The following is a 114,583-nucleotide window of genomic DNA, read 5'->3' on the forward strand; positions in this document are numbered from 1 at the left end:
AAGAAGCCGTCGGTGACCACACCGAAGCCGATGCACAGCAGAATCAGCACGGGCAACATGCCCGCCGTGCGCATCAGCACTTGCATGCGCTCGCGATGCTCGATGCGGCGCTGCCGCTGGTTCGCGCTTTCGGCGCTTGAAACAGGGGCTGCGCCCGTGTCGTGGTGTTTCGTCGTGTTAGCCATGTCTGTCTCCGAATAACGTCAAGCCGCCTGACCGAGCGCGGCCCGCGAGCCTGTCGCCAGTTCAATGATTCCTTCCTGCGAGATCGGCGTGCCCGAATGGCCGCCGAGTTCGCCCGCGATCACGCCTTCGCGCATCACCAGCACGCGATCCGCCACGCCGATCACTTCCGGCAGTTCACTCGATATCACGATCACGCCGACGCCCGATCGCGCGAGGTCGTTGATGATCCGGTAAATCTCCGACTTCGCGCCGATGTCCACGCCGCGCGTCGGTTCGTCGAGGATCAGCACTTCGGGCTTCGTTTCGAGCAGGCGCGACAGCAGCACTTTCTGCTGATTGCCGCCCGACAGCGCGCCCGCGTTCACGCGCGCATTCGGTACGCGAATGGACAGCGCCGCGATGGCGTCGCGCGCCCGCGTGTTTCCACGGGCAATGTCCATCACGCCGGCTTTCGCGTCGCGCCCGGCTACCGCGATGTTGATGTTGTCGCGCACGCTCATGTCGAGAAAAAGACCCTGGCCCTTGCGGTCTTCGGTGAGATAGACGAGGCCCGCGTCGATGGCGTCGCGCGGCGTGCGCAGCGCGAGCGGCTTGCCGTGCATCGACACTTCGCCGCGCGTGCGTTCCTCCGCGCCGAAGATGAGGCGCGCAAGCTCGGTGCGCCCCGCGCCGACCAGTCCGGCGATGCCGAGCACTTCGCCCGCGTGCAGATCGAGGCTGCATCCGCGCACGCGGTTGTCGTCGGCCATGTCGCGCACGGACAGCACGACGTGGCCGGGATCGTAAGGCGCGTGCTCTTTCTTGTAGAAGCCGGAAATGTCGCGGCCAACCATCATGCGCACCAGGCTTTCGGCGGAGAGTTCGTCGCGCATCAGCGTGCCGACGTAGCTGCCGTCGCGCAGCACCGAGACGCGGTCCGACAACTCGTAGATCTCCGCCATCCGGTGACTGATATAGATGATCGCGATGCCTTCCTCGCGCAGTTGACGCACGAGTTCAAAAAGGCGATCGGTTTCGCGCGACGAGAGCGGCGTGGTCGGCTCGTCCATCACGAGAATGCGCGCGTGCGCGTGTACCGCGCGCGCGATCTCGACCAGTTGCCGCTCGGCAATCGACAAGTCGCCGACGAGCGTATGCGGCTTGAACGCCGCGCCCAGGCGCTTCAATACGTCTTCGCAGCCGCGCTCCATGCCGGGCCGGTCGACGAGCGACCACGCGCCTTTGCCGCGACGCAGGTCGCGCCCGGCGTAGATGTTCTCGGCCACCGAGAGATTCGGCGCGAGACTCAGTTCCTGATAGATCACCGCGACGCCGAGCGAGCGTGCGGCAAGCGGCCCGTCGATGACGACAGGCTTGCCGTCGATCAGAATCTGGCCGCCGGGGTCCGCCTGATACGCGCCCGAGAGAATCTTCATCAGCGTGGATTTGCCCGCGCCGTTTTCGCCCATCAGCGAATGCACTTCGCCGGGATACACGGACAGGCGCACGTCGTTCAACGCGCGCACGCCGGGAAACGTCTTGCTGATGCCGCGCATTTCGAGCAGCGGCGTGCGTGCCTCCGGCGAAAGGGCAGAGTCATGCGGCATGGTTCACCTCCTGCGATTTGACACCCGCGCCGCGATGCAGCCCCACGCGTGGCGAGAAGTTGAAGAACATCGGCAGCGTGGCCGCGCCGATTGCGCCCGCATCCGGGCCGAAGTTGCCGCGCACGATTTCCGGCGTGCCGCGCGCTTCGGGCGCGTTCGCGGCCATCGTCGCGGCGAGACGGTCGATCAGGCGGTCGAGCAGGCCGCCGTCGATATCGGAATCGATCACGACCATCGGCACGTCGAGCACGCAGAGCATCGCGCGCAACGCGGGAGCCAGGGCTTCGATGCAGTCGTCGATCCATTCTTCGACCGCGGGCAGACGCCGCTCGATGCACGCCTGCACATCCAGGCGGCTTGCCGCCGGCGCGCCGGAGAAGTGCAGATGCCGCACGAGCGCATTGAGCGATGCGCGCGAAAGCAGAATGTCCCACTGGCCGGGCGGCTGCGGCGCGGACGGCAGGCGGCTCGGCCGCACCGGCATCACGCCGATGTCGCCCGCGTTGCCGGTCGCGCCGCGCAGACAGTCTCCGTCGATGGCGACGCCGCCGCCGATGGCCGAGCCGAGAAAGAGATACACGAAGTCGTCGCAGTGGCGGCCGTGGCCGTAGAACAACTCGGCGGTCGCGGCGGCGTTGCCGTCGTTTTCGCCGAAGACGGGCAGGGCGAGCGCGCGGGACAGCGCGGCGGGAAAGTCGGTCTGGTCCCACGCGCGGAAGATGTCGGCGCTCGTGGTATCGGCGCTCACGCCCAGTTCGCGCAGCCAGCTGCCGAGGTTGTACGGCTGCGCGACGCCGATTCCGGTGAGACGCTCGCGCTCCGCCTCGCTCAAGAGGGCGAGCATGCCTTCGATATCGCGCTGAACGATCTCCAGCACCGCCGACGGATGCGGCAGCACGCGATCCAGCGCGCTTCGGGCGAGCACGTCGCCCGCGAAATTAACGAGCACCGTCTCGATGCTGGTGCGGTCGAGCCGCACGCCGATGCCGAACGCGCCGCGCGGATCGAGTCGGATGAGCGACGCGGGCTGTCCGCGCTGTCCTTCGAGCCGCCGTCCGCTGTATTCGATCAGACCGGCGCGTTCGAGCGACTCGACGATACTGCCGACCGCCGTACTCGTCAGATTCGCGTGACGCGCGAGATCGGCCTTCGACGCCGGCTCGGTGCGGCGCAGCGCCTGAAGCAGCAAACGCTCGTTGTATCGGCGCACGGACGCGGAATTGCTTCCTCTGCCGCTCGGCAATTTCACTGGCTGTCTCCGGTTATGCTGGCAACCGTCATCTGTGTGACGATTAATTAAATCAAGTTGATTTATTTAATACCGGGGCCGACAGGGTGTAAAGCAGGGAAATCCCGAAGCCGGTTTGGCATCCGGCGTGCGGCGATCAGCGCATAGACGCTAAGCTACACCTCGATCGCACTTCGAGCCGCCGCCATGTTCACGCTTTCCCCGCCTTCCACGCCTTCCCACGCCAGCAAGTCCGCGCACTACGACGACCTGCTGCAACAGGCCCGTTCGCTGATCGGCGACGAAGCCGACTTCATCGCGAACGCGGCGAACTTCTCGTCGCTCGTCTATCACTCGCTGCCGGATATCAACTGGGCCGGCTTCTATCTGTTCGATGGCGACGAACTCGTCGTCGGGCCGTTTCAGGGCAAGCCCGCGTGCGTGCGCATCGCGCTCGGACGCGGCGTGTGCGGCACGGCGGCGCGCGAACGCAAAACGCAAGTCGTCCCCGATGTCGACGCATTTCCCGGCCATATCGCGTGCGATTCGGCGTCGCGCTCGGAGATCGTGGTGCCGCTCGTCGGGAGCGACGGCACGCTGATCGGCGTATGGGACGTCGACAGCCCCGTGCCCGGCCGCTTCGACGAAGAAGACGCCCGCGGCATGGAGGCGCTGTGCGCCGCGTTCATCGCGCTGGCGTGGGAAGAGCGTCCGCAAGCGTGAATCGCGGGTCGCTGCCGTTTGACTACAATGAGGCGACCGTCGATCCCCGACCCGCCTCCATGATCAGCCTTGCTCGCCGCCGTCTGCTCACCACGTGCGTTCTCGCCGCGAGCGGGCTCGCGTCCGTGCGACCGGCCGCCGCGCAGCCCGGCGGCAAGGCGAGCGTCGCGCTCGTGATGAAGTCGCTCGGCGATCCCTTCGTCCAGTCCATGATCGACGGCGCGAAGAATTACCAGCGGCACTATGCATCGCAACTCGACCTCACGACCTACGGCACGCTCACGGACAACGACGTGACCGGGCAAAGGCGCATCATCGAAACGCTGGTCGCGGCGAAAGTGGACGCCATCGTGATCGCGCCGACCGATTCGAAGGCGCTCGTGCCGGTGGCCGCGAAAGCGGTCGCGGCGGGCGTCATCGTGATCGCCATCGACAATCCCTTCGACGACGACGCGCAGGAAGCCGCCAACGTCACCATTCCGTTCGTCGGGCCGGACAGCCGGCGCGGCGCGCGGCTCGTCGGTGCGTATCTCGCCTCGAAGCTGAAGGCGGGCGACGAAGTCGGCATCATCGAAGGGCCGCCGAACGACCGCAACGCGCAGCAACGCACCATCGGCTACAAGGAAGCCATGAGCGCCGCGCAACTGCGCGTGAGCGCCCTCGACACCGGCGACTGGACCGCGCCGAGCGGCAAGTCCATCGCGCTGCAAATGCTGTATGCGCACCCGGCGCTGCGCGGTTTGCTCTGCGCGAACGACAACATCGCGATGGGCGCGATCGACGCCATTCGCATCGCGGGCAAGAAAGGGCGCGTGCTCGTGACCGGCTACAACAACATCAGCGCGGTGCAGCCGCTTCTCGACAACGGCAGCATGCTCGCGACCGTCGAGCAGTTCGGCGCGCGGCAGGCCGTGTTCGGCGTGGATGTCGCGGTGAAGGCGCTCGTCGAACGGCGCCGTCAGCGCGACTTGTCACCCTACATGGAGACGCCGGTGCAGGTGGTGACGCGCGAGAAGACGCGCGCCCCGCGCGCTTAAGCGTCCGCCGCGAGCAGGCCGCGCGCAGCGAGGCTGCGATACAGCGCGCGCACGCCGAAGGTCCACGGCTCGATTTCCGTCGAAAGGCGCACGGTGTTCACGAGCGCGCCGAGTTCCGGGGTCGAGATGGTAACGACATCGCCCAGATGATGCGTGAAGCCGCCGCCTTCCGTGTCGCGGTCCTTGATCGGCGAGAACATGGTGCCGAGAAACAGCATGAAGCCGTCCGGGTATTGATGATGCGCGCCGTGCGTCTGCGCGACGAGATCGGCGGGATCGCGGCTGATTTCGCTCATGTGGCTCACGCCTTCGAGCACGAAGCCGTCGTCCTCGCCTTCGATGCGCAGCGACACGCTCGTGCCGCGCACCGTGTCGAGCGTGAATCGGCCGTCGAAAAGCCGCACGAACGGGCCGATCGCGCACGACGCGTTGTTGTCCTTCGCCTTGCCGAGCAGAAGCGCGCTGCGGCCTTCGATATCGCGCAGATTCACGTCGTTGCCGAGCGTCGCGCCGACGATCTCGCCGCGCCCGTTCACGGCCAGCACGATTTCCGGCTCCGGATTGTTCCATTGCGAGGTCGGATAGAGACCGACGTCAGCGCCGAAACCGACCGACGACATCGGCTGCGACTTCGAGAACACTTCCGCGTCCGGCCCGATGCCGACTTCCATGTATTGCGACCACGCGCCGCGCCGCTCGAGTTCCTCCTTCAGCTTCTGCGCGCTCTCCGAGCCCGGCTTGATCTTGGAAAGATCCGCGCCGATCAGCTTGTTGATGGTGTCGCGCACTTCCTGCGCCTTGGTCGCGTCGCCGCCGGCCTGTTCTTCGATCACGCGCTCCAGCAGACTCACTGCGAAGGTGACGCCGCACGCCTTCACGGCCTGCACGTCGCACGGGGCGAGCAGGCGCAAGCCGCCGGGCGCGGCGTCGAGCGTCGCTTGCAGCAGTTCTTGCGCGGTGCCGAGGCGTTCGCCCTGTGCGTTCTTCGCGATGTCGAGCGCGTCGGGGCGGTCGAAGAGATCGGCGGTGGTCGGGGCGGCGCGGGTGATGTCGAACACTTCGCCGTTTCGCACCGCGACGACAGCGGGACCATCGACCGGCGCGGGACGCCACACGCGGCCGATCAGCACGGCATCAGCGAGGTCTTCGGGCAGGCAGGAGGAGACGGAAACGGGCGGCATGGCAGGGTCACCGGGCATCGGAAAAGGGAAAACGATCGTAGCTTGCCGCTCCCTCACTGTCCATCCGGTTGCATGTTTGTCCAATATGCTGGACGATGCGCGCATCCCCGACGCGACGACTCACATGGAAAAGACCTACGACGTTCCGGCGCTGCGCCGCGCGAACGATATCCTCGAAGCGCTCGCCGACGCCGCCAAGCCCGTGCGCGCCGCCACGCTCGCGGAGCGCACCGGCCTCTCGCGCAGCACGCTTTATCTGATGCTGGAAACGCTCGCGCGCATGCAGTGGATCGAGAAGCGCGACGATGGCTATGTGATCGGCGTCGGACTGTTCGAGCTCGGCAATGCGTATGTGCGGCACGATGCGCTGCAAGCGGCGTTTCGCGAGGGCGCGGGCGCGTTCATCAACACGCATAACGAAGTCGTGCAGCTTGCCGTGCTGGACGGCGTGCAGGTGGTGTACGTCGCACGCGAGGACGCGCATCGGCCGGTGCGCCTCGTGTCCGATCTGGGATCGCGGCTGCCCGCGCACTGCTGCGCGCTCGGCAAGGCGCTGCTTGCCGGACTGGCCGACGAAGCCGTCGTCGAGCGGCTGCCCGAGCGCCTCGAAGCGGTGACGCCGCGCACCATCACGCGCCGCGCGGCGCTTTTGCGCGAACTGGCCGCGATACGCGCGAGCGGGCTCGCGGTCGAGCGCGAGGAAGTGGCTGAAGGACTCGCGTGCTTCGCGGCATATGTCGGCGTGACGCCTGCGGGCAAGCGCGTCGCGGTATCGACGAGCGTGCCTGTCGGACGGCTCGACGCGAAGCGCGAAAAGCAGATCTCGATGGGCATCGTGCAACTCGCCGCGAAGCTGCGCCAGGCGCTCTGAGGCGATCGCTTGCACGACTCGCGCCGTGCAGCTTTTGCCAGCTATTTTGAAAACCGCGCCGGGCAATCAGCGCCTCGAAAACGCGCGGATTCATGCCAGTCCGCACGGGCGTTCGGTTCGGCCGGTTTGCGGCCGAATTGCACGCATTTGGGAATGCGTCTTGCTCAGATCGTCCGCTCGAATGCCCTGACCGGCAGTCGCATTCCGGTCACGCTCGTCACGCAGTATCCGCACGAGGTCCGCCCGGCCGCGCCGGGATTTCACCCCGAGTCGAACTTCGGACTCCAACCGCAAAGCGAACGCGATGTCAGATCGAGACGAAACTCAGGACGATGCACGCCCCGGCGCCGCGAAGGATGACCGCGAGCGCGAGTCATCGGAGAAGAACGACCAAGCCGGGAAGGGCGATAACGACAAGAACGGCGACAAGAAGAACGGCAACGGCAAGGAAGAGCGCAAGGGGCCCGGCAAGAAGCCGTTGATCATTCTCGGCATCATCGTGGTGGTGCTTGCGATAGGCGCGCTCGTCTGGTGGTTCATGACGCGCAATCAGGAAACCACCGACGACGCCTATACCGATGGCGACGCCGTCACCATCGCGCCGAAGGTATCGGGCTATGTCGTCGCGATGAACATCGACGACAACCGCTTCGTGCACAAGGGCGATCTGCTGATCCGCATCGATCCGCGCGACTATCAGGCGCAGCTCGATCAGGCGAACGCGCAACTTGGTCTCGCGCAGGCGCAATTGCATGCCGCCGAAGTGCAGCTTCAGGTCGCGCGGGTTCAATATCCCGCGCAACTCGCGCAGGCGCAGGCGCAGGAAGCCAGCGCGCGCGCCAATCTCGCGCAGGCAAGCGCCGCCTACCAACGCCAGCAGTCCGTCGACGTTCGCGCGACCTCGCAACAGAACATCGACGCTGCGACGGCGCAGCAGAAAAGCGCGCAAGCAAACGTCGCCGAGGCGCGCGCGCAGGTGCGCACCGCGAGCCTCGTGCCGCAGCAGATCGCGCAGGTCGTCGCGACAGTCGAGGAGCGGCGCCAGCAAGTGCGGCAGGCACAGGCGCAAGTGGAAACCGCGCAGCTGAATCTCTCGTACACCGAACTGCGCGCGCCCTCCGACGGCTGGGTTACCAAACGCAACGTGCAGTTCGGCACGTTCCTGCAGGCGGGCACGTCCATACTCACGCTCGTCACCACGCGCATGTGGGTGACGGCGAACTTCAAGGAGTCGCAGCTTTCGCGCATGCATCCGGGCGACAAAGTGGATATCGACGTCGACGCGTATCCCGGCCTCTCGCTGCACGGCCATGTGGACAGCATTCAGCTCGGCAGCGGGTCGCGCTTCTCCGCGTTCCCCGCCGAAAACGCGACCGGCAACTTCGTGAAGATCGTGCAGCGCGTGCCGGTGAAGATCGTCATCGACAGCGGCATGAAGCCGGATACGTCGCTGCCGCTGGGTTTGTCCGTGGTGCCCACCGTCATGCTGCGCCACTGAGCCATGAGCGAATCCACAGCACAGGACCACAGCGGCTGGAAGCCGAGCGCGAATCCGTGGCTCATCGCCGTGGTCGTCACGCTCGCGGCCTTCATGGAAGTGCTCGACACGACCATCGTGAACGTGGCGCTGCCGCACATCTCCGGCACCATGTCCGCGAGCTACGACGAGGCGACGTGGACGCTCACGTCCTATCTTGTCGCGAACGGCATCGTGCTGCCGCTTTCCGCGTATTTCTCGAAGATTCTCGGGCGCAAGCGCTACTTCCTGATCTGCATCGCGGCGTTCACGGTGTGCTCGTTTCTCTGCGGCATCGCGACGAATCTCGGACAACTGATCGTCTTTCGCATTCTGCAAGGCTTCTTCGGCGGCGGCTTGCAGCCAAGCCAGCAGTCGATCATTCTCGACACGTTTCCGCCCGAACAGCGCGGCCGCGCGTTCTCGATCTCGGCGGTGGCGATCGTCGTGGCGCCGGTGCTCGGGCCGACGCTCGGCGGCTGGATCACCGACAACTTCACGTGGCGCTGGGTGTTTCTGCTGAACGTGCCGGTCGGCGTGCTGACGACCATCGCGGTGATGCAGTTCGTCGAAGATCCGCCGTGGGAAAAGCGGCAGAGTCATAAGGACGTGGGCATCGACGTGGTCGGCATCGGTCTGATCGCGCTCGGGCTCGGTTGCCTGCAAGTGTTCCTGGATCGCGGCGAGGACGACGACTGGTTCGCGTCCAACTTCATCGTGACCTTCGCGGTGCTCGCGGCGATCGGCATCGTCGGCGCGGCGTTCTGGCTCGTCTACGCGAAAAAGCCCGTGGTCGATCTGCGCGTGATGAAGGACCGCAACTTCGCGCTCGGCTCGCTCTCGATCGTCGGCTTCGCTTCGGTGCTCTACGGCAGCGCGGTGCTCATTCCGCAGCTCGCGCAGCAGCAACTCGGCTATACCGCGACGCTCGCGGGGCTCGTGCTGTCGCCGGGCGCGTTGCTTATCGTGTTTCTCATTCCGGTCGTCAGCAAGCTGATGCTGTGGGTGCAGACGCGTTATCTCGTCGCGTTCGGCTTCTTTCTGATGGGCTGCGCGTTGATCTATTCGCATCACCTCGTGCCGAACGTCGACTATCGCACGCTCACGATGATGCGCAGCGCGCAGTCAGCGGCAATCGGCTTTCTGTTCGTGCCGGTGACGACGCTCGCGTATCTCTCGCTGCCGAAGTCGATGAACAACGACGCCTCCGCGCTCTTCACCATGTTCCGGAACGTGGCAGGCTCCATCGGCATTTCGCTCGCCACCGCGATGATCCGCGAGCGCACGCAGGCGAACATGGCGCATATGGTCGAGCATCTGACGCCGCTGAATCAGCCGTACAACGACACGGTGCAGCGCATCGCGCGAACGCTGATGGACACGGGCCAGACCATGTCGCAGGCGATGGGCGCGGCGACCGGCCAGATGTACAAAACGCTCGTCTCGCAGGCGACGATTCTCGCGTACCTCGACGTGTTCGCCGCGTGCGCGATCTTCTCGTTCCTTTTCATTCCGATCACGTTCTTCTTCTCGCCGGTGAAGGCGTCCGGTCAGGCGGGAGGACATTGACATGACGCAGCGACTTTCCGCTCGACTTTCGATTCCGGTGCTGGCGCTCGCGCTGGCGATGAGCGGCTGCACGGTCGGCCCCGACTTCAAGCCGCCCGTGGCCGATACGCCCGGCAACTGGAACGACATGCAGCGCGCGCAGAACGCGACGCCGGATGCGCGCGCGCCGCACGCCGACGCGCCTTCCGTGGCGAGCACATCCGCCGATCCCGACCCGCGCTGGTGGAAGCAGTTCGACGATCCGATGCTCGATTCCCTGATCGACCGCGCGGTGGCCGGCAATCTCGATCTGCAAAGCGCGGTGCTGCGCATCGCGCAGGCGCGCGAGCAGAGCGTGTCGGCGGCGGCGCAAGGCTTGCCGCAGATCAGCGCGAACGCGAGCGTCATGCGCGAGCAACTCGGGCTGAAGGGCTTGCTGGAATCGCAAGGGCTCTACAGCCGCATCGACTCGCTGGGCGCAAACGGCGCGCCGATCCGGCAGGGCCTCGACTCGGCGACAGGGCCTGTCACGCTGTTTCAGGACGGCTTCGATGCGTCGTGGGAGCTCGATCTTTTCGGGCGCGTGCGCCGCTCGGTCGAATCGGCGAATGCAGAGACGCAGGCGGAAATCGAAAGCCGCAACGACGCGCTGGTCTCGCTGGAAGCCGAAGTCGCGCGCACGTACGCGCAGTTGCGCGGCGCGCAGTCCATCCGCCAGATCACGCTCGACGAGATCGACGCCGAACAGCAGATTCTCGACCTCACGCGCGAGCAGGCGCGCGTCGGCCTGACGAGCCAGCAGGACGTGCAGAGCGCGAGCGCGCAAGTCGGCGCGTTGCAGGCGCAGGTGCCGTCGCTGGACGCGCAAATCGCGCAGGCGATGAACGGCCTCGCCGTGCTGACGGGCAGCGCGCCCGGCACGCTCGACGCCGAATTGTCCGATGCCCGCGCGGTGCCGCCCGTGCCGCCGACGGTGCCGGTCGGCTTGCCGTCGACGCTCGCGCGCCGCCGTCCCGACATCCGCCGCGCCGAGGCGCAATTGCGCGCGGCCACCGCCGAAGTGGGCGTGGCCGTCGCGCAGCTGTATCCGGACATCTCGCTGACGGGTCAGGTCGGCACGCGAGCGACGAAGGCGAAATATCTCGCGCGCTGGTCGAGTCTCTTCTGGTCGGTCGGGCCGAGCATCTCGCTGCCGATCTTCGAAGGCGGCGCGCTGCGCTCGAACGTTCGCGTGGCGAAGGCGCAGGCCGCGCAGGCGGCGTTGCAATATCGGCAGACGGTGCTCACGGCGCTTCAGGATGTGGACAACGCGCTCGTTGCATATCGCACGGAGCAGGACCGGCGCGCGGCTTTGGTGCGTACCGTGGAGGCGAATCGCGTGAGCCTGCAACTCGCGACCGACAGCTATCGCAAGGGACTGACGGCGTTCGTCACGGTGCTCGACGCCGAGCGCCAGCTTGCGCAAACGCGCGAGCAGTTGGCGCAATCGACGGTGTACGTGACGACGGATCTCATCGCCGTGTACAAGTCGCTCGGCGGCGGATGGCAGGACGATGCGCAAGACGGCGCGCAAGACGGCGGCAGCAAGAACGCCGATGCAGGCAACAGCTAGCGGCGGCGCTTCTTCCAGTCGTAGTCGGCGGGCGGATCGGCGACGCCCGGCTTGCCGACCGACTGCGGATTCTCGCTGCACAGCGTGACGAAGCCGACGGGTTCGCCTTGCGCCTGGCGCTTGCGCAATTCTTCGGCGAAGCGCAGCGCCTCGGCGAGCGCGGCGGCGTCGAACTGCCGGTGACGCGCGTGGCTTTCGGCGTCGGCATCGCCTTCGAGCCAGTAGACGACGAACATCGTGTGCCTCCAAAGGAAGCGAGCATGTCGCTCGCAGGTGAGCTCGGTTCTTCTTGGTGCAAGCGTCCGGCCCGCGCGGCGTCCGGGTTTTCCCGAGGTGCAACGTTGGCGCGAGCCTCGTTATCCGGGCAAACCCCCGGATGCTGCGGCGCGGAACGCGCGTTGCTGAAACAGTCGGTCTATCCGAGGCTAAAAAATGCAATCTACGCAACGCCAAGCCCGCGTACCCGAAGAAGCGATCTGGCAGATTCCCGTGCGCGCCGCGCATCACGACGAACCGCGCGTGCTCATCGCCGACGACGACCTCGACGCGACGCGCGCCATCTGCCTCGCGTTCGAGGACGCCGACTTCAACGTGCGCGCCGTGCATACGGGGCTCGACGCCGTGGCGCTCACGCGCAAGTGGCGACCCGGCGTGGTGCTGCTCGATCTCATGATGCCGCTCGGCGACGGCTGGGAAGCGGCCGAGGCGATTCGGGCGCTGGATATGTCGATGATGCTGATCGCGCACACGGGCCGCACGTGCCCGGACGATTGCGCGCGGGCGCGTCGCACCGGGTTCAACGGCTACTTCGTGAAGCCGAGTCCGCTGGACCGCATGATCGACGTGATGCGCGCCTATTATTCGACGCACGAACCGCGGCGCGAGCGCGAGTGCTAAAGGAGCGCCGGGCCGGATGACTAGACTTGCTTGAGACGGCGCAGGGCGTCGTTCCGCGACGTGCCGACCGCAGCCGGCGGCGTTAGAAGCGCGCTGTCGTTCCGGTCGACCGGCCGCGCGGGCAGCGTGCGCTGCAATCCGGCGCTGAAGCCCTTCCGAAATGCGCGGCGGTAGGTTCGGCGGTACGCTTCTTCAGCCGACACTTCGCCGGTGTAGTCGGACAGCGCCTCGGTCAGCGCGCGCTGCTCGTGCGCGAGCGTGCGCAGCAGATCGATCAAAACAGACTGCCCGACGCCCGCGCCGTCCCCGCTCGCGAGCACATCCGACAGCGCGGCGACCGCACGCGCCACATCGGTGCTGCGCTTTTCGATTGCCACCGCATGCGCGATGACAGGATGCCCTTCGGGGGTGATCGTGATCTTGACTCGGTCCATCTGCTCTTCCTCGTTGCTCGGTACATGGCGCAACGCGCCAGGTCCTTCGCGAGAAAGCATTTCTTTGCATCCGGACGAACGGCGGCGCGCGGCCGCGCGAAGTGTGCCGGAGTCGATCGCGGGCGGCAACTGCCGTGGCCCTCGGATGCAGCGTTTCAGGCGTTGACGCGCCGTGCCGGAACTTCGTCCACCGCCACCGCAGGCGCGTCCATCTCACGATCGACATGCTGCTTCAGCACGTCTTCCCAATATTGGCAGTAGCCGGCCCAGAACGGCGCTTGCGTTTGCGCGCAGGCATCGGCCGGCAGCGGATGCGGCAGCATGCGGGCGAGCCGCGCAATCTCCCTGCGCTTCCACTGCAGCAGCGTGCGGCGCGGGCCGCGTACGGCCGGGCACAGTTCGTTCATGCGCGTGATGGCCAGCCACAGACCTTCGGCCGGATGCGAAGCCATGGTCGTGAGAATGGCGGTGTTCGGGCGCGGCCCGCGCTCGTGACAGACGATGGCGCCGATCTGCCCGAGAATGTACATGCTTCGTTCGATACTCTCAGCGGCTGGCGGCTGCATGGCGCGTCCTTTTTCTGATGGTTGTTTCATGGCGCTCTCGATTGCCTCATTGCAGCAGGAAGCCGTTGCCACACGGATTCCGGCATCGCGATATTGATACGTTATAGCGTGAGCACATTACGATACCGTATCGAAAATAATCGGGATCGCATATCGACAAAAATCTACATTGACGACGGCGGTTTTTGCTGCCGCTCCCCAGCGATTACCCGCGATCACCGTTGCGTGTAATCGATGGGCTCCGGCGGCGCGTTGGCCGGCAGTTCCTGGCGCCGCTGCTCGGTTGCGGCGTGGACGCCCTTGTCGTAGAAGGCTTGCGCGGTGTGTTGCTCAAGGGCGGCGAGCAATGGAACGCTTTCTTCCGCCAGCGAATGCATGAGATGCAGGATGTCGCGCTTCATTGGCTCGGGAAACGCGCAGAAGTGCTCGAATGCGCCGGGCGCGGCGATCATGCCGACCAGCGACGAAAGCAGTCGCGCGCGGCTTTTGCAATGCTCGCCGATGGGCTCGGCGTGCGAAACGACGACGCGCCCCTGCGCATCCACCGTAATGTCGAAGGACTTCATGCGATACCTCGCTCGCCTCGAATGTCCGCCATGGCAACGGACGCAAAGCGAGATTACCTGCGCGCGAGGCTTTGATCTGCGCTCAGTTCGGAAACGAAGGCGCAAGCAATTCGAAACAACGCCGGCGAGGATCAGCGGGCATGGACGCCGAGCACGTGTTCTTCGAAGAGCGCGCGAACGTTCTTGTTCGCGGCGGTGTTGTCGCATGTGGCGGCTGCGACGATTCCCGCCTCGCGCGCCACGAAGATGAACTGCTCGCCGAAGCCCGCCGCGAACGCATAGCGCGGCGCGATCCACCACAGGTAGCCGTACTGCGCGTCCTGCATCGGCGGGCCGCCTTCGCTGTGCACCGACATGGCGTCGTCGATGAACGACGCATCCACCAGCTGCGCGCCTTGCCATGTGCCGCGATCCAGCATCAGCGTGCCGAGCTTCGTCATGTCGCGGGCGCGCAGCATGAGGCCGCGCCCCGCGAACGTGTGGCCGTCTTCGTCGGCGATCCATTCGCTGGTTTCGATGCCGAGCGGCGCGAACAGCTTGTCGCGCACGTAGGCTTCGACGGTCGCGCCCGTCACCGCTTCGATGGCGAGCGAGAGCAACTGCACCGCGTGCGAGTCGTAGCGAAAACGCGTGCCGGGCGCGTCGGCCATCGGACGCGAAAGCACGAAATTCAGGCGGTCGTCCTCGCCGGCGAGCCGCTCGCACGCGCCGAGCAGACACTTGTCCACTGCGCCCGGTTCGCAGTCGAAGCCCGAGGTCATCGTGAGCAGATGGCGCAGCGTGATGCGTCGCACGCGCGCGTCCAGTGCGGGATCGCGCGCCTTTTCGATGATGTCGCCGATCGGCGTGTCGAGGTCCGCGAGCAGCCGCTCGGTCAGCGCGATGCCCACGGCCAGCCCCACGACGCTCTTCGTGACCGAATTGACGTTTTCGAGCGTATCGGGCGCGGCGTCGCTGCGGTAATGTTCGAATTCGATGCGGCCGTCCCGCGCGACGACGAAGGTTCGCACGCCGCTGTTCTCGCTTTGCAGCGCATCGCGCAGCGCGCGCGGGCCCTGTTCGTCGACGGAAGCGTCTTCCGTTGTCATGTGCATGGTGGTCCAAGGTAGACCGCAGGAACGCGGGTTCGATTCGTGCTGCAAGATGCTGCAAATCGAGCAAGCCGAATGCCACGGCACACTCAAGCCAAAAGGACTTCATTTGCCCGTCCGACGACTCGCAACGCTCTGGCGTCTTGGCCGGGCGTTCGTCCGCGAAAGCCATTCACATAGCGACGGCGCGTCGATGCAACGCATCGCGCGCTTTTTCGCCATGCATGGCGCGCGCGCCGCGCCGCTCGCGGGCGGCGTGCCGGCGTTGAGTCAGTTACCGCGCGTGTTCTCGCTGGCGTCCGACGCGCTCACGCGGCATCCCGCGCTCGCGGAAGCCGCCGTGCGCGTGGCGCTGTCCGAGATGGAAGGCCTCTTCACGCCCTACGATGCCGCCAGCTTTCGCAGCGCAATCGCGCTCGCGCTCGCAGCCGCGCCGCGCGCCGAAATCACCGAGATCAGCGCAGCGCCGCTGCGCTCGGGCATCGCGGAGCAGACGCATACGGCGCGCATCGACGGTGTGCCGGTCCGCATCACCCTGCTTCGCGCGGACGCACGCCAGGAACTCGCCGACGATCTCGATCTGGCGCTCGCCGCCGCGCGCTTCGCCGAGCGGCGTTCGGCGACGGCCCGCGAGCTGCAGGCGATGCAGTGGTTGAGCCGCGTGCGCGAGAGCGTGCATTCGATGATCGACCTGCGCCAGCGCGCCGCCGATCAAAGCTATCTGCGTTACCGCCTGCGCGACGACGACCGGCTCGCCGTGCCCGAAGTGCTCTGGGACTTTTGCAACGACGCCGTCTTGACGACGCGCGCGATCGACACCGTGCCGCTATCCGACGGCCACGCGCTCGCATCGCACGGTCTCAAACAGGCGGATCTCATCGCGACGCTGATCGAAGCGTTCTTCGAAATGGCGCTCGGGCAGGGCGTGTACCACGCGGGGCTGGATGCAGCGGGCGCGCGCGTCAGCATCGAGACGGGCACGCGCGGCAGGATCGTGCTCGAAGCCGACAACGCCATTTCGTTCTTCGCGGCGCATGAGCGCGATTTCATCGTCGGTGTGTCGAACTCGCTGCTCGAAGGCGATCACAAGGCGGCGGCGCGCACGCATCTGGAACACGGGCGGCCAGAGGAACACGCGGCGCATCACGAAGTGCGCGTCGAATCGACGTATCGCCGGGAAGCGGAGCGGTTCTCGTCGCCGGATGCGCGGCAGGGCGCGCGCGTCTCGCATTTGTTCGATGCGATCGGCAAGGCGCCCGCCGAGCACATGTTCAGCGCGGCGCACGGGCGCATTGCGTCGCGGGCCGTGCTGCTGTCGCGTTCGATGGAGACGATCGAGCGCATGGCGCATACGGTCGCGCCGGATGTCGATGTGTGGAAGATCGCGCGGCGCGTGATCGCGCGGCTCGCGGCGGACCAGTTCGGCTGCCACGGACTGCTCGCGCATCTGGCGCAGGAAGCGACGCACTGGCCGCAACTGCTGCCGCGTCTGCCGACTTTGATCGCCAAGCGCGCGGGGGCGTCGCAAGGCAACGCGTTCTGACGCTTCAGCGCGTGCCGGGGCTCATGCGCTCGGCAATCGCGCGGCACGCAGCTTTCAGCGGCGCGACGTAGGTTTCCATCGGCGTTTCGCTTTTTCGAAAGAGCGGGATGCTCACGCTGACGCAGCCGAGCGGCGCGCCGTTCGCGCCGACGATCGCGCTGCCGTAGCAGAAAATCTGCGCTTCGTTCTCCTCGCGATCTTCGGCGTAGCCGCGCGTGTGGCACGCGTCCAGTTCGGCGTCGAGCGCGCTTCGGTCGACGATGGTGTTCGGCGTGAATCGCTGAAACGGGATGCCTTGCAGGAGCGTGTCGCGTTCGGCGGGCGAAAGCGTCGACAGATACGCCTTGCCGACCGAACTCGAATACAACGTGACCCGCGTGCCGATGCGCGACGCCATGCGCACCGCGTGCGGGCTTTCCAGCTTCTCGACGTACACCATTTCCGCGCCGCTTCTCACCGCCAGATGCACGGTCTCCTGCGTGGCATCGCGCAGCGCCTGCAATGCGTCGGCGGCGGCGATGCGCAGGTCGGACCGCTCCCAGCTTCGGCTCGCGAGCGACATCAGGCGCGGGCCGAGCGTATAGCAGCCGCCGCGCGCGCTTTCCACGACGAGCCCTTCGGCCATCAACGCGCCGACGATGCGGTACACCGTCGGGCGCGGATAGCCGCTTTGCGTCGTCAGACGCGCGATGGTCGGCGGCTCGGCGGCGTCGGCGATCAGTTGCAGCACCGCCATGAACTTGGAGAACGCGGCGGTGCCGGTTGCCTTTGCGGCGTCGAGAGAGGCGGGATCAGCGGCCATGATCGGATAGGGAAGCGGCGGCGCGGCGATTATATCGACGCTCGCTTACGCCACGAGATAGCCGCCGTCCACCGGCACGATCGCGCCGGTCATGAACGCCGCCGCCGGCGACGCCAGAAACGCGACGACGCGCGCCACGTCCTCGGGCAAGCCCCAGCGTTTCATCGGCGTGCGATCGAGAATGGCTTGCGAGCGGCCGCCGTCGTCCTGGAGCGCCTGCGTGAGCGGCGTGGCGATCCAGCCGGGCGCGACCGCGTTCACGCGAATGCCGTCTGCCGCATAGGCGATGGCGAGCGACTTCGTCAGTTGCGCGACGCCGCCCTTGCTCGCGCTGTATGCGGGCACGAGGCCGCCGCCGAAGAACGTGAGCATCGACGCCGTATTGACGATGCTGCCGCCGCTTTTCGCGAGCAACGGCCGCGCGACGGCGCACATTCGCATGGTGCCGTTCAGATTGACGGCGATCACGCGCTGGAACGTCTCGATGTCGTGCTCGTCGCCGCGCTTGATCATGCCCGCGCAGTTCACGAGCACGTCGAGCGTGTCGAGGCGGTTCATGAGATCGGCGGTGCTCGCGGCGTCCGCGACATCGAGCGCCGCGACTTCGATGCCGCCGCCGAGCGCGTCGCGCTGCGCATCCGTCGGCGCGATGCCCGCCGCAATCACGCGCGCGCCGAGCGCGGCGAACTGCTGCGCGATGCCCGCGCCGATGCCCTGCGTGCCGCCCGTGACGACGACGGTCTTTCCGTTGAAGAGATCGGACTGGAAGGTCATGTCAGTCATCCTCAAACGACGGGCACGGCAGACGCCGGCTGCTCGGAGTCCTGAATCGGCGCGCGGACCACGAACATATAAACGAGCGCCGCCGCGAACGCCACGCCCGCGCTGATCAGGAACGCGTTGACGAACGAATGCGTCTTGTCGACGACGAGGCCCGTGATGAACGGCGCGAACGAGCCGCCGAAGTAGCCGCCGAAGTTCTGAATGCTGCCGAGCGACGCGACCATGTGACGCGGCGCCGCCACCGAGACGAGCGCCCATGCCGCGCCGCTCGCCATGTTGACGAAGAACATCGCCGCCGAGAGATACGTGATCGCGAGCGCGAGGTTCGGGGTGAACGCGGCCGGAACCGTGAACAGCGCCGCGCCGATGAGACCCGTGCAGATCGGCCACTTGCGGCTGCGGATCGGCGCGACGCCGCGCGCCGTGAGTCCATCGGCGATGAAGCCCGACGACAGCATGCCGAGCGTGCCCGCCAGATACGGAATCGACACGATCCAGCCGGTCTTCGCGATAGTCAGATGCCGCTCGTGTTCGAGATACGCGGGCAGCCACGTCAGATACAGCCACACCATGTAGATGACGCCCATGAAGCCGAAGATCATGCCCCATGTGGTCGCCTTGCTGAAGAGGCCGCGCCATTCCGCGAAGCTCATGCTGCGTTCGGCGCGTTGCGCCGGCTCGCCTTCGGTCAAGTGCGCGATTTCCTGCGGCTCCAGCGCAATGTCTCGCCGGTTGCGATACACGATGTACCAGCCGATCGCCACCGCAATGCCCAGCACGCCCATGATGACGAACATCTTGCGCCAGCCGAAGCTCAACAGCAGCACGGTCAGAATCGGCGGCGCGAGCGCGGGGCCAATGGTCGAGGACGTGACGAAGATGCCGGTCGGCTTGCCGCGTTCGTGTTGCGCGAACCATTCCGAGACGACCTTCGCGCCGGCCGGAAACTGCGGCGCTTCGCCGATGCCGAGCGCGATGCGCGCCGCGAGGAACTGATGCAGGTTCGTGACGAGGCCGCCGAACAACTGCGCGACCGACCAGACGAACATGCCGAGACCGAGCATGACGCGCGCGCCGAAGCGGTCGAGCATCACGCCGATGGGCAATTGCGAGAACGCATACGCGAACGAGAATGCGGAGAGCAGCAAGCCCATCTGCGATGCGGAGAGCCCGAGTTCCTGCGTGACCGAATGATTGGCGATGGACAGCGTGCTGCGGTCCAGATAATTCACGATCCCCGCGAGCGTGAGGAACGTGAGCGCGATCCATTGAATGCGCTTGATGCGTGGCGATTTGCTCTGCATGGTGTCTCCCCGAATGCGTTTCGTTGACGCTTCGGCTGCTTATGATGGTTTGGCTATGTGAAGGACGAACTAGCTGGAAACTAGCGAATGAACTGATCGACGAAATCCGCGCCCAGCCCGACGGCTTCATAGTGCTTGCGGCACATGTCGACCTTGGTGAACACGTCCTCATAACCGGTGTAGTTGCCGTACGGATCGCAATAGAACATCACGCCGTTCACCTGAAAGTAGGTGATCATCTCTTCGACGTCTTCCGGCACGTAGAGCGTATGCGTTTCGCCGGGCGGCTCGAAGACATAGCTGCCTTCGGTCGCCACCCAGTCGTGCTCCAGATACCGCCAGCGACCCTTCAGCACCATGCCGTGCACGGCCTGCGGATGACGATGCCGCGAAAGCACACCGGACTTGCGCACGCGCAGCAGGTTCATCCAGTAGCCGGTGGACACGTTCAGACAGAGCGGGCGAAACCAGACGTTCTCGGCTTGCGGGACCCATTCGCGCTCGTCGGTCGGAATCGCATGACCGATCACGATTTCCTTCTGCGCTTCCTTGGGATTGGGGAATTGGTACGGCGTCATAGCGTCCGCCGACGGTTTTGGCGCGGGCATCGCGTCTCCTGTGTCCATAATGTGGATCGTAAAATCAAATTATGGACAGATGGTCGCGCCGCTGCGGGGACTTGTCAAGATTTGTCAGCGGCCTGCGACGACGGCGGGCGAAAAAAAAGCGGGCCCGGAAACCGGACCCGCTTCTTTCACCGATGTGTTCAGCGTTAGCGCGCCATCATCAGCATGTGGACGTTATGCATGACCCACACCGTACCGACGACGATCACGAGCGACATCAGGATCGTGTAGGCAAACGACAGCGCATGCCAGCGTTGTCCCTTCGACGTGTTCACGTGCAGGAAGAACACCACATGGACGACCATCTGCACGGCGGCCAGCACCGCCAGCCACACGATGCCTTGTTCGCCCGACACCTTGCCTGCCGTGACGAGCCAGAACGAAGCCACCGTGAGTACCACGGCCAGCACGAAGCCGGCGAGATATCCGCCCACGGTGACGTGCGGAATATCGCTATGCGTTGTATGCGTATGAGCCATTAGACGACGCTCGCAAGGTAGACGAAGGAGAACACGCAAATCCAGACGATGTCGAGGAAGTGCCAGAAAAGGCTGAGGCAGGCGAGTCGCCGGACCTGGCGTTCGTTCAGCTCCGGCTTCTGCATGATTTGCAGCGCCAGCACGACGAGCCACACCAGGCCGAGCGTGACGTGCAGACCGTGCGTGCCGACGAGCGTGAAGAACGACGACCAGAACGCGCTGCGCTGCGGACCCGCGCCTTCAGCGATGAGATGCGCGAACTCATGCACTTCGAGCCACAGGAAGCCCGCGCCCAGTACGAACGTGACGAAGAGCCACGCGAGCACGCCGCCCGTCTGCCTGCGATGCGCCGAGATCATCGCGAAGCCGAACGTCAGACTGCTCGTGAGCAGCAGGCCGGTTTCGATCGCGACATCGCGCAGGTTGAAGAGATCCTTGGCCGTGGGGCCGCCCGCGAACTGGTTCGCCATCATCGCGAAGGTCGCGAAGAGGGACGCGAACAGCACGCAGTCGGTCATCAGGTAGGACCAGAAGCCGAACACCGAATGAGACGGCTGGTGTTCGTGCTCGTGCGCGTCATGCGCGGAAAGCGTCGATTGCGACATTTACAGCACCTCCAGTTCCGTTTCGCGCCCCGCGCCGGTCTTGGCGGGCGACTTCGGCGGACGGTTCCGCTCTTCGGTCGCCTTCACCGTGGCGGCGGGGATGATGTAGCCGGCGTTCTCGCCGAAGCTGTAGCCGATCACGACGGCAGCGACGCCGATCAGACCGACGATAGCCAGCCACCAGATATGCCAGATCGCCGCGAAGCCGAACGCCAGCGCGAACACGCCGACGAGGAAACCGGCGCTCGTGTTCGACGGCATATGGATGTCGCGGAACGGACGCGTTTCGACGCGGTTGGTTTCCTTCGCGTGGGCGAAGTCGTCGAGTTCACGGACAGCCGGCACATGCGCGAAGTTGTAGACCGGCGGCGGCGAGCTGATCGACCATTCGAGCGTGCGGCCGCCCCACGGGTCGCCCGTGACATCGCGATAAGCCGGCTGATTGCGGCGAATCACGCTCACGACGATCTGCGCGACCTGGAACGCGACGCCCAGCGCGATAATGCCGACGCCGCACGCCGCGACCACCAGATACGGCTGCCATGCCGGGTTGTCGTAATGGTTCAGGCGGCGCGTCATGCCCATGAAGCCGAGAATGTAGATCGGCACGAACGCGACGAAGAAACCGACGAACCAGCAGACGAACGCGTTGCGGCCGAGCTTTTCGTCGAGCTTGAAGCCGAACACCTTCGGCCACCAGAACTGCACGCCCGCGAAGTAGCCGAACACCACGCCGCCGATAATGGCGTTATGGAAGTGAGCGATCAGGAACAGGCTGTTATGCAGCACGAAGTCCGCGCCCGGGATCGCCAGCATCACGCCCGTCATGCCGCCGAGCGTGAACGTGATGATGAAGCCGATGGTCCACAGAACCGGCGTGGTGAACTGCACGCGGCCGCGATACATCGTGAAGAGCCAGTTGAAGATCTTCACGCCGGTCGGGATCGAGATGATCATCGTCATGATGCCGAAGAAGGCATTGACGTTCGCGCCCGAGCCCATGGTGAAGAAGTGGTGCAGCCACACGAGGAACGACAGCACCATGATGCAGCACGTCGCCCAGACCATCGTCTTGTAGCCGAAGAGCGGCTTCTTCGAGAACGTGGCGACGACTTCCGAGTAGATGCCGAACGCCGGCAGAACCAGGATGTAGACCTCGGGGTGGCCCCAGGCCCAGATCAGGTTCAGATACACCATCGGGTTGCCGCCGGCATCGTTCGTAAAGAAGTGCATGCCGAGATAGCGGTCGAGGCCGAGCAGCGCGAGCGCGACGGTCAGAATCGGGAACGTCGCCATGATGAGCACGTTCGAGCAGAACGCCGTCCACGTGAACACCGGCAGCTTCATCCACGTCATGCCGGGCGCGCGCATCTTCACGATGGTCACGAAGAAGTTCACGCCGGTGAGCAGCGTGCCGACACCGGACAACTGCAGCGCCCAGATGTAGTAGTCGACGCCGACGCCCGGGCTGAACTGCGTTTCCGACAGCGGCGGATACGCGAGCCAGCCGGTCGCCGAGAACTCGCCGATGAAAAGCGACAGGTTGATCAGCACCGCGGCCATCGCCGTCATCCAGAACGACAGCGAGTTGATGAACGGGAACGCCACGTCGCGCGCGCCGATCTGCAGCGGCACCACGAGGTTGAAGAACGCCACGAGCAGGGCCATCGCCATGAAGAAGATCATGATGGTGCCGTGCGCCGAGAAGATCTGGTCGTAGTGATGCGGCGGCAGGAAGCCCGGCGAGTCGAGCGCGATGGCCTGCTGCGCGCGCATCATGACCGCGTCGACGAAGCCGCGCACGAGCATCAGGCCGGCGACGACCAGATACATGATGCCGATGCGCTTGTGGTCGGTCGAGGTCAGGTACTCGCGCCAGAGCCAGCCCCATTTTCCGAACTTGGTGAGAAGGGCGGCCGCACCGAGCGCCAGGACCGCCATGAGGACGGTCGCCCCCATGATGATCGGCTCGTGGTACGGGATCGCCTCAAGCGTTAATTTGCCGAACATGGCTTACCCCTTGGTTACGCAATTCGTGCCAACGGTGACATTCCCGTTGTTGTACTTGCCGACGATGTTGTTGAAGAGCTTCGGATCGACGGTCGAGGAATAGCGGACCGCAACTTTTTGGCTCGGACGCGCGACGCCCGCATAGACGTCCATGTTGAGCGCCTCGGGCGCGGTCTTGACCTTCTTGACCCACGAATCGAAGTCGGCCTGCGAGAGGGCGAGCGCGCGGAATTTCATGTCGGAGAAGCCGGCGCCGCTGTAGTTCGCCGAGATGCCCGCGTAGTCGCCCGCGTGATCGGCCTGCAGGTTCAGACGCGTCTGCATGCCCGCCATCGCGTAGATCTGGCTGCCGAGCTGCGGGATGAAGAACGAATTCATCACGGAGTCCGACGTAATGCGGAAGTTGACCGGCGTGCCGACCGGAAATGCCACCTGATTGACCGACGCGATGCCGAGGTCCGGATAGACGAAGAGCCATTTCCAGTCGAGCGCGACGACTTCCACGTTGATCGGCTTGACTTCCGACTGAAGCGGCTTGTACGGATCGAGCTCGTGCGTGGTCTTCCACGTCAGGGTGCCGAGGTACAGGATGATGGCCGCCGGAATCGCCCACACGACGACTTCGATGGCCGTGGAGTGCGTCCATTTCGGCGCGTACGTGGCCTTCGTGTTGGACGCGCGATAGCGCCAGGCGAAGATCAGGGTGAGCAGAATCACCGGAACGACGACGAGGAGCATCGCGAAAGTCGCGGTGGCGATGAGCGAGCTTTCCGCCGCGCCGATGACGCCTTTCGAATCGAGCACCTCGAGATTGCATCCCGATAAACAGACACTGGCCAACAAACCCGATAACAATGGCGCTGCTAAACGGTGAGTATTTTCATTCATTGCATTCGCTGGTTTTTTGGATCGAAGCGTCCTGGGAAGAACGCCGTTTCACGGCGTTGCGCCGCGACGCGATCATGCCACGCGACATTTATCGCGATGTTGCGAATTTATGGAATTTGGTCGTAAAACGCGGTGTTGCGACGCTGTGTCGCGCGAGTTGCGCGCTGCGAATGAAGTGATGCCCAGAGCGTCTCTTAGCAAGGCTTTGCGGGAGCGGAACCCGCCATTGTGCCGGCACCGCACAACTCATGCGAGCGTTGTGAGCTTCCCATGTCGAATGCATCAAAATTTGGCATGTCGAAGGACCATTCTTGTCAAATGGTGTTGCGCGTGGCATCAGCGGGAACGTAAGCCGTCAAAATGCGAGGCTCGAATCGCAGGCGCATCACAACATGAAGAAGAAACTCATCCTGCTTGCCGTCAGTGTGCTCACGCCGATGCTCGCGCACGCCGGTTGCGAAGACATGATGCAGACGTGGGCAAACACGCTGCATCCCGAGAAGACGCTCGATAGCGCGCTCAGCGTCTGCGCGACGTGGCCCGCGAGCCCCGCGTTGACGCTCGCGGCGCTTGCGTTCTCCGGCGACGAGACGCAAGCGCAGGAGAACGCTGAGAACCTCGAGGTGCTCGTCGCCGATACCGCGACCGGCGCGATCGTCGCGCACGTGTATCAGCCGGGGGCGATCGGACAGCGCGCAGGCGCGTCGGCAGATATTGCGCTCGACACGGCGCCGTATCGACTGGCTCCGGCGCGGCGTGCGTTCGGCGTGCGCATGAGTCTCGACGGATCGTCGGGGCCTAAGCCGCATGGCGCGACATCGCTGAGTCTCTATGCGTTCGACGGCCAGGCGCTGCGCCCGGTGCTCGATCGGCTGACGATCGCGCAGGCGAGCGGCGAATGGGACACGCATTGCGACGGCTGGTACGACTCGATCAAGCGGACGCTTTCGATTGGCGCCCCTGGCGCGGAAGGCTATGCGTCGTTGCATGTTGCCGAGAAGACGGTGCATAGCGTGTCGCGCATCGTCAAAGGGGCGTGCGTGAGCAGGAACGGTGTGCCGAAGGGAAAGAGCTTCAGGCTCGTCTATCGCGACGGGCGCTACAGTTTGCCGACAGACTTGCAGCGTAACGGCTGAAGGAAGATGCCGCGATCCGCGCGGCGCTTCTACTCCTTTTTGACTAGCGACGTTCCGTCGCGCTCCTCCGCCCGGCGGATAGTCGCTCAGCTTCGCGCTGCGTAACCTCGCGATGAAGTCTTTCATCACGAGGAACAGACGATGACCGTCGTCAATACGCCCGCCGCGTCTTGCGCCGCGAACGATGCCACCGCGTGGCGCGTGCTCGGCGCGAGCACATTTGCCTTCACGGTTTGCTTCGCCGTCTGGATGGTGTTCGCCATCCTCGGCATCCCGCTCAAGCAGCAACTGCATCTTTCCGACACCGAGTTCGGGCTGATCGCCGCGACGCCCGTGCTGACCGGCTCGCTCGCGCGCGTGCCGCTCGGCATCTGGACGGACCGCTACGGCGGCCGCGTCGTCTTTTTCTGGACGATGATGGTGACCGTTGTGCCAATCTGGCTGATCGCGTATGCCGACGCGTTGTGGCAGTTCCTGTTGCTCGGGCTGTTCGTCGGCATCGCCGGCGCGGGGTTTTCGGTCGGCACGCCGTATGTCGCCCGCTGGTTCCCCAAGTCGCGTCAGGGGCTGGCAATGGGCATCTTCGGCGCGGGCAATTCCGGCGCGGCGGTCAACAAGTTCGTCGCGCCAGTACTCATGCTCGCGGCGGGCACGTGGACCATCGTGCCGAAAGTCTATTCGGTCGCCATGCTCGTCACGGCGCTCGTCTTCTGGCTGCTCTCGGCCACGAATCCGGCGCATCGCAGTGCGAGCGCACAAAGTTTCGTCGCGCAGTTGAGCGTGCTCAAAGACCGGCGCGTGATGCGCTATGCGCAGTACTACTCCGTCGTGTTCGGCGGCTATGTCGGTCTGTCGCTGTGGATGCCGCAGTACTACGTGACGCAGTACGGCTTGCCTATCGAGCACGCCGCGTTTCTGGCCGCCTGCTTTTCACTGCCGGGCGGCGTGTTGCGCGCGCTGGGCGGCTGGATGTCCGATCGCTTCGGCGCATACCGCACGACGTGGATGGTCATGTGGGTCGCGTTGGCGTGCTTCTTTCTGCTGAGCTATCCCGCGACCGATCTCGTTATTCATGCCGCGAACGGCCCGCTTGCGTTTCATATCGCCACGGGACCGGTCGCCTACACGGTGCTGATCTTCGTCGTGGGCGTCGCCATGGCGATCGGAAAGGCGTCGGTCTTCAAGTTCATTTCCGAAGACTTCGCAGCGAACATCGGCGCGGTCTCCGGCGCGGTCGGGCTCGCGGGGGGGCTCGCGGGCTTCTTACTGCCGATTCTTTTCGGTTTGCTGATGGATCTGACCGGCGTGCGCACCACCTGTTTCATGCTGCTGTTCGGCGCGACTGCGGTCAGCCTCGTCTGCATGCATTTCACATTCGAACCGCAGCGGCCCGCGCTCGCTGCCTGACGTATCCAGCGCGCGGACGCTGGCGTGCCGCGCGTTCAACACAAGGCGCATTTCATGTCACGTTATCTCCTCACTCGATGGGAGCCTGAAAACACGGGCTTCTGGCGCGATACGGGCGAAGCCATCGCGCGTCGCAATTTGTGCATTTCCATTCCGGCGCTCATGCTGGCGTTCGCCGTCTGGTCGCTGTGGAGCGTGGTCGTCGTCAATCTGGACAAGGGCGGCTTCCACTTCTCGAAAGATCAGTTGTTCTGGCTCACTGCGTTGCCGGCGGTGTCGGGCGCGACGCTGCGCATCTTCTATTCGTTCCTCGTGCCGATTTTCGGCGGACGGCGCTTCACGGCGTTATCCACCGCGAGCCTGCTGATTCCCGCGCTCGGCATGGGCTTCGCGCTGCGCGATCCTTCGACCACGTATCCGACGCTGCTCGTGCTCGCATTGCTCTGCGGTTTCGGCGGCGCGAATTTCAGCTCGTCGATGGCGAACATCAGCTTCTTTTTTCCGAAGGCCAAGAAGGGCTTCGCCACGGGAATGAACGCGGGGATCGGCAATCTGGGCGTGTCTGTGGTGCAGTTCGTCACGCCGCTAGTTATCGCGGGATCGGTGTTCGGCACGCTCGGCGGCGCGGGGCAGTCGTATGTGTCGCACGGCCTCGAGCGCGGCATCTGGCTGCAGAACGCGGGTTTCATCTGGGTGCCGTTCATCGTGGCCTCCGCGCTCGCGGCATGGTTCGGCATGAACGATATCGCGGACGCTAAGGCATCGTTCGCCGAACAAGCCGTCATCTTCAAGCGTAAGCACAACTGGCTGATGTGCCTGCTTTATATCGGCACGTTCGGTTCTTTCATCGGCTTCTCCGCAGGTCTCGCCTTGCTGACGAAAGCGGAGTTCCCGTCGGTGAATCCGACTGCCTATGCGTTCCTCGGCCCGCTCGCCGGCGCGCTCACGCGGCCGGTCGGCGGCTGGATTTCGGATCGCATCGGCGGCGCGCGTGTGACGTTATGGACCTTCATCGCGATGATCGCAGCCGTGATCGGCGTGATCGCCTCGCTGCCGCACGACGGCGCGCCCGGCAGCTTCGCAGCCTTCCTCGCAATGTTCATCGTGCTGTTCGCGCTGACGGGCATCGGCAACGGCTCGACGTTCCGCATGATTCCGGTGATCTTCCTCACGCAGAAGCAGCGGGAAGCCGCCGAGAAGTCCGAAGCCGACAAGAAGCACGCTATCCACGACGCCAGCAAGGAATCCGCAGCAGTTCTCGGCTTCGCGGGTGCGATCGGCGCGTACGGCGGCTTTTTCATCCCGCGCAGCTTCGGCACGTCGATTGGCGCGACGGGGTCGCCCGTGTTGGCGCTGTACTGCTTCATCGCGTTCTATGCGGTGTGCGCCCTGGTGACGTGGTGGTGCTACGCGCGACGCAACGCGCCGATGCCTTGCTGACCGCGTGGACTAACACCAAAGGCTTATACGCGCCGCAAGAACCTACGCCTTCGGAGATGCCTTGAACGCACCATTCGGACGATGGGCGCGCGCGTTCGGCACACCTACACTCGACATCGATCTATCAACATAAGCCGCTGTGCGCACCAGCCATGGCGCGCGCAGAGCCGCAGAGCCGGAGAATCGGATGAGTCACTTCTTGGACCGCCTGAAGTTCATGTCCCGCGTCAAATCCACGTTCGCGAATGGACACGGCGCGGTCGTGGACGAGGACCGCAAGTGGGAGAACGGATATCGCAGCCGTTGGCAGCACGACAAGATCGTGCGCTCGACGCATGGCGTGAATTGCACGGGCTCCTGCTCGTGGAAAGTCTATGTCAAGAACGGCTTGATCACCTGGGAAACGCAGCAGACGGACTACCCGCGCACGCGCCCCGATCTGCCGAATCATGAGCCGCGTGGATGCCCGCGCGGTGCGTCGTATAGCTGGTACGTCTACTCCGCGCAGCGCGTGAAATACCCGCTGGTTCGCGGCCGGCTCATCGAAATGTGGCGCGAGGCTCGCAAGACGCTCGCGCCCGTCGCGGCGTGGGCGTCGATCTGCGAAGATCCCGAGAAGGCCGCGCGCTACAAGCGCGTGCGCGGCCTCGGCGGCTTCGTGCGCGCGGACTGGGATACGGTGACGGAGATCATCGCGGCGGCCAACGCGCATACCATCGGCAAGTACGGTCCGGACCGCGTGATCGGCTTCTCGCCGATTCCGGCCATGTCGATGGTCTCGTATGCCGCAGGCGCGCGCTATCTGAGCCTGATCGGCGGGGCCTGCCTCTCGTTCTACGACTGGTATTGTGACTTGCCGCCCGCATCGCCGCAAATCTGGGGCGAACAGACCGACGTGCCCGAATCGGCCGACTGGTACAACTCGACGTATCTCATGGTCTGGGGCTCGAACGTGCCGCAGACGCGCACGCCGGACGCCCACTTCTATACCGAAGTGCGCTACAAGGGCACGAAGACCGTAGCGGTGTCGTCGGACTTCGGCGAGATGGTCAAGTTCGGCGACATCTGGCTCGCGCCGAAGCAGGGCACCGACGCCGCGCTGGCCATGGCCATGGGCCATGTGGTGCTCAAGGAGTTTCACGCGAGCGGCAAGTCGGCGTACTTCCGCGACTACGTGAAGCAGTACACCGACATGCCGATGCTCGTGCTGCTTCGCGAGCGCGAAGGCACGCTCGTGCCCGACCAGTTCCTGCGCGCATCGCAGTTGCAGGGCAATCTCGATGAGGCGAACAATCCGCAGTGGAAGACGCTCGTCATCGACGAGAAGACCGGAGATATTGTCGCGCCGAACGGGACCATCGGTTTTCGCTGGGGCGAGCAGAATCATGGCGAAGGCGCGAAGGCGGGTCGCTGGAACCTCGAGCAAAGGGACGGCGGATCGGGCCGCGAAATCCATCCGCGTCTGTCGCTCGTCGCTACGCACGACGATGTCGTCGATGTAAGCTTCCCGTACTTCGGCAGCGAGCACGATGCACTGCTCGCGCGGCGCGTGCCCGTCCGGCGCATCACGCTTGAGGACGGCACGAGCGCGCTGATCGCGACGGTGTACGACCTCCAGATGGCGAACTATGGCGTCGATCAGGGCCTCGGCGGCCCGAACGTCGCCGCGTCGTTCGACGACGACGTGCCCTACACGCCTGCGTGGCAGGAAAAGCACACCTCGGTGCCGCGGCACCTCGTCATTCAGGTGGCGCGCGAGTTCGCGGACAACGCAGACCGCACGCACGGCAAGAGCATGGTGATCGTCGGCGCGGCGCTGAACCACTGGTATCACAATGACATGATTTATCGCGGCATCATCAATCTCTTGATGATGTGCGGATGCGTCGGTCAGAGCGGCGGCGGCTGGGCGCACTACGTCGGACAGGAAAAGCTGCGTCCGCAGTTCGGCTGGGCGCCGCTCGCGTTCGCGCTCGACTGGTCGCGCCCGCCGCGCCAGATGAACGGCACGTCGTTCTTCTACAACCACACGAGCCAATGGCGGCACGAGAAGGTGAGCGTCGAGGAAATTCTCGGTCCCGGCGCGGACAAGGCGCGCTACGCGGGCCTCTCGATGATCGACCTCAATGCCAAATCCGAGCGCATGGGCTGGCTGCCCTCGGCGCCGCAGCTCGGCGCGAATCCGCTCGATATCGCGGACGCCGCGAAGCGCGCCGGACGCGAGCCGATCGAATATGCGGTGGAACAGTTGAAGTCCGGCGCGCTGAACCTCGCGTGCGACGATCCCGACAATCCCGCCAACTTCCCGCGCAACATGTTCGTTTGGCGCTCGAATATTCTCGGAAGCTCGGGCAAGGGCCACGAATACTTCCTGAAGTATCTGCTCGGCACGCAAAACGCGCTTTTCGACGACGAGTCCGCCGCCATCAAGCCGACCGAAGTGAAAGTGCGTCCGGCCGCCGAGGGCAAGCTGGACTTGCTGACGGTGCTCGATTTCCGCATGAGTACGACCTGCCTGTACGGCGATATCGTGCTGCCGAGCGCGACGTTCTACGAGAAGGACGACCTCAACACCTCGGACATGCATCCGTTCATCCATCCGTTGTCGGAGGCGGTGCAGCCGTTGTGGGAAAGCAAGACCGACTGGGAGATCTACAAGGCCATCGCGAAGAAATTCTCCGAGATCGGCGGCGCGCATCTCGGCACGCGCACCGATCTCGTGACCACGCCGCTCATGCACGACACGCCGGGCGAACTCGGACAGGCTTTCGAGCCGAAGGACTGGCGCGCGGGCGAATGCGATCTCATTCCGGGCAAGACCGCGCCGGCCATGACGCTGGTCGAGCGTGACTACCGCGCCATCTACGACAAGTTCACTTCGGTCGGGCCGCTGCTGGAAAAGCTCGGTAACGGCGGCAAGGGCATCAGCTGGAATACGGCGCACGAAGTCCGCGAGCTGGCGACGCTATCCGGCGACAAGAACGGCCGCCCGCGCCTCGATACGGCCGTCGATGCCGCCGAGATGATTCTCACCTTTGCGCCCGAGACGAATGGACACGTCGCCGTCAAGGCATGGGACGCGCTGTCGAAGATCACGGGACGCGATCACACGCATCTCGCAGCGGGGCGCGAGCACGACAAGATCCGCTTCCGCGACGTTCAGGCGCAGCCGCGCAAGATCATATCCGCGCCGACATGGTCGGGCCTGGAATCCGAAGAAGTCAGCTACAACGCGGGCTATACCAACGTGCACGAACTGATTCCGTGGCGCACGCTCACCGGTCGGCAGCAGTTCTATCAGGACCACCGCTGGATGCTGGATTTCGGCGAGGGTTCCTGCGCGTACAAGCCCGCCATCGACACGAAAACCATCGCGCCGATGCTAGGCGCCAGGCCGAACGGCGAGCAGGAACTCGTCCTCAACTGGATCACGCCGCATCAGAAGTGGGGCATCCATTCGACCTACACCGACAACCTGCGCATGCTCACGCTATCGCGCGGCGGGCCGCACGTGTGGGTGTCGGAAGCAGAAGCCAAGGAGGCCGGCCTCGCCGATAACGACTGGGTCGAGGTGTTCAACAGCAACGGCACGCTGACGGCGCGAGTCGTCGTTAGCCAGCGCGTTCCGCGCGGCATGTGCCTCATGTATCACGCGCAGGAAAAGATCATCAATGTGCCCGGCGCGGAAATGAGCGGCATGCGCGGCGGCATCCATAACTCGGTGACGCGTACCGTGCTGAAACCGACGCACATGATCGGCGGCTATGCGCAACAGGCGTATGGCTTCAACTATTACGGAACGGTCGGCAGCAATCGCGACGAATACGTGATCGTGCGCAAAATGAAGAAGGTGGACTGGCTCGAAGGTCCGCTCAAGGAAGGAGCAGCATCATGAAAATTCGCGCTCAAGTGGCGATGGTTCTGATCCTGGACAAGTGCATCGGGTGCCACACGTGTTCGGTCACGTGCAAGAACGTTTGGACTGCGCGTGATGGCGTCGAGTACGCGTGGTTCAACAACGTCGAGACGAAGCCAGGCATCGGCTATCCGAAGGAATGGCAGAACCAGGAGAAGTGGAACGGCGGCTGGGTCCGCAGAAGCGACGGGCGCATCGAGCCGCGTCAGGGCGGCAAGCTCAAGGTGCTGGCCAACATGTTCGCGAATCCGAATCTGCCCGCCATCGACGATTACTACGAGCCCTTCACGTTCGATTACGAGTCTCTTCAAAAGGCGCCGCTGTCCGAAACCCCGCCGACCGCGCGCCCGGTCTCGGCCATCACGGGCAACAAGATGGACAAGATTCACTGGGGGCCGAACTGGGAAGACGACCTTGGCGGGGAATTCGACTCGCGCAGCCGCGACAAGCTGTTCGAGAACGTGCAGAAGGAGATGTACGCGAGTTTCGAGAACACGTTCATGATGTACCTGCCGCGTCTTTGCGAGCATTGCCTGAATCCGGCGTGCGTCGCGTCGTGTCCTTCCGGGTCCGTGTACAAGCGCGAGGACGACGGCATCGTGTTCGTCGATCAGGACAAGTGTCGCGGCTGGCGCATGTGCGTGTCCGGCTGCCCGTACAAGAAGATGTACTTCAACTGGAAGTCGGGCAAGGCGGAGAAGTGCGTCTTTTGCTTTCCGCGTATCGAAGCGGGGCAGCCTACCGTCTGTTCGGAAACGTGCGTCGGGCGCATCCGTTATCTCGGCGTCATGCTGTACGACGCGGATCGCATCGGCGAAGCGGCATCCGTCGAGAAGACCACCGACCTGTATCAGGCGCAGCTCGATCTCTTCCTCGACCCACACGATTCTTATGTTCGCGCCGAAGCACTGCGTCAGGGAATCGCGCAAAGTTGGGTGGATGCCGCCGCGCGCTCGCCGGTGTATCGCATGGCGTGCGAGTGGAAGGTGGCGTTCCCGTTGCACCCCGAATACCGCACCTTGCCGATGGTCTGGTACGTGCCGCCGCTTTCGCCCATTCAGTCCGCGGCGGATGCCGGCCACATGGGCATGAACGGCGTGATTCCGGATGTCCAGAGCTTGCGCATTCCCATGCGCTATCTGGCGAATCTGCTGACGGCGGGCAATGAAGCGCCGATCGTTTCCGCGCTCACCCGGCTGCTCGCCATGCGCGCGTACAAGCGGGCGGAAACGGTGGACGACGTCGCGGACGAAGCCGTTCTGCGCGATGCCGGCCTTACCGCGTCGCAAGTGCAAGACATGTATCGACTCATGGCGATCGCCAACTACGAAGACCGCTTCGTTGTGCCTTCGTCGCACAAGGAGATGGCCGAGGACAGCTTCGACGAGAAGGGCAGTTGCGGCTTTTCGTTCGGCAACGGCTGTTCGACGGGCGTGTCGGGCGGCTCGCTGTTCGGCTCGCGTGCGCACGGCGAGGTCGCATTCGCGGACTTGCCGACATCGCGCAAGAAAGTCGTCTGACCGAGGAGCTACGATGTCGCTTTATCGCATTCTTTCCGCATTGCTCGACTACCCCGGACCCGCGCTGATCGACTCATTGCCGCAGATCGAAGCCGCGCTCGCCGAGTGGCCGCAGGCGAGCGCGCACCTTGGGCCGCTGATCGACGCGCTGAAAACGCGCTCGCTGATCGCGCTACAAGAAAACTACGTGGCCACTTTCGATCGCACGCCGTCGCATTCGCTGCATCTCTTCGAGCATGTGCACGGGGAGAGCCGCGACCGCGGTCAGGCAATGGTGGACTTGCTGGATGAATACCACGGCTTGGGCCTCGAAGTCGCGCGAAACGAGCTGCCGGACTATGTGCCGCTTTTTCTGGAAGTGCTCGGCCTGATTGAGCCGGCCAAGGCGCAGGCGCTGCTCGACGATGCGATCCACATTCTCGATGCCATCGGCACGCGGCTCGCAGAAGGCGGTAGTCCGTACGCGGGCGTGTTCGCGGTGCTGCGCGGCCTCGCGTCCGTCGAGCCGCGTCCGCTCATGCAGCCGCCGGTGCGCGACATGGACGAAGCGCTGGACATGTTCGGCCCCGGCCACGACGGCGTCGAGCCGCTGCTCGTGCCGTCGCATCCGGTGACGGTGCAGCCTATCCGTTTTCATCCGCGCAGCTTTGCATCGGCTGCGGAACAAAGCACATCAACCGCAAAGGAGGCGCGGTGAATACCTTTCTCTTTGGCATTTATCCGTATATTGCGGCGTGCATCTTCCTCTTCGGCAGCCTCATGCGCTTCGAGCGCGAGCAGTACACATGGAAAGCGGATAGCACGCAGCTGATCGAGCGCGGAAACCTGAGGCTCGGAAACATCCTGTTCCATGTCGGCATTCTCGGCTTGTTCTTCGGCCATCTCGTCGGATTGCTGACGCCGGTCGCGGTCTGGGATTGGCTCGGCGTCGCGCACAGCGTGAAGCAGGCTGTCGCGATGATCGCGGGCGGCGCGATGGGCGCGATGTGCCTCGCCGGGCTCGCGATCCTGCTGCACCGCCGGCTCACGAGCGCGCGGCTCTCGGCGCTCACGAAGACGGGCGATCGCGTGCTGCTGCTCTGGATTCTGGTTACGCTGCTGCTCGGTCTCTCGACAATCGGTGAATCCGCCGGGCATCTGGATGGCGCGATGATGGTTCGTCTCATGACATGGGCGCAGCGCATTGCAACGTTCCGTGGCGACGCGGCAAGCTATGTGGCGAGCGCGCCGCTCGTCTTCCGGTTGCATCTTTTCATGGGCATGAGTCTCTTCGTCATTTTCCCGTTCACGCGCCTCGTGCATGTATGGAGCGGCTTCGCGTCGGTGACTTATGTCGCCCGTGCGTGGCAGCTGGTTCGCACGCGCTGAGCACGATGGGCCGCGCGTCGTACCCGCAGCCGCGCAAGCGGCTCACCCGGCGCATCGTCCGCCTGTCGACGGTGGCGCTCGTGCTCGTGCTCGCGATGATCGGCGGTACGTTGTGGCTATCGTGGCAACTGCAGGGCGCGGGCGCGGCGATCAACGATGCTGGCAGCCTGCGGATGCGCGCGAATGCCGTCGGCATTGCCTTGCTCACGACTCAGCCCGACGGCGACCGATCCGCGCTGAACGCGCAGATCGACCACATGAACGCGACGCTAGCGAGTCTCCGGCAGGGCGATCCCGCGCGGCCATTGTTTCTTCCGGACGATGCCGGCATACGCCAGCAATTCGATACGGTCGAATATGTATGGCGCAGCGCGCTGGAACAGCAGGCGCGCTATGCGTCGAGCGCGTCGGCGTATCTGGCGGCGCTGCCGCCGTTCGTCGCGCAGGCGGACGCGCTCGTGAGCCTGATCGAGCGCGACAACGCGCGCAAGACGGCATGGCTGCGCACGTCGCAGGTCGCGCTCGCGGCCATGTCGTGCCTCGGTACGGTGGCCATCGTGTATTTGCTTTTCGTCTGGTTCGTCGCGCCGGTTCAGCGATTGCAGGAAGGGCTGTTGCGAATCCGGAAGCGTCAGTTCGAGGCGCGCTTGCCCGTCATGACGCTCGACGAGTTCGGCCAACTCGCCGCGGGTTTCAACCACATGGCGGCGGAACTTCAGCAGCTTTATGGCGAGCTCGCCAAGCGCGTCGAATCGAACATGGCTGAACTGGAGGCACAGAATCGCGAATTGTCCGCGCTCTATGAAATGACGGCGTTTCTGAATTTGCCGAACGATGTCGGGGCGCTGTGCCAAGGCTTCATCTCGCGGCTGACGCGCGAGTTCGGCGCATACGGCGCGACCGTGCGACTGATGTCCGAGGAAGATGGGCACCTGCATCTGATTGCATACGAAGGACTGCCCGAAGAACTGGTGAACGCGGAGCGTTCCATGCCTCCCAACGACTGTTTGTGCGGGGACGCGGCGGCTCATGGAGCGCCGGTGGTTCATCACATGTCGCGGGCGACGCGTCCGCGATGCCACCGGAACGACTTCAACGGCCTCGTGGCGTTCGGCATCGTGTCGCAAGGCGAGAAGCTCGGCTCCTTCTCGCTGCATTTCAAGCATCCGCGCGTGTTTCCTCCTTCGGAAATGCAGCTTCTCGAAACGCTCGGCAAACATTTAGGCACGGCCGTCAAGAATCGGCGCCTCGCGGCGCTCGAGCGGCAATTGGCGGTGTCGGAAGAGCGCAACCTCGTCGCTCAGGGACTGCATGACAGCATCGCGCAAAGCCTCAACTTCTTGAAGATGCAGGTGCATATGCTCGATGCCGCCGCGAGCGACGACCGGATGGACGAAATCCGGGAGATCGTGCCCTTGCTCGCGGGCGGCGTCGCGGAAAGCTACGAGGACGTGCGCGAGCTGCTCATCAACTTTCGCTCGAAGCTCGGCACGGGCAAGCTCAGGCTCGCGGTCGAGAGCACCGTCGATCGCTTCAGATCGCAATCCGGCATACCGGTGGCACTGGACTATCGCGAGGCGGGCGGGCCACCGCTCGCCGCCGATCATCAGTTGCAGATTCTCTTCATTCTGCAGGAGGCGCTCTCTAACATTCGCAAGCATGCGGAGGCAACTGAGGTCCATGTGACGATCGTCAATGAAAGCGAATTCAGGCTGCTTGTCGAGGACGATGGCCAAGGCTACGATCTTCAAGACATGGGCACTCTGGACGAAAGGCACGTAGGCTTTCACATCATGCGCGAACGCGCCGAGCGGTTGTCGGCGACCTTGCGGTTGACCGGCGCGCCGGGGCGCGGCGCGCGCGTCGAACTGGTTCTTCCGCCTCATGCGCGTCAGGCCGTCTGACATCCCGCTTCATCTGTCGTCCTGCATTTCAACATGGCCATCCGCATTCTGCTCATCGACGATCACACGCTGTTTCGCTCCGGCGTGCGCGCGCTCTTGCAGCGCCAGCCGGACCTGGAAGTCGTCGGCGAGGCGGCGGATGGGCTCGAAGGCGTCAAGCGGGCAAAGCAGTTCTGCCCGGACGTCATTCTGCTCGACATCAACATGCCCGGACTTTCCGGGCTCGAAACACTGCGGCTGCTCGCTCAGGATTTGCCGCGCGCCGCTGTCGTCATGCTCACGGTGTCGGAGGACGTCGACGAGTTGACCGTGGCGCTGCGCGAAGGCGCATGCGGCTATTTGCTGAAAAGCATCGAAGCTGAGACGCTTTGCGTGGCCATTCGAAAGGCGGCGGCGGGCGAACCCGTTGTCGCGGATGACATGACCGCGAAGCTCGTCGCAAGCATGCGGCGGCCCGCGACGCTGGCGGAAGCCGGGCACGGGCCGCTGACGTCCTCGCTGGCTCCTGCGTCCGATCCGCTCACGTCGCGCGAGCGCGACATCATTCGCGAGCTCTCGCGCGGAGGGAGCAACAAGGAGATCGCGCGCACGCTTTCGCTGGCTGAGAGCACGGTGAAGATTCACGTGCGGAACATCTTGCGCAAGCTCAACTTCACGAGTCGCGTCCAGGTCGCGCTCTACGCCGCGGGGCACGACGCGGATCGCTCGGACGCGGTGACGGCGCCGGTCTTCCACGAAACACCATGAACGCCGCTTGACCTTAGCGGCGTATCGACGGCTTTTGCCGACCACATCAGGCAGTCAGATCATGAATCGAAATCAAGCTGGAATTCAACCTTCTCCGAGCGCGGGAAAGAACGCGTTCGCGTCGCTGGTCATTCGCGGGCGCAGCGTGCTGCCGATCGTGCAGGGCGGCATGGGCGTCGGCATTTCGGCGCACCGGCTCGCGGGCAGCGTGGCGCGAGAAGGGGCGGTCGGCACCATCGCGAGTATCGATCTGCGCCATCACCACGCCGATCTGCTCGACATGTGCCGCGCCGATCCGTCGCGCGAGACGCTGGAGCAAGCGAATCTGACCGCGCTCCGACGTGAGATTCGCGGCGCGCGTGCATTGTCGGAAGGTCGCGGCATGATTGCCGTGAACGTGATGAAAGCGGTCAGCGCGCACGGCGACTACGTGCGCGTGGCCTGCGAAGAGCGCGCCGATGCGATCGTCATGGGCGCGGGCTTGCCGCTCGATTTGCCCGATCTGACGCAAGGCTGCGATATCGCGCTGATCCCGATTCTCTCCGACAGCCGCGGCGTCGCGCTCGTGCTGAAGAAGTGGATGAAGAAGGGACGCCTGCCGGATGCCATCGTGATCGAACACCCGGCGCATGCCGGCGGACACCTCGGCGTGAACGACGTCGCGGACATGGACAACGAGCGCTTCGGTTTCGCGCGCGTGCTCGCAGACCTGGAAACCGTATTCGCGTCGCTCGGACTGGCGCGTGCGGATGTGCCGGTGATCGTCGCGGGCGGCATCAACAGCCACGAAGCCGTGCGCATGTGGCTCGCGGCGGGCGCGAACGGCGTCCAGGTCGGCACGCCGTTCGCCGTGACGGAGGAAGGCGACGCGCATCCCGAATTCAAGCGCGTGCTCGCGCAGGCGAAGCCGGAGGATATCGTCGAGTTCGTCAGCGTGACCGGCCTGCCCGCGAGAGCCGTGAAGACGCCGTGGCTCATGCGCTACCTGCGCAACGAAGAGCGCATTCGCACGAAGATCGGCGCACGCAAGCAGACGTGCCCCACCGCGCTCGAATGCCTGAGCGCGTGCGGACTGCGCGACGGCATCGAGAAGTTCGGGCACTTTTGCATCGACACGCGGCTCGCGGCGGCGCTGCGCGGCGACGTGGGCAACGGCTTGTTCTTCCGGGGACGCGAGAAGTTGCCGTTCGGCGCGGCGATCCGCAGCGTGCGCGAACTGATCGAACTGTTGCTTACCGGCAGCACGCAGGCGGCGGTCGCGGCCGGTTGACTAGCGAACGGCAGGCGTTCGTGAGGAAGGTGACCAAGCCGCCGTCCGCGCACGTCGTAGCCTTCTTCACGCGACGAGCCACATCTGACCAAGGATCGAAGAGATCATGGCAAAGCGATTTCCCCTTCATCCCAAGCACCCGGAACGTAATTGCTGGGGTTGCGACCATTACTGCGGAGCGGAGGCGCTGCGTTGCGGAAACGGATCGAGCCGCACGCAGCATCCGGCAGAGCTGTTGGGCGAAGACTGGTACACATTCGGCGACTGGGGGCTGGACATCGTGGACGAGGCGACGTCCATCGAGCCCGCCGTCGCGACCACGCGCTGACGGCCTGCATCGACGCGTAAACGGAAACGCAGCGATCGCCGACCGGCGCGCCGAATTCGGCCTTCTCCTAAGCGCCGGCCATCATCGCGTGCCTAGAATTTGAGCAACTCACACCACCCGTTGCCACCGTCATGCGCACGAAGCTCGAATTCGAAACCCCGGAAGGCCGTCTGTCGCTATCGATCGACGATGTTCAGTTCATGGCCTACGACGCGGGCGAGGCGACACTGCGTTCGATGCGTCATTTCATCGAGCGCATGCGGTCGATGGGGCTCGGCGAACTCGCCGAAGCGCACGCGCGGTTGATCGCGCAGAACAAGCTTCATGTCATGGAGCTTCGCGAAGCTCGTCACGACGCCGAGGCGCTTCTCGCGTGCGGCGCAATCGGCGAGGCGATCGAAGACAGAATCACGCCTCGAATCGAGACGCTTCGCGAGGACATAGCCCGGACACACGCGCAACTGCGCGCGAGCGTCGAACGGCTGGCCGCGCTTTCAGCGGCTTGCCATGCAGCGTTGCAGCAGATTCCCGGCTATCGGCCGCCCAGCCGCCTGCGCGACTAATCGGCGACGCCACGCCGACCGAGAATCTATCCGCCCGAATACTTGCGCAACAACGCGCTCACATCGATGCGCTGCCCTTGCAGCAACAGCAGCCGCGCGTGCAAAACGAGGTTCTCGATGACCAGCAGCGCCGTGGTGAGCATATACGTGAGGTTCACATCGCCGGGATTGAGCCCGCTCGCCTGCAAGCTGCGATGCCTCTCCAGAAGCGAAGTCAAGACGAGCCCGCGCAGTTCCGGCTCGCCGAACGGCAGATCGCCGTAATCGACGGGATCTTCACGTTCCAGTTCCTCGAGCAGCCCTGTCAATTCGCTGATGGTCACTTCCATGGCGTCTCCGGCGAGCGGTTGCGTGGATGGCGGACAGCGTCTTCATGATGCCACGTCACAACGGAATGTGTATTGCGGTGTCTGCAGGCGCTTTGAGTCGAGTTAGAAGCTGACTGTCGCTGTGATCGTGTCCGAGTAGTTGCCCGCCGGCTGCGATGGTTGAGCCGGCACTTGGCCGTATACAACGAACGACTGCGACGAGCCCACGCCCGTGCCGGTGTTCGTCGTTGTGCCATTTGTGCCGTCGCCCCACGGGCGAGTGCGGGCCGCGTCGGCGTACAACTGGTAGTTGACCGTCGCGGCGCCGGATGGAAGCCCTAGCTTGCGCATCGCGACCGTGCCGCCGGGTGTCGTTCCGCCGTCCAGTGCGACGGTGTACGGGGCGCCGGAAACGCACGTCACCTGCACGGTGCTCGTCGCCTGAAGCGGCTGGTCGAGCAGACTCGCAGCGGGAAAGGCGAGCGGTGCCGCGACGATGTTGCAATCGGCGACGACGCTCGCAGTCAGCGTGAAGCTCGTTCTCCCGTTCGGGCTGATGAAGTTGGCGCAACTCGGCGGCGTGCCCGTGTAGCCCGAGTAGGCGAAGAGCGTGTCGTTGGTCGTGAACGTCAGCGTGTAGCTCCCGACGATGGCCGACACCTGATTCGCGTCGATGCGGCCATACATCGTCACATTGGTCGATGCGCTTCCCGCGGTCACGGGTAAATCCAACTGTACGAGCGGCGGCGATCCCGACGAATAGTACGAACCCCATATCGTTTGATGCGACGCGTCGGAATAGATGTTCGCTGTCAGCTTGTTGGCCGACGGTCCGCTCAAAACGCGCTGCACGAACGTGCTGCCTCCGGGCGCGCCGAGGCTCAGGCACAGCCTGACGGTCGCCGTCGAAAAGCCGGTGCAGTTGACGCCGATCGTGCCCGTCGCGTCGGCCGGAACGCCGCTGATGGTACTCACCGCGCCGAAGCTGATGTTGCTCGTGGTGAACGTACAGCTTTGCGACCACGCAATGCGCGGCAACACAGCGAACAGCAACGCGCACAGCGCCAGTCGCCTCCAGTCGAACGTCCGTTTCGCGGCGTCATTCATGGCGTGCGTCCTTGTGTTGGGGATTTCGGCCGAGGCCACGGCGCGTCACGGCTTTCTCGCCGCGCGGCACGCGATCGGACCGAGCTGCGGCATCGTCCGCGCCGTCGATGGATCGAAGGCCACGTCGGCCGCGCAATCGGTGTTCTTGCCGTGGATGGTCACCGCGTTCATGGTCGACAACTGTTCGAAGAACGCGACGCCGTCGTAACCGACGACTGCCGAAGCCCCCGTGTCCGTCACCGTCGCGATGCTGCCTGGCGGGATTGCGTTGCCATCGGCATCGACGAAACTCACCGACGCGCCTCGATAACGGCTCAAGCCGAAGCGCGCCAGCACGCCAGCGCGCCGCTGTGGCGCGACATCCATCTGTGTCTTGTCGATCATCGTATCGGCTGGCAAGGCGAGCGGATCGATGGCGAGCTGATTGCGCTGGTACGACGACAGGTCCGGCACGAGCAAGTAGCCGTCGCGGTTGGTCACGCCGACCACGCGGTTCTCCTGCAACACGGGCACACGGGCGACGCCGTCGGTCGAGACGAGCGCGAAGCCGTCGCCGAGCGAGCGCGAGGCCAGAACCGTCCCGTCCATCGCCACGAGCGCGCCCGCTGCCTGCAAGGTGCCCGTCGTGGTGCCGTTGAAACGCTGCGCCGTGGCCTGGAAGTCGCCGAAGCTCGCGCGATAATTCGCGCCGGCAAACGCATGGCGATAGTCCGCGCCCGCGCCGCCCTGCACGGCCCAGCCCCATCCGCCGCTGAAGTCGGCCGGGCGCGACGCGCTGACATCGGCTGTCGTATGGCCGCCCGATTGCGAAACGGTGGCGCTGGCGGAGGCATTGCCGCCCAGACTCATCGTCAGGCCGATCGATCCACCATAAACCTTGGTCTGCGAAAAGTCGCGAAAGACGCTCGCGAAGAGCGACAGGCGCGTGCCGAGTTGAGCGTTGAAAGCAAGCGTGACGACGCGTGCGTGGCCCGAGAACGTATCCTTCGAGTCGATATAGCTGACGCTCGCCGACTGCGTGCGAAAGAGCGCCACGGACGCGGTCGCCTGATAGAGGTGTTCGAACGTCGATGCGCCGCTCAGCGACGCGATGTCGCGATAGCCGCTCGTCGCGCGCGTGCCTTGCAGGTTCACCGAGAAGCGCGGGCCGATATATTGATAGCCGAGACTCGCGAGCGCGCCCGACTCCCCGTTCCCGTTGCTGCCCGCCACCGCGGCGCTCAGTGTGCCCCGGTTGCCCAAGGCCAGGACCGCGCCGGCGCCGCCGTTGCGCAAGTCCTTCGCCGCTTCCGCGTGCGCCTGAAGCGTGAGGCTGTCGCTCATTCCATAGTCGAAGGTGCCGCTAAATACGGGCGACGAGTCGTACGACCAGGATCGCAGGGTGTAGTCGTTGCGCAAGAAACCGAGCTCGACGGAGTAGTCGAAGAGGCCCTTCGCGAGCAGGCGCGTGTCCACGTAGAGGGGCACGCTCGTGGTCACGCGCCGGCCGAGCGCGTCGGTGACGACCACCTGCGCGACGCCCGCGCCCGTGAGGCTCGGCGCCTGCGCGATCTGAAACGGACCCGGCGCCACGTTGCCGCTGTATTGCCTCAGCCCGTTGATGTACAGATCCACCGCTGACGGCACGGCGGCGGCGCCCGTGAACATCGGCAGCGGAAAGGTGATGAGGTCGGGCCGAAGCGCGAAGTCGCGCCGAATCTGAATGCCCCCGAAGCGCACCGAGCGCGACCAGGCCAGCGACCCGGAGATTGCGTCGCCCACCGTCAGCGAGAAGAGCTTCGTGGCGTCGGTGTACGTCCAGTTCGTGTCGAGGCGCGTATAGCGGTTGATATCGGTGCCGTTCAGGTACGTGCCCGTGTTGTCGAACACGCCGAACGGCGAGAACAACCGCTGTTCGCTCCAGACGCCGAACTGATCGCCATGCGCTTCGCCCGACGAGCGCTGATACGTCGCATCGTAATTGAGAACGAAGCCGGTGCCCGGCGTCGCCTTCGGCACGGCAGGCACGCGATAGCCGATTCGTTGAGCGATCTGCCGGTCCGTGGCGACTTCGAGCACGGCTTGCTGAGTGCGTGCCACGTACGTCGCATGCACGCCCGGTATCGACGCAAGCGCGATCCAGCCATCCGCGCCGGGCTTGACGTCATCGACGCGGATGCCGGCGTTCACCAGCGATTGCGGCTCGGCGTAAAGCTCGCCGCCGCGCAATTCGAAATTGGATGGTTCGCCCTGGCTCGTCCCATTGACGACGATCTCGAGGACCAGCGATTCCGTCGCGGGCGCTGTCGAAGGACCGGCTTGCGAAGGGGCACTGCCGGTGAGACTCGGCAACGCGGCTGGACTGCCGCCTGTTATGTCGATCTGCGCAACGGCCGACTGGCCGATGACCGACAATGCCAACGCGACTCGGATGGGCCGGTATGGCCGGCCCCGTCGCGTTCCGTATCTGTCGCGCGAGGCGGTCATGTCGCGGTCCCGGATCGGCGGATCAGGGCGAACCGCTGCCGGTCAGTGGCGCTTTCATGCCATTGCCGTTGACCGTCGCTGACACGTCGCCGCTTCGGCCGCGCAGTAGACCCGCAGCGTTCGTGAGCGGCCATGAGCGCGTGCGGCCGGGCAGCACGTAGCCCAGCAATCCGGCCGCGACGGGCACGCTGGCACCGGAGATCGTGAGCGAGACCGCGCTCAGTCGCGCGTGCGTCTGTCCGGTGTTGTGTACGCGAAGGAAGGGCTGCCCGCTCTTCTCGACAATCGACCAATGCAACTCGGGCGGCGTCGCCTCGCCCGCTGGCGCAACGAAGAGCGGCACCGAATACCGGAAACGAAACTGCACGCCGTTGCGTCCACTGCCGCCTTCCGGCGGCAGTTCGTCGATCAAGAGCCTGTATGAACGCTCGCGTTGCGGAGCGGCGCGGTCGGCGCGAATCACGCGGATGACTTGCTGGCCGCCCGCCGGGATTTCGGCAATGGGAGGACTGGCGAGCAGATCGCGCGTCGGCGTGAGGCGGTCGTCTTCATCGGCCTGGTCCCAGTCGAATGCGCGCACTTGAGCGTGAATGGCGACGTCGCTGTCGTTGCGCAGATTGAGGACCTTGCCGCTTTCCGTAGCGGCCAGCGCAATGGAAACCGGTGAAATCTGTAACGAGGCACCCAGCGCCGACGTGACCTGAAACAGGGCAAAGACGAGCATGGCGAGAGCAAGCATTCGACGCATAAGCCGCCTCCTTTCGAGCGGTCCGGTCTCGCCTCATCTGATATATCGCGCGCTGCGTGAGCGCAAGCGCCTCGCATGAGCGAGGCGCCTTGAACATCGACAACAGGTGTCGATCAGAACACGACAGTGGCCGTGACGGTGGACATGTAGGTGTCGGCGGCGGGCGTCGGTTGTGCCGGGACGCGGCCGAAAACGGAGATGGTTTGCGCGCTGCCATTGCCGACACCGGAAACCGTATCGCTGCCGACCGTTTGGCCCCAGATCTGCGTGCGCCCCGAATCGCGGAAGAGGTTGTACTGCACGGTGCCCGTGTTCGCCGCGTTGTTGAGCGTGCGGGCGGAGATGGTGGAGCCGGTCGGGCTGCCGGCGTCGAGCGCCACGTTGTACGGCGTGCCGGTCGTGCAGGTCACGGAAACGTTCGTCGACTGATCGATGTTGTTCGCGATCACACCCGTGGAACCGAAGTCGAGCGGGTTCGCGGCGATGGAGCAGTCGTCCTGGATGGTCAGCGTAACCTGGAAGGTGGCCGTCTTGCTGGCGGCGAACAGACTGGGCGAAACGGAAAGCACTGCGCTGGCGACGAATGCAACGACTGCGGCCTTCTTGAACATGCTCTTCATGCTGAATCTCTCTAGGGGAAGCGATGGGAAACTGTGCTGCCCGGTCTTTGCGATCCCGAACAGCTTCGAGGTGCCCACAGAATAGTCAGAGAGGTTCTAAGAATGAATGAGACGGGTCCTAAATTGAGATGAAGCATTGACGGGCCTTTCTGCGACGCGCCCATCGCTGCCTTCCGAGCGAGCCGGGGCCGACCCGCCAGCCCTTTCAATGCGCCATCGCCATCGCCTTCCCCAACGCCGCCATGCCGAACCGCTGCATGATGAAGCTCTGGAGCACCAGGTAGAGATCCGACTCGCGCGGCCGCGTGCCCCATCGGCTATTGCCCGCCACCGACGCAACGGTGAACCACGAATGCGGCGGAAACAGCTCGACGCGCAACACGTCGCGCTCCAGAATCCGCAGCCGTCCCGTGTCCGGGTGGAACTCGGCGCTGACTGCGCCGGTCGGCAAATCGATGCTCACCGTCATTGCATTCGCTTTCATCGTCGTGGCCCTCTCGTGTTGTGCGTGTTACGCCGGCCGCGTGCATGGCGTCCGGCTCTCTCTCTCGATCGTAGGGCGCAGATGACAAGCGCCACTGTCTTGCGCCGCTCGCAACGCGCGGTATGGCTCGCGCACACCGTTCCAGCAAAGATATTCCGATAGGCATACAGTAACGAGGCTGCGCACCGCCGCCGAAGTATCGGCGGGATCGGCAAGAACGGAGCAGCGGCTCGGGAGCACGATGGCGAGCGTTCGCTGCCGCACATAAAATGCCCGCGCGACCCGTGCGCACACGTCTTTTCAGCCGCGCCTTCCCACTGCGCGAAGGCGCCGGCACCCTGTCCACGCATCAAGATCAAGAGGAAACGACCATGTTCAAAGCCTATTCCTATGCAGCGTCCGCAGCCGACAAGCCGCTCGGCCCGCTCGAGATTCAACGCCGCGATGTCGGCCCGAACGACGTGCGTATCGACATCCTCTTCTGCGGCGTCTGCCACTCCGATCTGCACATGGCGCGCAACGAATGGGGCGGCACCAACTATCCGGTCGTGCCGGGGCACGAGATCGTCGGGCGCGTGACGGAAGTCGGCTCGGACGTGACGAAGTTCAAGGCGGGCGACCTGGCGGGCGTCGGCTGCATGGTGGACTCGTGTCGCGTGTGCGAGGCGTGCAAGGAAGGTCTGGAGCAGTATTGCGAAAGCCCGGAGAGCTTCGTGCAAACCTACAACTCGCCGGACAAGAAGTCGGGCGGCGTGACCTACGGCGGCTATTCGACGTCCATCGTCGTCGATGAAGCCTTCACGTTGCGCGTTCCCGAGAATCTCGAACTGGCCGCGGTCGCGCCGCTCCTGTGCGCGGGCATCACCACGTACTCGCCGCTGCGTCACTGGGGCGTGAAGCAAGGCGACAAGGTCGGCATCGTCGGTCTCGGCGGCCTCGGCCACATGGGCGTGAAGCTGGCTGCCGCGATGGGCGCGCATGTCGTGCTCTTCACGACCTCGCCGAGCAAGATCGAGGATGCGAAGCGTCTGGGCGCGCATGATGTCGTCGTGTCCAAGGACCCGGATCAGATGGCCGCGCACGCGAACAGCTTCGATTTCATCCTGAACACGGTGGCCGCTTCGCACGATCTCGACCAGTTCATCACGCTGCTCAAGCGTGACGGCACCATGACGCTCGTGGGCGTGCCGGAGCATCCGCATCCGTCGCCGTCGGTGGTCAACATGATCTTCAAGCGCCGGTCGCTCGCGGGCTCGCTCATCGGCGGCATTGCGGAGACGCAGGAAATGCTCGATTTCTGCGGCAAGCACGGCATCACGTCCGATATCGAGATGATCCGCATGGACGAGGTCAACACCGCTTACGAGCGCATGTTGAAGAGCGACGTGAAGTACCGCTTCGTGATCGACATGTCGACGATCGAGCGGTAACCGAGCGCAGGCGAATGTCCATGAACGCCCGTCCCACGTCCGATACCCGCATCTGGCGCGCGCCCGATCTCGGCGCGGAACTGCTGCGCGGGCGCTTCGCGGACTTCGCCTACGACGTTCACGCGCACGAGACCGCCTGCTTCGCGCTGCTCACGGGCGGCGCGATTCGCATCCGCATGCGCGGCACCGAGTTCGTCGCGCGGCGCGGCGATCTGTACGCCATCGACGCCGACGAGCCGCACGCCGGCTGGCCCGTCGACGGCGACGGCTGGACGCAGCGCACGCTGTACGTGGACGTCGCGCATCTGCTGGAGTTGACCGGCGAGAGGCGCGCAGGCGGGCTCATCGGTCCGATCATCCGCGATCCGGTGTTGAGCATGGCGCTTCAGGACGTGCATCGGTCGTCGGAAGTGCGCGGGTCGTCGCTGTATCGCGACGAGCGGTATCTCTCGTTCGCGGCGCGGCTCGCGCAACGGCACATGAAGCAGACCACGGCGCCGCGCGAGACGAGCGAGCCGCGCGCCATTGTCACGGCGCGGCGCTTTCTCGAAGATCGACTCGCCGAGCCACTGCGTCTGCATGAAATCGCGACGGCGGCCGACTTGCCGCCGTATCGCCTGTTTCGCGCGTTCAGTCGCGAGACCGGCATGACGCCGCACGAATATCAGCGGCAAGCGCGCGTGCGCCGCGCGATGGCGCTCATCCGGCGCGGCAATGCGCTCTCCGATATCGCTGCCGAAACCGGCTTCGCGGATCAGGCGCATCTGACGCGCACGTTTCGCCGCATGCTCGGCGTGACGCCCGGCGCGTACAAGGCGGCGACGCGCGGCTGACGCGCATCACTTCAAGAGGCCGAGATTCGCGACGGCCTTGCTCACCGGCTTTCTGTCGCCGATCAGCGCGACGCCCACATAACGCAGCGCATCGGTGGCGACCGTTGCGACGGCGTCGCGGAACGCTGCGTAGTCCGTCGTCTGCTGGCCTTGCTCGGGGAACGCGACGACATCGCAATCGGCTGCGAGCGCCTTGCCGCGAATCGTCGCGAGTTCGTCCTGACTGGCTGCGAGCACCGCGATGCCGACCGGAATCAGCCCCGGATGCGCCACGCCCGACGCATCGACGAGCGGTTCGCCGACGAGCGCCGGATGCCGCTGCCCGATGGTCAACGCGAGCACCGCCGCCGCGTTCGCGGCTTTGCCGGCGGGCAGCGCGCGGTCCACCACGATCACGCAGCGTTGCGCTCGCGCGCTGGTTTCTGTCGTCTCGTTTGTCATGGATATCCCCGTTCGGTTGGCAGAAAGCGCAATTGTCGAGGCTTGGGGCGGGCGGCGTCTTGAATCCTGTTGCACGCGCGGACGACGGCGAGCGAAACGCGAACCGCAACGCCTGCGCGGCATGAAACAAAGTGTCCAGCCGCTTGCCGGCAACGCGAAAGCGAACGCAGAATCGGTGATTGCCTGCATCCCTCATCGAGCCTCCATGACGACCCGAGTCATCAGTTTCTTCGCGAGCCGGGACGCGCACGCGTCGTTCGAGAACCACCGGCGCTATTGCGCGCATCGCGGCTACGCGCATGAGTTCGTCGATGCGAGCGGCATCGGCTGGACGCATCTGCGCATGCTGCTGAAGTTCCAGACGCTGTTGCGCGCGCTGCGCGCCGCTGCCGACGGCGACTTCGTGCTGCTGCTTACGCAGGACTGCCTCATCGTGAGCGATATCGCCTGCGAATCGCTGATGGCGGACGCCGACCGCGACGCGTTGATCGTCTCGATGGGCGACGCCGAAAGCGATGCCGTGATCGGCGCGTTCCAGCTTTGGCGCAGTACGCCTGCGTCGCGCGCGCTTGCCGAACGCCTGTGCGCGGGCGCGCGCTTCGGCGGCGCGCTCGCGAGCGAGTCGGCGCTCTTGCGCATGACGGCGCCGCTCGGCTACATGACGCAGGTCGACGGCGTGCATGCCGTCGTGCCCGCGGCGTGGCATATCGATCCGATGTGGGCTCGGGTGCGCGTCTTCGCCATCGCGCTCGCCGATATTCCCGACGCGCCGCCGAACGAGCCGGTTCACGCCGGTCTGCGCGATCTGATCGCCTCGCACGTCAACGCGTGTCAGGCGAAAGGCGAGGCGTATCTGACGCTGCCTGCTGCGGATATCGCGGAGGACGCGTACGAGGCGCTGCGGCCGGATGCGCGCATCGCGCTTGCCATGCTCTATACGCCGAACATTCGCGCGTACGGCGCGATCGCGGAGCGCAATCTGCGGCGCTACTGCGCGCGCCACGGCTATGCATTGCATCTTTATCGCGATATCCCGCACGAATCGCCGCACGGCGCGAGCGGCAACTGGCTCAAGCCGTGGGTGCTGCGTCGACATTTGCCTCAGCACGAATGGGTGTTCTGGATCGACGCGGACGTGCTCGTGATCGACCAGTCGATGCCGCTCGAACGCCTGCTCGACAATCGCGACCGCCTCATCGCGATGGACATGAGCTGGCAGTTCAACTCCGGCATCATGGGCTTCCGGCGCACGCAGGCGAACTTCGACATGCTGGGCGAAGTGGAGCAGGCAATCGGCGGCGTGGCGGACAAGTCGTCGACGTACGCGAGCGGCGGCGATCAGGACACGTTCATCAGGGTGCTCACGCGTCACGGCACGGCAGGCGATGCCGAACTCGTCGACTGCATCACGCTGAACACGCCTTATCAGCTTCAGCGTGCGGACAGCTTCATGGTTCACTACATGCACATGTGGCCGTCGCTGCGCGCGCTCGCCATGCATCACGGCGACCTCGCCAGTCAGATGCTGACCGAGCGCCGCGCATAGCCGCAGACGGCGTTTGCCGCGACGCAATATGCTGAAATGCCACGAGAACCTAGTCGTTACCGGCATTGCAGAGGCGAGGCCGCGACCGTGCCGCCGCATCCGGTGAAGTAAAATGCCAGCCTCCTTTCTTTATACGGCGACGCATGTTGCGCAAGGCCTGGCGCGGAGAAGAACGTTTCTGGAAAGTCTGGTGGCTACTCGGCCTGCCCATCCATCTTGCATGGTGGGCGGTGTACCTGTACCTCTGGGGCACCGGCGTTGCTCCCGAAGCGTTTCTGCTGATTACCATCTGGTTCTGGCCCGGCACGCTGGGCCTGTTCGCCGCGTGCGGCGCGCTCTATCTCGCGTGGTGCACGGCGGCGTGGCGCTGCTCGGGCAACGTCGACCGGCGCATGTGGACGTACGTGGCGCGCGTGCTGATCGGCGTGGGCCTCGGCTCGTTTCTGACCGAATGCGCGCTCATTCTGACCGCGCCGCTCGTTTCCGGCTGAGGACTAGTAACCGCATCGACATCCAAGACCTATCGAGCATGTTCAACGAATTCGTCAAGACCGTGCTCGTGATCGTCGCCGGGCTCTTTCCGATCATCAATCCGCCCGCGGTCGCGCTCGTCGTGCTGAGCATGCTGCCGCATATCAGCGATGCCGAGCGGCAGGAACTCGCCCGGCGGATCTCGTTGAACAGCTTCGTCATTCTGCTGGTGTCGCTGTCGGTGGGCGCGTACGTGCTCAACTTCTTCGGCATCTCCATTCCGGTGCTGCGCGTGGCGGGCGGCATCGTGGTCTCGATGGCGGGCTGGAGCCTCCTTCAGGCTCCCGACGAAGACGCTTCCGCCGAACCCGCGCCCACGCCACGCAGCGGCGCGTCGCTGCGCGCAAAGGCGTTCTATCCGCTGACGCTGCCGATCACCGTCGGCCCCGGCTCGATTGCGGTGGCCATCGCGCTGGGGACCGGCTCGCCGCGCCACGGCTTGCAGCCGGTTCATATCGTCGGCGTGACGGTCGGGCTTCTGCTGCTGTGCGCGAGCATCTACGTCTGCGTGCGCTTCGCCGGGTATCTGGAACGGTTGCTCGGCACCGTCGGCACTCAGGTCGCCATGCGGCTGTTCGCGTTCGTCATCTTCTGCATCGGCGTGCAGATTCTCTGGCTCGGGCTTTCGGAACTGCTCGGGTCCGTTCATCCCATCGTCAAATAGGCTCTGCTGCTCGTAGAAACCCCAAGCGACGCACGCCGATGATAACGCTACCATCGCCGGCATTGACATGGTAACGCTACCATCGAGGAACATCGCTTGGCCTACGATCCCACCAAACGCAAGACGCCCGAGGAACTGCGCAGTTATCGCTGGTACGGCGTGAACGACCTGCGCTCGTTCGGGCACCGCTCGCGCACCGCGCAGATGGGCTATCACTCGTCCGATTACATGGGCAAGCCGGTCATCGCCGTGGTGAACACGTGGAGCGAGATCAACTCGTGCCACACGCACTTCAAGCAGCGCGTCGAGGAAGTGAAGCGCGGCATCTGGCAGGCGGGCGGTTTTCCGGTGGAAATGCCCGTGATGACGCTCGCCGAGCCGTTTCAAAAGCCGACGACCATGCTCTATCGCAACTTCCTCGCGATGGAAGTGGAAGAACTGCTGCGCTCTTATCCGTTCGACGGCTGCGTGCTGATGGGCGGCTGCGACAAGACCACGCCCGGCCTCTTGATGGGCGCGATCAGCATGGACCTGCCCGCCATCTATCTTCCCGCCGGGCCGATGCTGCGCGGCGACTGGAACGGCCGCACGCTCGGCAGCGGCTCTGACACGTGGAAGTACTGGGCGGAACTGCGCGCGGGCAAGATCACCGAGGACGAGTGGAAGGGCGTCGAAAGCGGCATCGCGCGCTCGCCGGGTCATTGCATGACGATGGGCACCGCCTCGACGATGACGAGCGCCACCGAAGCGCTGGGCCTCACGTTGCCGGGCTTCGCGTCGATCCCGGCGGTGGACTCGCGGCACGCGCAGTATGCGTCGCTGACGGGGCAGCGCATCGTCGAGATGGTGTGGACCGATCTGAAGCCGTCCGACATTCTCACGCCGAAATCCTTCGACAACGCCGTCACCACCGTGCTCGCGATGTCCGGCTCGACCAACGCCATCGTGCATCTGGTGGCGGTCGCGCGGCGCGCGGGCGTGCCGCTCACGACCGCGCGCTTCGACGAACTGTCGCGCGTGACGCCGGTCATCGCCAACTTGCGGCCGGCCGGCCAGTATCTGATGGAAGACTTCTTCTATGCCGGAGGCCTGCGCGCGCTGCTCGCCGAACTCGGCGATTTGATCGACGGCTCGCAACTAACTGTCAATGGCGCAACGCTCGGCGAAAACATCGCGGGCGCGGAAATTTTCAATGACGACGTGATTCGCCGGCTCGCCAATCCGCTCGTGCCGAACGACGGCCTTGCCGTGCTCACCGGCAACCTCGCGCCCGATGGCGCCGTCATCAAGCCGGCGGCGATGGAAGCGCATCTGCTGAAGCATCGCGGGCCGGCGGTCGTGTTCAAGGACTACGGCGACATGGCCGCGCGCATCGACGACGAAGCCCTCGATATCACCGCCGATTCCGTGATCGTCCTTCAGCACGCGGGGCCGGTCGGCGCGCCGGGCATGCCGGAGTGGGGCCAGTTGCCGATTCCGCAGAAGCTCCTGAAGCAGGGCGTGCGCGACATGGTTCGCATCTCGGACGCGCGCATGAGCGGCACGAGCTACGGCGCGTGCGTGCTGCACGTCGCGCCGGAATCGTTCGTCGGCGGGCCGCTCGCGCTGGTGCAGGACGGCGACATCGTCGAACTGGACGTGCCCGCGCGCCGCCTGCATCTCGAAGTCAGCGACGAAGAACTCGCCGCGCGCAAAGCCGCCTGGACGCCGCCGAAGCGCCCGTTCGAACGCGGCTTCGGCGTCATGCATCAACTGCACGTGACGCAGGCGAACAAGGGCTGCGACTTCGATTTCCTCGAAGAGAAGACGGCCGCGCACGGCGGCGAGCCGGAAATCCACTGAACACGATATCCACACCATGACGACACAAGACATCGCCATCTCCGACGAAACGCTCGACTTGCTGCGCCACGTCAGCACCGCGACGCTCACGACGCAACTCTTCAAGCGAGGCCTGCGCAACGTGTTTTTGCAGGGCGTCGCGCCGCTCGTGAAGCCCGCTAAGGGCGCGCCGAATCTCGTCGGTCCGGCCTTCACGCTGCGCAACATTCCGGCGCGCGAAGATATCGATCACGTCGGCGTGTTTCAGGACCCGGACCATCCGCAGCGCAAGGCGGTGGAGAGCGCGCCGCCGGGCAGCGTGCTCGTGCAGGATTGCCGCGGCGATCGCACGGTGGCATCGACCGGTTCCATTCTCACGACGCGCCTGAAGGTGCGCGGCGTCGCGGGCATGGTGTCGGACGGCTGCGTGCGCGACAGCGGCACCATCGGCGAGATCGGGCTGCCGCTTTTCTGCGCCGGCGCGAGCGCGCCGCTCAATCTCGCGAAGCATCACGCGGTGGACATGAACGTGCCGATCGCGTGCGGCGGCGTGGCGGTGTATCCGGGCGACATCGTCGTCGGCGATGTCGATGGCGTCGTGATCGTGCCGCGTCACATGGCCGAGCAGGTCGCGAAGGATGCCGCCGAGCAGGAACTGCTCGAAGAGTTCGTGACAACGCGAGTGGAAGCGGGCGCGATGCTGCGCGGCACGTATCCGCCGAATGAGGAAACGCTCGCGGCGTATGCCGAATGGCGCAAGCAGCGCGGATAAGCTCGACCGCCCCGCACTGGAGACACCGTGAACACCCGATCGCCGCTTCCCCGTCATGCGCCGCCGACCGTCGACGAGCCGCGTCTCATCAACCGCCTGGCATGGCGGTTGATGCCGCTCGTCGGCCTGCTGTATCTCGTCGCGTATATCGACCGCTCGAACATCGGCTTCGCGAAGCTGCAGATGCTCGGCAGCCTGGGCATCTCCGAAGTGGCGTACGGGCTCGGCGCGTCGCTGTTTTTCATCGGCTATCTGATCTTCGAGATTCCGAGCAACGTGCTGCTGCACAAGTACGGCGCGCCGCGCTGGATCGCGCGGATCATGCTGACGTGGGGCGTCGTCACGATCCTGCTCGCGTTCACCACGAACGCGACCATGTTCTACATCCTGCGGTTCTTGCTCGGCGCGTCCGAGGCGGGGCTGTATCCCGGCGTCATCTATTACCTCACGCTGTGGTTTCCGCAGCGGCATCGCGTGCGCATGCTCGGGTACTTCACGCTCGGCAGCAGCATCGGCAACATGGTCGGCGCGCCGATCTGCGGCTACCTGCTCGACAAGGCGTGGTTCGGCCTGCAAGGCTGGCAGTTGGTCTTCATCGTGACGGGCGTGCCGTCGGTGCTGCTCACGGTGGTCGTGCTGTTGTGGCTCCCGGCATCGCCGAAGAAAGCGCGTTTTCTCTCCGACGGCGAAAAACACTGGCTCGACGCCACGCTCGAAACCGAACGCCAACAGGCGAAAAAAGCCGAGACGAGCGACGCCAACGTCATGCGCGTGCTGACGGAACCGCGCGTGATCGGCATGGCGCTCTACTACATGATGCTGTCGATGTCCGTCTATGGCGTCAGCTACTGGCTGCCGACGCTTGTGAAGGGCTTCGGCGTGTCGAACACGATAAACGGCCTGCTCAACATCGTGCCGTGGCTCGCGGCGACCGTCGTGCTGGCGTGGCTGCCCGCGAAGCTGCGCGCGGCGAACGGCTCCGACCGCCGCACGACCATGGCGATGCTCACTGCCGCGCTGCTCGGCGTCGTCTTCTTCCTCGCGAGCGTGTTCCTGCCGACCAACACGCTGCGCTTCATCGCGCTTTGCCTCGGCGCGCCGTGCATGTATCTGCTGCTGCCGTGCTTCTGGACGATTCCGCCGAAGTTCCTGACCGGCGCGCGCGCGGCGGCGGGCATCGCGGCGATCAATTCGCTCGGCAATGTCGGCGGGTTCATCGCGCAGAATCTGGTGCCGTGGGTGCGGCAGACGAGCGGCAGCGTGAAGGCGCCGATGCTGATTCCGGCTGCGTGCCTGCTGATTTTCGCCGTCGTGACGATGCTGCTGATGCGGCGCGGGAACACGCGCGGCGACGCGGCCGTCGATGCGCCGGTAAAGGCCTAAAATGGCGCGCTTCTTTCGATCCGCCTCCGACGCGCCAATCCATGCATGACCAAGCTCGCCGATATCTCTGATGAGGCCGCAAAGGCGGGCGCAGCGCCGCGCCGCACGCGCGGCACGCCGAAGGGCGTGCGCATCACGGACGTGGCGGCGTCCGCGGGCGTCTCGCCGATCACCGTCTCACGCGTGTTCAACGCGCCGGAGACGGTCGCGCCCGAGACGCTCGCCCGCGTGCGCCGCGCGGTGAGCGAACTCGGCTACGTGCCGAACCGGCTCGCGGGCGGTTTGTCGTCGGCGAAATCGCGGCTGATCGCGGCCATCGTGCCGACCGTCGCGCATTCGCTCTTCTCGGAAACGGTGCAGGTGTTCAGCGATACCATGTCGCGCGCCGGCTATCAGGTGCTGCTCGGCCTGTCGGGCTATAGCGACGAGAACGAAGATCAACTGCTCGACGCCGTGCTGAGCCGCCGTCCGGAAGGCGTGTTGCTGACGGGCGTCGCGCATACGCCGACGCTGCGTGAACGGCTGCGCAAGATCGGCATTCCGATTGTCGAGACGTGGGACATGACCGACGACCCGATCGACATGCTCGTCGGCTTTTCGCACTATCGGATCGGCGCGGCGGTGGCGGAGCGCTTCGTCGCGCGGGGCGCGGCACATCCGGCGCTCGTCTGCGCGACGGATCAGCGGGCGCTCGCGCGGCGGCGCGGTTTCATCGACACGCTCGCTTTGCACGGCATGCGCGACATCGCCGATGTGCTGATGCCGCCGCCTTCGTCGGTGGCGCTCGGGAAAGACGCGCTGCGGCGCATTCAGGAGTCGACGCCCGAGGTCGACGCGATATTCTGCAGTTCGGATCTGCTCGCGCTCGGCGTGGTCTCCGAGGCGCGGCGGCTCCGCCTCGACGTGCCCGCGCGGCTCGCCGTCTGCGGCTTCGGCGACCTCGACTTCGCCGCCGACACGACGCCCGCGCTCACCACGGTGCGCGTCGATGGCAAGCGCATCGGCGCGACCGCTGCGCGCTGCCTGATCGACCGGCTCGGCGGCGCCGCGCCGGTTGCGCCGGTCGATGTCGGCTTCGAGATCATCGAGCGCGAGACGCTCTGAGGCTTCAGTCGCCTTCGACGAACGCCTTCAGCAAGTGATGCGCGATGGCGAAAGCCTTCGGCGCGTTCAATCCCTGCGGATGCGTGCCGTCGAGCATCGCGCGGACTTCGTCGCGGCTGAACCAGCGGGCGTCTTCGAGTTCTTTTTCGTCGACGGTGATCTCCGTGCCCGTCGCGCGGGCGAAGCAGCCGATCATCAGCGACGACGGAAACGGCCACGGCTGCGACGCGAAGTACCGCACGTCGGCGCAGCGAATGCCGGCTTCCTCCAGCACTTCCCGATACACCGCGTGCTCGAACGTCTCGCCCGGCTCGATGAAGCCGGCGAGCGCGGAGTACATGCCGGTCGCGAATTGCGGCTGGCGGCCGAGCAGGCAGCGTTCGCCATCGGTGACGAGCATGATGACCACTGGATCGACGCGCGGAAAGTGCTGCGCGTCGCAGTGGCCGCAAATTCGCCGCCAGCCGGCGCCCGCGCTGTCCGTCGGATTGCCGCAGTTTGCGCAGAAGCGGTGCCGCCGATGCCAGTCGAGCATCGACCGCGCCTCGCCGAGCGCGCTCACGAGCGGCGGCGCGACGAGCCCTTGCATGGCGACCGGGCGCAGTTCGATCGCTTCGACGGCAGCGCCCGGAAGCGCCTCGGCGGCGGCCTCGGCGGTCGTATCGATTGTGCAGGCGAAGACCGCGCGCCGGTCGGCGTCGCGCCCGAGCAGCACGGTTTGCAGCGGCGTGCCGAACTGCGCGGCTTCGTGCGCGGGAAAAAGCGGATCGTGGCCATCCGTGCGCTTGAACAGCGGCACGTTATTCACGAAAAGCAGAAAGCGCGTCGCGGCGTCGTCGTGGAGGCTCGCGAGAAACGCTTCGTCGTCGCGCTTCTCGGACATGCGGTCGAGCGGATCTTGCGTGAAACCGATGGCGTCTGGCGGCGTGGGCATGGTGTGTCCGAAGGTCGGCGGCGCGCGCCGGGGAAAGAGTCCGGGGAAGAGTCAAGCGAGCATCGTAGCGAAGTTGCCGCATCCTTGCTGACGGAGGCGCGGTCGTGGCGACGCGGCTTTCATCGCCGACAGAAACGTGCGATCAAACAGCGCGCGCCGTTTAGGAATCGTCCGCCGGCGCGCGCCGATGCGCGGCTTCTAGAGTTTCGGTCCCCCAATTCGGAAAGGAGACGCTCGTGGAGTCGAACGTGACGGTGTCGGTCAACGAGAACGGCCATGCGGTCATCACGCACGCAATGCCGCTGGTGGACTATTGCGTGAAGCGCGCGCAGACGCTGCGCGCGATGGTCGAAGTCGTAAGCAGCGCGCACGGCCATATGGACGGCGCGAGCGAGTGCTCGCCCGCGCTCGCGAAACCGCTGATGGAACTCATCCGCACGCAAGTCGAAGAACTCGCGCCGCTTTTCCGGGCGCTCGATCAACGCGCGTACGAGAAAGGGTTCGACGACGGCAAGGACGTGAGCTACCCGAACAAGAAGGCACGCGAAGTCCCGAACGACGCTTCGCGGTCAGCGTGAGGCGTGAGTCACGCGAGCGAAGTCACATGCGGGCGGCGAGCGTCGTCGCGCTCACGCGGACTTCGCGATAGATCGTGTTCGGATCGAACGCCTGCGCGTTGCGGCGTTCGCTTTGGAGGCAAGACGCGATGCGCGGCGAGATCACCCCTTTCACGCCCGACAGCACGCGCTCACAGACGCGCCCGAGGTCTTTCAAGTCGTCGCGCGTACTCGCTGTGCCGTCTGCGCCCGCGCGCTGCATCGCGCGAATGGCGAGTGGATCGCTCTCGGTGGTGAACGCGACGAGCGGCGTGTGCGGCACGCATTCGCGGAGCTTGCGCAGAATGCCGAACCGGTCGGCCGCCGGGCGCGCTTGCGCACCGAGCGCGCAGCCCACGATCACCAGTTCGCCGTCCGCGCCGCGCAACTTCGACAGCAATTGCTCTTCGCCCGTCGCGCTCGCGACCACGCGATAACGCTCGCGCGTCTCGAACCACGTCTGTAGTCCGAGCACGATAACCGGCTGCTCGTCTGCGATCACGACTCTTATCTTGTCAGTGCGTAACATTTCTTGCCTCGACTCATTGATTGTTTCGTCATTTCCGGACGAGCGGTTCTCGTGACAGCTTCGCGGCGGAACCTCGCACGGTAGCAAAGGCCCGGTCCGGCGACAATGCGGCGCGCGCCGACGCTGCATCGCACAACAAAATTTTCTCGTTCGGCTGCGCGAAGTTGTCGATTCGCCGCCACGTCGCTCGTCGTCCATGTAGCCGGCCATGCAGCGCGCCGTCCATTGGTTCCAGCGGAGTCTGCCGATGAGTCTGATCCTTTATGCCCATCCTTTTTCATCCTACTGTCAGAAGGCGCTGATTGCGCTCTATGAGAACGCGACGCCGTTTGCCTGGCGGCCGCTCACGCCCGACGCGCCGCAGTCCACGCGCGAACTCGCCGAGATATGGCCCATCAGAAAATTTCCGGTGCTGGTCGACGGCGGCAAGCCGGTGATCGAAGCGACGATCATCATCGAATATCTGGACGTGTTCTATCCCGGCCCCGTGCGCCTCATTCCGGACGATCCGCGCGCGGCGCTCGAAGTGCGCTGGATGGACCGCTTCTTCGACAATTACGTGGCCACACCGCAGCAGAAGATCGTGTTCGACTGCATGCGGGCCGAGAATGAACGCGATGCCCGCGGCGTCGCGGACGCCCGAGCGATGCTCGACACGTCCTACGCGTTTCTGGACCGCGTGATGGCGAACCGCGAATGGGCCGCGGGCGATGCCTTCAGCCTCGCCGACTGCGCCGCCGCGCCGTTCCTGTTCTACGCGGACTGGACGCACCGGATCGGCGACGCTTATCCGAATGTGATCGCGTATCGCAAGCGGCTGCTCGCGCGGCCGTCGTTCGCGCGGGCGGTCGACGAGGCGCGGCCGTATCGGCCGCTCTTTCCGCTCGGCGCGCCGGATCGCGATTGAGCGAGTTCAACTCAGGAGAGCCAGCATGACATCACCAACGACGACACGTGTTCCGGCCGCCGAGTTGGCGAACCGCGCCAGCATGCGGTTTCCGAACGAAAGCGCCGAATACCGCCGGGCGCGCACCGCGTTGCTCGCGGAGGAAATCGAGTTGCGGCGGCACATCGAACGCGTCGCGCAGATGCGGCGCGCGCTGCCGCCCGGCGGCGAGGTCACGGGCGACTACCGCTTCGAAGGCGAGCACGGTGTCGTCGATATGGCCGGTCTTTTCGGCGACAAGCAAACGCTCGTGACGTACAGCTACATGTTCGGGCCGCAACGCGAGCGCCCGTGTCCGATGTGCACGTCGCTGCTCTCGGCGTGGGAAGGCGAAGCGCGCGATATCGAACAGCGCGTCGCGCTCGCGGTGATCGCGCGCTCGCCGCTGCCACGGCTTATTGCGTTCAAGCGGGAACGCGGCTGGCGCGACCTCAAGCTGTACTCCGATGTGAACGGCAATTTCAGCCGCGATTACCACGCCGTTTCGAAAGAGGGCGGCGACGAGCCCGCGCTCAACGTGTTCACGCGGCGCGATGGCGTGATCCGCCATTTCTGGAGCGGCGAAATGGATTTCGCGACGGCCGATCCGGGCGAAGATCCGCGCGGCGCGCCGGACCCGATGCCGCTTTGGACCGTGCTCGACATGACGCCGGAAGGACGCGGCACCGACTGGTATCCGAAGCTCGAATACGTCTGAGGCACCTGCGGCGTATCTGTCAACTTGAGTCATATCTGCGCGACGCGAGTCAACTGCCGCAGCGACATTGCGTTATGGGCGAGCCGGTTCTGGGTGAACCGGCGTTACATGGAGAAGCTCGCTCATGGTCGCAAAGGCCTGGATTCGCCGTTCGCGCGTGGCCGGTGTCGCATCGGTCGGCGCATGGATGCTGCTGAGCGGCTGCGCGGCACATCGGCCCGCGGTCGCAACGCCGCCGCCGCAGAAAAAACCGCAAGAGGAAAGCGCGCCCGCAGCGGCATCGGCGGGGGATGCGGTGATGGCGGCGGCGGCTGAGCCGTCCTCATCGCCGTCGTCATCGCCTGAAACCGCGTTCGACGACGCATCGCCTGCGTTCCGGCAAGTCGGCGAGGCGTCGTACTACAGCCGCAAGTTTCAGGGCCGTCGCACGGCGAGCGGCGAGCGGTATGACATGCATGCGCTCACGGCGGCGCATCGCACGTTGCCGCTCGGCTCGTATGTGCGGGTGAGCAACCTGTCGAGAACGAAGTCGGTCGTCGTGCGAATCAACGATCGCGGGCCGTTCGTGAAGACGCGCGTGATCGATCTATCGTTCGCCGCCGCGAGCGTGCTCGGACTGCAACACGCCGGGCGCGCGCGCGTCGTCCTCGAACCGGTGACGCCAGTCGCGCTGGAACTCGCGCCGACGCACGCCGCTTCGGCTCACGCCGCTCAGACCCGGCAGCATCGCCACGCGAGAGCGGCCGTCAAGCCGGTGACGCTGCATATCTCGCATGTCCGGCATCGCGCGTCCGCGCACAAGCACTAGCGGACAAGCGCACAAGCGCACAAGCGCACAAGCGCAGCGAATGCGCTAGCGAATCCGCACGGACGGATACAATGCGGCGGCGCGCACGGCCGCGCGCCTCGCCGAGTCATCCGATCCGACACATGAACCCATCACCCCGCGCGTTTTTGCTTGGCCCGTTGCTGAAGCGCGTTTCCCGGTCTTTCTATCTGACGCTGCGCATTCTGCCGCCCGGCATGCGCGACCCCATCGGACTCGCGTATCTGCTTGCACGGGCGGCCGATACCATCGCGGATACGTCGCTCGTTGCGCCGGAGCGGCGTCTCGCGTTGCTGCTGTCGCTGCGCGCGCAGGTCAACGGCGAGCCGGACGACGGCGCGCTCTCGCGCATCGAGGGCGAAGTGGCGGGACAGCAAGCGCAGCCCGACGAACGCACGCTGCTCGAATCGCTGGGCGCGGCGCTCGCGATCCTGCGCGAGACGAACGCCGCCGACCGCGCCGCCGTGCGCGATATCGTCACGACGCTGAGCACCGGCATGGAGTTCGATCTGCGCACGTTCCCCGACGAAACGTCCGGGCAAGTCATCGCCCTGCAACGCTTCGACGAACTCGACCGCTATACGTATCTCGTCGCGGGATGCGTCGGCGAGTTCTGGACGAAGATGACCTACGCGCACAGCCCGGCCAAGCTGAAGGCCGCGCCCGACGCCATGCTCGCGCGAGGCGTGCGCTTCGGCAAGGCGTTGCAGATGACGAACGTGCTGCGCGATTGCGCGCGCGATCTGCGCATCGGCCGATGCTATCTGCCCGGCGACATGCTCGCGCGTCATGGCCTGACGCCGACGGATCTGCTCGACGTAGGCGCGTCGGCGCGTGCGCGGCCCGTGCTCGCGGACCTGCTGCGCACGACACTCGCGCTGTATCGCGACGCGCTCGACTACACCTTCGCCATTCCCGCGAGCGCCGTGCGGCTGCGGCTCGCGTGCCTGTGGCCGATCATGATCGGCCTGGAGACGCTCGTGCTGCTCGCGCGCAACGACGCGTGGCTCGACCCCGCGCGGGTCTCGAAGGTTCGCCGCAACGACGTCTATCGCATCATGGCTGCGTCGCTGCCGCTGGTGGCATCGGATCGATTACTGCGCGCGTGGGCGTCGCGTCGCATGGGCGCGATCGAAGCGGAACTCAACGCCGCAATTCCGCGATGATGCGCTCCGCCAGAAAATCGCACGGCGGACGCTTCGAGGCCGCGCTGCGCGCGAGCACCACTTCCAGCGCTGCGATTTCCGGCAGCCCGTGCGGCTGCCCGAGCAGCGTGAAACGCGACGGCACTGCGCATTTCGCAAGCGGCGCGACGGCGAGACCGGCTTCGACCATCGTCAAGAGTCCGAGCAGGCTAGGACTTTCGTAAGACGTGCGATAGCCGATGCGCGCCCGCTCCAGACTGCGAATGGCGTTCTCGCGCGCGACGCTGCCCGGCAGAAACACCGCGATCGGCAGCGGCCGCTCGCGCCAGATTTCGTTGGCGCTCGGCGCGGCGGCCCAGACCATCGGCTCGTGCCGCAAAAATTCGCCCGTGATGCCCTTGATGCGCGTCGCGCAGACGAGATCGACCGCGCCGTCTTTGAGCATTGGCGCGAGCGCGGCGCTCGGCAGGCCGACCACCTGAATCTCGACCTTCGGATACGTCGCTGAGAACTTCTTGAGAATCGGCGGAAAGAGCGACGACGCGTAGTCGTCCGGTACGCCGATCACCACGCGCCCGGTCACATCGGGCCGCACGACCGCCGCCCACGCTTCGTCGCGCAGCGCGATCATGCGGCGCGCGTAGGCGAGCAGCACTTCGCCGTCTTGCGTGGGCACCACGCTGCGCGGCTTGCGCACGAAGAGCGCCTTGCCGAGCGCGGTTTCGAGCGTCTTGATCTGCATGCTCACGGCCGACTGCGAGCGATGCACCAATTCCGCCGCGCGGCTGATGTTTCCGGTGTCGGCGACGGCGACGATCATTGAGAGAACGTCGAGGTCGAGGGCTTTTACGTTCGTGGTCAAGAGGGTGTGCCATCAGAAAAGCTGAACGATTCTATCAATATTATGCGATTTTCTTTTGCATCGGAGCGCGGCATAGTGCAGGAAAGGAGCGAACCGATGAACGCGCGTACCGATCCCGCCGTGCTGGCCGCAGTGCAAACCCTGCCCGAACCGTCGTTTGCGACGGTGGCGTCGGGCATTTCGGTGCCTTACGTCGAATGCGGCGAAGGCGAGCCACTGTTCTTCATCCACGGTTCGCTGTGCGATTTCCGCTGGTGGAGCGCGCAACTCGCGCCGCTCGGCGAAGACTTTCGCTGCATCGCGCCGAGCCTGAGCCACTACTGGCCGGCCGTCGACGCGTACGTGCAGGGCGACTTCGGCTGGGAAGCGCACGTCGCGGAAATGGCGGAATTCATCGCTGCGCTGGACCTCGCGCCCGTGCATCTCGTCGGGCATTCGCGCGGCGGCTGCATCGCGTTTCATCTGGCGCGTGAGTACCCGCGGCTCGTGAAGACGCTGACGCTCGCCGACCCCGGCGGTCCGCTGCAAACGTCCGCTCAGTCCACGTCCGCCGCGCCCGCCGCGTTGCCGCCCGCGACGAACGCGCTGCGCGGCCGCGTCGCGGAACTGATCGAAGCGGGCGAGTTCGACGCGGGCCTCGAAATGTTCGTCGATTCGGTCAGCATGCCCGGCTTCTGGCGCAAGAGCACGAAGAGCTTCCGGCGCATGGCGCTCGACAACGCGCTCACGCTGCCGAAGCAGTTCCGCGATCCGCTGCCCGCTTACACGCGCGAGGCGGCGCGCGACATCAAGTGCCGCACGCTCCTGATCGACGGGCAGAAGAGTCCGCGCATGTTCCGCAACAACGTCGAGAAGCTCGAAGACTGGATCGAATTCGCCGCGCGCGAGACGATTGCCGGGGCGTCGCACGGAATGAATGTCGCGAGTCCCGGCGCGTTCAACCGCGCGGTGCGGACATTCGCGGCGGCTTGGTAACGCGCTGGACCGAACGGTCGTGCGGCGCGCGCTACTGCTGCTTCTCGTCGTACTTTTTGTTCCGAATGTTGTGACATGACAACGGAAAACGGGCGGCGCTCGGGCTAACATCGTCCGCACCTCATTGCCGAGAGAGGCATGTGTGAGCACGGGCCACGACGATCTCGCCGCATGGAACCGCCAGCGCACCGTCGCGCTGGCGCTGGAACTGGCCGATAGCGGTCGCTACGAGAATTTCGCCGACATCGCCTACGCGCTGCAATTCGAGCACGGAATGGCTTTAGCGCAGGCGCTGATCGACCATCCGGAGATGCGCCGCCAACTGAACGCGCGATGCGCCGATGCACACGAAGCGCTCCTTCCCGAAACGCCGGAACAACCGCAGGCGCCGGAGCTGCCGGAATCTCTTCCGGCGCAATCCGCCACGCCGTCGTTCTTACGCCGCGCCGTCAGCGCGCTCCGCCGAGCAGGCGCAAGCGCGGCCGACCCTGTCGCGCCCGGCGACCTCAATTCCGCCGCTTCCTGATCTTTTCGGTGCGAAAACGCCCAGTGAATGACCGCAACGCCGGGGATTTGGCGGATTTGCACGAGAAAGCCACGCCTCAAAACCATTAAACTTGAAGGAGTTGAACCAAAAGCCCGGACCGTGCTTGCGCGCTCCGGTGTTTGAACTTTGAGGAGGAATGCTCGTGGCTAACGAGAAGATGCTGGCGCAGATGGCGGAAAAGCAGGGTTTCATCGCCGCTCTGGATCAAAGCGGTGGTTCGACGCCCGGCGCGCTGCGTCAATACGGAATTCCGGACGACGCCTACAACGGCGACGCCGAGATGTTCAAGCTGATGCACGACATGCGCGTGCGCATCATGACCGCGCCCGCCTTCACGGGCGACAAGGTGATCGGCGCGATTCTGTTCGAACGCACGATGGACGGCGAAGCCGAAGGCAAGCCGGTGCCCACGTTCCTGTGGGAAGACCGCGGCGTCGTGCCGTTCCTGAAGGTCGACAAGGGCCTCGAAGCCGAAGCCGACGGCGTTCAGGTGATGAAGCCGATTCCCGGCCTCGATGAACTGCTCCAGCGCGCCGCGAAGCTCGGCGTGTTCGGCACGAAGATGCGCTCGGTCATCCATCAGGCGAACGAGAAGGGCATCGCGGCGGTCGCGCAGCAGCAGTTCGAAGTAGGCGCGCAGATCATCGCGCAAGGTCTCGTGCCGATTCTCGAACCGGAAGTGTCGATCAAGAGCCCGGACAAGAAGGGCGCGGAAAAGATTTTGCGCGACGAACTGTTGAAGGGCCTGAACGCGCTGCCGGAATCGAGCAATGTGATGATCAAGCTCACCATTCCGGACGAAGCCGACTTCTATCGGCCGCTGATCGAGCATCCGCGCGTCGTGCGCGTGGTCGCGCTGTCGGGCGGCTATTCGCGCACCGACGCATGCAAGCGCCTGGCAGAGAATCACGGCATGATCGCGAGCTTCTCGCGCGCGCTGATCAACGAGCTTCAAAAGTCGATGAGCGATAGCGAGTTCAATGAGACGCTCGCCAAGTCGATCGACGAAATCTACGAGGCGTCGGTCGAGAAGGTCTAAGCATCGACTGACTGCTTTTACGGAAAACGCGCCCCTTCGTGGGCGCGTTTTTTTTGGGGTCCTTCGTCGAGAGAGCGAGTTTGAAGTTCGATCACTGCGCACGTGTCCACTGAAGTACCGTTGATTGCTCTTCCTCTTTCCCTAATCTATTGTTATGGATCAAGGCCGAAGAGATCTGCAGTACAAAAATGACTTGATAGCAACTCGTGTCCGAGAAATGACGCACTGCAGGAGGCCGTCATGCCGCGCAGTCTCGATTGTTATCAGCTTGCCGTTGACCATCGCTTCGTAACGACTTGGCATCCGAAAGCGACGCGAGCCTTTGCGACCCGGCGCCCGCGACCGCTCCCGTTCGTTGGCTTGCAACTTCTCTTGTGCGTTTCGCTGGCGCGCGCAGCGCCGCCGATGTTGCCGACGGGCGGGCACTTCGTCTCCGGTAGCGGAGCCATCGCCGGCAGCGGCCAATCGCTGACGATCAATCAGGCCTCCTCCCGTGGAATCGTCGAATGGTGCGAGTTCTCTATCGGCAGCGGCCGCACTGTCACCTTTCACAACGGCTCCGGGGCGACGCTCAATCGCGTTACGGGCGGCGATGCGTCCATTATTCTCGGCCGTCTTAGCGCCACAGGAAGCGTCTATCTGATCAACCCTCAAGGCGTGATCATCGGCCCAGGCGGCGTCGTGATAACGGGCGGACGCTTCGTCGCATCGACGCTCAACGTCGACAATCGTGCCTTCATGGGCGGAGGCTCGCTCACCTTTTCCGGCGGCGGCAACGGCGTAGTAGTGAACCTAGGGAAGATCGGTTCGTCGGGTAGCGACGTGATGCTTATATCGCGGACCGCAGTGATCAATGCGGGCGATATCGATGCTGCCAAAGGATCCGCCGAACTCGCGGCAGGCACTCAGGTTCTGTTGCAGGATTCCGCCAGCAGCCGACAAGTGTTCGTGCAGGCCGGAAGTAAGGGCAAAGCGTTGAACGCGGGCGCCATTCGCGCTGCGCAAGTCAGCCTGCAGGCCGCCGACGGTAACGTCTACGCGCTGGCTGGCAACCGTTCGGCGATCCGAGCCACAGGCACGGCGACGCGCGATGGCCATGTATGGCTCGTCGCAGAAAAGGGTGCGGTGCAGGCAGACGGCGTCATCGAGGCCGCGAACGGCGGCGGGGGCACCGTCGAAACGCGCGCGAACGAGCTGAATGTGGGCGGCGCAACAGTGACAGCCGGCACCTGGAAGCTCGACACACCCGATCTCACTATCGACCGTGCGACCGCCAACGCGCTATCGCGCAGCCTGAGCAAAGGCACTTCCGTCGATGCACAAGCCAACGGCACGAACGCGGCAACAGGCGACCTGTCGGTCACGGGCAATGTGAACTGGACGGGCAACGCTTCGCTCGCGCTGCGTGCAGTGCATAACGTGACGATTGCGTCGAGCACGACTATCAGTAACGCGGGCGCGGGTAACCTCACGTTGCGCGCCGATGCGACTGGCGTCAATAACGCAGGCACTGTCATTAACCAGGGGGCGGTCGACTGGTCTAACAGCAGAGGGATCGTCAGTACTCTTTACGATATGAACGCTGCTTATTCGCCCGGCAAGGTGATCTCGAATCCCAAGTGGAGCGCGGCACCATACAGCGGGCTTGCCACGCAAGTTACTGCATACAAGCTGGTCAACACGCTCGCGGATCTCGGCAGAGTTTCGCAGAATCTCGCCGGTAACTATGCACTGGGTAAGGACATCGATGCGAGCGCAAGCGGGTTTGCGAACTTCTTCAGCCCCATTGGGCCAACGGAGAACTCGCCCTTTACCGGCCAGTTCGATGGCTTCGGGCATTCTATAACCCGTCTTACCGCGGGCGGTCCAAACGCTCCCCAGCCGCAGCCCGATTACGTGGGCCTGTTCGGTATGATCGGTCCGACTGGCATCGTACGCAATCTCAATGTGGCTGCGTCAATATCTGGAGAAACGGGCAACACCTTCGGCATTATCGCCGCGAGAAACGATGGCACTATTGCCTATGCGAAAACATCGGGCAGTTCAGGGGGAGGTAGTTTCGGAAATGCCGGCAACGGCGGAATAGCTGGCGTGAACAATGGGTTGATCGAACGATCCTCCAGTAGCGCAGACATTGGTTATGGTGGCGGGTTGGTTGGCTGGAACACGCTGACAGGCACGGTGGTTCAATCATTCGCTAGCGGTACTACGAGTGGAGGCAATCATGGCATCCCTGGAGGTCTCGCAACAACAAACAGTGGCGTTATCAAACAATCCTATGCTACCGGCGTGGTTGCAGCTTTTGGTTACGGAGGCGGCATCGTCTCATCTAATGGCTCCACAGGAGTAGTTGAAGAATCCTTTGCGACAGGCTGGGTAGCAAGTCCTCCCGGGCTGCTGGATGAACGCCTCGGCGGTATCGCCGCAGTAAACCGAGGCAAGATAAGCAACAACGTGTATTGGGACAAGGAGACGACAACCCGAACGTCTGCGACGGGCTCCAACACAGGCTCCGCTCCGCCCAATACCAACGGGCTCACCACGGCACAGATGAGCACTCCAGCCAGTTTCGCCGGATGGAACTTGGGTGCGGGTGGCGTCTGGGCCATGCCTGCGGGAGCAAAACATCCGATATTGCAGTGGCAGGCGGCGCCTGATTGATGCTTCTCGTTGCACGGTAAAGCCCATCGCGAACGCTCCGGCGGAAGTCTGCTCGCTCGCGCCGTGCGCAATCCATCCGATTATTAACTGGGGTTTGCCGTCGTTGTGGCGCGTATGCTCGGTCCCTATACTTCAAAACATGGACACGAGTTGCGGGACGCATCGCGTTTCGTCAGCTTGCGGTCGTCATTCGTCACGGCACCGCGTGCCGAACCATAGCCGACGCCCTCACCATGAACGATCTCGCCTGGGGCCTGTTCTTTTTGTTGTCCTCAATATCGGCGGTTGCGCTGCTTTCCTGCACGATCGCGACGTATCTCGACCTCTGGCATCTTCACGACGACCGGCTCGACGAGGACGGACCGCGCTTTCGCGTCTTACGCTCGACGTGGTTCTTCTACACGAGCGCGTGCGCCTGCCTGACGTCGGTGGGATGCCTGCTCTATGTGACGTGATCCACGAAACGCCGGCAGCAAAGGCCTCAAAGCGGAAAGCCGCCCGCGAAGGCCTCGCGCAGATAGCCGATAAAAAGCGCGACGGCGCGCGGCACATGCGTCGCATAGGGCCGAACCACATAGAGCTGATCCGCGAACGCGCCCACGGGCCGCCAGTCCGGCAGCAGCACGACGAGCTTGCCCGCCTGCACCGCAGCCTGCGCCGTGAAGTCGGGCAATAGCGCGATGCCGAGATCGTCGAGTGCCGCATCGCGCAGCAACTCGCTGTTGTTCGCGGAGAACGCGCCGTTGATCGCGAGCGTGAACGGTCCCGCCGTGGTCTTGCGCGCCCCCTTGCGCACGAACGACCAGATGCTCGCGGCTTGCGTGCGCGGGTAGTACAGGCAGTCGTGAACGGCGAGATCGGCGGGCGTGGCGGGCGTGCCGCGCCGCCGCAAATAGGCGCGCGTCGCGACGATCACCGAATGCGTATCGCACAGCTTCCACGCGACATGCGTTTCCGGCGCCTGCGCGCTGTGACGAATGGCCAGATCGAAGCCTTCGGTCGCAATCGACGTCAGCCGGTCCGACGCCTCCAGTTGCACGCGCACTTCGGGATGCGCGTGCAGGAAGCCCGCGAGCTTCGGCACGATCTGCTGCCGCGCCAGGGCCACCGGAGCCGTCATACGAATGAGCCCGCGCGCCACGCCCGCCATCTCGCGCACGCTCGAAAAGCTCGTCGCGATCTGCGCGTAGTGCGCGCGCGTGTCGTCGACGAGCCGGCGGCCCGCTTCCGTGAAGCGCACGCTGCGCGTCGTGCGCGTGACGAGCGGCACGCCCGCCGCACGCTCCAGTTCCGCGATGCGCTGGCTCATCGCCGCCTTGCTCACCCCGAGGCGCGCCGCCGCCGCCGTATAGCTGCCTTGTTCGGCGAGCACCGTGAGCCAGTGCAGATGCGTCCAGAGCGCTTCGATCTTTTGCTCGTCCATGCGCGGATTGTTTGCGATAGTGAACAACGAGTTCAATCATAGCGCCTTTGCACGGCGCGATTCGCTTCCTACACTTGTCGTATTGCCGAAACGTTCGAGACAGGAGACGAAATGCAAGCCTTCAACGATACCGCCGATGTCGTCCACTACATCCACGGCGAGCGAGTGAGCGGATCGGGCGCGCGCTCGCAGCCCATCTTCAACCCCGCGACCGGCGAGCGGCCGCGCAAGCTCGTGCTGGGCGAAGCGGCGGACGTCGAAGCGGCGGTGCAAAGCGCGAAGGCGGCGTTTCCCGCATGGCGCGACACGCCGCCCATCCGCCGTGCGCGCATCATGCAGCGCTTTCTCGAACTGATGAATCAGCACCGCGACGAACTCGCCGCGATCATCACGGCCGAGCACGGCAAAGTGTTCACGGATGCGCAAGGCGAAGTGACGCGCGGCATCGAAGTGGTCGAATTCGCGTGCGGCATTCCGCAACTGCTGAAAGGCGACTTCACGGAACAAGTCTCCACGGGCATGGACAACTGGACGCTGCGTCAGCCGCTCGGCATCGTCGCGGGCATCACGCCGTTCAATTTTCCGTGCATGGTGCCGTGCTGGATGTTCCCGGTCGCCATTGCAACGGGCAACGCGTTCATTCTGAAGCCGAGCGAGCGCGATCCGTCCGCGTCGCTCTTCATGGCGAATCTACTGAAGAAAGCCGGCTTGCCCGACGGTATCTTCAACGTCGTTCAGGGCGACAAGGTCGTCGTGGATGCGCTGCTCGAACATCCGGACGTTCGCGCGATCAGCTTCGTCGGCTCGACGCCTATCGCGAACTACATCTACGAAACGGGCGCGAAGCACGGCAAGCGCGTGCAGGCGCTCGGCGGCGCGAAGAATCACATGGTCGTGATGCCGGATGCGGATATCGACCAGGCCGTCGATGCGCTGATCGGCGCGGCGTACGGCTCCGCGGGCGAACGTTGCATGGCGATTTCGGTTGCCGTGCTCGTGGGCGATGTCGCCGACAAGATCGTGCCGCGCCTCGCCGAACGCGCCCGTCAGCTCATCGTGAAGAATGGCATGGAGCTGGACGCCGAAATGGGCCCGATCGTCACGCGCGCCGCGCTCGAACGCATCGAGGGTTATATCGCGATGGGCGTGGACGAAGGCGCGCAACTCGTCGTCGACGGACGCGGCCTGAAAGTGCCGGGCCACGAAGACGGCTTCTTCACGGGCGGCACGCTGTTCGACCACGTGAAGCCGGAAATGCGCATCTACAAGGAAGAGATCTTCGGGCCGGTGCTCGCATGCGTGCGCGCGAAGGACTTCAGCGAAGCGGTGGACCTCGTCAACGCGCACGAGTTCGGCAACGGCGTCGCATGCTACACGCGCGATGGACACATCGCTCGCGAGTTCGGCCGACGCATCGAAGTGGGCATGGTGGGCATCAACGTGCCGATTCCGGTGCCGATGGCATGGCACGGCTTCGGCGGCTGGAAGCGTTCGCTCTTCGGCGACACGCATGCTTACGGCGAAGAGGGCGTGCGCTTCTATACGAAGCAGAAGTCGATCATGCAGCGTTGGCCCGAAAGCACGGAGAAGGGCGCGGAATTCGTGATGCCGACCGCGAAGTAATATAGAAGTGCATGAGCTTGGCGCCCGCTGACTTCTCGGAATTCAGCGGGCGTTGTGCGTTGTGCGTGCCGGTTGACCGCGTGAGAGGACACTCGAATGACTCAGCAGACCAGACACAACACCTTGATGCCCTTGCTCGGCATCACGAAGCCGATCATTCAGGCGCCGATGGCAGGCGTCAGCACGCCCGCGCTCGCGGCGGCCGTATCGAATGCGGGCGGGCTCGGCTCGCTCGGCGTCGGCGCGATGAACGCGGAAGGCGCGCGCAGCGTGATCCGCGAAACGCGCGCGCTGACCGACAAGCCGTTCAACATCAACGTGTTCTGCCATCGTCCGGCGCAGGCGAATGAGGCCGTCGAGAAGGCATGGATCGACTGGCTTGCCCCGCTTTTCGCGCAGTACGACGCGAAACCGCCGCAAAAGCTCGCCGAAATCTATACGAGCTTCGTCGTCGACGATGCCATGCTGAAGGTGTTCCTCGAAGAGAAGCCTGCCATCGTGAGCTTTCATTTCGGACTGCCATCTAATGACGCGATAGACGCGTTGCGCAACGCCGGCATTACGCTGATGGCCGCCGCCACCAATCTGCGCGAAGCTGAACAGGTGGCTGCCGCGGGCATGGATGCGATCATCGCGCAGGGCGTCGAAGCGGGCGGGCATCGCGGCGTCTTCGACACCGAAGCCGACGACGACCGTATCGGAACGTTCGCGCTCACGCGCCTGATCGCCCGCAAGTTCGACATGCCCGTGATCGCGGCGGGCGGCATCATGGATGGCGCGGGCATCGCGGCGGCGCTCGCGCTCGGCGCGCAGGCGGCGCAAATGGGCACGGCCTTCGTGCCTTGCACGGAGACGTCGATCGACGTCGGTTTTCGCCGTGCCATCCTGAGCGATGCCGCGAATCGCACGACGTTCACCGCAGCGATCTCGGGCCGCGTCGCGCGTGGCCTCGTCAACAAGTTCACGGAGCTCGGCCGCAGCGCGGGCGCGCCGGCGCATCCGGATTATCCGATCACCTACGACGCCGGCAAGGCACTGCACGCGGCGGCCAAGGCGAAGGGCGAGTTCGGCTACGGCGCGCAGTGGGCGGGGCAAGCCGCGGCGCTCGCGCGCGAGATGCGGGCTGCGGAATTGATGGCGCAATTGAGCGCCGAACTGGAGGAGAGCATCGGCGAGCTTCAGCAATACGCACATGCTTTGCGCATGACATCGACGCTGTAAAGCTAAGTCGAAACGCTTCGTTGGTCAGGCGGTGGCGAGATGCTTCAATGTTTTCTCCCAGCCGACACCAGGATCAACGGAGCCCACGATGTCCGATACCGTTTCGCTCGCCAACGAATCTTCCAGCGACGCCGCACGCCAGCCCGCCACGTCACACGAGCCGTTTCAGGTCCGCCCGATAGGCGGGCGCATCGGTGCCGAAGTGCGTGGCGTGACGCTCTCGGCGGATCTCGACGATGCCGCCATCGGCGTCATCAACGCGGCGCTGCTTCGACATAAGGTGCTGTTCTTTCGCGGCCAGTCGCATCTCGACGACGCCGCGCAGGAAGCCTTCGCCGCCCGCTTCGGCGAAACGGTCGCGCATCCGACGGTGCCCTCGCTTGCGGGCAGCAGCCGCCTGCTTGAACTCGACTCGAAGCACGGCGCGCGCGCGAACTCGTGGCATACGGATGTCACCTTCGTCGATGCCTATCCGAAGATTTCGATTCTTCGCGGCGTGGTGATTCCGCCCGCAGGCGGCGACACGGTCTGGGCCAACACGGCAGCCGCATACGAACACTTGCCGCAAGCGTTGCGCGAACTCGCCGATAGCTTGTGGGCGCTGCATACAAACGCCTACGACTACGCCGCCGCGCGCAATACGCCGGACACCGAAGCGGACCGCGAGTACCGCCAGCAGTTCACGTCCACGCTGTACGAGACCGAGCATCCGGTGGTGCGCGTGCATCCGGAGACGGGCGAGCGCACGCTCGTTCTCGGGCACTTCGTGCAGCGGTTCATCGGCTTGTCGCAGCGGGATTCCGACCGGCTGCTCGCGATCTTTCACGATCACGTTACGCGTCTTGAGAACACGGTGCGCTGGCGCTGGACGCAGGGCGACGTCGCGATCTGGGACAACCGCGCGACGCAGCACTATGCGGTGAACGATTACGGCGACGCGCATCGCGTGGTGCGGCGCGCGACCGTGCATGGCGATGTGCCTGTTGGCATCGACGGACGCACGAGCCGTATCGTCAAGCGCGAGACGCGCACGCATTGATCTTTGCCGACGCCCTCCACTCTAGCGATCAAGCGATGAAATCGAGCAGACTCTCTGTCCTCATCACACGCAGTCTCGCCGCGTGGTTCGGCGCGGCATTGTTGTGCGCCGCGCATGCGGCGCAGCCCGACGTCGTGCGCATCGGCGTCGCACAGCAAGGCATGGGCGATCCCCCGACGTTCGGCGGCTCGCCTGCCGCGACCGCGCAATTGCAGCATCGCGTGGAAGATGCGTTGAAGCCCGAGCACATCAATGTGCAATGGCTCTTCTTCAAAGGCGCGGGACCCGCCGTGAACGAGGCGCTCGCGAACAAGCAGGTCGACTTCGCGTATCAGGGCGATTTGCCCTCGGTGCTCGGACGCGCCAACGGACTCAAGACGCATTTGTTGCTCGCGTCGAACGTGCGCACCGGCGTGTATCTGGCGGTGCCGCCGGATTCCGACATCAAGGGCGTGAAGGACCTGAAGGGCAAGCGCGTCGGAATATTTAGGGGTACGAATCTACAGCTCGTGACGGACAACGTGCTCAAGGAGAACGGACTGAGCGAGCGGGATTTGCGCGTCATCAATCTCGATACGGCAGCGGCGCAGGCGGCGCTCGCATCGAAGGGCGTGGATGCGGTGTTCCTCGACTATTCGCTGTTCAAGTTGCAGCGTCAGGGCCTGGCGAAGATCGTCTACGCGTCGCGCAATGACGGCTTGCAGTTGACGCGCCAGGCGCATTTGCTCGTGCTGGAAGACTTCGAGCACGCGCATCCCGATACGGTGCAGAAAGTGGTGACGGCGGTCGTGCAGGCGGCGCAATGGTCGTCGGATGAAGCGAACCGCAACGCGCTCTTCGCGCTGTGGGCGAAAAGCGGCGTGCCGGTCGAATCGTGGCAGGCCGAGTATGCGAACCAGCCGATGAAGGAACGCATGTCGCCGCTCATCGATCCGTTTCTGGTCGCGCGCTATCAGGCCGTCGCCGACGACGCGCTGCGCCTCAATCTGATCCGTCAGCCCGTCAGCGTCAACGGCTGGTTCGAGCCGAAGTATCTCGACCAAGCCATCAAGTCGCTGAACCTCGATGGCTACTGGCCGCGCTTCGATGCGTCAGGCAAGCCGCAGGCGTGACGCGCTCAACCTTCACGGAGAACAGGCTCATGGCGAACACACTGTCCCGCACGTTGCCAACGGCTGCGCCCGCCCGCTCTCGCGTGTTCAGCGCGCAGACGCTGCGCGCGGCCGGATGGACCGCGCTTCCCTGGCTTCTGCCCGTTCTGTGCGCGGTGTTGTGGGTGCTCGGCGCGCGCTTCGGATGGATTTCCGCGCAGGTCTTGCCGGCGCCCGCGCTCGTCTTCGAAACGCTCGGCGCGCTCGCCAGAAGCGGCGAATTATGGACGCATCTGGCCGCGAGCCTCTCGCGCGTGGCGGTCGGCTTCATCGGCGGCGTCGCGCTCGGCGTCGCGCTGGGTGCGGCGCTCGGTTTGTCGCGCTCGCTCGAAGCTTATGTGCTGCCGAGCTTCAATGCCATCGTGCAGGTGCCCGTGCTCGGATGGCTTCCGTTTCTGATGATCGTCGTCGGCATCGGCGAGCCGTTGAAGTATCTGCTGATCGGCCATGCCGCGCTGGTGCCCGTCACGCTGAGCACGCTTCAGGGCTTCCGCGATACGCCGCCCGCGCTGCGCGAAGTCGCGTCCGTGTATCGCTATTCGCGCTGGCAGACCATTCTTCACGTCACGCTGCCCGCCGCCATTCCGATGATCGGCACCGGCGTGCGCCTCGCGTTCACAAAGGCGTGGCTTACGCTCGTCGTGGTGGAACTCGTCGCGTCGTCGGAAGGGCTCGGGTATCTGATCGTGTATGGCCGCCAGCTTTTCCAGCTCGATCTCGTGTTGGCGTCGGTGCTGATCGTGGGCGCGATCGGTTTCATCGCGGATCGCTCGCTCGGCGCGGTGGAACGCAGGCTGAATCGCGCGAACGCGAGTTGAGGAGCCGACATGTCCACACTCGAACTCGAAGCCGGAGCGCCCGATAAACCCCGTACCGCCGGTCCGCAGCGCTGGCGCGGCGTCGTGCTGCCGCTCGCGGCGCTCGCGCTCTGGTGGCTCGTGTCGCGTCACGCGGAGCCCGGCCATGGCGTGATGGTCTCGCCCGCGCAAGTGCTTCATGTCGCGCTGGAACAGGCCCGAAGCGGCGCGCTCGCGCGCGCGTTGTCGGCATCGCTCGCGCGGGAACTGACGGGCTTTCTGATCGGCACCACGCTCGGCCTCGCGTTGGGCGCGCTGCTCGGCATCTCGCGGCTCGCGCATCGCGCCATTGCGCCGAGCTTCGACACGTTCAAGCAGGTGTCGCTGTTCGCGTGGATTCCGCTCATCTCCGTGTGGTTCGGACTCGGCGATGTCGCGAAGGTCGTGTTCCTCTCGCTCGCCGCGCTGGTGCCGGTCGTCGTGCATACGAGCGACGGCATTCGCGCCGTGCCGCCGCAATGGACCGAGGTCGCGCGCACGTTCGGCTACAGCAAGTTGCAAATGCTCGCGCATGTCGTGTTGCCCGCCGCGTTGCCGTCCGTCTTCACCGGTATCTACCTCGCGCTCATCTACTCGTGGCTCGCCACGCTCGGCGCGGAGTATCTGCTGGTCGCGGGCAGCGGCATCGGCAATACGCTCGTGGACGGCAGCGAGCAATTCCGGATGGACCTCGTTCTGTTCGGCGTGGTCGTCGTCGGAATAACGGGTTGGGCGCTCAATGCGCTTGCTCGCGCGATCCAGCGGCGATGGTTCGATGCATCGCGCTATGTTTGAGGAGAACAACGAATGGAAGCGATAGCAGCGCAGGACGGCAGCCTCGCCTTGCGGCACGTGAGCAAGCGTTTCGCGGGCGACGACAGCGCGCCCGTGCTCGAACGCATCGATCTGAACGTGCAGAGCGGCGAGTTCGTGAGCATCGTAGGCGCGAGCGGATGCGGGAAGTCGACGCTCCTGCGGCTCGTCGCGGGCCTGGACAGCGCGTTCGAAGGCGAGATCGACTTCGACGGCGCGCGCGTGGTGTCGACGGATCTGTCGCGCGGCATCGTGTTTCAGGATCACCGCCTGTTTCCGTGGCTCAATGTGGAACAGAACGTGGCGGTGGCGCTGCGCAACGCGCGCTTGTCGAAGCGCGAGAAGGCGAAGGCAGTGGCCGAGCACATCGCGCTCGTCGGGCTGCGCGGCTATGAGCGGCACTATCCGCATCAACTGTCGGGCGGCATGGCGCAGCGCGTGGCGATTGCGCGCGGTCTCGTCAATCGGCCGCGCCTGTTGCTGCTCGACGAACCGTTCGGCGCGCTCGATGCGCTCACGCGTGCGCGCATGCAGGACGAACTGCAACGCATCTGGGCCGCCGAGCGGATCACGATGGTGCTCGTCACGCACGATGTCGAGGAAGCGGTGCTGCTCGCGGATCGCGTCGTGGTGATGCAGGCGCGGCCGGGACGCATCGCCGACATCGTCGATGTGGACGTGCCGCGTCCGCGCGTGCGCACCGATGCGCGGCTCGCGCGGCTTAAGGACGATATCGTCGCGGGGTTCTTTTCGGAAGCCTGAGCTTACGGCTCCGTGGCCGAAGCCGCCGCAGGCGCGTCGCTCGCGGCCACGGCAGGCGATGCGGGCAAGAGCGGCGGTACTGCAGGAAGGATCGGCGGCTGCGGCGGCTGCGGCGGCTCTTCCGTCACTTCGGCCACCGGTTGCGCAGGCGCGCGCTTGACACGCACCGGTTTCTGCACCGCCGTCTGCGCAGGTTTCTTCGCGAACGTCTCGTCGATCCATCCGCGCAGCCGCGTGACGAAGGTTTGCCACGCGCTCGGCGGCGCCTGCGTGTCGAAGCGCGCGCGCGAGTCAATCAGACGCGAGCGCAACGCGCGCTGCACGAAGTCGCCGACCATCGGCAACGCGCTATGCGCGCCTTGTCCCCAGTAGTCGCTGCGCAGCGTCACGCGGCTGTCGTTGAAGCCGACCCACGCGCCCGCCACCAGTTGCGGATGCATCAGGATGAACCAGCCGTCCGCGTTGTCCTGCGTCGTGCCCGTCTTGCCCGCGACATCGCCGCGAATGCCGAAGCGCGTGCGAATGGCCGTGCCCGTGCCGCGATTCACCACATCGCGCATCACGTCGACGAGCTTGTGCGTCGCGTCGATCGACAGCGCCCGCTCCGGCGTGCTTTCGAACTGCGCGAGCACGTCGCCCTTGCGGTTCTCGATGCGCGTGACGAGCAGCGGCTCCATGTAATTGCCATTGTCGGCGATGGTGCCGTACGCCGAGACCATCTCCTTGAGCGTCACCGGGCTCGTGCCGAGCGCAAGCGACGGCACCACGTCGAGATGACTCTCGCGCACGCCCATGTCCCGCGCGAGGCGTGCGACGCGCGCCGGGCCGACCGACTGCATCAGTTGCGCGGTGATGCGATTCTTAGAGAACGCGATGCCGTCGCGCAGACTCACCGGACGACCGCTCGGCAGCGCTTCGTCAGTGGGATGCCAGGTCTCGTTGCCCCTCACCGGAATGGTCACGTCCTGATCGATGAACGTATCCGTCGGCAGCGCGCCGCGCTCGAACGCCGCGCCATAGACGAAGGGCTTGAACGTCGAGCCGGGTTGACGGCGCGCCTGTTGAACGTGATCGAACGGGTCCTGCGTGAAGTCGCGGCTGCCGACCCACGCCTTGATTTGCCCGTTGCGCGGATCGAGCGCGAGGAAGGCGGCCTGCACGCGCGTCTTGTTCTCGCAGACGCTGCGCATGAACGCGCGATCCGCCATCAAATGCTCGATGGCGTCCGCGTCGGTCGCGCCGGCATCGCGGGCGGCGCGGTATTCGCTCGTCTCGCGCACGAACGCGCGCGCCAGATCGGCGTCCGCGTTCGCGCAGCCGCCGTGTCCGTTCCACGCGGCGTTGGCGATCGACTGCAACTGATTGCCCTGCCACGTGAGCGCTTGCGTGGCCATCGCCTGAAGGCGCGAGTCGATGGTTGTGCGCACGACGAGGCCATCCGAATAGATATTGAAGTCGTTGTCGTCGGCCCACGCGATCAGCCACTTGCGCAACTGCTGCGCGAAATGCGGCGCGCGTCCCGGCTCTTCGGTCTGCCGCTCGAAGTCGATGCGCAGCGGCCTTTTCGCGAGCGCGTCGAGCCTGGCGGGCGGAAGATGCCCGAAGCGCACCATCTGCCCGAGCACGATGTTGCGCCGGTCCAGCGCGCGCTCGGGATTGATCACCGGGTTGTAATAGCTGTTGCCCTTGAGCATGCCGATGAGCGTCGCGCTTTCGAGCACGTCGAGCTGGCCCGCCGACTTGCCGAAGTACGTGCGCGCGGCCATTTCGATGCCGTACGCGTTGTAAAGGAACGGCACCGTGTTCAGATACGTTTCGAGGATCTCGTCTTTCGAGTAGACGGCTTCGATCTTGAACGCGGTGATCGCTTCCTTGAGCTTGCGCGTGAGCGTCTGCGAGCGGCCGATTTCATCGGGATACAGATTGCGCGCGAGTTGCTGCGTGAGCGTCGATCCGCCCTGGCGATCGCCCGAGAACGTGTGCAGCGCCGCCGACGCCGTGCGCCGCCAGTCGATGCCGTGATGTGTGTAAAAGCGACGGTCTTCGGTCGAAATGAGCGCGTCGATGACGTACGGCGAGACCTGCTTCACGCTCACCCATTCGCGATGCGTCGGCCTGAATTCGGCGAGCAGCTTGCCGTCGGCGGAAAGAATTTGCGCGGGCTGATCGACCTTGGCCTTGCGGATATCGCTGATGCCGGGCGTGAACGGAATCAGCACGAGCACGTACAAGACGAAGAGCGCCGGCAGCAGAAGCAGCGTACGCGGCCGGACGTGCGGACGCAGGCGGGCCGCGAGACGGGCGAGCATCGCGCGGGCGATGACTTTGAATTCGGACGCAATCAAGACAAAACGGCGGGGGCGCGGCGTGGAAAAGACGCATCGTAACGCATCTTTACAATGTGCTTGCCGCGCGTCTGCCTTTGAACGCTCAGGCTTTGCGCACGAACTCCGATTTCAGGCTCATCGCGCCGAAGCCGTCGATCTTGCAGTCGATATCGTGGTCGCTATCCACGAGGCGGATGTTCTTCACCTTCGTGCCCATCTTGATGACGCCGCCCGAACCCTTCAGCTTCAGGTCCTTGATGACCGTGACGGTGTCGCCGTCGTTGAGCACGTTGCCCGCCGAATCGCGATAGACCTTCGCGGGTGCTTGCGCAGCTGTGTCCGCGTTCGCGGTCCATTCGTGCGCGCACTCCGGGCAGACGTACGCGCCGCCGTCTTCATACGTGAATTCGGAGTGGCAGTGCGGGCAAGGGGGAAGTGCGTTCATCGGTTGTCCTTCGGGCCGTGCGTGGCGCAAAAGCGCGTGAGTATAGCGCCGCGCACGGCCGCGAATTCCTAAGGTCCCGTGCGCCTATTCCCCGCTCGGCGTCGGCGCCAGCCGATGCGTATTCTTCGACGCCTTCGCCGCCGATGCCGCCGCGTCCGCGACGCCCGCCGCGCCCGAAGGGACATCCACCGGACGCGTGGTCGCGCCCGCCGCCGACGGATACATGACCATCAACGTGCGCAGCACGCCGTTGGTCCAGCCGAAGCCGTCCTGCAACGGATACTCGCCGCCGCCCGCCGCGGTCGATCCCGCTTTCGCGTCCACATCGTATTTCTCGACGAGCTTGCCGGTGTGCTGGTAATACGCGACGTTCGTCTGAATCCAGCGTTCCGCGATTTGCCGCGCGAGCGCGGACTCGCCATAGCGGCGCAAGCCCATGATCGCGAGATATTGCAGCGGCGCCCAGCCGTTCGGCTCGTCCCATTGCTGGCCGGAGCGCACGGTCGTTGTGGCGAGGCCGCCCGCGCGCAGCAACTTCGCGCGAATCGTCGATGCCACCGCGCCCGCCTGCGCTTTGGTCGCGATGCCCGCGTACAGCGGATACACCGTCGCGGCGCTCAGGCGATGCGTGAGCGCACGCGCGACGAAATCGTAATCGCCGAACTCGTGCAGTTGCGGGTCCCATAGATGGCTGCGGATCGCCTGCGCCCGCGCGTTCGCGCGTTGTTCGAAGTCCTCGGCTTGCGCGGCATCGCCCTTCACGCGATACGCCCGCGCCAGCGTGCGTTCGAGATCGTAGAGCAGCGAGTTCAGATCGACCGGCGCGAGCGACGTGACTTCGATCGTCGCGAGCGACTTGCCGTCCGAGAACCAGCGCGAACTGAAGTCCCAGCCGGTTTCGCCGCCCGCGCGCAGATTGCGCCACAGGTCTTCGGCATTGCGTTGCGGCATCTGCTTCGCCGTTTCCACGTCTTCGCGATACGACTCGTCGCGCGGCGTGGCACGGTCGTCCCAATAGCGGTTCAGGAGCGTGCCGTCGGACAGGCGCACGACATGCCGATACGCGTCGCCGGGCGCGACCTTGTCTTCGCCGTCCATCCAGTACGCGTATTCGCGCGCGAGTTCGGGCAGATAGCGCAGATACGCGCTGTCGCCGTCGGTTTCCGCCGCGAGCTGAACCATCTGCGCGAAGAAGGGCGGCTGCGAGCGGCTCAGATAGTAGCTGCGGTTGCCGTTCGGAACATGCCCGTATCGGTCGATGAGCGTCGCGAAGTTATCGAGTTCATTCTTCATCAACTCGCGCTGCCCGCTTTGCAGCAGCCCGAGCATGATGAAGTACGAATCCCAGTAGTAGATCTCGTCGAAGCGGTCGCCCGGCACGACGTACGCATACGGCAGCGGCAACAGCGATGACCACGGGCTCGCGTTCGCATCCGGATTGCGGCGCAGAACGGTCCAGAGCGTGTCGATATGCTGCGTCACGCTCTCGTTCGGGTCGGACGCGTAGCCCTTGGTTTCCCGCTGCGGCAGCGTGAAGTGCGAGCCGACGAAGCGCGCCAGATCGAACGGCTGCGTCCGGTTCGCATAGTCGATCATGACCTGCTGCGGCGACACGTTCGGCGTCATGTCGGCGAAGGTCTTGCTATCGGGATAGACGTGCGCGAGTTGCACTTGGCGATACAGCTCGCCGTAGAGCTCGGACGGCGGAAGGGGCGACGAGGCGGGCGCGCTCGCCGCCACGGCTGGCCTTTCCGCTTGCGGTGCGGTTTGCGCTTGCGTGGCCGTCGTAAAGGCGGCGCTCGCCGCGATCAGCAAGGCGCGTGTAAGCGTGTTGAGGCGTGTGGCAGGGTGTTTCGCTCGATGCATTCGATTCTCCGCGTGATGCCGGAAGCACAGGGTTCAAGACCGAACCGCTGCCGCAAGATGCATTCCGCAGAGCAATCGAATGCGTCGGTCAGGAAGCCGAATCCGACGCTTGCTGCCAGCCGAGGCCGAGACTCTTTTGCAGCGACACGAAATCCTTGAGCAACTCGGCGCGCGCCGCGACCACGTCCTGTTGCGCGGCGAACTCGGTGCGCTGTGCGTCGAGCAAGTCGATGAGCGTGGAAACGCCCGCCGTGTACCGTTGACGCACGAGCGTAGCCGACCGCTCCGACGACGCCTGCACTTCCTGCAGCCGCACGACATGCTCGCGCTGGTTGCCATAGCGTGAAAGCGCCGAGTTCGCGTCCTTCAGCGCGGCGAGCACGGTTTTGCCGTAACGGGCCTCGGCTTCGTCACGCGATGCCTTCGCTGCATCGACGCTCGCCGCCGTGCGGCCGAAGTCGAGCACGTTCCATTGCAGATACGGCACGCCCAGCCACGAGAAGTTCTCCTTGCGAATGAGATGCCCCGGTTCTGCCGCCGAGAAACCGATATCGCCGAGCAGCGAGACCTTCGGAAAATAATCCGCGATATGCTCGCCGATCTGCGCGTTGCTCGACGCGAGACGCCGCTCCGCCGCGCGAATGTCCGGGCGCTGCTGCAACATCGTCGCGGGATCGCCGATCGGAACCGACGCGGGCAGCGCTGGCAGCGGCGCGGGCTGCGCGAGTTCGGCATCGAGCGCGCCGGGCGCGCGGCCCGTCAGCACCGCGAGTTGATCCAGCGAATCGGTGATCTGCACTTGCAGGGGCACGAGCGTCGCGCGCGTCGTATTGACCTGCGTGTTCAGGCGCTCGACATCCACTTCGGCCGCCGTGCCGCGTGCGCGTCGCTGCTCGGTCAACGTGAGCATCTGCTGTTGGTCATCGGCGGTGCGCTGCGCGAGCGCGAGCCGCTCTTGCTCGTCGCGCAAGTCGATATAGGCGGACGCGACCTCGGCGGCCAGCGACACTTGCGTATCGGCGAGATCGGCCTGCACGGCTTCCGCTTCGCCCGATGCCGCTTCGATCGCGCGGCGCGTGCCGCCGAAGAGGTCGATCTCCCACGATGCATCGAAGCCGACGGTGTAGAAGTCGAGCGGGCCACGGCCGCCCGAGCCTTCCGATCCGCCGAGGATCGCGGTGTCAGGCGAGCGCATGCGCAACGCCGCCGCAGACGCCGATGCCTTCGGCAATGCGTTCGCGCGTTCCCCGCGCAATTGCGAGCGCGCTTGGCGCAAACGCGCCTGCGCGATCTTCACGTCGAGATTGCCGGCGAGCGCGGCGTCGATCAACGCGTCGAGCTGCGGGTCGTTGAGCGAGCGCCACCATGCGGCCGGCGCGTGCGTGGCGAGCACGCCCTGCGACGGCGCGCGAACGAACGCGCCGCTTTGCACCGATTGCGCGGCGACCTCGGGCGCGCCGCGATAGTCGGGCCCGACGGTGCATGCCGCGAGCGCGAGGGCCGTGAGCGGCAGCAGGCGCGTGAAACCAGAAGGAGAACGGGACATCGTGTGAGAATTCATTGCTTCAGTGTCCGGCGGACGGCGCTTCGCCGGGTTTGAACGACGGCGTTTTCAGCAACATCGCGAGCGGCAGGCAGGCGAGCAGCGCGATGGCGAGCACATAAAACGTTTCGGAGTACGTCATGACGACGGCTTGCTGGCCGATTTGCATCGAGAGTTGCCCGAGCGCCTGCAACTTCGCGTGGGCCATGTCGCCGGTCTGCGCGAAGAAGCTCGCCGCGCTGGCGGCCATGCGCTCCTGGCCGATGACCGAATTCGCCGTCACGGATTCGCGGATGGCCGCGCTATGAAAGTCATTGCGCCGGTCGATCACCGTGCCGAGAATCGCGAGCCCGACCGAGCCGCCGAGATTGCGCGCCATGTTGTAGAGTCCGGCCGCATCGCCCGATTCTTCGCGGGACACGGCGGCCATCGACGCCTGATTCAGCGGCATCATCGCGAGCATCTGGCCGATGCCGCGCAGAATCTGCGACCAGAAGAAGTCGTGGCCCACGCTCTGCGCGGTCAGCGAAATGTCCAGCAGGCAGCTTCCCGCGAAGCAGAGCAGGCCCGCGATGACGAGCACGCGCGAGTCCACCTTGCCGAGCAGGCGCGGCAACACGGGCATGATGAGAAACGCGGGCACGCCGGAAACCAGCATGATGGAGCCCGACTGCAGCGCGTTGTAACCGGCCACGATGCTCAGAAACTGCGGCAGCAGAAACGACACGCAATAGAGCCCGGCGCCGACGGCGAAGACGATCAGAATGACGCTCGCGTAGCGCGGATTGCGCAAGAGCGAGAGCCGCACGATAGGGCGCTTTGCAATCACCTGCGACACGGCGATCAACACCATGCCGAACGCGGCGACGCACGAGAGCAGCACGATCTCGCTCGATTCGAACCACTGATTGCGCTGACCTTCTTCGAGCACGACCGTGAGCGAACTGAGCCCGATAGCGAGACCTGCAATGCCGATCCAGTCGGCCTTGAAGAACGCGTCCCACTGGGACTTCTCGGAGGGCAAGCCGGAAAGCAGGAGCGCAACGAGCGCGACGCCCACCGGCAAGTTGAGAAAGAAGCACCACGACCACGAGATGTTTTCCGCGAGCCAGCCGCCGACCACCGGCCCCATGAGCGGCCCGAGCAGCACGATCAGGCCGAAGATGGTCATGCCCACCGGCATCTGCTCGCGCGGCAGCCGCGTGCGGATGATGGTCTGCGCCGTGGGAATCATCGCGCCGCCGGTGAAGCCCTGACCGATGCGGCCGGCCACCATCATCGGCAGCGAATGCGAAAGGCCGCACATGGCCGAGAACATCGTAAAGAGCACCGCGTTGCCGAGCAGGAAATTGCGCAGCCCGAAGACGCGCGTGAGCCACGCGGCGAGCGGGATCATCACGATCTCCGACATCAGATAGCCGGTGGAGATCCACGTGCCTTCGGTGCCGGTCGCGCCGATTTCGCCTTGAATCTGCGGCAGCGCCGAGTTCGTGATGGAGATGTCGAGCGTGGCCATCAGCGCGCCGAGCGCGCCGGCGGTCACGGCGATCCAGTCCGTCGCGGTGGCGTGTGCGGGCGCGTTCGCGCTGGCCTCAGTCATGGCGATTCTCGGCTGCGATGCGCTTGCTGTCATCGGTGGCCGACTTCGTGTCCACGTCGACGGTCACGGACAGCCCCGGCAGCAGGACCTGACGCGTTTGCGGCCCCGTGTCGATGCGAATGCGCACCGGCACGCGCTGCACGATCTTCGTGAAGTTGCCTGTGGCGTTCTCCGGCGGCAACAGCGCGAACTGAGCGCCGGTGCCGGGCGAGAAGCTCTCGACGACGCCGTGCAGCTCGGTGCCCTTCAGCGCATCGACATGCAGCGTCGCCGGCTGGCCGACGCGCATGCGGCCCACCTGCGTTTCCTTGAAGTTCGCTTCGAGATACACGCTCTGCACCGGCACGACCGTCATCAGACGCGTGCCCGGCTGCACGTATTGGCCGACGCGCACGGTGCGGTCGCCGACGCGCCCGGCGAGCGGGCTATACAGCGTGGTGTCGTTGAGATCGAGCTTCGATTGATTCATCTGCGCCTCTGCGGCTTCCATCTGCGCGCGGGCCTGCACGATCTGCGCTTCGGTCGCGCCGATTTGCGTGGCCGCCGCGCGCGCCGCAGCCAGATTCGCGGCGAGCGTGGCGCGGGCCTGATCGCGCGTGCTCACGAGACTCGCGAGCCGCTCCTCGGTTTCCGCTCCGGTGGCGACGAGCGGCCGATAACGGCGCACGTCGTCTTCGGCATGCGCGAGGCTCACGCGCGATACCTCGGCTTGCGCTTTGGCTTGATCGGCATTGGCGTGCTGCTGCTTGAGTTCCGCCTCGGCGCGCTGGATATCGGCGGCGCGCGCATCCAGCGTGGCCTTGGCCTGATCGAGCGACGCCTGATACTGGCGCGTATCGAGCCTCGCGAGCGGTGCGCCCGCCGCCACCGCCTGATTGTCGGCGACGAGCACGTCGGTCACGTAACCGGCTACTTTCGGCGCGATGGTCACGCTGTCTGCCTGAAGATACGCGTCGTCCGTGCTCTCGATGAAGCGGCCGACCGTCCACCAGCGCAGCCCCCAGATCAGGCCCGCGACAATGGCGATGATGCCGACGATGAGCAACAGCACGCGTCGCCGCGACGACTTGCGTTGGGTCGATTCGCTCGATTCGCCGCCCTGTGCAGGCGCAGTAACTGCCATGATTTCTCCAACTTCGATAAGACCGCGCTGCAAGGCGGCCGTAATGAAACTGCATCCGATGGCGCGGCCGCGACATTCGTGCGGCACGCTCGCCAAACTAGACGGCATCGTCTAGTATGCATGATTGTAGACGCATGCGTCTAGTTTCGTTCGACAATTGGAGACCCGATGACGAAGCCACACGATCACGACCCGCATGCGCCTGAACGCGCCAGCAGCGCGCGTTCGCCATTGCAGGCGCGCGGGCGCGCGCGCATCGAATCGGTGCTCGACGCGACGGCCGATCTGATCGTGGAAAAAGGTCTCGCCGGCGTGACCATGCATGGCGTGGCACGCAGCGCGCAGACGCCGATCGGCTCGATGTATCACTTCTTTCCGGACCGCGAGAGTCTCTTGAGCGCGCTCTGGGACCGTCACAAGGCAGCGATGGGCGAGATCGACGACGCGCTCGATAAGATCGACACCGACACGTGGCGCACGTTGTCGTCGGAGGCGGTCATCGACCGCATCATGACGCCTTACATCACGTATCTGGAGCAGCACCCGGACTGCCTCATCCTCATGTCCGTCATGCCGCACGACGACAAGACCAAGCGCGAGTCCGGCACGCTGCGCAAGGTGATCGACGTGCGTATGGCGAGCGTGAAGCCCGCCGAGCGCGCGCTCTACGTCGACATGTTGCGCGCGCTCGCGAGCGGCGCGCTCGCCATCAAGCTGCGTCCCGCGATGGGCGACGTGCAACTCGCGAAGCGTTATCTGCGCGAGGTCAAGCGGGCGCTGGCGGCCTATCTCGCCGTGGTGGAAGCGTCGGTGTCGGGCTGACTTTCTTCCGATTACAGCGCGCTTTCGGCGAGCCGTGCGCTGGCAGCGCGCCCTTCTTCGTTCAGGGTTTACGACGAAGAAACAACATTCGTTCTATTCACTAAGGCATCCTATCTTGTTAGGCAGCGATCGGTTTAGTGCTTCACTCGTGTCGTTAAATCGTAAATACGTCGGGAGAATCGCCATGCGCATGATCGCGTCTTACTCGTTGGCCGCCGCAATGTCCGTTGCAGTCGTGTCGCCGCTCGCTCACGCGCACGGCAACGACGACTATCCGCAGGGACGCTGCACGCTTCCGCAAGGAACCGTCTCGCTGGTCGAGAATCAACTGGCCAAAGTCGTCAATATGAGCGACGGCAACGGCGGCATCTTCAAGCCGAACCGCATGTGGGCCGCGGTCGTGGATCGCGAAGGACACCTGTGTTCGGTCATCAAGACGGGCGACGCGTGGCCCGGCAGCCGCGCCATCGCAATTGCGAAGGCCTACACGGCGAACGGCTTTTCCAACGATGCGCTCGCGCTCTCCACGGCGAATCTCTACGCGGCCACGCAGCCGGGCGGCTCGCTCTACGGTCTGAACAACTCGAATCCATTCGATGCGCGCTTCCTGGAACAGGGCAGCGGCATCGGGCGCACGCTCGGCGGCGTGATCACCTTCGGCGGCGGCGTGGCGCTCTATGCGGGCGGAAAGGTGATCGGCGGTCTCGGCGTGAGCGGCGACAGCGCCTGCGCGGATCATGCGATTGCATACCGCATGCGCAAGCTCGCGGGACTCGGCAACGTGCCGCGCGGGCAGGGCCCGAACAACACCGACAACATCATCTATTCGACGGGCGCCTCGCCTATGGGATTCGAGCATCCCCACTGCTTTCCGACCGATCTGAGCGCCGCAGCCATCGAGTCGACGCGCTGAATCCGCATCGCCTGTCAGGGGCGGTGCGCGAACTTCGGGCGGGCGCCGGTAAAATACGGGCCTTGCCCGCCAATTGACCGCGTCGCGCGTGACCCGCGCGGCGCGGCATCGTCAACGGGCATCCGCCCCACGAAGGCAAGCATTTGTCCCACGCGCGGCCCGCGACCCATGCCGCGCTTCGCCATCCGACGCCAGCAGACCGTATCGCCGCGACGCCTTCGGGCATCACGCGCCGGCTGCTGCGCTCGACGTTCGCCCAGAACACACACGCCACGACATTCGAGGACCGCACCACATGCTTGCCCGCATTACCCGTCTTTTTCCGCTTTGGGCCGTACTTGCTTCGGTTGCCGCGTACTTCTCGCCGTCATCGGTCGTAGGCATCGCGCCGCACGTGACGACGCTGCTCACCATCATCATGCTGTCGATGGGCGTGACGCTTTCCATCGACGATTTCCGGCGCGTGTTCACGCGTCCCGCGCCGGTCGTCGCCGGCATCGTGCTGCACTATCTCGTGATGCCGCTCGCCGCCTGGGTCATCGCGAAGGCGCTGCGTATGCCGCCCGATCTCACCGCGGGCATGGTGCTCGTCGGCAGCGTCGCGAGCGGCACGGCGTCGAACGTGATGATCTATCTGGCGCGCGGCGACGTCGCGCTCTCGGTCACGATCAGCGCGCTCTCGACGCTCGTCGGCGTATTCGCGACGCCGCTGCTCACGCGCCTTTATGTCGATGCGTCCATCGCCGTCGATGTCCACGGCATGCTCATGAGCATCTTGCAGATCGTCGCGCTGCCGATCATCGTCGGGCTGATCGTGAATCATTTCTTCGGCAAGCTGGTGCGCAAGATCGAGCCGGTGCTGCCGCTCGTGTCGATGGTGTCGATTCTGCTGATCATCGCGGCGGTGGTCGGCGGAACGCAGAAAAGCATTGCGTCGGTCGGCGTCGTCGTCGCGCTGGGGGTGGTGCTGCACAACGGCATCGGATTGCTCGGCGGCTACTGGGGCGGGCGTCTGCTCGGTTTCGACGAAGCCGTTTGCCGCACGCTGGCGATCGAAGTGGGCATGCAGAACTCGGGCCTCGCCGCGACGCTCGGCAAGCTGTACTTCACGCCGATCGCCGCGCTGCCCGGTGCGCTCTTTTCGGTGTGGCACAACCTGTCGGGCTCCATGCTCGCGGGCCACTGGGCGGGGCGTCCGGCGAAAGGATCGACCCGCGATGCCGACGCGCAACGCGTCGCCGCGAACCGCAGCGGCGCATAACGGACGTTGCGTGTTCGGCGGCATCGCGCGATGACAGGCAGAATACGCGCTGACGCCGCTTCTCGCTTCACTCCATCTGAACCGGCGGATGCCTCGTCACGGCATCCGCCCTATCGTCGCTTTCGTCGCTTTCATGAACCCTGCTCAACCGGACGGCGCATTCGTCGCCGCGCGCCCGGCGAACTCGCCGCGCTTTCTGCTGTTCCTCGTGTGTCTGTTCGCATCGGCCGGGCAGCTTGCCATCGACATTTACGTGCCCGCGCTGCCCGCGATGGCGCGCTATTTCGCGACCTCGCCGCAGGCGATCCAGTCGAGCGTTTCGGGCTACATGGCGGCCTACGCGCTCGGCCAACTGACGCTCGGACCGGTGGCGGACGCATACGGCCGCAAGCGCGTGCTCGCGTTCGGGCTCGTGGTCTTCACGCTCGGCTGCCTGCTGTCGCTCGCCGCGACGAACCTCGAAACGTTTCTCATCGCGCGCTGCCTGCAAGGCTTTGGCATTGCGGCGACGAACCTGCTCGCCAAGGCCATCATCACCGATTCGTTCTCGGGCCATGCGTTGATGCACGCGTTCACGTATATGTCGATCGCGTGGGGGCTCGCGCCGATTGTCGCGCCTGTGATCGGCGCGCATCTGCAAACCGCGTTCGGCTGGAAGGCGTGCCTCGTCTTCCTGCTTATCTATTCGATCGTGATGTGGGCGCTCGTGTGGCGTTATCGCGAGACCTTGCGGCGGCCGGTGCGGCTCGAGCCGCGCACGCTGATGGCGAACGCGGGCAAGGTGCTCGCGAGTCCGGTGTTTCAGAGCTGCTTTCTCGCGCAGGGCCTGTGCTACAGCATTCTGCTCGTGTTCAATATCGTCGGACCGTTCATGGTGCAGAACACGCTGCACAAGCCGCCGACGTACTTCGGTTATCTCGCGCTCGGCATCGGCATGATGTACTTCTTCGGCGGTCTGTCGAACCGCGTGCATGGTCCGCGTCTGCCGAGCGCGGAAGCGCGGCTGCGCATCGGCTCATGGACGATGGCGGCTGCGTCGGCCGTCATGCTGCTGCTCGCGTTGACCGTAGGCCTTCGCGTATGGACGCTCGCTCTGCCCGTGCTCGTCATGGGCTTTTGCGCCGGCGCGATGTATCCGACGCTCATGGCGAAAGGCAATTCGCTGTTCCCGCACATCGCGGGACTCACGAGTGCCATTCTGGGTTGCGCGCTCCTGCTCGTGTCGTCGGCGATGATGGGACTCGCGGGCTTCGTCTCCGTGCAAGTGTTGACGCCGCTCGCAGCGTTCTTCGTGCTGGTCGGGCTGACCGTCGTATGGATGGTGGGCAAGCTGCTGCGGCATCTGGAAGCGCAACGCAACGCCTAGTCTCGCGCGGCTATCGCTCGCATCGCGGCATCAGAAGCGATATGAAACAGACGCCATCCCGTTGAGATCGAGACGGCGCTCAGTGATCGGACTGCCGCCGGCGTATTTTTCGAGCCGTCCGATTTGCGCCGTCACGTCGGCGGACCAGTGAGCGTTCATCGTGTACGTGGCGTTCAGGCCGAGGTGAATATCGCGTAAGCCGGGAACCCGTCGTGTACTGAGGCAAGCCCGACGCGGCGCTTTCCTGTGCGCTGACGCCGAAGAAGGTCCTCGTATAAGCTGCGTTCGCCCACGTCAGGCCCGGCCCGACGGAGAGCAAGAGCTTGCCCAACGGAGCCGACATATAGAGATCCGTCATCGCGGTGAGACCTTGCCCCGTTCCGGCGATGTCCTGATAGACCGCAGCCGCGCCGGTGAACGCCCACCACGTGTAGTCCGCAAAAAGCCGCAGCTTCGGGCCGTAGTGAACATCAGGCAAGCCCTTCAGCCGCTTGTCGTCGGAAGCGGAGCGCGATTGAAAGTCGAAACTCAGCGACGCACCGACATGATAGTTCTCGCCCTTCAACGCATTCACGCCGAGCACGTCCGGGCCTTGCGAGAAGATCCGTTCCTTCCACGATATGTCCTGAACCGGGAACGGCAGTACCTGCAATTTCGACGAGCCGGGATACTTCGGAAAGACATACAGGCCCGGCCCGATCGACACCTTCCAGTCACTGGCGGGCGGCGGCCCGTCAGCGTCCGCCGCGTACGCAGTATCCGTTAGCACGAGGGCGAGTGCCGCCGCGACCGCGAGCGTGCGATTCATGCTTTCCTCGCAACGGTCGCCAATTGCCGCAAACGTCGCGCGAGTGCGCGCGACACGACCAGCGTCGGCGCATGGTTCGATTCCGACGCCGCCGCGCTTTCGCGCAAGAAGAGCGCGCATTCCCGCGCGACGACTTCGCGCTCGTTATCCGATGTGATCATGTGGTATGAATCGTCGAGCCAGATCGTGCGGAGGAACGACGCCCCGACGTTCTTGCCGACGAAGCGCGCGTTATGCGGGCTCGACGTCTCGTCGTCGATGGCGTGAATGATGAGGCAGTCCGTCGTGATGCCCTTGAGCTCCTTGCGCACCGCGTGAGCGAGGCGGCTCGCTTCGTGCAGCGCCGGCATGGCGATGGACGCGGGACCGACTTCGCTGATCTGATTCTTCTGCATCGCCCGCGCGATCTTCGAGCGCAACGCCTCGTTGCGCAAGCCGTACGGCTCCTCTTCGCGATAGCGGTAGCGCGAGCGCAACGGCGTGTAGTACAGGTAGTTCAGCAGGAAGCGGTACCACGGTATCGCCCAGCCGTCGTAGTCGAGCGTGACCGACAGCAGCAACAAGGCGCGCGCGTCCGGGCGTCGTTGCGCGACGGCGGCTGCGAGCGTCGCGCCCATCGAGAGCCCGCATACGGAGACGTGGCGATAGCGCGCCGCGAGCGCGTCGAATTCCTGAACGGCCGCGTCGATCCACCGTTCCATCGTTTCGTGCCCGGTGCCCGCGCTGTATCCGCGCAGTTCCGGCGTATGCGTCGCGAAACCTTCATCGGCGAGAAAGCGCGCGAGGAAACGCAGTTCGAGCGGCGAACTGGAAAGGCCGTGCAAAAGCAGAACGGCGTGATCGTGGCCGTGTGCCGGCGAGAACTCGGGCGTCTTCATAGTCAGTCTTCGGCTCGCAGGATCAGGAAGTCGCCCGACGGCGTGACGAAGCGCTCGCACACGCACTCGACGGGTTGCCAGTCGTCGCGGCCGCCGGACCGGAAACGGATTCGGTGATGCCCCGGCGTCAGGCGAACGCTTACGCGCGCGAGGTCCTCTTCATGCGCCTCGGCATGCTTCGTACCGAACGCGATGCCCGAGCCGAACGATGTGTCGTCGATGACGCCATTGCGCGTAGCGGTCGCGGCCGCCGCCACCAGGCTGCCGGGCGACACGCCGTTCGCCGGGTCCAGCGCCTTGATGACGACGAGCGAGCGATTGTATTGCGCGATGTGATGCAGCATGCGATGCATCTCGTCCGTGGCGCGACGCGCGATGAGCCGCTCGTTGTCGTGACGCAGCAGCATTTCGTAGCGCGACTGCGCGACCGCCGCGAGCAACTCCGCGCGATACTGCGCGCGTCGCAAGCGCTCGATCAGCGTGATGACGACGATCGTGATGAGCGGATAGGAGATGAGGAGCCGGAGGTCGGATGCGTCGATGACGTCGATGCGGCCGTAGGGCGGGACGAACAGATAGTCGGCGATCACGAGTCCCGCCAACATCACGAACGAGGCGGGCGCAAGGCCGCAGTAATACTGAACGAGCGCCGCAGCGATCAGGAAGGCCGCGCCCGGCATGACGGGGCCGAGCAACGGGTGCAGCATCGTTCTGATGACGCCGGCGGCAAAAAGTGCTGCTCCGGCGATGAGCCACCTCTTTGCTCCGCGCGGCGCCCACCGTTTGGAGTTTTTGATTTGCATGCGTTCGACGCGATATTGATGTTCTTTGCCCGGCACGGGCGATAAAGCGGGACGCTTGCCGCGCAGTCAGTTCGAGAGCGGTGCGTAGTATCGTGCGATTATAGGGTTCTTGTTGATCGCCGAATTCGCAGAACTGGGGGTGGATCTGACTGCTTATCGTCGATTAGGACATGCCGAGGCAAGGGCATGAAGGCGCGGCCTTGTCGCCGCGCCTTGCGCCGTCATACCATCGGGTCTTCGGTCAGCGCTATGGCGTGACGCTTGGCCACGGCAGAAAGCTGGCGCGGCCAGTCTGCGATGTCGCCCTCATCATGCAGATCTTCGAGATCGTGAAGTAGCGCTAACGTTTCCGCCCGATAGACGTCGACACCGGACATCGCCAGCGCGCGCAATAGCGGACCGTCTTGCCCCGTCTTGTAATAGCCGATTCCGAGGCCTTCCAGCGGATGACCGTAATGCGCGTCATCGATCAGGATGCCGATTGCACATCGGCGGCCGTCTTGCCCGCGCAGACGGCATGTTCCGTCGTCATCCACGGAAAGCGCCTGCTGCGCAAGCAGATGCGACCGCACCGTCTGGAAGATTTCCGTAAGGTCTTTCATGATGCGTTGCCCGGATTCGCTAGGCGGCGCGCTGCAACCGTTCGGCCGACAAGCCGAACTGGCGCGCGATGGAGCGCAGGCGGTCTTCCCACTCCCAGATGCCGAAAACGTCGTGCACGTTTTGCAAGCAGCTCAACAACTCCACGGTTTCCTGGGAGAACACGTTGATTCTTGCGCGCAGCAGCGCCTTCCTGAGTGCGGCGACGCCCACATCCATATAAGCCGGCACCCGCGTCGGGTCCGCGAGAATGAAGCGCACCGGCACGCCTTCCATGGCAGTGCGATAGTCGCCCGGCCGCACCAACGCGCCAACGGGGCAGCCACCGCACCGTCCTCGATAAGCACCGCCTCCGCGCGGCAGCAGCGAAGCCGACCCTTGCGCGAAAAGGTGCTCGATGCTTCGTTCAAAGATTTCCTGATGAGAGAGAAACGTTTGCGACATGGTGTGCTCCGACGAGAGGTGGTGACTGAGTATCGTCGGAAGGAACGGCTCCGCGCATTGATGAAAACCCTGTTTTACCGATGATCGCGTGCATGACCGGCACGATTTACTCGTTCGCGCGTCCTTTCACCACCGAAACGGACAACTCCCCACTTAACTAAACGGGTAGGCAGCCGATAAGAGTGTTCGGAGATAAGCCGTTTTCCACAAGTGGTCTTCGGCGGTCGGGCGAGTCAGGTGCGTATTCGATGCAGCATTCGCATTGACCGCATCGCAACGCGCACCACTACAAGAGATATGGCATTCGGCAAGTGGCAATGAAAAAAGACGTGGGGCGGTTCGTGCAGGGCCTTTGGGGCTCTAGAAGAGGCCGGCTTTTCGGAGCGGCCATCTTTCTGTTTGCAGTTGCATCGTTCGCGGCGCTGACGTGTTACTTCGCCGCGAGATCGCGGTCGCAGCAGGAGGACGCGCTGCGACAAGCGCTCACGGTCAGTTCGCAACTGGAGCTGATCGCCAATCTGCACATCGACGCGAATGCAGACTTCCTCACGGGCGTCGGCAGCGCGCGGTTCCGGTCGCTCGCCTGGCCGGTGTCGCGTGCCGTCGAAGCCATGCGCTCTTACGACCTGCTTCAGCGCTTCCTGAGCGACGACGAGGCATCGCTCTATCAACTCTCGACGTTGCGAAGCGATACCAGCCTTTGGGCATCCCAACTCGACATGGCCGCGACGAGCGCGCGCGGTCCTGGCGCAAGCCGAAGCGTCGATTCGACGCAACTGGAAAAGGCCAACAAGACGCTTCAGTCGATCATGCACGGGCTCTCGGAACTGCAACTGGCGCAGCGGTCGAAGCTCGCAACGATGCAACTCGCGGCGGAAGCACAACTGGTTCGGCAGAAGGTCACGTTCGCCGTCGCACTCGCCACGGGTTTGATCATGCTCGCGTACGCACTCGTGATCGCGCATCGCGCATCGCTTGCCAGCAGCGCGGCCAGGATCGTTGCGCGTGAAGCACATGACCGCTTCATCGAATACTTCGAGCAGCATCCGCTGGCAATGCTCATCTTCGACATTCATACGGGGCGCGTGCTCACGGCAAACGCAGCGGCGCAGCGTCAGTACGGAGGCAGTCTCAGCGAGCTGATGCAGATTACCGCCGACGACCTGCGTCCGCCGGAGGACAGACAGCAATTTCGGCAAGACCTCGACACGTATGTCGCGTCGGGCGCGCCGGCAGGGTCGGGCGGCGTGCGCAGGCATACGCGCCTCGACGGTCAGATCATTCACGTCGATGTCTCGTACCATTTCCTGAACTATGCCGGCCATGAAGCGTGCTTCGTCACGGCCGCCGACGTCAGCGCGCACGAACTGGCAAGACAGGAGTTGAGGATTCGCAGCCGAGCGCTGGATGCGTCGGACAATGCCGTCGTCCTTCTGCAAGCCACTGCGGGCGAGGACGCTCCGCAAGTGATCTATGCAAACCCCGCCTTCCAGCGGCTGACGGGGCTGTCTGTCGCGGATGTTCTCGGCAAGGAAGCGGCCGACGTACTGCCCGGAAGCATGAATGACGCCGCTTCGTTCGATGCGACGTCATCGACCCCGGATCGCATGAAAGCGGCCGCGGTCGTCGAGGGCCGCCGTCGAGACGGATCGCGTTTCTGGGCGCAGCGTCAGATTTCGCCCGTACTCGACGAACATGGCGCAACGACGCACACCGTCGCAGTCTTCAGCGACATCTCGGACCGGATCATTGACCAGGAGCGTTTGCAGTTGCAGGCAAGCCTCGATCCGTTGACCGGCTTGCTCAATCGATCCGCGTTGTACGCACGGTTGACAGAGATGCTCGGCACGGCCTCGAGTTCTGCCGGTCAGATCGCGATCCTGTTCATCGACCTCGATAACTTCAAGGAGATCAACGATTCGCTCGGCCATGTGTGCGGCGATGAAGTCATCAAGGAGGTCGCCCGACGATTATCGGGCAGCGTCGGAGAGTCGGACGTGGTCGCGCGTTTCGCGGGCGATGAGTTCGTCGCGCTGCTGTTCGGTCGTTTGGGCGTCGAAGAACTGATCGGCAGGGCGAAGGCGCTGCATGCCTCAGTGAATGCGAATCTGCGCGTGGGCGGTGAGTGCGTCGCTTCGAATGCGAGCGCCGGAGTGGCGGTATTTCCCGATCACGCGGTCGACGCCGGCACGCTGATTCGCTACGCCGACGCGGCGATGTATTACGCGAAGCGTTCCCGCCAAAGCGCGCTCGTGGTCTACGACGAGTCGATTGCGACTGCCGACGCAGAGCGTGTCGAGCTCACCAAGCATCTCGGTCGCGCGGTACAGAGCGATGCGTTGCGTCTGGTTTTTCAACCGCGCGTTGCGTTGGGGAGCAGCAAGCCGGTCGCGTACGAAGCGCTGTTGCGGTGGTTCGACGGTGAGCGCGGACTCATCAGTCCTGCTGTCTTCATACCGCTTGCGGAAGAAAAAGGGCTGATCGTGCCGATAGGCGAGTGGGTGTTCGAACAGGCATGCCTTCAGGCCAGAGACTGGGCGCGAGACGATCCGGACATCATCGTTTCGATCAACGTGTCGGCCATGCAGTTTCTGCATTCGGACTTCGCGAGCACGGTGCAGAGCACGCTTGCGAAGGTCGGCGTCAGTCCGCGCAATATCGAACTCGAAGTGACCGAGAGCGTGTTGATGACGCCGGCCGCGCTCAACGCGCTCAACGCGATCAGGCGAATGGGCGTATCGATTGCGATCGACGACTTCGGCACGGGCTTCTCGAGCCTCAACTACATTCGAGAGTTCAAGCCCGACTGCATCAAGCTCGACTTGTCGTTCGTTCAAGGCATCGGTCAGTCGACGATCGACGAGGTCATCGTGAAGGCAGTGCTCGCGATGGCCCATACGTTGGGGATGCGCGTCGTTGCCGAGGGCGTGGAGACCATCGAGCAATTCGCCTTCCTCGCCGACAACGAATGCGATGAAGTACAGGGCTTCCTGACCGGACGACCGATGCCGGCGGCGCAAGCGCGGCAGGGTCTGAGCAGGTCCGGGAACGAGGCCGTCGAAGCGTTTGCGTAGAACCGCTACCGAATACGGTCACTCGCGCGGCGCGACGTTTGCCTTGTTGCCGGCGAGCGGCGCGCCATACCCGCCGTCGTTCGCATTGTTGGGCAGGCCGTTCACCATCTGAGCGCGAGGATCGGCGGGATTCAGGTTCAATTCGCCTGCCTGCACGTTGCCGTGCGAAGGGTACTCGCTGCCGAGCGGCGCGTTCGGCATCAGCTTCGGATTGTTGTGAGGCGCACGCATGTCCGTCTCCGCGCTCGGATGCGACTGCGCCAGAGCGAACGGCGTTGCAACGCACAACGCGGTGAAAAGAAGCACTAGCTGTTTCATGACTGGCTCCCGTTGCGCAGTTCAGTATAGAACTCGGTTGCCAGTCTTCATGGGATACCCATACCGCCGAGCAGACCAGCGTTTGTCGAGACGGTCTTTCGTGCGGCGCAGCAGTATCGAATGTGCTTCCTTCGGTCATCTAAGCGCGCATCGGCGATAGTCGAATAGTTCGACCGTGCCAAAAGAAGACTCGTCGTTCGACGATATGTCAGCCCATTCGTGCGTTCTGACTCTTTTACTTTGCAATACGTCGAAGCCGTTCTATGCTAACGCATACGGTTGCCCGATCGCTTGCTCATTCGGCAATGCCCGCAAATGACATAAGAGGTGGAGACATGCGTGCTTTCGTCGTTTCAGTCTTCTTGCTGCTGCAGCTGACGGCTTCGTTCGCGGGCGAGACGCCCCTCGTGTTCGACGCACAAGGCAAATTCGTCGGACCACTGGACGATTACGGCGGCCCGGGCGTTTATCTGACCGTCAACGGCGCTATCGCTTTCGTGCCTATCGAGCGTGTGATCGTCTCGGGCGACGGCGGTCCGCGCACCGTTTATTCGGCCACGCAATTCAGATGGTCGGGTGTGAACGCAGTCGACTTCACTTCGACGGATTGCAGCGGCACGCCGGTCATCACGCTAACCACAGGCATCCGGCCATCCACCACCATACGGCTAGGCAACGACGTCACGCTATACGTCGCGCCTGCCACTAACTCCGCTCCAATCGTGATCGGGTCCGTGCGGGCGGGTCCGACCTTTACCTGCACGGCATCGAACGCGCCGGTCACGGAATACGGCTGGCCGACGGAAAGCACCTTCTCGCTGACCGGCGCCTATCCGGAGCCGCTCACCGTGCGGATTCCGACCCGGAACACGCCAGCGCAGTGACGCTAGCCGAGGGACTTCGTAAGCGCGTCCCCACTGAACGATGACTATGGCCTCGAGGTGCATGCCATGCGCAGAATGATTCTGTTGACGCTGCTGTGCTCTGGCGCAATGACGTCGTTTGCCGATGAAGTCGAACATCACCATCATCATCATCGGCACGTACTTCGCGTCTTCGATGCGAACGGGACGGAAGTCGGCGTATTGAAGTATGCGGGAGGCAGCGCGGGTGTCTTCCAGTCCGTGAACGGGGCGCCGGTCTTCGTGCCGATCATGCGGCGGCAAGTCTCGGGCACCGGCAACAAGATCGTCTATTCGGCAACCGAGTTCATGTGGGGATGGTATTTCATGAACCAGTTCTATTCGAGCGATTGCAGCGGCGCGCCGCTCATTCCCAGCACCACTGCATCGCGGCCTGCATTCACCGTGCGGAAAGGCTCAGACGTCACGGTGTATGTCGCGCCCGAGACGAACTCGCAACTCCTGACCGTCTCGTCGTACACGTTGGGCACCAACGGACAATGCCAGCGCTATAGCCCGCCGCTCACGGCGGCTGGCTGGCCGGTCGAGTCCAGTTGCGTGATTACACAGGAACATCCGGAGCCGTTGACGATTCACTACTGACGCACTCGTGACACCGTCGCCTCGACCTCGCAAACCGTTAAGGGCGAATGTCGAACGTGTGGGGCAATACTCGCCCGCGGAGTAGGTTGGACGCTGCGTGTGAAATCGCGGTCGGGAACAAGCTAGCTTATGCGTTCGTCAGGCGTCGACCGCATTCCAAACCTCTGCATCAGCCATGTCTGCAAGCCAGAAGCAATGGGTGCTCTCAACGTGACGCCGATCGCCATGCATGACGCGTCTCTGCCTCTAGCGTCGTAGAGGGGATAGCGCCGAAGCCGATGCAGCGTCGACCGCCTTCGTCCCGCATTTACCGAGGGCGAAAGCAGAACAGTCTGTTCCCTTGGCGCAGGGACGATGCCGGCTGCCGACGCGTCGATACACGGAAAATGTCTCGCAACTCTCGTTCGGCTGCTTACGGTCGCACCCACAGTTCGGCGGCAATGGTCTGCCGAGTGTGTCGACCCCCGTGCTGCGCGCGGAGGTCGAGCTGCTTGTGTCTCACGGCAGTCCGCAATTCTTTCGAAGACGTCGGAACTCTAAGGCGCCGAGCATCTGCTGACGCTTCAAGCGCAGACGACCGAAATTGGCCGCAGACTTGTCGATCGCATTCACTGTGGGAAGACCATGGGCGCCTCGCCGGCACACTACATCAAGGCCGCGCCTGCTGCCATTGAAGCACGGGATGCGTGGACCCCTTCGGCATTGCCCAGACACCGCCAGCCGGTATGTTCCAGTCCAGATAGTTGCCGACGTTGCTCATTTGCGCAGTCGTGAGCCCATTCGAGTTCGGCGGGACCGTGCCTGAGTTGGCGAAGGCGGCGCTAGTGCGCCCCGTTGCGTCGCGGTTCCAGTAGACGTTGTTATGTATCGCCCCTTCGTTGGTTGCAGCAATGCCGCCATACGGATCATCCGGAGGCCCGCCGCCTACGCTGCCAGTCGCAAACGACTCGTTTATGACACCAGTCGGCGTGTTGCTGTAGACGAGACCGCCGCCCCTATAGCCTCCGGCTCCGCCTGTGGCGTACGACTGCGTGATAAGCCCCGCGTTCGACGCGGCGAGGCCGCCCTGTACGCCGTGCGTGCCGCCGCCCACGCCGCCGGTGGCGAACGACTGCGTTATCGTTCCGTCGTTCGAACCCACAAGTCCACCGGATCCGCTCTGAGAACCGACACCCGCGCTACTCGACGAGCGTTCGATGAGTCCGTTGTTCTGGCCCACGAGACCACCGTTGCCGAGGCCACCATAACTGCTTGTGCCTGCGTTCCCGGCGGTCGAGACATAGGCGACCGTGCCGTCGTTGCGGCCGGCCAAGATGCCGTACGCTGCATTCTCGGAGCCCGCCGCGTTGGCGTGCGTCATCTTCAAATTGCGCACCACGCCATTCGAGCCGATCACGCCGAACAAGCCCACATACTTGGAAAACGCTGGGCCTATAGTGCCGAGGCTGTCAATGGTGTGGCCAAAGCCGTCGAACTGGCCGGTGAACGATGCAGTCTCCGTCGGTCCGAGTGGCTGGAAGCCGGACCCGCCGGAGAAGATCGTGCTATGGCTCGCGCTTGCATCGATATCTCTACCAAGCGCGTAATTACCCGCCAAATTTTGCGAAACCTTGAGGAGATCCGCGTAGCTATTGATGAGCTTGTAGGCGGTAATCTGCGTGACCTGTCCGCTGTACGGCGCCGCGGTCCATCCGCTGTTGGTCAGCAGCGTACCGGGAGAAAAGCTCTGGTTTATGTCGAACAGCACGCTGACAATGCCGGTGCTTTTCGACCAGTCGATTGTGCCGCCGTTGATCACGCTGCCGCCCGTGTCGATGCCGCCCGCATCTGCGCGCAGGGCAAGACCGCCTGCACCCTTGTTCGTGATCGTCACCATCGGACCGATGCTGACGTTGCGCGTTGCGCCGAGCGTGAGCGAGCTGTTGCCGCTCCACTGGATGTTGCCTTGCACGGCGAGATCGGCGTTCGGCCCATTCGATTCCGCGCTCACGCTCGTGCCGGCGGTAAGCGAGCGCGAGAGACTGGCGGCGGTCGTGTCGTCGATGGTCAAGTTAGGCGCGCCGAGCGTCCACGTTCCTGCCCGGACCGTCGCGCCCGAAACGTCGAGCTGGCTGGCGCGGGTGTCGACGGCGCCCCCGCTGTGGTCGGCGTTCGTCGCCGCGATGCCGCCGGAGACGTGCACCGCGCCTTGGTCGGCCACAAGCCAGACGTGGCCGTCGCGCGTGGTAGTACCTGTCGCGCGAATTGCCGTAGTGTTACCCGCGAGCGCATAGACGTTCCCATCGGCGGCCTGGAGGCTCACCTGCGCCGCGGCAATGGTGCCGGCGTTCACCGCTAGTCCGCTGCTGCCCGTTTGCACGAACACCTGCTGGCTTCCCGCAGAGTCCTGGAGCAACACTTGAGTGCCGGTGGCGAGCTCCGCCGTGCCTTGGGGCGCGTCTATCTGCCCACGGTTCACGGCGGCCGTCCGCGAAACGAGAATGACGTCGCCGCCCGAGGAAGCGATTCTGCCCAAGTTCACTACCATGCCCGCCCCGGTGCCCGCGAACGTCAGCGGCCCGCCCGCCGTGAACGCGTCGTTGCCGACGTCTAACGTCGAGGCGACGAAGCGGCCGCCGGTCGTCACCACGCCGCGGGGACCGACAAGCACTCCTTGAGGGTTAATCAAATACACGCTGCCGGTTGCGTTGAGCTGGCCGAGAATGACCGACGCTTCCCCGCCGGTGACCCGATTGAGCGTCGCGCCCGACCCGTTATTGAGTCGAACCTGCCGTCCGTCGCCGATCGAAAAGCTGGTCCAGTCGACTACGCCGCGAGAAGATGATTGATTGACGACGAGGGATTGCCCGCCGCCACTGATGGTCCCACAGCCCGCCACAAATCGCCCTCCGCTTGGCAGCGGCGGCGCTGCTTGGGCATCAGCGCTGCCCAGGCAGACAACGAGCGGAACAAGAATCGAGAGAGGCCGAAGCCCGAGTCCATGATGCGCCATATACCCTCCGTATCGATGCCGTTGTTTGCCGCAAAGCGGGCCGCGGATGGTAGTGCCGACAATGGAACCGATGCGCGGGGGGCGCGCCGATAGTAGCGCCGCCGTTCCATGTATTGTGTGGCGTTGCGCTCATTCGGAGGGGGAATGCAACCGCAGGCTTTGTCGGCGTTGATCGACATCAACGAAACAAGCAGAAAGGGAGCGCACTCCCGTACGGCATTCCACGCGGTCGCCGCGGTGTACCTTCATACCGGCTCGGCTCTGACTTCGCGCGTCGCTGAGTTCATCCTTCATGGGACGAAAATGCCGGTCGAGAAGCGAGAACATGCTTCCTTGGCTCATTCCGTCCGCACAGGTTTTTTCGCACTGGTTCCGATTCGTCTCGAAACAACCGGTCGTGTGACGTCCCCTTGCGTCCTTTTTGTCCGGCCATCTGTTTTGTTTATCGGACGACGCGAACCGTCGCGTCGAAACCCGCCCGCAAGGCCGCGCCGGCCGGTCGTCCATCATCTTTGCTGCGTCCCATCCCTCTGCGACTCATGGTTTACGCGCAGTACCGCGCGTGTTCACTGGCCCGTATCGTCCGCTCAAGTTATCGCAACACACCGGGCCGCGTGCATTCCACGAGCGCCTGACTGCCCGCACCTCACGGAGCATCCTCGACATGGCCCGCATCATCGGTGGCATCGCCGCCTCGCACACGCCCACCATCGGCTTCGCATTCGACAAGAACAAGCGCGACGACCCGGTCTGGGCGCCGATCTTCGAAAACTTCGCGCCGCTCGCGAAGTGGCTCGAAGAGAAGCGCCCCGATGTGATCCTGACCATCTATAACGATCACGTCACCTCATTCTTCTTCGATCATTACTCGGCGTTCGCATTGGGCGTAGGTCCCGAATGGCACGTCGCGGACGAAGGCGGCGGCGCGCGCGATCTTCCGCCGATCAAGGGACATCCGGCGCTTGCCGCGCACATCGGCACCTCGCTGATGACCGACGAGTTCGACATGTCGTTCTTCCAGAACAAGGCGCTCGATCACGGCTGCTTCTCGCCGCTGTCGATGCTGTGCCCGCACAAGCCCGAATGGCCCGTGAAGATCGTGCCGCTGCAAATGGGCGTGCTGCAATTGCCGATACCGAGCGCGCGACGCTTCTACAAGCTCGGTCAGGCGCTGCGCCGCGCCATCGAAAGCTATCCGGAAGACATCAAGGTCGCGATTCTCGCGACGGGCGGTCTTTCGCATCAGGTGCATGGCGAACGCGCCGGCTTCAACAACACCGAATGGGACCAGCGTTTCCTCGATCTCTTCGAACGTGATCCCGAACAACTCGCCGAGATGACGATCGCCGAATACGCGGAACTGGGCGGCTACGAGGGCGCGGAAGTCATCATGTGGCTGACCATGCGCGGCGCGCTGTCGTCCAGCGTGGTCTGCAAGCACCGCAGCTACTACTTGCCGTCGATGGCCGGCATCGCGACTGCCATCTACGAAGGCGAGGACAGCGAGACGAAGCCCGCGATCATCGAGCGGCATCGTCGGCGCATGGCGATCGAATTGACCGACGTCGAGAAGCTGCAAGGCACGTATCCGTTCAGCATCGAAACGGCGGTGCGCGCGTATCGCATCAACGACTATCTGCATCGCATGGTGGAGCCCGCGCATCGCGAAGCCTTTCAGCAAGACCCGGAAGCGAGCTTTGAGGCCGCCGGTCTCAGCGAAGCAGAACGCGACATGATCCGCCGCCGCGACTGGCGCGCGCTGCTGCATTACGGCGTGATCTTCTTCATGCTCGAAAAGCTCGGCGCGGTAACGGGCGTGTCGAACCTGCACATCTATGCCGCCATGCGCGGCCAGACGCTCGAAGAATTCCAGAAGACGCGCAATGCGCCGGGCGCGCTGTATTCGGTCGCGGGCAAGGGCGGCGGCAAGCTCGACTGGGACAAGGCGGAGCAGGGCAAACAATAAAACGATAAACGCACGGAGACATCACATGACTAGCGGCAGAACCATCGACATCAAGGCGTTCATCGACGAGCGGCCCATTTCCGCCTACCAGTGGCTGCTGGTGGCGCTGTGCTTTCTCGTCGTGACGGCCGACGGCATGGACGTGGCCATCATGGGCTTCGTCGCGCCGTCGATCATCGCGGACTGGCACATCTCGCGCCCCGCCTTCGGGCTCGTAATGAGCGCCGCGCCCATCGGACTCGTGATCGGCGCGCTGGCCGCCGGGCCGGCGTCGGACCGCATCGGAAGAAAAGGAGTCCTGATTACGTCGGTGTTCCTGTTCGGCGTGTTCACTATCGCCACGGCGTTCACCACAACGCCAACGAGCATGGCGTTGCTGCGCGTGCTGACGGGTATCGGCCTCGGCGCCGCGATGCCCAACACCACGACGCTGCTCTCCGAGTACGCGCCGCAACGCAAGCGCGCGCTGCTCATCACCATCATGTTCACGGGCTTCAATCTCGGCTCGGCGTTGATCGGCTTCGTCGCGGGCTGGCTCATTCCGACGCATGGCTGGCGTTCGGTGCTGATCTTCGGCGGCGGCCTGCCGCTCGTGCTGATTCCGCTGCAAATCTGGCTGCTGCCCGAATCGGCGCGTCTCCTGGCGGTGCGCGGCGCGACCTCGCAAAAGATCGGCAAGGTGCTGGGCCGTGTGTGCGGCGCGCGCTTCACGGGCGATGAAACCTTCGTGTCGACCGAGCCGCCGCTGCCGACCAAGCGCCCCATCGGCGTGCTGTTCTCGCACGGCTACGGCCTTCTGACGGCGGCGCTGTGGGTGACGTACTTCATGGGCCTGCTCGTGATTTATCTGCTCACCGGCTGGCTGCCGACGCTGATGAAAGACGCCGGCCTCACGGTATCGGCGGCTGCCAACATCACGGCCATGTTCCAGATCGGCGGCACCATCGGCGCGATTATCGTCGGATGGATCATGGACCGCGTGCGCCCCGCGCCGGTCATCAGCGCAGCGTATCTCGGCGGCGCGGTGTGCGTGCTCGGGCTTGCGTGGATCGGTGCGCTGTCGTCGTCGCTCGCGGTTCTCGTGTTTGCCGCCGGCTTCTGCATGAGCGGCGCGCAAACGGGCCTCAACGCATTCGCGCCGGGCCGCTATCCGACGGTCGCGCGCGCCACCGGCGTGAGCTGGATGCTCGGCATGGGCCGCTTCGGCAGCATCTTCGGTTCCGCGTTCGGCGGCGCATTGCTCGGCCTCGGCTGGCAGTTCGGCGCCATCCTCGCGATGCTCGCTATTCCCGCGACGCTCGCAGGCATAGCCATTCTCGTCGCGCAGCGCAGCCGCACGGCCGATGCCGCCCCGCAGACGACCGCTGCACATTGATCGGGAGTACAGATGATTATCGATATCCACGGCCATTACACGACCGCGCCCAAGGCGCTGGAGGCATGGCGCAACCGGCAGATCGCCGGCATCAAGAATCCGTCGGGGATGCCGCGTCCGTCCGAACTGCATATCAGCGACGACGAACTGCGCGAATCCATCGAAAGCAATCAGTTGCGGCTGATGCGCGAGCGCGGGCTCGATCTCACCGTGTTCAGTCCGCGCGCGAGCTTCATGGCGCACCATATCGGCGACTTCGAGGTGTCGAGCACGTGGGCCGCGATATGCAATGAGCTGTGCTATCGCGTGAGCCAGCTCTTTCCGGACAGCTTCATTCCGGCGGCGATGCTTCCTCAGAGCCCCGGCGTCGATGCCGCGACGTGCATTCCCGAGCTCGTGAAGTGCGTGGAGCAGTATGGCAATGTAGCGATCAATCTGAACCCGGACCCGTCCGGCGGACACTGGACGAGCCCGCCGCTTTCCGACCGCTACTGGTACCCGATCTACGAAAAGATGGTCGAGTACGACATACCCGCGATGATCCATGTCAGCACGAGCTGCAACGCGTGCTTTCATACGACCGGCGCGCACTATCTGAACGCGGACACGACCGCGTTCATGCAGTGCCTCACGTCCGACCTGTTCCGCGATTTCCCGACGCTGCGCTTCGTGATTCCGCATGGCGGCGGCGCGGTGCCTTATCACTGGGGACGCTTCCGCGGGCTCGCGCAGGAACTGAAAAAGCCCTTGCTGAAGGATCATTTGCTGAACAACGTGTTCTTCGACACATGCGTTTATCACCAGCCGGGCATCGACCTGCTCACGCGTGTGATACCCGTCGACAACATTCTCTTCGCCAGTGAAATGATCGGCGCGGTGCGCGGCATCGATCCGGAAACCGGGCACTATTTCGACGATACGAAGCGCTATATCGAAGCCGCTTCGATGCAGCCCGAAGCGCGCTACAAGATTTACGAAGGCAACGCGCGCCGCGTGTATCCGCGCCTCGATGCGGCGCTCAAAGCAAAGGGACGATGAATATGGTTGAACTCGGAGTGGTCTATCGAAACATCCATCGCGCCGATGGCGACGCAGCGGCGAAGCTCGGCGCGCTCGGCTCGGCCACGGTTCACGAAGCGATGGGCCGCGTCGGCCTGATGAAGCCGTACATGCGCCCGATATACGTTGGCGCGCAAGCGAGCGGCACGGCCGTGACGGTGCTCTTGCAACCCGGCGACAACTGGATGCTGCACGTCGCAGCCGAACAGATACAGCCGGGCGATATCGTCGTGGCCGCATGCACGACCGACAGCACCGATGGCTTCTTCGGCGATCTGCTCGCGACGAGCTTCAAGGCGCGTGGCGCGCGGGCGCTCGTCATCGACGGCGGCGTGCGCGACGTGCGCGTGCTGACCGGGATGGGCTTCCCCGTCTGGAGCAAGGCCATTTCGGCGAAGGGCACGGTCAAGGCGACGCTCGGCTCGGTCAACGTTCCGGTCGTGTGCGCGGGCGCGTGGGTCACGCCGGGCGATGTGATCGTCGCGGATGATGACGGCGTGGTCGTCGTGCCGTCGGCATCGGCGCAAAAGGTGCTCGAAAAGGCTACGGCACGCGAGGCGCTCGAAGAGGAGAAGCGCGCGAAGCTGGCAAGCGGCGTGCTCGGCCTCGACATGTACAGCATGCGCGAGCCGCTGCAACGCGCGGGCCTGCGCTATATCGACTGATGCAAGGATTCGCGATGCACGACACCGCCGCGCCGATCACGGTCATTTCCTCGATGGCGACACGCCAGGTCCTGAACGATCTCGCCGACGTCTACATTCAGCGAGCCGGGCAGCGCGTGACGATCGAATCGGTGGGCGGCGTGGCGGCGGCACGACGTATTGAGGATAACGAAGTATTCGAGATCGTGGTGCTCGCGTCGGACGTCATCGCGCGCCTTGCCGAGGCCGGGCTCGTGGATGCGACAAGCCGCGTAGGTATCGCGCGTTCGGGCATTGCGGTGGCGGTGGCGGCTGGCGCGGCGCGTCCTTCGATCGACAGCGGCGCAGCCGTGCGCGAGGCCGTGCTTGCTGCGCGAAGTATCGGCTATTCGACGGGACCGAGCGGCGCGCACCTCTTGCGCTTGTTCGAAGGATGGGGCATTGCGGACGCGATCGGTTCGCGCATCGTGCAGGCGCCGCCGGGCGTCGCGGTCGGCACGCTCATCGCGCGCGGCGAAGTCGAGCTGGGCTTTCAGCAGATGAGCGAGCTGATCGGCGTGGCTGGCGTGGACATCGTCGGTCCGTTGCCGGACGACGTTCAGGCGCTGACCGTGTTCGAAGGCGCCGTGTGCGCGACAGCCCGCGCGCCGGTCGAATCGAGAGCCTTGCTGGCGTTCATGGCCGCGCCCGAGAACGATGAAATCAGGCGGCGGTATGGAATGGAGCCTGCGCGGTAGTAATTCTTGAAACAAGGCGGACGGCGCGCAATTGATGGCGTCGGCGCGAGGCAATATTTGGCGATGCTTACGCCTTAAGAAAATCGGCTCTAAAACAAATTGACTCGCGACATAAAAAACATAATAAGTAGCGGCCATCTTTCGCGCGGTTTCGGGTATGCCAATCAATCTTGATTGCGGTTGATACCCGGCAGAGATGTCATCCGAAGCGCTCACGGACCTACGCCTAATTTAGGCGATATCCTATTTACAACGCGGTTAAACGCAAAATTGCTGCCGCACCGAACCCTTAACGCTTCAGTTCGATGCGTTTCTTAGCTTTCAGAGCCCCCCAATTCGTAAAACAGTGTTATCTGAAACATTGTTTCGAAGTCCATCTATATCCCTTGCGCCGTCTTTATCGCCTCTATAGGATTCGTTCCCATTCGCGGAGTCTGGATATTTTTAGCGAAAAGAAACCCGGACAAATAACAGGGTTCGAGGCAGATAACTGCCAACGGTGATGTTGCAACACGCTATTCAATGCGCGCAGTCGGCGTCGAATAGCCAGGCGTCAAGGATAATTCTGTGGCAAATAAGAAAATTGCAGTGTGTGGTCTGGGCTATGTGGGGCTGCCTGTCGCGGTGGCGTTCGCACGCCGCTACGACGTGATCGGATTCGACGTGGATCGCCGCCGTATCGAGCATCTGAAAAAGGGCGAGGACTGGACCGGCGAAATCGAGAGCGATGTGTTGCGCGCGTCGAGCATGCGCTTCACCGACAACGCAGCGGACCTCGCAGACTGCAACTTCTTCGTGGTTGCCGTGCCGACGCCCGTCGATGAGAAGTGCATCCCCGATTTCTCGCTGCTCGTGAGCGCCTGCCGCACCATCGGGCCGGTGCTGCGTCGGGGCAGTATCGTCGTGTTCGAGTCCACCGTTCACCCCGGCGCGACCGAAGAGATCTGCGGCCCGGAACTCGAAAAGGCGTCGGGTTTGCGCTGCGGCGTGGACTTCAAGCTGGGCTACAGTCCCGAGCGCATCAATCCGGGCGACCGCGAGCATCCGCTGGAGCGGATCGTCAAGATCGTGTCCGGACAGGACGATGAAAGCGCGGACATCATCGCCGAGGTCTACGGCGGCATCATCGACGCGGGCGTGCATCGCGCGTCTTCCATCAAAGTGGCGGAAGCCGCGAAGGTGCTCGAAAACACGCAGCGCGATATCAACATCGCGCTGATGAACGAGATGTCCAAGATATGCGATCTCGCGGGCATCTCGACGACCGAGGTGCTCGAAGCCGCAGGCACGAAGTGGAACTTCCTACGCTTCACGCCGGGGCTCGTGGGTGGCCACTGCATCGGCGTGGACCCGTATTACCTGACGTCGAAAGCGCAGGAAATGGGCTATCACCCGGAAGTCATTCTGGCGGGGCGCCGCATCAACGATGGCATGGCGCAGCACGTTGCCGCGAAGATCGTTCAGATGCTCGCGCGCAAGCACCGTCTTGCCGGGTCCACGCGTGTCGGCATTCTCGGCATGACGTTCAAGGAGAACGTCCCCGACATTCGCAATTCGAAAGTGGTCGATCTGTACCGTGCGTTGCAGCAATACGGCATCGCGCCGCTGGCTTTCGACCCGATGGCGGACAAGAGCCAGATGGAGCACGAGTACGGCATCTCGCTCGTCGACAAATCGCACTTCGACAATCTCGATGTCGTCGTTCTCGCCGTGCCTCATCGCGACATCATGGCCACGATCTGGCAGGACCTGCCGCACATGTTGACGGAAGACGCATTGCTGTGCGACCTCAAGTCGTCGCTGGACAAGACGCGCTTGCCCGCGAGCGTGCAGTACTGGGCGCTTTAAGCGGCATCGTCCACGTCACTCAAGACCCGGTATGAGCCATTCGAAGCTGCTGGTCAGTCCCATCGGGACGTGCCGCATTCATACGCCGCTGCGCAAGGGCGCCGCGCGGTATCCGATTCGGGCGCAGAGCGCGCGCAACTACGGATTCGTCCACACGAGCGCGGAGGCGCTTCAGCAACTGCGCTTCATGCTCGGTCAGCAGTCGATTCCGGCCGAGATCGAAGCGCTGCTGTTTCGGCCCGGCGTCGCGGCGGCGAACTACGCCAAGCCTTGGGCGCACGCTGACCTCACCATCGTGGAAGTGTCTTCGCGCAAGCTGTTGACGGTCGACGGTTACCCGATCCAGATCAACTACATGGGCCGGTACTTCTCGGATTTCTTCGCGGACCGGGCGCGCTCGCGGACCTTTTGGTCGATGGCATCGGACAAGAAGATGCCGGAGCGCCGCGCATGGCTCGAACAGGAGCCGCACTTCAGGCGCCTTGCGACGGCGGATCAGGCATTGCTCGCGCGCATCGTGCGCAGGGAACAGACGGACGACGAAATCGAGAGCGACATGCGGGAGATTGCCGCGCTCGTCGGTAGCGAAAAGCTCGTATTCGTCACGCACGTGGACGCCGCCCCGACCGACAGTCCGGTGATCGAGCAGCGGCATCGCCTGATCCAGACGGTGAGCGCCATCGCGGGGCGCATGCAAGTGCCTTGCTACGATCCCACGCCGCTGATGCATGAGGTCGGCCAGGCCAACGCGATGGAGCAGGGCGGACTCGATCTCACGCACTTCACGGATGCGTTCGCCGATCGTCTGGTGGACGATTGGCATCGCTGCTTTCTTGCGGCGCGCATTGCCGCATCGGGCGTGTGCGACAACGCCGCGCGCTTACCGAAAGAAGCGCAGCCGGTGGACGAAGCCGCGAGCATCGAAAGGGCATGGCACGAAGGACGCCTGTGCGAGGCGTCCCGGCGAGTGCGCGCCGTGTTGCGCGCGGACCCGGCACAGGCGGCGCACGGCCTTCTGCTCGCGCGCATGCAATTCGAACTGGGCGATTACGAAGGCGCAATCAGCGTGCTCAAAGCGCGAGAGTCCGACGATGGCGCAGACGACAACGCAGACGACGACGCAAAGCGCGTGTTGATGCGCTGCTACTTCGAACTCGGCGATTTCAAAAACGCGCTGGCGCTCGCGACTGCGATGCTCGGGGAAGAAGTGGAAACGCCCGAGCTATTGCGTATCAGCGCGGTTGCCGCCACGCGCCTCGGCGACGCCAGGACCGCGCTTGCAAGCTGGAAGCGCCTGTTCCGCCTGACTAACGGCGACGCAGAGGCCGCCAGCGCGGTGCTGTCCCTGTTGCAATCGGCAGGCGAACCGGAAAGCGCCGAAAGCTGGGCCGAAGAAGTGCGCGCCATGCTGCCGGCTCACGCGCCGAGCTATGCATGGCTGTGGAACCGGAAGCTCGACACGAAGAACCGCGCGGCGCTCATGCGGCTTGCCGGCGAGCCGCTGCGGCTGCCCGCGCGTGAAGCGCTGGCGCTCGCGCAGCGGGCGGTCGGCGAGGGCTTCGCGGCGCCCGCGGCCGCGCTGGCCGTATCGCAGGCATTCGCCGGTAAAGATGCGGCCGACGTGGCGGGCTGGCTGACCCGCCAGATCGCGCGGTGGCTCGCCGAAGGCGAAGCGGCCGTGGCCGCAGCCGATCTGCGCGTGGCTGCCGACCGGATTCAAGCGGCGTGCCTCGCGCAGCCCGCGAACGCGGACGCATTGCGCGCGCGCCGGGTGCTCGAACGGCACATGCGCCAAGCGGCTCGCGCGGCCTTCGTCGAGCAGGATTTTCACGCGGCAGTCGGCGTGATCGACATCGCGTTGCAGACGGGCCTCACGTTTCCCGATCTCGACAGCTTGCGCGGGCGCGCAGCGGAAGCGCTCGGCGATACGCCCACGGCGCTGCATCATCTGCGACTGGCTGCGGACGAGCCCGGCGCGCCGCTCTCGGCGCGTCTTCACCTCGCGCGCGTGGCCGTTCGGGGCGGCCGTTATGCGGAAGCGATCGAGGCCTTCGCCCAGATCGCCGCGAACCACGAAGCGGACGCCGCCATGCGCGACGACGCCGCCCGGCAGATCTCGACGTTGCGGGGACGCTCGATTCGCGCCGCCCGCGACATGCTGGCTCGCCACGAGTACGACGCGGCGTGGACGCTGCTCGATTTGATCGAAAGAGCCGACGCCTCGGGCGCCGATGTCGCCGCCGAGAAAAAGCGCGTGGTCGCGGCGCTGCGTGCGCAGTTGCGCGGGCTCGATTCCGCGAGCGGCGAAGAACGCCTCTCGCTCGGCGAAGCGATCCTGAAGCTCGTGCCGGACGATCCGGTCGGCCTGAAGGTGGCGGCGTCGGGCGCCATGCGTCTGCATCGCTTCGCGCAGGCGCTGCCGTACTGGAATGAGCTTCGCAAGCAGTCAGGCGATGTCGAGCAGATCGACGCCAACATCCGCAAATGCCTGCTGTGGGCCGAACGCGACAGACGCAAGACGATTTCTCCGACGGAGCACGAGAAGGCCGCGTGACCGCGTATGCGGCGTTTGCCTCGCGCGGCACGGCTCCGCCGCGCTTCCGAAAGATAGTGGCAGTCCTAAATAATGAACGACGTAACGCAAGCGCGCACGGCAGCGGCAAGCTCGCAGCCGACATGCATCGCTCCCGAACCGGCAGCGAACGAACAGGTCCCGGCTGAATCGGCGCAGTCGAATTGCGCAACCGACGCCCACGCGGTGCGCGCGGAACTCGCCCGGCTGGTGGCGCACGCGCGGACGGCCCGCCTCGCGCAAGACGCGCTCGCCGAGGCGCGAAGCCTCGTTGGCGATCACGCGCAAGACGCCGACTCGCGCCTTTTGCTATTGCAGTTGATGGAAATGGCCGGGCATGCCGAGGGCACGCTCGACGCCTGGCATGCGCTGTCGGCGGATTGCCCGGGCCATGCGGGCATCACGCGCGCTTACGCTCTGCGGCTCGTCAAGGAGAAGAAGGTCGATGCGGCGCTGGAATACATCGACCGCTGCATGCCGGAATCGCTCGACGACGCATCGGCGAACCTCACGCGGGCCGAGCTTCTCGCAGACGTGCGGGCGCACGAGGCGTCGGACGCGTTGTTCGAGCGCCTGATCGCGCGACACGACCGGCGCGACATCCGCATTGCCTTCGCCAAGCGGCTCGGCAAGCGCGGACGGCTGGCGCGGGCGGTCGCCGTGCTGGAACCGGTCGCCGCGTCGCTCGCGCCGGAGAGCAAGGCCGGGCGACTGGCGGCTGCGCTGGCGAGCGATTACGCGTTCTATCGACAGTATGAATCGGACGATGTGCTCGCGAGCGCCGACTTCAAGATCGTCGCGATGAAACACGCAATCCTGTCGTTTCGCCAGCGCGCCGTTCGCTGCGCGGACGGCGACGGGGCGAAAGCCATCGCGCTCTTGACGGGCAGCCTCGGACCGGGCGGCGCCGAGCGTCAGCTGACGCGGCTTGCCTGCCAGTTGCAGAAGGGAGCGCTGCATGGCGGCGCGTCTGCGGTGGCGAGTCGCGTCGAAGTGCTCGTGAGGCAGCATACGGAAGCCACGCGTGGGCCGAACGGTCAGCGGCTCGACTTCTTTCTCGGCACATTGAACGATGCGGGCGTTCCCGTCACGCAGATCAATGACCTGCCCGTCGTCGCGGACGGCGATCAATCCGTGACGGATGCCAACCTGCTGCGCATGCTCGGCTATCTGCCGCCGCCGGTTCACTACGGCGTGGGACGCCTCGCACCGTACTTTCGCGAACGCCGCTTCGATGTGGTCAGCCTTTGGCAGGACGGCACGTGCCTGTTCGGCGCGCTCGCCGCCTTGCTGGCGGGCGTGCCGGTCATTCATCTCGTGTTTCGCGGGTTGCCGCCGAACATTCGCCGGGAGCGCGACCGCCCCGAATACGCGGTGCTCTACCGGGCGCTGGCCGAAGTGCCCGGCGTCCACTTCGTCTGTAACAGCCGCACGGGGGCGCAGGCGTATGCCGCGTGGCTCGATCTGCCGCTCGCGCGGTTCCATGTGCTTTATAACGGCGTGCCCGAACTCGACACCACCGGTTCGATCGAGGACGTAGAGCGCTGGGAGGCGTTCGCAAAGAAGACCGCGGACGCAACGGAGACGATCGGCGGCGTCTTTCGCTTCGAGCCGGACAAGCGGCCGTCGTCATGGATCAGGCTCGCGGCGCGGTATCTGAAGAAGCGGCCGCGCGCGCGTTTCGTGATTGTCGGCGACGGCCGGTTGCAAGAGAAGGCCGTCGAGCTTGCGAACGAACTGGGCATTTCGGGCCGGCTTCTGTTCGCGGGCTTGTCATCGCATGTGGGCTACTGGTATTCGAAGATGGACGCGAAAGTCTTGCTCTCGCGCTTCGAAGGGCTGCCGAACGTGCTGATCGAAGCGCAGATGCTCGGCGTCGCCACGCTTTCGACTCCCGCAGGCGGCGCGGGAGAGTGCTTCGTGGATGGCGTGACCGGGCACTTGCTCGAATGCGCCGATCAGCCCGACTTGCAGGCCGCCTGCGACAAGCTCGCCGCGCTCGTCGACCGCTGCAAGGCGGACGAGGCGACGCGTGAACATGCGCGTCATCGGGCGCGCATGCTCTTTTCGGTCAACGCGATGACGAGCAAGTTCGCCGAACTGTGCGCCTCGACGGTACGAGGCGCTGAGTCGATCGCGCAGGCCGACGAGCAGGAGAGCCCGCTTGTCGCGTGATGCATGCATGAGAGCGGCCGCGTGTGGCTCGATGGTTCAGAGAAGGATGCGATGAAATCGTTGGCTCGTGAAATCTTCCCGGTGAAAGTCACCCGCGCGCGACCGTGCGCGGCGTTGCTGCTCGCTCTCGCCAGCGCGTGCTTCCTTCAGGGATGCGGCTTGCCGCGCAGCGGGCCGATGGTGAGCGAGATCGACGCATCGGACGCGCGGGGCGACGTCGTGCTCGTTCCCGCGACATACGAGACGGTCCGTGCCGGACACAGCGCGCGCCAGTCGACGTTTCCGGCCGCGTTCACGCACGCCGCCGCGTTCGACTACGAACGTTTCGCGCCAGGCGATGGCATCGACGTGACCGTCTTCGAGCGCGACGGCCTCGCCGTTTATCCCGCCGGGCCGAACGGCGCATCCGACTTGGGCGAGATGATCGTCGACCGTGCAGGCGACATCTACCTGCCCTATGCGGGCGGCATCCGCGCAGCAGGGCTGACCGCTGCCGAACTACGCGCCGCGATCATGCGGCGCCTGAGCCGGCTCATGACTGCTTCGGACGTCGTCGTGCGGCCCACGACGCGGCGCGGTCAGACGGTCACGGTTCAGGGCGATCTTCAGAAGCCCGGCGTGTATCCGCTGGGCCGCGATATGTCCCGCCTGAGCGACGTGCTGGGCCTCGCCGCGCCCAGTCAGGTCACCCGAACAGTTGGCCATCTCGGTGCGACGTCAAGGCGCCGAAGCCACCATACGGCTCGCGGACGTATATAGAACGAGCGCCAACGACATTGCGCTGCAAGCGGGCGATTCCATCATCGCGCATAACGTGGTCGAACAGGTCGTGGTGCTCGGCGCGGCGGGCGTGCAAGGGCGCATCAAGGTGCCGAAGCGCGATTACACGCTGCTGGATGCGCTCGGCGATTCGCGCGGTCTCAGCGACGCGCTCGCGAATCCGCGCGGTGTCTAT

Annotated in this window: 104 protein-coding genes and 1 pseudogene (2 of these 105 only partly in view); 64 read left to right on the plus strand and 41 right to left on the minus strand. The window is 64.7% G+C overall.

The genetic code is table 11. The features are described 5' to 3' along the window. The 3 genes in view from LDZ26_RS21785 to LDZ26_RS21795 are tightly spaced (at most 18 nt apart) and all read right to left on the minus strand, a layout consistent with a single transcriptional unit that may run on beyond the window. Positions 1-185: the 5' end (the start) of a ribose ABC transporter permease gene (locus tag LDZ26_RS21785; protein WP_244850716.1), read on the minus strand. The gene continues 853 nt to the left of window position 1, outside the view; 185 of the gene's 1,038 nt are visible here — the first part of the coding sequence; the start codon lies at positions 183-185; its stop codon lies beyond the left edge, outside the window. 18 nt (positions 186-203) lie between these two features. After that, positions 204-1,772, minus strand: coding sequence for a sugar ABC transporter ATP-binding protein (locus LDZ26_RS21790; protein WP_244850717.1), 1,569 nt, complete (start codon positions 1,770-1,772; stop codon positions 204-206). After that, positions 1,762-3,021 (minus strand): ROK family transcriptional regulator, encoded by a 1,260-nt coding sequence (locus tag LDZ26_RS21795; RefSeq protein ID WP_244850718.1) that lies wholly within the window; start codon positions 3,019-3,021, stop codon positions 1,762-1,764. Before LDZ26_RS21795 ends, LDZ26_RS21790 begins: the two co-directional genes overlap by 11 nt. Positions 3,022-3,207: 186 nt before the next feature. On the opposite strand from LDZ26_RS21795, the gene LDZ26_RS21800 reads away from it, so the two are divergent. Beyond that, entirely contained in the window at positions 3,208-3,723 is a 516-nt protein-coding gene (locus LDZ26_RS21800) for a GAF domain-containing protein (RefSeq protein ID WP_244850719.1), read from the plus strand. A gap of 59 nt (positions 3,724-3,782) precedes the next feature. Next, positions 3,783-4,760 (plus strand): substrate-binding domain-containing protein, encoded by a 978-nt coding sequence (locus tag LDZ26_RS21805; RefSeq protein ID WP_244850720.1) that lies wholly within the window; start codon positions 3,783-3,785, stop codon positions 4,758-4,760. Here the strand turns inward: LDZ26_RS21805 and LDZ26_RS21810 are convergent. After that, a complete protein-coding gene (locus LDZ26_RS21810) occupies positions 4,757-5,941 on the minus strand; it encodes a fumarylacetoacetate hydrolase family protein (RefSeq protein WP_244850721.1) in 1,185 nt (394 codons plus the stop codon). The two genes, LDZ26_RS21805 and LDZ26_RS21810, sit on opposite strands and share 4 nt — an antisense overlap. A gap of 124 nt (positions 5,942-6,065) precedes the next feature. Between LDZ26_RS21810 and LDZ26_RS21815 the strand changes: the two genes are divergently transcribed. The 4 genes from LDZ26_RS21815 (at position 6,066) to LDZ26_RS21830 (ending at position 11,488) form a co-directional block, all read left to right on the plus strand. Beyond that, positions 6,066-6,812 carry an IclR family transcriptional regulator gene (locus tag LDZ26_RS21815; protein ID WP_244850722.1) on the plus strand — a complete coding sequence of 249 codons (747 nt, stop codon included), beginning with the start codon at positions 6,066-6,068 and terminating at the stop codon, positions 6,810-6,812. Between the two features lie 304 nt (positions 6,813-7,116). After that, positions 7,117-8,310, plus strand: coding sequence for an HlyD family secretion protein (locus LDZ26_RS21820; RefSeq protein ID WP_244850723.1), 1,194 nt, complete (start codon positions 7,117-7,119; stop codon positions 8,308-8,310). A gap of 3 nt (positions 8,311-8,313) precedes the next feature. Then, a complete protein-coding gene (locus LDZ26_RS21825; RefSeq protein WP_244850724.1) occupies positions 8,314-9,897 on the plus strand; it encodes a DHA2 family efflux MFS transporter permease subunit in 1,584 nt (527 codons plus the stop codon). Position 9,898: 1 nt separating this feature from the next. Then, positions 9,899-11,488: an efflux transporter outer membrane subunit gene (locus tag LDZ26_RS21830; protein WP_244850725.1), complete on the plus strand. Its 1,590-nt coding sequence runs from the start codon at positions 9,899-9,901 to the stop codon at positions 11,486-11,488. Here LDZ26_RS21830 and LDZ26_RS21835 read toward each other — a convergent pair. Further along, on the minus strand, positions 11,485-11,724 hold the full coding sequence (locus tag LDZ26_RS21835; protein ID WP_244850726.1) for a hypothetical protein: 240 nt from the start codon (positions 11,722-11,724) through the stop codon (positions 11,485-11,487). The two genes, LDZ26_RS21830 and LDZ26_RS21835, sit on opposite strands and share 4 nt — an antisense overlap. A gap of 196 nt (positions 11,725-11,920) precedes the next feature. On the opposite strand from LDZ26_RS21835, the gene LDZ26_RS21840 reads away from it, so the two are divergent. Next, positions 11,921-12,385, plus strand: coding sequence for a response regulator (locus LDZ26_RS21840; RefSeq protein ID WP_244850727.1), 465 nt, complete (start codon positions 11,921-11,923; stop codon positions 12,383-12,385). A 20-nt stretch (positions 12,386-12,405) separates the two neighbouring features. On the opposite strand, the gene LDZ26_RS21845 is transcribed toward LDZ26_RS21840, so the two are convergent. The 4 genes from LDZ26_RS21845 to LDZ26_RS21860 all read right to left on the minus strand — a co-directional run bounded on the left by LDZ26_RS21845 (position 12,406) and on the right by LDZ26_RS21860 (position 15,039). Further along, on the minus strand, positions 12,406-12,819 hold the full coding sequence (locus LDZ26_RS21845; RefSeq protein WP_244850728.1) for a hypothetical protein: 414 nt from the start codon (positions 12,817-12,819) through the stop codon (positions 12,406-12,408). 155 nt (positions 12,820-12,974) lie between these two features. Next, the gene (locus LDZ26_RS21850) at positions 12,975-13,415 is read right to left on the minus strand and encodes a hypothetical protein (protein ID WP_244850729.1); all 441 of its coding nucleotides are present in this window, start codon (positions 13,413-13,415) and stop codon (positions 12,975-12,977) included. Between the two features lie 185 nt (positions 13,416-13,600). Continuing rightward, positions 13,601-13,951 carry a hypothetical protein gene (locus LDZ26_RS21855; RefSeq protein ID WP_244850730.1) on the minus strand — a complete coding sequence of 117 codons (351 nt, stop codon included), beginning with the start codon at positions 13,949-13,951 and terminating at the stop codon, positions 13,601-13,603. 131 nt (positions 13,952-14,082) lie between these two features. Continuing rightward, positions 14,083-15,039 carry a serine hydrolase gene (locus tag LDZ26_RS21860; RefSeq protein WP_244850731.1) on the minus strand — a complete coding sequence of 319 codons (957 nt, stop codon included), beginning with the start codon at positions 15,037-15,039 and terminating at the stop codon, positions 14,083-14,085. Between the two features lie 196 nt (positions 15,040-15,235). Between LDZ26_RS21860 and LDZ26_RS21865 the strand changes: the two genes are divergently transcribed. Further along, entirely contained in the window at positions 15,236-16,585 is a 1,350-nt protein-coding gene (locus LDZ26_RS21865) for an AarF/UbiB family protein (protein WP_244850732.1), read from the plus strand. A gap of 4 nt (positions 16,586-16,589) precedes the next feature. Here the strand turns inward: LDZ26_RS21865 and LDZ26_RS21870 are convergent, their stop codons facing one another. The 8 genes from LDZ26_RS21870 to cyoA form a co-directional block, all read right to left on the minus strand. Further along, positions 16,590-17,387 carry an IclR family transcriptional regulator gene (locus tag LDZ26_RS21870; RefSeq protein ID WP_244850733.1) on the minus strand — a complete coding sequence of 266 codons (798 nt, stop codon included), beginning with the start codon at positions 17,385-17,387 and terminating at the stop codon, positions 16,590-16,592. Positions 17,388-17,432: 45 nt separating this feature from the next. After that, positions 17,433-18,161, minus strand: a complete 729-nt coding sequence (locus LDZ26_RS21875; RefSeq protein ID WP_244850734.1) for an SDR family NAD(P)-dependent oxidoreductase — start codon at positions 18,159-18,161, stop codon at positions 17,433-17,435. 11 nt (positions 18,162-18,172) lie between these two features. Further along, entirely contained in the window at positions 18,173-19,474 is a 1,302-nt protein-coding gene (locus tag LDZ26_RS21880) for an MFS transporter (RefSeq protein ID WP_244850735.1), read from the minus strand. An 80-nt stretch (positions 19,475-19,554) separates the two neighbouring features. Next, complete coding sequence (locus LDZ26_RS21885; RefSeq protein WP_175945816.1) at positions 19,555-20,082, minus strand: 2,4'-dihydroxyacetophenone dioxygenase family protein; 528 nt, start codon at positions 20,080-20,082, stop codon at positions 19,555-19,557. Positions 20,083-20,246: 164 nt separating this feature from the next. Continuing rightward, positions 20,247-20,579, minus strand: coding sequence for a cytochrome o ubiquinol oxidase subunit IV (cyoD, locus tag LDZ26_RS21890; protein WP_244850736.1), 333 nt, complete (start codon positions 20,577-20,579; stop codon positions 20,247-20,249). Then, on the minus strand, positions 20,579-21,184 hold the full coding sequence (cyoC, locus tag LDZ26_RS21895; protein WP_244850737.1) for a cytochrome o ubiquinol oxidase subunit III: 606 nt from the start codon (positions 21,182-21,184) through the stop codon (positions 20,579-20,581). Before cyoC ends, cyoD begins: the two co-directional genes overlap by 1 nt. Continuing rightward, positions 21,185-23,194, minus strand: a complete 2,010-nt coding sequence (cyoB, locus tag LDZ26_RS21900) for a cytochrome o ubiquinol oxidase subunit I (RefSeq protein ID WP_244850738.1) — start codon at positions 23,192-23,194, stop codon at positions 21,185-21,187. A gap of 3 nt (positions 23,195-23,197) precedes the next feature. Then, the gene (cyoA, locus tag LDZ26_RS21905) at positions 23,198-24,082 is read right to left on the minus strand and encodes a ubiquinol oxidase subunit II (RefSeq protein WP_244850739.1); all 885 of its coding nucleotides are present in this window, start codon (positions 24,080-24,082) and stop codon (positions 23,198-23,200) included. Here cyoA and LDZ26_RS21910 point away from each other — a divergent pair. The 13 genes from LDZ26_RS21910 (at position 24,049) to LDZ26_RS21970 (ending at position 39,681) form a co-directional block, all read left to right on the plus strand. After that, positions 24,049-24,261: a hypothetical protein gene (locus LDZ26_RS21910; protein ID WP_244851137.1), complete on the plus strand. Its 213-nt coding sequence runs from the start codon at positions 24,049-24,051 to the stop codon at positions 24,259-24,261. The two genes, cyoA and LDZ26_RS21910, sit on opposite strands and share 34 nt — an antisense overlap. 213 nt (positions 24,262-24,474) lie before the next feature. Beyond that, a complete protein-coding gene (locus LDZ26_RS21915; RefSeq protein WP_244850740.1) occupies positions 24,475-25,218 on the plus strand; it encodes a hypothetical protein in 744 nt (247 codons plus the stop codon). A 141-nt stretch (positions 25,219-25,359) separates the two neighbouring features. After that, on the plus strand, positions 25,360-26,625 hold the full coding sequence (locus LDZ26_RS21920; protein ID WP_244850741.1) for a nitrate/nitrite transporter: 1,266 nt from the start codon (positions 25,360-25,362) through the stop codon (positions 26,623-26,625). A 54-nt stretch (positions 26,626-26,679) separates the two neighbouring features. Further along, on the plus strand, positions 26,680-28,065 hold the full coding sequence (locus LDZ26_RS21925) for a NarK family nitrate/nitrite MFS transporter (protein WP_244850742.1): 1,386 nt from the start codon (positions 26,680-26,682) through the stop codon (positions 28,063-28,065). A gap of 187 nt (positions 28,066-28,252) precedes the next feature. Next, on the plus strand, positions 28,253-31,960 hold the full coding sequence (locus tag LDZ26_RS21930) for a nitrate reductase subunit alpha (RefSeq protein ID WP_244850743.1): 3,708 nt from the start codon (positions 28,253-28,255) through the stop codon (positions 31,958-31,960). After that, positions 31,957-33,501, plus strand: coding sequence for a nitrate reductase subunit beta (gene narH, locus LDZ26_RS21935; RefSeq protein WP_244850744.1), 1,545 nt, complete (start codon positions 31,957-31,959; stop codon positions 33,499-33,501). Before LDZ26_RS21930 ends, narH begins: the two co-directional genes overlap by 4 nt. Before the next feature lie 13 nt (positions 33,502-33,514). Then, entirely contained in the window at positions 33,515-34,198 is a 684-nt protein-coding gene (narJ, locus tag LDZ26_RS21940) for a nitrate reductase molybdenum cofactor assembly chaperone (protein WP_244850745.1), read from the plus strand. After that, complete coding sequence (narI, locus tag LDZ26_RS21945; protein WP_244850746.1) at positions 34,195-34,869, plus strand: respiratory nitrate reductase subunit gamma; 675 nt, start codon at positions 34,195-34,197, stop codon at positions 34,867-34,869. Before narJ ends, narI begins: the two co-directional genes overlap by 4 nt. Before the next feature lie 5 nt (positions 34,870-34,874). Then, complete coding sequence (locus LDZ26_RS21950) at positions 34,875-36,773, plus strand: type IV pili methyl-accepting chemotaxis transducer N-terminal domain-containing protein (protein WP_244851128.1); 1,899 nt, start codon at positions 34,875-34,877, stop codon at positions 36,771-36,773. A 33-nt stretch (positions 36,774-36,806) separates the two neighbouring features. Next, on the plus strand, positions 36,807-37,520 hold the full coding sequence (locus LDZ26_RS21955; RefSeq protein ID WP_244850747.1) for a response regulator: 714 nt from the start codon (positions 36,807-36,809) through the stop codon (positions 37,518-37,520). 61 nt (positions 37,521-37,581) lie between these two features. Continuing rightward, complete coding sequence (locus LDZ26_RS21960; RefSeq protein ID WP_244850748.1) at positions 37,582-38,790, plus strand: nitronate monooxygenase family protein; 1,209 nt, start codon at positions 37,582-37,584, stop codon at positions 38,788-38,790. Positions 38,791-38,896: 106 nt separating this feature from the next. Then, a complete protein-coding gene (locus LDZ26_RS21965; protein WP_244850749.1) occupies positions 38,897-39,118 on the plus strand; it encodes a DUF3079 domain-containing protein in 222 nt (73 codons plus the stop codon). Positions 39,119-39,249: 131 nt separating this feature from the next. After that, positions 39,250-39,681 (plus strand): hypothetical protein, encoded by a 432-nt coding sequence (locus LDZ26_RS21970; protein ID WP_244850750.1) that lies wholly within the window; start codon positions 39,250-39,252, stop codon positions 39,679-39,681. Between the two features lie 26 nt (positions 39,682-39,707). Here the strand turns inward: LDZ26_RS21970 and LDZ26_RS21975 are convergent, their stop codons facing one another. The 6 genes from LDZ26_RS21975 to LDZ26_RS22000 form a co-directional block, all read right to left on the minus strand. Next, the gene (locus LDZ26_RS21975) at positions 39,708-40,010 is read right to left on the minus strand and encodes a hypothetical protein (protein ID WP_244850751.1); all 303 of its coding nucleotides are present in this window, start codon (positions 40,008-40,010) and stop codon (positions 39,708-39,710) included. Between the two features lie 102 nt (positions 40,011-40,112). Then, a complete protein-coding gene (locus LDZ26_RS21980; protein ID WP_244850752.1) occupies positions 40,113-41,096 on the minus strand; it encodes a spore coat U domain-containing protein in 984 nt (327 codons plus the stop codon). A 45-nt stretch (positions 41,097-41,141) separates the two neighbouring features. Beyond that, positions 41,142-43,496 carry a fimbria/pilus outer membrane usher protein gene (locus LDZ26_RS21985; protein WP_244850753.1) on the minus strand — a complete coding sequence of 785 codons (2,355 nt, stop codon included), beginning with the start codon at positions 43,494-43,496 and terminating at the stop codon, positions 41,142-41,144. 88 nt (positions 43,497-43,584) lie between these two features. Continuing rightward, positions 43,585-44,310 (minus strand): molecular chaperone, encoded by a 726-nt coding sequence (locus LDZ26_RS21990; RefSeq protein WP_244850754.1) that lies wholly within the window; start codon positions 44,308-44,310, stop codon positions 43,585-43,587. Positions 44,311-44,423: 113 nt separating this feature from the next. Further along, on the minus strand, positions 44,424-44,930 hold the full coding sequence (locus LDZ26_RS21995; RefSeq protein WP_244850755.1) for a spore coat U domain-containing protein: 507 nt from the start codon (positions 44,928-44,930) through the stop codon (positions 44,424-44,426). 205 nt (positions 44,931-45,135) lie between these two features. Beyond that, a complete protein-coding gene (locus tag LDZ26_RS22000) occupies positions 45,136-45,414 on the minus strand; it encodes a hypothetical protein (RefSeq protein WP_244850756.1) in 279 nt (92 codons plus the stop codon). Between the two features lie 371 nt (positions 45,415-45,785). Between LDZ26_RS22000 and LDZ26_RS22005 the strand changes: the two genes are divergently transcribed. Further along, positions 45,786-46,844 carry an NAD(P)-dependent alcohol dehydrogenase gene (locus tag LDZ26_RS22005; RefSeq protein WP_244850757.1) on the plus strand — a complete coding sequence of 353 codons (1,059 nt, stop codon included), beginning with the start codon at positions 45,786-45,788 and terminating at the stop codon, positions 46,842-46,844. A gap of 20 nt (positions 46,845-46,864) precedes the next feature. Further along, positions 46,865-47,677, plus strand: a complete 813-nt coding sequence (locus LDZ26_RS22010; protein WP_244850758.1) for an AraC family transcriptional regulator — start codon at positions 46,865-46,867, stop codon at positions 47,675-47,677. A gap of 6 nt (positions 47,678-47,683) precedes the next feature. Here LDZ26_RS22010 and LDZ26_RS22015 read toward each other — a convergent pair whose 3' ends face one another. Beyond that, positions 47,684-48,118, minus strand: coding sequence for a DUF2000 domain-containing protein (locus LDZ26_RS22015; RefSeq protein WP_244850759.1), 435 nt, complete (start codon positions 48,116-48,118; stop codon positions 47,684-47,686). 205 nt (positions 48,119-48,323) lie between these two features. On the opposite strand from LDZ26_RS22015, the gene LDZ26_RS22020 reads away from it, so the two are divergent. The 7 genes from LDZ26_RS22020 (at position 48,324) to LDZ26_RS22050 (ending at position 55,939) form a co-directional block, all read left to right on the plus strand. Beyond that, positions 48,324-49,664: a hypothetical protein gene (locus LDZ26_RS22020; protein WP_244850760.1), complete on the plus strand. Its 1,341-nt coding sequence runs from the start codon at positions 48,324-48,326 to the stop codon at positions 49,662-49,664. Between the two features lie 143 nt (positions 49,665-49,807). After that, on the plus strand, positions 49,808-50,155 hold the full coding sequence (locus tag LDZ26_RS22025; protein ID WP_244850761.1) for a hypothetical protein: 348 nt from the start codon (positions 49,808-49,810) through the stop codon (positions 50,153-50,155). Between the two features lie 38 nt (positions 50,156-50,193). Beyond that, the gene (locus LDZ26_RS22030; protein WP_244850762.1) at positions 50,194-50,859 is read left to right on the plus strand and encodes a MarC family protein; all 666 of its coding nucleotides are present in this window, start codon (positions 50,194-50,196) and stop codon (positions 50,857-50,859) included. Between the two features lie 96 nt (positions 50,860-50,955). After that, positions 50,956-52,701: an L-arabinonate dehydratase gene (gene araD, locus LDZ26_RS22035; RefSeq protein ID WP_244850763.1), complete on the plus strand. Its 1,746-nt coding sequence runs from the start codon at positions 50,956-50,958 to the stop codon at positions 52,699-52,701. 16 nt (positions 52,702-52,717) lie between these two features. Next, the gene (locus tag LDZ26_RS22040; protein WP_244850764.1) at positions 52,718-53,452 is read left to right on the plus strand and encodes a ribonuclease activity regulator RraA; all 735 of its coding nucleotides are present in this window, start codon (positions 52,718-52,720) and stop codon (positions 53,450-53,452) included. A 111-nt stretch (positions 53,453-53,563) separates the two neighbouring features. Continuing rightward, entirely contained in the window at positions 53,564-54,835 is a 1,272-nt protein-coding gene (locus LDZ26_RS22045) for an MFS transporter (protein ID WP_244851129.1), read from the plus strand. Positions 54,836-54,880: 45 nt separating this feature from the next. Next, the gene (locus tag LDZ26_RS22050; protein WP_244850765.1) at positions 54,881-55,939 is read left to right on the plus strand and encodes a LacI family DNA-binding transcriptional regulator; all 1,059 of its coding nucleotides are present in this window, start codon (positions 54,881-54,883) and stop codon (positions 55,937-55,939) included. Between the two features lie 4 nt (positions 55,940-55,943). On the opposite strand, the gene nudC is transcribed toward LDZ26_RS22050, so the two are convergent. After that, positions 55,944-56,873 (minus strand): NAD(+) diphosphatase, encoded by a 930-nt coding sequence (gene nudC / locus LDZ26_RS22055; RefSeq protein WP_244850766.1) that lies wholly within the window; start codon positions 56,871-56,873, stop codon positions 55,944-55,946. A gap of 236 nt (positions 56,874-57,109) precedes the next feature. Here nudC and LDZ26_RS22060 point away from each other — a divergent pair, with 236 nt between their 5' ends. Continuing rightward, positions 57,110-57,451 (plus strand): hypothetical protein, encoded by a 342-nt coding sequence (locus tag LDZ26_RS22060; RefSeq protein WP_244850767.1) that lies wholly within the window; start codon positions 57,110-57,112, stop codon positions 57,449-57,451. A 22-nt stretch (positions 57,452-57,473) separates the two neighbouring features. Here the strand turns inward: LDZ26_RS22060 and LDZ26_RS22065 are convergent, their stop codons facing one another. Next, complete coding sequence (locus LDZ26_RS22065; protein ID WP_244850768.1) at positions 57,474-57,998, minus strand: response regulator; 525 nt, start codon at positions 57,996-57,998, stop codon at positions 57,474-57,476. Positions 57,999-58,245: 247 nt separating this feature from the next. Between LDZ26_RS22065 and LDZ26_RS22070 the strand changes: the two genes are divergently transcribed. The 4 genes from LDZ26_RS22070 to LDZ26_RS22085 all read left to right on the plus strand — a co-directional run bounded on the left by LDZ26_RS22070 (position 58,246) and on the right by LDZ26_RS22085 (position 61,633). Beyond that, positions 58,246-58,905 (plus strand): glutathione S-transferase family protein, encoded by a 660-nt coding sequence (locus tag LDZ26_RS22070; protein WP_244850769.1) that lies wholly within the window; start codon positions 58,246-58,248, stop codon positions 58,903-58,905. 25 nt (positions 58,906-58,930) lie between these two features. Further along, on the plus strand, positions 58,931-59,641 hold the full coding sequence (locus LDZ26_RS22075) for a DUF899 family protein (protein ID WP_244850770.1): 711 nt from the start codon (positions 58,931-58,933) through the stop codon (positions 59,639-59,641). Positions 59,642-59,765: 124 nt separating this feature from the next. Then, on the plus strand, positions 59,766-60,449 hold the full coding sequence (locus LDZ26_RS22080) for a septal ring lytic transglycosylase RlpA family protein (RefSeq protein ID WP_305038323.1): 684 nt from the start codon (positions 59,766-59,768) through the stop codon (positions 60,447-60,449). Positions 60,450-60,571: 122 nt separating this feature from the next. Continuing rightward, positions 60,572-61,633, plus strand: coding sequence for a phytoene/squalene synthase family protein (locus tag LDZ26_RS22085; protein WP_244850771.1), 1,062 nt, complete (start codon positions 60,572-60,574; stop codon positions 61,631-61,633). Here the strand turns inward: LDZ26_RS22085 and LDZ26_RS22090 are convergent. Continuing rightward, a complete protein-coding gene (locus LDZ26_RS22090) occupies positions 61,611-62,432 on the minus strand; it encodes a LysR substrate-binding domain-containing protein (RefSeq protein WP_244851130.1) in 822 nt (273 codons plus the stop codon). The genes LDZ26_RS22085 and LDZ26_RS22090 overlap by 23 nt on opposite strands. A gap of 138 nt (positions 62,433-62,570) precedes the next feature. On the opposite strand from LDZ26_RS22090, the gene LDZ26_RS22095 reads away from it, so the two are divergent. The 5 genes from LDZ26_RS22095 (at position 62,571) to LDZ26_RS22115 (ending at position 68,151) form a co-directional block, all read left to right on the plus strand. Continuing rightward, positions 62,571-63,449 (plus strand): alpha/beta fold hydrolase, encoded by an 879-nt coding sequence (locus tag LDZ26_RS22095; protein WP_244850772.1) that lies wholly within the window; start codon positions 62,571-62,573, stop codon positions 63,447-63,449. Positions 63,450-63,591: 142 nt separating this feature from the next. Further along, positions 63,592-63,975 (plus strand): hypothetical protein, encoded by a 384-nt coding sequence (locus tag LDZ26_RS22100; protein WP_244850773.1) that lies wholly within the window; start codon positions 63,592-63,594, stop codon positions 63,973-63,975. Positions 63,976-64,138: 163 nt separating this feature from the next. Further along, positions 64,139-65,035 carry a fructose bisphosphate aldolase gene (locus tag LDZ26_RS22105; RefSeq protein ID WP_244850774.1) on the plus strand — a complete coding sequence of 299 codons (897 nt, stop codon included), beginning with the start codon at positions 64,139-64,141 and terminating at the stop codon, positions 65,033-65,035. A 240-nt stretch (positions 65,036-65,275) separates the two neighbouring features. Beyond that, positions 65,276-67,696 carry a filamentous hemagglutinin N-terminal domain-containing protein gene (locus tag LDZ26_RS22110; protein ID WP_244850775.1) on the plus strand — a complete coding sequence of 807 codons (2,421 nt, stop codon included), beginning with the start codon at positions 65,276-65,278 and terminating at the stop codon, positions 67,694-67,696. Between the two features lie 233 nt (positions 67,697-67,929). After that, positions 67,930-68,151, plus strand: a complete 222-nt coding sequence (locus LDZ26_RS22115; protein ID WP_244850776.1) for a hypothetical protein — start codon at positions 67,930-67,932, stop codon at positions 68,149-68,151. A gap of 26 nt (positions 68,152-68,177) precedes the next feature. Here LDZ26_RS22115 and LDZ26_RS22120 read toward each other — a convergent pair whose 3' ends face one another. Next, positions 68,178-69,119 carry a LysR family transcriptional regulator gene (locus tag LDZ26_RS22120; RefSeq protein ID WP_244850777.1) on the minus strand — a complete coding sequence of 314 codons (942 nt, stop codon included), beginning with the start codon at positions 69,117-69,119 and terminating at the stop codon, positions 68,178-68,180. Between the two features lie 111 nt (positions 69,120-69,230). On the opposite strand from LDZ26_RS22120, the gene LDZ26_RS22125 reads away from it, so the two are divergent. The 7 genes from LDZ26_RS22125 to LDZ26_RS22155 all read left to right on the plus strand — a co-directional run bounded on the left by LDZ26_RS22125 (position 69,231) and on the right by LDZ26_RS22155 (position 76,564). Beyond that, positions 69,231-70,742 (plus strand): CoA-acylating methylmalonate-semialdehyde dehydrogenase, encoded by a 1,512-nt coding sequence (locus LDZ26_RS22125; protein WP_244850778.1) that lies wholly within the window; start codon positions 69,231-69,233, stop codon positions 70,740-70,742. Positions 70,743-70,838: 96 nt separating this feature from the next. Continuing rightward, the gene (locus LDZ26_RS22130) at positions 70,839-71,963 is read left to right on the plus strand and encodes a nitronate monooxygenase family protein (protein WP_244850779.1); all 1,125 of its coding nucleotides are present in this window, start codon (positions 70,839-70,841) and stop codon (positions 71,961-71,963) included. Between the two features lie 88 nt (positions 71,964-72,051). Next, the gene (locus LDZ26_RS22135) at positions 72,052-73,002 is read left to right on the plus strand and encodes a TauD/TfdA family dioxygenase (RefSeq protein ID WP_244850780.1); all 951 of its coding nucleotides are present in this window, start codon (positions 72,052-72,054) and stop codon (positions 73,000-73,002) included. Between the two features lie 35 nt (positions 73,003-73,037). After that, positions 73,038-74,114 (plus strand): ABC transporter substrate-binding protein, encoded by a 1,077-nt coding sequence (locus tag LDZ26_RS22140; protein WP_244850781.1) that lies wholly within the window; start codon positions 73,038-73,040, stop codon positions 74,112-74,114. Between the two features lie 29 nt (positions 74,115-74,143). Further along, positions 74,144-74,971: an ABC transporter permease gene (locus LDZ26_RS22145; RefSeq protein WP_244850782.1), complete on the plus strand. Its 828-nt coding sequence runs from the start codon at positions 74,144-74,146 to the stop codon at positions 74,969-74,971. Positions 74,972-74,980: 9 nt separating this feature from the next. Continuing rightward, positions 74,981-75,784, plus strand: coding sequence for an ABC transporter permease (locus LDZ26_RS22150; RefSeq protein ID WP_244850783.1), 804 nt, complete (start codon positions 74,981-74,983; stop codon positions 75,782-75,784). A gap of 12 nt (positions 75,785-75,796) precedes the next feature. Beyond that, positions 75,797-76,564: an ABC transporter ATP-binding protein gene (locus tag LDZ26_RS22155; protein ID WP_244850784.1), complete on the plus strand. Its 768-nt coding sequence runs from the start codon at positions 75,797-75,799 to the stop codon at positions 76,562-76,564. 2 nt (positions 76,565-76,566) lie between these two features. Here the strand turns inward: LDZ26_RS22155 and LDZ26_RS22160 are convergent, their stop codons facing one another. The 6 genes from LDZ26_RS22160 to LDZ26_RS22185 all read right to left on the minus strand — a co-directional run bounded on the left by LDZ26_RS22160 (position 76,567) and on the right by LDZ26_RS22185 (position 85,468). Beyond that, positions 76,567-78,873: a penicillin-binding protein 1A gene (locus tag LDZ26_RS22160; RefSeq protein WP_244851131.1), complete on the minus strand. Its 2,307-nt coding sequence runs from the start codon at positions 78,871-78,873 to the stop codon at positions 76,567-76,569. 121 nt (positions 78,874-78,994) lie between these two features. Then, positions 78,995-79,336: a zinc ribbon domain-containing protein YjdM gene (locus tag LDZ26_RS22165; RefSeq protein ID WP_244850785.1), complete on the minus strand. Its 342-nt coding sequence runs from the start codon at positions 79,334-79,336 to the stop codon at positions 78,995-78,997. A gap of 84 nt (positions 79,337-79,420) precedes the next feature. Then, positions 79,421-81,202, minus strand: coding sequence for an alpha,alpha-trehalase TreF (gene treF, locus LDZ26_RS22170; protein WP_244850786.1), 1,782 nt, complete (start codon positions 81,200-81,202; stop codon positions 79,421-79,423). Positions 81,203-81,290: 88 nt separating this feature from the next. Then, positions 81,291-82,748, minus strand: coding sequence for an efflux transporter outer membrane subunit (locus LDZ26_RS22175; protein ID WP_244850787.1), 1,458 nt, complete (start codon positions 82,746-82,748; stop codon positions 81,291-81,293). 19 nt (positions 82,749-82,767) lie between these two features. Then, positions 82,768-84,345 (minus strand): MDR family MFS transporter, encoded by a 1,578-nt coding sequence (locus LDZ26_RS22180; protein WP_244850788.1) that lies wholly within the window; start codon positions 84,343-84,345, stop codon positions 82,768-82,770. Continuing rightward, entirely contained in the window at positions 84,338-85,468 is a 1,131-nt protein-coding gene (locus tag LDZ26_RS22185) for an HlyD family secretion protein (protein ID WP_244850789.1), read from the minus strand. The genes LDZ26_RS22180 and LDZ26_RS22185 overlap by 8 nt, the downstream gene beginning before the upstream one ends. A 168-nt stretch (positions 85,469-85,636) precedes the next feature. Here LDZ26_RS22185 and LDZ26_RS22190 point away from each other — a divergent pair, with 168 nt between their 5' ends. The 4 genes from LDZ26_RS22190 to LDZ26_RS22205 all read left to right on the plus strand — a co-directional run bounded on the left by LDZ26_RS22190 (position 85,637) and on the right by LDZ26_RS22205 (position 89,830). Then, positions 85,637-86,290, plus strand: coding sequence for a TetR/AcrR family transcriptional regulator (locus tag LDZ26_RS22190; protein WP_244850790.1), 654 nt, complete (start codon positions 85,637-85,639; stop codon positions 86,288-86,290). A 184-nt stretch (positions 86,291-86,474) separates the two neighbouring features. Next, on the plus strand, positions 86,475-87,203 hold the full coding sequence (locus LDZ26_RS22195; RefSeq protein ID WP_244850791.1) for a heme-binding protein: 729 nt from the start codon (positions 86,475-86,477) through the stop codon (positions 87,201-87,203). 295 nt (positions 87,204-87,498) lie between these two features. Further along, a complete protein-coding gene (locus LDZ26_RS22200) occupies positions 87,499-88,464 on the plus strand; it encodes a bile acid:sodium symporter family protein (RefSeq protein WP_244850792.1) in 966 nt (321 codons plus the stop codon). Between the two features lie 133 nt (positions 88,465-88,597). Further along, positions 88,598-89,830, plus strand: coding sequence for a multidrug effflux MFS transporter (locus LDZ26_RS22205; protein ID WP_244850793.1), 1,233 nt, complete (start codon positions 88,598-88,600; stop codon positions 89,828-89,830). Positions 89,831-89,860: 30 nt separating this feature from the next. Here the strand turns inward: LDZ26_RS22205 and LDZ26_RS22210 are convergent. The 5 genes and pseudogenes from LDZ26_RS22210 to LDZ26_RS22230 form a co-directional block, all read right to left on the minus strand. Beyond that, positions 89,861-90,638 (minus strand): annotated as a pseudogene (locus tag LDZ26_RS22210) (MipA/OmpV family protein). Further along, positions 90,635-91,516: a carboxylesterase gene (locus LDZ26_RS22215; protein ID WP_244850794.1), complete on the minus strand. Its 882-nt coding sequence runs from the start codon at positions 91,514-91,516 to the stop codon at positions 90,635-90,637. The pseudogene LDZ26_RS22210 and the gene LDZ26_RS22215 overlap by 4 nt, the downstream one beginning before the upstream one ends. Positions 91,517-91,518: 2 nt before the next feature. Next, positions 91,519-92,319 (minus strand): DUF4118 domain-containing protein, encoded by an 801-nt coding sequence (locus LDZ26_RS22220; RefSeq protein ID WP_244850795.1) that lies wholly within the window; start codon positions 92,317-92,319, stop codon positions 91,519-91,521. Positions 92,320-92,540: 221 nt separating this feature from the next. Continuing rightward, a complete protein-coding gene (locus LDZ26_RS22225; protein WP_244850796.1) occupies positions 92,541-92,921 on the minus strand; it encodes a hypothetical protein in 381 nt (126 codons plus the stop codon). Between the two features lie 19 nt (positions 92,922-92,940). Further along, positions 92,941-93,363, minus strand: coding sequence for a hypothetical protein (locus tag LDZ26_RS22230; RefSeq protein WP_244850797.1), 423 nt, complete (start codon positions 93,361-93,363; stop codon positions 92,941-92,943). A gap of 317 nt (positions 93,364-93,680) precedes the next feature. Between LDZ26_RS22230 and LDZ26_RS22235 the strand changes: the two genes are divergently transcribed. After that, positions 93,681-96,437: a bifunctional diguanylate cyclase/phosphodiesterase gene (locus LDZ26_RS22235; protein ID WP_244850798.1), complete on the plus strand. Its 2,757-nt coding sequence runs from the start codon at positions 93,681-93,683 to the stop codon at positions 96,435-96,437. Positions 96,438-96,455: 18 nt separating this feature from the next. Here the strand turns inward: LDZ26_RS22235 and LDZ26_RS22240 are convergent, their stop codons facing one another. Beyond that, a complete protein-coding gene (locus LDZ26_RS22240; protein WP_244850799.1) occupies positions 96,456-96,755 on the minus strand; it encodes a hypothetical protein in 300 nt (99 codons plus the stop codon). A gap of 335 nt (positions 96,756-97,090) precedes the next feature. On the opposite strand from LDZ26_RS22240, the gene LDZ26_RS22245 reads away from it, so the two are divergent. Together LDZ26_RS22245 and LDZ26_RS22250 are read left to right on the plus strand one after the other, a co-directional pair. Continuing rightward, positions 97,091-97,639: a hypothetical protein gene (locus LDZ26_RS22245; protein WP_244850800.1), complete on the plus strand. Its 549-nt coding sequence runs from the start codon at positions 97,091-97,093 to the stop codon at positions 97,637-97,639. 66 nt (positions 97,640-97,705) lie between these two features. Beyond that, on the plus strand, positions 97,706-98,260 hold the full coding sequence (locus tag LDZ26_RS22250; protein WP_244850801.1) for a hypothetical protein: 555 nt from the start codon (positions 97,706-97,708) through the stop codon (positions 98,258-98,260). A gap of 649 nt (positions 98,261-98,909) precedes the next feature. Here LDZ26_RS22250 and LDZ26_RS22255 read toward each other — a convergent pair. Beyond that, positions 98,910-101,252 carry a filamentous hemagglutinin N-terminal domain-containing protein gene (locus LDZ26_RS22255; RefSeq protein WP_244850802.1) on the minus strand — a complete coding sequence of 781 codons (2,343 nt, stop codon included), beginning with the start codon at positions 101,250-101,252 and terminating at the stop codon, positions 98,910-98,912. 664 nt (positions 101,253-101,916) lie between these two features. Between LDZ26_RS22255 and LDZ26_RS22260 the strand changes: the two genes are divergently transcribed. From LDZ26_RS22260 to LDZ26_RS22305, 10 genes are all read left to right on the plus strand, one after another. Then, on the plus strand, positions 101,917-103,218 hold the full coding sequence (locus LDZ26_RS22260) for a gallate dioxygenase (RefSeq protein ID WP_244850803.1): 1,302 nt from the start codon (positions 101,917-101,919) through the stop codon (positions 103,216-103,218). Positions 103,219-103,243: 25 nt separating this feature from the next. Then, entirely contained in the window at positions 103,244-104,593 is a 1,350-nt protein-coding gene (locus LDZ26_RS22265; protein ID WP_244850804.1) for an aromatic acid/H+ symport family MFS transporter, read from the plus strand. Between the two features lie 12 nt (positions 104,594-104,605). After that, positions 104,606-105,631: an amidohydrolase family protein gene (locus LDZ26_RS22270; protein ID WP_244850805.1), complete on the plus strand. Its 1,026-nt coding sequence runs from the start codon at positions 104,606-104,608 to the stop codon at positions 105,629-105,631. Positions 105,632-105,633: 2 nt separating this feature from the next. Then, positions 105,634-106,317, plus strand: coding sequence for a 4-carboxy-4-hydroxy-2-oxoadipate aldolase/oxaloacetate decarboxylase (gene ligK / locus LDZ26_RS22275; protein WP_305038324.1), 684 nt, complete (start codon positions 105,634-105,636; stop codon positions 106,315-106,317). A 14-nt stretch (positions 106,318-106,331) separates the two neighbouring features. Further along, a complete protein-coding gene (locus tag LDZ26_RS22280; RefSeq protein ID WP_244850807.1) occupies positions 106,332-107,033 on the plus strand; it encodes a substrate-binding domain-containing protein in 702 nt (233 codons plus the stop codon). 588 nt (positions 107,034-107,621) lie between these two features. Further along, positions 107,622-108,881: a nucleotide sugar dehydrogenase gene (locus tag LDZ26_RS22285; protein ID WP_244851132.1), complete on the plus strand. Its 1,260-nt coding sequence runs from the start codon at positions 107,622-107,624 to the stop codon at positions 108,879-108,881. 31 nt (positions 108,882-108,912) lie between these two features. Continuing rightward, complete coding sequence (locus tag LDZ26_RS22290) at positions 108,913-111,435, plus strand: tetratricopeptide repeat protein (RefSeq protein ID WP_244850808.1); 2,523 nt, start codon at positions 108,913-108,915, stop codon at positions 111,433-111,435. A gap of 72 nt (positions 111,436-111,507) precedes the next feature. Beyond that, positions 111,508-113,628 (plus strand): glycosyltransferase, encoded by a 2,121-nt coding sequence (locus LDZ26_RS22295; protein WP_244850809.1) that lies wholly within the window; start codon positions 111,508-111,510, stop codon positions 113,626-113,628. Positions 113,629-113,679: 51 nt separating this feature from the next. Further along, entirely contained in the window at positions 113,680-114,387 is a 708-nt protein-coding gene (locus LDZ26_RS22300; protein WP_244850810.1) for a polysaccharide biosynthesis/export family protein, read from the plus strand. Beyond that, a protein-coding gene (locus LDZ26_RS22305) for a hypothetical protein (RefSeq protein ID WP_244850811.1) crosses the window boundary here: on the plus strand, positions 114,338-114,583 show its 5' portion. Its footprint extends 231 nt past the window's final position; 246 of the gene's 477 nt are visible here — the first part of the coding sequence; it begins with the start codon at positions 114,338-114,340; its stop codon lies beyond the right edge, outside the window. Before LDZ26_RS22300 ends, LDZ26_RS22305 begins: the two co-directional genes overlap by 50 nt.

It is taken from the genome of Caballeronia sp. SL2Y3 (assembly GCF_022879575.1).
GTDB lineage: Bacteria > Pseudomonadota > Gammaproteobacteria > Burkholderiales > Burkholderiaceae > Caballeronia.

Coding starts and splice junctions, on each gene's coding strand:
- ligK (WP_305038324.1), top strand. CDS start 105,634: ATGGTTGAACTCGGAGTGGTCTATCGAAACATCCATCGCGCCGATGGC.
- nudC (WP_244850766.1), bottom strand. CDS start 56,873: ATGCCCACGCCGCCAGACGCCATCGGTTTCACGCAAGATCCGCTCGAC.
- LDZ26_RS22180 (WP_244850788.1), bottom strand. CDS start 84,345: ATGACTGAGGCCAGCGCGAACGCGCCCGCACACGCCACCGCGACGGAC.
- LDZ26_RS22075 (WP_244850770.1), top strand. CDS start 58,931: ATGACATCACCAACGACGACACGTGTTCCGGCCGCCGAGTTGGCGAAC.
- LDZ26_RS22070 (WP_244850769.1), top strand. CDS start 58,246: ATGAGTCTGATCCTTTATGCCCATCCTTTTTCATCCTACTGTCAGAAG.
- LDZ26_RS22150 (WP_244850783.1), top strand. CDS start 74,981: ATGTCCACACTCGAACTCGAAGCCGGAGCGCCCGATAAACCCCGTACC.
- LDZ26_RS22240 (WP_244850799.1), bottom strand. CDS start 96,755: ATGAAACAGCTAGTGCTTCTTTTCACCGCGTTGTGCGTTGCAACGCCG.
- LDZ26_RS21955 (WP_244850747.1), top strand. CDS start 36,807: ATGGCCATCCGCATTCTGCTCATCGACGATCACACGCTGTTTCGCTCC.
- LDZ26_RS22195 (WP_244850791.1), top strand. CDS start 86,475: ATGCGCATGATCGCGTCTTACTCGTTGGCCGCCGCAATGTCCGTTGCA.
- LDZ26_RS22030 (WP_244850762.1), top strand. CDS start 50,194: ATGTTCAACGAATTCGTCAAGACCGTGCTCGTGATCGTCGCCGGGCTC.
- LDZ26_RS22130 (WP_244850779.1), top strand. CDS start 70,839: ATGACTCAGCAGACCAGACACAACACCTTGATGCCCTTGCTCGGCATC.
- LDZ26_RS22020 (WP_244850760.1), top strand. CDS start 48,324: ATGACGACCCGAGTCATCAGTTTCTTCGCGAGCCGGGACGCGCACGCG.
- LDZ26_RS21800 (WP_244850719.1), top strand. CDS start 3,208: ATGTTCACGCTTTCCCCGCCTTCCACGCCTTCCCACGCCAGCAAGTCC.
- LDZ26_RS22185 (WP_244850789.1), bottom strand. CDS start 85,468: ATGGCAGTTACTGCGCCTGCACAGGGCGGCGAATCGAGCGAATCGACC.
- LDZ26_RS21885 (WP_175945816.1), bottom strand. CDS start 20,082: ATGCCCGCGCCAAAACCGTCGGCGGACGCTATGACGCCGTACCAATTC.
- cyoA (WP_244850739.1), bottom strand. CDS start 24,082: ATGAATGAAAATACTCACCGTTTAGCAGCGCCATTGTTATCGGGTTTG.
- LDZ26_RS22200 (WP_244850792.1), top strand. CDS start 87,499: ATGCTTGCCCGCATTACCCGTCTTTTTCCGCTTTGGGCCGTACTTGCT.
- LDZ26_RS21860 (WP_244850731.1), bottom strand. CDS start 15,039: ATGACAACGGAAGACGCTTCCGTCGACGAACAGGGCCCGCGCGCGCTG.
- LDZ26_RS21825 (WP_244850724.1), top strand. CDS start 8,314: ATGAGCGAATCCACAGCACAGGACCACAGCGGCTGGAAGCCGAGCGCG.
- treF (WP_244850786.1), bottom strand. CDS start 81,202: ATGCATCGAGCGAAACACCCTGCCACACGCCTCAACACGCTTACACGC.
- LDZ26_RS21830 (WP_244850725.1), top strand. CDS start 9,899: ATGACGCAGCGACTTTCCGCTCGACTTTCGATTCCGGTGCTGGCGCTC.
- narH (WP_244850744.1), top strand. CDS start 31,957: ATGAAAATTCGCGCTCAAGTGGCGATGGTTCTGATCCTGGACAAGTGC.
- LDZ26_RS21820 (WP_244850723.1), top strand. CDS start 7,117: ATGTCAGATCGAGACGAAACTCAGGACGATGCACGCCCCGGCGCCGCG.
- LDZ26_RS21855 (WP_244850730.1), bottom strand. CDS start 13,951: ATGAAGTCCTTCGACATTACGGTGGATGCGCAGGGGCGCGTCGTCGTT.
- LDZ26_RS22120 (WP_244850777.1), bottom strand. CDS start 69,119: ATGGACGAGCAAAAGATCGAAGCGCTCTGGACGCATCTGCACTGGCTC.
- LDZ26_RS22005 (WP_244850757.1), top strand. CDS start 45,786: ATGTTCAAAGCCTATTCCTATGCAGCGTCCGCAGCCGACAAGCCGCTC.
- LDZ26_RS21995 (WP_244850755.1), bottom strand. CDS start 44,930: ATGAAGAGCATGTTCAAGAAGGCCGCAGTCGTTGCATTCGTCGCCAGC.
- LDZ26_RS21920 (WP_244850741.1), top strand. CDS start 25,360: ATGACCGTCGTCAATACGCCCGCCGCGTCTTGCGCCGCGAACGATGCC.
- LDZ26_RS22290 (WP_244850808.1), top strand. CDS start 108,913: ATGAGCCATTCGAAGCTGCTGGTCAGTCCCATCGGGACGTGCCGCATT.
- LDZ26_RS22175 (WP_244850787.1), bottom strand. CDS start 82,748: ATGTCCCGTTCTCCTTCTGGTTTCACGCGCCTGCTGCCGCTCACGGCC.
- LDZ26_RS22250 (WP_244850801.1), top strand. CDS start 97,706: ATGCGCAGAATGATTCTGTTGACGCTGCTGTGCTCTGGCGCAATGACG.
- LDZ26_RS21950 (WP_244851128.1), top strand. CDS start 34,875: ATGGGCCGCGCGTCGTACCCGCAGCCGCGCAAGCGGCTCACCCGGCGC.
- LDZ26_RS21865 (WP_244850732.1), top strand. CDS start 15,236: ATGCAACGCATCGCGCGCTTTTTCGCCATGCATGGCGCGCGCGCCGCG.
- LDZ26_RS22260 (WP_244850803.1), top strand. CDS start 101,917: ATGGCCCGCATCATCGGTGGCATCGCCGCCTCGCACACGCCCACCATC.
- cyoC (WP_244850737.1), bottom strand. CDS start 21,184: ATGTCGCAATCGACGCTTTCCGCGCATGACGCGCACGAGCACGAACAC.
- LDZ26_RS22050 (WP_244850765.1), top strand. CDS start 54,881: ATGACCAAGCTCGCCGATATCTCTGATGAGGCCGCAAAGGCGGGCGCA.
- LDZ26_RS21850 (WP_244850729.1), bottom strand. CDS start 13,415: ATGAAACAACCATCAGAAAAAGGACGCGCCATGCAGCCGCCAGCCGCT.
- LDZ26_RS21805 (WP_244850720.1), top strand. CDS start 3,783: ATGATCAGCCTTGCTCGCCGCCGTCTGCTCACCACGTGCGTTCTCGCC.
- LDZ26_RS22255 (WP_244850802.1), bottom strand. CDS start 101,252: ATGGCGCATCATGGACTCGGGCTTCGGCCTCTCTCGATTCTTGTTCCG.
- LDZ26_RS22190 (WP_244850790.1), top strand. CDS start 85,637: ATGACGAAGCCACACGATCACGACCCGCATGCGCCTGAACGCGCCAGC.
- LDZ26_RS21845 (WP_244850728.1), bottom strand. CDS start 12,819: ATGGACCGAGTCAAGATCACGATCACCCCCGAAGGGCATCCTGTCATC.
- LDZ26_RS22300 (WP_244850810.1), top strand. CDS start 113,680: ATGAAATCGTTGGCTCGTGAAATCTTCCCGGTGAAAGTCACCCGCGCG.
- LDZ26_RS21810 (WP_244850721.1), bottom strand. CDS start 5,941: ATGCCGCCCGTTTCCGTCTCCTCCTGCCTGCCCGAAGACCTCGCTGAT.
- LDZ26_RS22145 (WP_244850782.1), top strand. CDS start 74,144: ATGGCGAACACACTGTCCCGCACGTTGCCAACGGCTGCGCCCGCCCGC.
- LDZ26_RS22235 (WP_244850798.1), top strand. CDS start 93,681: ATGAAAAAAGACGTGGGGCGGTTCGTGCAGGGCCTTTGGGGCTCTAGA.
- LDZ26_RS22280 (WP_244850807.1), top strand. CDS start 106,332: ATGCACGACACCGCCGCGCCGATCACGGTCATTTCCTCGATGGCGACA.
- LDZ26_RS22225 (WP_244850796.1), bottom strand. CDS start 92,921: ATGAAAGACCTTACGGAAATCTTCCAGACGGTGCGGTCGCATCTGCTT.
- LDZ26_RS22010 (WP_244850758.1), top strand. CDS start 46,865: ATGAACGCCCGTCCCACGTCCGATACCCGCATCTGGCGCGCGCCCGAT.
- LDZ26_RS22270 (WP_244850805.1), top strand. CDS start 104,606: ATGATTATCGATATCCACGGCCATTACACGACCGCGCCCAAGGCGCTG.
- LDZ26_RS22045 (WP_244851129.1), top strand. CDS start 53,564: ATGCCGCTCGTCGGCCTGCTGTATCTCGTCGCGTATATCGACCGCTCG.
- LDZ26_RS21840 (WP_244850727.1), top strand. CDS start 11,921: ATGCAATCTACGCAACGCCAAGCCCGCGTACCCGAAGAAGCGATCTGG.
- LDZ26_RS22065 (WP_244850768.1), bottom strand. CDS start 57,998: ATGTTACGCACTGACAAGATAAGAGTCGTGATCGCAGACGAGCAGCCG.
- LDZ26_RS22140 (WP_244850781.1), top strand. CDS start 73,038: ATGAAATCGAGCAGACTCTCTGTCCTCATCACACGCAGTCTCGCCGCG.
- LDZ26_RS22230 (WP_244850797.1), bottom strand. CDS start 93,363: ATGTCGCAAACGTTTCTCTCTCATCAGGAAATCTTTGAACGAAGCATC.
- LDZ26_RS21880 (WP_244850735.1), bottom strand. CDS start 19,474: ATGCAGAGCAAATCGCCACGCATCAAGCGCATTCAATGGATCGCGCTC.
- narJ (WP_244850745.1), top strand. CDS start 33,515: ATGTCGCTTTATCGCATTCTTTCCGCATTGCTCGACTACCCCGGACCC.
- LDZ26_RS22080 (WP_305038323.1), top strand. CDS start 59,766: ATGGTCGCAAAGGCCTGGATTCGCCGTTCGCGCGTGGCCGGTGTCGCA.
- LDZ26_RS22165 (WP_244850785.1), bottom strand. CDS start 79,336: ATGAACGCACTTCCCCCTTGCCCGCACTGCCACTCCGAATTCACGTAT.
- LDZ26_RS21930 (WP_244850743.1), top strand. CDS start 28,253: ATGAGTCACTTCTTGGACCGCCTGAAGTTCATGTCCCGCGTCAAATCC.
- LDZ26_RS22025 (WP_244850761.1), top strand. CDS start 49,808: ATGTTGCGCAAGGCCTGGCGCGGAGAAGAACGTTTCTGGAAAGTCTGG.
- LDZ26_RS22245 (WP_244850800.1), top strand. CDS start 97,091: ATGCGTGCTTTCGTCGTTTCAGTCTTCTTGCTGCTGCAGCTGACGGCT.
- LDZ26_RS21980 (WP_244850752.1), bottom strand. CDS start 41,096: ATGAATGACGCCGCGAAACGGACGTTCGACTGGAGGCGACTGGCGCTG.
- LDZ26_RS22085 (WP_244850771.1), top strand. CDS start 60,572: ATGAACCCATCACCCCGCGCGTTTTTGCTTGGCCCGTTGCTGAAGCGC.
- LDZ26_RS22095 (WP_244850772.1), top strand. CDS start 62,571: ATGAACGCGCGTACCGATCCCGCCGTGCTGGCCGCAGTGCAAACCCTG.
- LDZ26_RS22125 (WP_244850778.1), top strand. CDS start 69,231: ATGCAAGCCTTCAACGATACCGCCGATGTCGTCCACTACATCCACGGC.
- cyoD (WP_244850736.1), bottom strand. CDS start 20,579: ATGGCTCATACGCATACAACGCATAGCGATATTCCGCACGTCACCGTG.
- LDZ26_RS21990 (WP_244850754.1), bottom strand. CDS start 44,310: ATGCGTCGAATGCTTGCTCTCGCCATGCTCGTCTTTGCCCTGTTTCAG.
- LDZ26_RS21815 (WP_244850722.1), top strand. CDS start 6,066: ATGGAAAAGACCTACGACGTTCCGGCGCTGCGCCGCGCGAACGATATC.
- LDZ26_RS21975 (WP_244850751.1), bottom strand. CDS start 40,010: ATGGAAGTGACCATCAGCGAATTGACAGGGCTGCTCGAGGAACTGGAA.
- LDZ26_RS22295 (WP_244850809.1), top strand. CDS start 111,508: ATGAACGACGTAACGCAAGCGCGCACGGCAGCGGCAAGCTCGCAGCCG.
- LDZ26_RS21910 (WP_244851137.1), top strand. CDS start 24,049: ATGGCGCTGCTAAACGGTGAGTATTTTCATTCATTGCATTCGCTGGTT.
- LDZ26_RS21835 (WP_244850726.1), bottom strand. CDS start 11,724: ATGTTCGTCGTCTACTGGCTCGAAGGCGATGCCGACGCCGAAAGCCAC.
- LDZ26_RS22215 (WP_244850794.1), bottom strand. CDS start 91,516: ATGAAGACGCCCGAGTTCTCGCCGGCACACGGCCACGATCACGCCGTT.
- LDZ26_RS21925 (WP_244850742.1), top strand. CDS start 26,680: ATGTCACGTTATCTCCTCACTCGATGGGAGCCTGAAAACACGGGCTTC.
- LDZ26_RS22040 (WP_244850764.1), top strand. CDS start 52,718: ATGACGACACAAGACATCGCCATCTCCGACGAAACGCTCGACTTGCTG.
- LDZ26_RS22160 (WP_244851131.1), bottom strand. CDS start 78,873: ATGCTCGCCCGTCTCGCGGCCCGCCTGCGTCCGCACGTCCGGCCGCGT.
- LDZ26_RS22155 (WP_244850784.1), top strand. CDS start 75,797: ATGGAAGCGATAGCAGCGCAGGACGGCAGCCTCGCCTTGCGGCACGTG.
- LDZ26_RS21875 (WP_244850734.1), bottom strand. CDS start 18,161: ATGACCTTCCAGTCCGATCTCTTCAACGGAAAGACCGTCGTCGTCACG.
- LDZ26_RS22220 (WP_244850795.1), bottom strand. CDS start 92,319: ATGCAAATCAAAAACTCCAAACGGTGGGCGCCGCGCGGAGCAAAGAGG.
- LDZ26_RS22000 (WP_244850756.1), bottom strand. CDS start 45,414: ATGAAAGCGAATGCAATGACGGTGAGCATCGATTTGCCGACCGGCGCA.
- LDZ26_RS22090 (WP_244851130.1), bottom strand. CDS start 62,432: ATGATCGTCGCCGTCGCCGACACCGGAAACATCAGCCGCGCGGCGGAA.
- LDZ26_RS21965 (WP_244850749.1), top strand. CDS start 38,897: ATGGCAAAGCGATTTCCCCTTCATCCCAAGCACCCGGAACGTAATTGC.
- cyoB (WP_244850738.1), bottom strand. CDS start 23,194: ATGTTCGGCAAATTAACGCTTGAGGCGATCCCGTACCACGAGCCGATC.
- LDZ26_RS22135 (WP_244850780.1), top strand. CDS start 72,052: ATGTCCGATACCGTTTCGCTCGCCAACGAATCTTCCAGCGACGCCGCA.
- LDZ26_RS21790 (WP_244850717.1), bottom strand. CDS start 1,772: ATGCCGCATGACTCTGCCCTTTCGCCGGAGGCACGCACGCCGCTGCTC.
- LDZ26_RS22115 (WP_244850776.1), top strand. CDS start 67,930: ATGAACGATCTCGCCTGGGGCCTGTTCTTTTTGTTGTCCTCAATATCG.
- LDZ26_RS22015 (WP_244850759.1), bottom strand. CDS start 48,118: ATGACAAACGAGACGACAGAAACCAGCGCGCGAGCGCAACGCTGCGTG.
- LDZ26_RS21870 (WP_244850733.1), bottom strand. CDS start 17,387: ATGGCCGCTGATCCCGCCTCTCTCGACGCCGCAAAGGCAACCGGCACC.
- LDZ26_RS22205 (WP_244850793.1), top strand. CDS start 88,598: ATGAACCCTGCTCAACCGGACGGCGCATTCGTCGCCGCGCGCCCGGCG.
- LDZ26_RS21970 (WP_244850750.1), top strand. CDS start 39,250: ATGCGCACGAAGCTCGAATTCGAAACCCCGGAAGGCCGTCTGTCGCTA.
- LDZ26_RS21960 (WP_244850748.1), top strand. CDS start 37,582: ATGAATCGAAATCAAGCTGGAATTCAACCTTCTCCGAGCGCGGGAAAG.
- LDZ26_RS22265 (WP_244850804.1), top strand. CDS start 103,244: ATGACTAGCGGCAGAACCATCGACATCAAGGCGTTCATCGACGAGCGG.
- LDZ26_RS22110 (WP_244850775.1), top strand. CDS start 65,276: ATGCCGCGCAGTCTCGATTGTTATCAGCTTGCCGTTGACCATCGCTTC.
- LDZ26_RS21915 (WP_244850740.1), top strand. CDS start 24,475: ATGAAGAAGAAACTCATCCTGCTTGCCGTCAGTGTGCTCACGCCGATG.